The following is a 115343-nucleotide window of genomic DNA, read 5'->3' as shown; positions in this document are numbered from 1 at the left end:
TCGATCCGAAGCGAGATCGAGGGAAAGGGGATCGGAAGCGGTTCTGGGATCGTGCACCGCAGGCTACTGTGGCCGGCTCGCGCGCTCGATCTCGTTCAGCGTGTCCATGATCATCTCAACGTGATGCGCGCGATCATCGCCAAGAGCCTCGACCATATCGAGCGTCACTATCATGAGGCCTGCGCGGTCGCTCAGTGTGGCCGCAAGGTTTAGGTCTGGGATAGCACTGGTGGCGCGCAGCAATAGACGCCGGCACCTGACCTCATCCGCTTGTGAGCGTCCAGAAACGATGTCTCGAAGCTCAGCGAGCGCGTTTTCTACTCGCACCATGCGGACCTGTACCCCGGCTTCCAGCGAACGGCATAGCCATCCGCCATGAGGATTTCCCCCGCAGTCTTCCCGTTTGGCATCCGCACCCACACAAGTGGCCGCTTCCAGCGGTCACGCTCGCCGCTGTCCTCGATCTTCACGTCCTCCCGCAGAAGCTCGGCCAACCGCAGTTTGGCCTGTTTGCCGAGAAGCTTCTCCTTCGGGCATTTCGCGTTGCGGATCTCTGGAGTGTCGATCCCGGACTTGAACGGCGCGCCTGGTCCCATGATGCGCATGTTCTGTCCATTGCACTTGATGGTGTCACCATCGACTGCGGATAGCGACAGGCATGTCAAAACCACGCTGGTTGCGATGGTGATCAAAGTTACCCCCATAGTTCTACCCAGATGCACTCAGCGATATCATTCTGTTCCACAAACGCGGCAAGTGAAAATCGTGGGTTTCGGGGTTTAATTCAATCACACATTGAAATCGGTCGATAAAGGTAATGCCGTGATGCTCGGGCGGGCTTCAGTGATCAAAGGAGCATCCAATGTATCTTACTCAAGAGCCTATGCATCAGCCTATTGAACCGGTAGGCCCTCAGCGTATTCGCTCTGTCAGACGCCGAAACAGTGACTGGACGATGAAGGAACACGAAGTCATCGTATCGCACTGGCCAGATATCGAAACAATCGAGAAGTGCCTACCACATAGAAGCAGACGTGCAATTCGCGCATTTGCAGGAAAGTGCAATCTTACAACCTCACGGCATGTCTGGACTGCTGCTGAGGACATGAAGCTTCGTAAGCTGGCCGCCGCTGGTGAAAGCCGAAGGGCCATCGCCTCTGAAATGGGGATGTCACTTAATCAGATTGCCGGACGCATGGCTTATGCCGGAATCTCGCTCGCTCGAAAGCCTCCAAAGCCCTCAACCAATCTCCTGGTGAACGCCGTCCGTCAAAGGGCGTTCGAGCTACACATGACACTCTCTGATCTTGACCGTTCTCTCGGCAGTCGAAAAATTTTCCAGCAGGCTTCGGGGAGCCAAAGAGTGGCCCATACGCATATCGAACGTGCGGTCAAGGCTCTGGGTGGGCGACTGGTCGTTGAGTGGTGCGACGAATGACGATCGCGCGACGGCGAATTGAAGATGCCATCGACCGTCTTATCGACCTATTAGACGAGATCGATGGCGATCCGGATTTTGAGCTTGAGGTCGTGGAAGAGCAGAATGACCGGGAGCATGACGCGGCTGAGGACGGAATCGCGGACAAGGCTGCTCTACACTTCATCCTAGCCGAAAGGGCTCGCCGCTCACGTCTTCGACGACACTGATCCCGTGGTGAAGCGTCGGTCCAGATTGTCGACGCAATGCAGTGTCCCTTGGCTCGTGCATTCGGGCCCAAGGGATTACTGCGTCTTGTTTCCTAGACACTCACCTTTCGGCAGGACTGGGAATGGAAGGTGGGCTACGTTCTTGTGGTAATTGATCTCGATATGTGCTACATAGGTGACAAATGGAATGGGGAGTCTCGTTCGGCGTCTGGCCTCGGCATGTCCGGGGCCTTTCGCTTTCAAGGGAAGACTTTCATCCCCGATAAAGGGTAGAATTCGCTGCCCATGAATTTCCTCTTGATGATCTCGAACGAACGGTTGGGTTGATCGGGGCGCATGCAGTGGATGCCAATGGGTCGAGCGACAAGGTCAGCCAATTGTAGTCCTATTGAATTGCTGGCTTTTGGGACAATCTCAATATCCATGTCAGAAAACCCTTGACGTGCGAGGTAGTGTTTTCCGTCCATAATCCTTCGGAATTCCAACTCCAAAGTTCGATCTTCCTCGCCGCCGCCAGCTTTACCACCTCTTTGCTCAAAGATGACATGTGCAGTTCTGTCGTGCTGCCCCCGTGCGAGCAAAAACTTGGAAAGGCGCTCCATACAAAATAGCAATGCTAGGTGATACGGATTATCAGGATCAGAATACCGCTTCTTGAGGCGATCCTTGTGAATTACTGCCGGGATAATCGTCATTGGCGTGTCACTAATGATCGCAGTTAGCTGATTGAGAAAGGCCTCTTTTTTTGCTCGGCTCTTGAGAAAATCGAACGGCGGTTGGTCTTTGCGAATTTCGCGCTCATGCAGAACGCATGTATCGTGACCAAACCAAGCTAACTTAAAACCCTGGATACGCGGACAGACGATATTAATGTAGTCATCTTTGTGAAAAACACAGAATGCTAAAACAAAAACGGGGTACTCTGGGTTCACAATTTCAAGATTGTGGTCGCCGCTTTCGTCTACAAAAACGATGTAATCTCCAAATTCTATCGTTTCCATACAGACAGGTTCCCCTCCCTACCTCGGAGCGCATATGCTTCACGCGCGCGGCCCAGATAAACTAGGCGTCTGATTTGTCGTTATTCGTCTAAGCTGCAGCCAGTAGCACAACAATTTCATTGACCGTCCAAACCATGGCGGTGCCGATAATTGCGCATACAAATAGCATCAGCCAGTTCATGCGTCGGCCATCCCCGCCTATTCGTCTTCATCGTCAAGATCATCGATCTCAAGGTGACCGGCGGCTACTCCCCAGTCAATCAGAATGGCGTTCACGGCTTCATCACGGGTCATGTCGTGCTCTTCCGCAAATTCGTCAGCCATTTCTGCCACCTCTTGAAGCAAGATCGCGGATCTGGAGGGAAGGGGGCGGTTGTTGATGCGCATTGCAGCGCGCCGCAGAAGCGCCTGGATCTCAGCCGGCGACATGCTGCTGAATGACTTTGCTGCATCGAGGAGTTGTGCGGCAAGCTTGTCAGTCATGGCTGTTCATCTCGTCACTTATGTGTCTCTGTTCCTATGCTACGGAGCAGGCTCAACCCACCGCAAAATTAGTCACAGCCGTGTTTCCCGCAGCGAGCGGTATATACTTGTGCTCGATCAGGGGATTGGTATGTGCATGCAATAAGGTATCCGTCTTCGTATTCTGTATTTATCAGGCTCCAGCCACTGCCATCTTGGCCTTCACACATCGCATAATAATGCTCCGGTTTACTGTCGCAAGCAGTCAAGAGGAGCAGGCCAAGCATTGCGAGCCATTTCAATCTAACCATTTCCCCTCCTGGCCCGAGCAAGCAAAGGTGTTCCGGACAGCCTCTGGTGAAGCCTCGTTTGTCATGCGATTAGAGACGAAAGTCCGCACGCGACCGACGCCACTCGTCCAGATACTCTTCTGGTGTTTTGCCGCGTTTCCCCGGCTCATGCCTGAATTCCATCACGCCGTCCGGAAGAAGGCGAACGTACAGCCCGGTTTCAGCTGCAGCCTTTGCTGCGTCCATGATTTCGCCCTTTGTGAAGACACGCCTTCGTCCCATTGCGTGAAGCCTTCTCATCTAGAAACGGCAACCTTGCCACGTGCCCAACTGAATTCGACACAGTTCTAGTGCTTGTCAACCGCCTATCCCACTCCGAATCAACCGATAGACTTGCAGCCTAACTCGCGCGATAATCAGTTGAATTCCCAGACAGTGAGTGCGCTGCAATCGGGTTGAGCCATTCGACCGTGAGGATATTTGAATGAAGGGTCATATTCGCGAGCGAAGCCCCGGCAAGTGGGCAATTGTCCTCGATCTCTATGATGAGACCGGTAAGCGCCGAAGGAAGTGGCACAGCTTCTCCGGCACCAAACGGCAGGCGCAAGAGGAGTGTGCGCGGCTCGTGACGGCACTGAAGGCTGGAAACTACGTTGAACCCACCAAACAGACAGTTGCGGAGTTCCTTGACGAATGGCTCACCTTCATCAAGCCTTCAGTCTCTCAAAAGACCCACGAGCGCTATACCGAGATACTTCGGAAGGGAGTTGCTCCCCTGTTGGGCGATGTCACTCTTGCAAAGCTGAAGACAGATCGGATCGATGCGGCGTTCTCGAAGGCGCTCTCAGAGGGGCGCAGGGACGGGCAGGGTGGTCTTTCCCCTCGAACGGTCCATCACATGCGACGTGTGCTCATCAAGGCGCTCAATCAGGCTGTTGTGTGGGATAGGCTGGTGAAGAATCCGGCTCATGCCTCGACGCCTCCGAAGGTAGAGCGCAAGCCCATGCTGGCCTATGATGCGAAACAAACCGCAGAGCTGCTGGAAGCCATGCGCCCAACGAGGATGTTTGCACCGGTCCTGCTTGCAGTCATGTGCGGATTGCGCCGCGGTGAGATTGCCGCCCTTCGATGGCGCAATGTTGATCTCGAAAGCCGCATCATTTCGATTGTCGAAAGCGCAGAGCAGACCGTAGAGGGTGTCAGATACAAGGAGCCGAAATCCGGGAATACCCGGACGGTTGCGCTCTCAGTCGGCGTTGCGGAACAGCTGAAGGCGCATAGGGCACGTCAAGCAGAAGAACTGCTTCGTCTCGGGCTCCGGCCCAATGCAAGCAGCTTCGTGGTCTCGCAGGTAGACGGCAGGCCTTTGCAGCCGCGTTCGATCACACATGAATGGGTGAGATTGATCGAGAAGACTTCGCTGCCGCGCATACGTTTCCACGATCTCCGCCATACCCATGCGTCACAGATGCTTGCGGCTGGAGTTCACCCGAAGGTGGCAAGTGAGCGTCTGGGACATTCAACTATCGGCATCACATTGGATCTCTATTCGCACGTAATGCCCGGAATGCAGGCGGATGCTGCGGAACAGGTTGACGCCGCAATACGAGGCGCGGTAAAGGCGAAGCCGTAAAAGACATTCGGTAGCAAAATGGTAGCAACGCGCTAGTCGAGCGATGCCAAAAACCCGAAAAAGCTAACGATATCAATGTCCGGAGGGATGGCCGAGCGGTTGAAGGCACCGGTCTTGAAAACCGGCAGGCGGGTGACCGTCTCGTGGGTTCGAATCCCACTCCCTCCGCCAAACACCGCCGATTACCCTCTATGGCGCGATATTGCCGCCGATCACCGCACTCCCACCAGCTGGCATGCAAAGCCGCCGATTCTACGCCATAGCCCGACAAATCATGAGAGCCAGCAAACGGCAACTTTCGACCATCCAAGATAGTCATTCCAGACCGAACTGCGGAGCGCTCAAAACCTGCCGTTCGTCCACCAGCTACAGTCTGGTGTGATCAAGGCCAACAGCCGATTTTGGATCCAGGTGACGTCAAAAGCGACAGCCTCACCCCTCACGACCACGCCGGAAATCATGGCACGGTCAAGCCTCACCATGGGCTGAAAACTCCATGTGCCATCGCCAAGCGCAGTATAGCTGCCTGCCGGGACAGAAGAGGGGCCCAGAACGTTGACGAGAACGTTGACGAGAACGTAATCCAGCCGAGGTGTCTATGCACTGCCTCGATGGCGTTGCAACTCAATGAGTAACAGGTATGGTCTGCTCAGGGGGAGGGCAATGGCATGGATTTTAAGAATCTAAAAGTTTCTGGATGGAGGCAATTCAACTCCATCAACATCGATTTCCATCCCCGGCTCACCATCCTTGCGGGCGCAAATGGTGCAGGAAAGAGCACATTATTGAGAATTCTTTCTCAGCATTTCGGCTACAGCTATAACCTAATTGCCACTCCTACCATCGCTAAGAATGGAGTTCTTAGCTATCTCACTGGACTATTCGCGCGGGAAAAAACACAGCCCGAAAATCTTAATGTTCTGGGGAGCATTACATATTCCAACAATGTCAAATCTCCCCTGGTTGTCCCCGAATCAGGGCAGGTGAGCTATACTGTCGGAATTCAGAATCAACAGCACGTTGAAGGACTTTTCATTAACTCCCACCGTCCGGTGAGCAACTATCAGGCAATCGCCTCCATCCCAACAAATGCGATCGGTGTCGAGCAGGCGTATCAGGCCTACAGCCAAGAGGTAATGAACAAGTACAATAATGCCTATACGCAGTATAGCCCGATATACCGGATCAAAGAGGCGATCATATCGATGGCTACATTCGGCCCCGGAAACAGGAACGTTCAAAGGAATTCCGAGCTAGAAAAAACCTACGACGACTTTAAGGCGATGCTCACCAAAGTGCTGCCAGATACGATTGGATTTACGGATATTAGCATCCGAATTCCAGATATCGTGATCGTCACGAAGACGGGAGAGTTCGTTCTCGATGCTTCATCCGGCGGGCTGATGGCGCTCATCGACATGGCGTGGCAAATGTTCCTGTTTTCGAGAGGAAAGTCATCTTTTGTTGGCGTAATCGACGAGCCTGAAAATCATCTTCACCCTTCCATGCAACGAGTCATCATCGGGAACCTACTAGAGGCGTTTCCAAAGGCCCAATTAGTTGTGGCGACACACAGTCCCTTTGTGGTGTCGTCGGTCAGAGATTCCTCGGTGTACGTTCTTCGCTACTCGGATAGTGAGCAGATGGGAGCGCCCAGTCGTTCAGTCTACTCAGAGAAGCTGGACAACGTGAACAAGGCCGGAACTGCAAGCGAGATTCTACGGAGCGTGCTCGGTGTACCAGTTACGTTACCACTTTGGGCAGAAAGCCAGATTGAATCGATCGTTCAAGATTTCGACATAACCACACTGGACGCACAGTCAATCAGCCAACTCCGCGCTCGATTGGAGCAGAATGGGTTAGGCGATTACTATTCAGACGCCTTGGGTCGGATGTCGCAACGCCGATGATAAAGCTTGAGAAGCGTCCGATACCGAAACGCCTTGAAGACAACGCGACGGCGTGGACCAAGGCTGTCGTGGATAAGCAAAGCGCCGGCCTGGTTCCGACCCCGACTGAGCTCGGCCGCTATCGGCATCCCGATATCAAGGAGGTGCTCGTCGAGGAGACCGCTGGAAAATGCGCATACTGCGAGAGCAAGCTACAGCACATTCACCATGGCGACGTAGAACACATGTATCCAAAGTCTCTTGATCCGACGAAGACGTTTGAATGGGAGAACCTGACACTCGCCTGCGAGGTCTGCAATCAGAACAAGAGCAACAAAGACCCGCTTCTCGAACATATAATCGATCCCTATCAGACTGATCCGGAAGGACATCTGATTTTCGTAGGTGGATTAGTGTTTTCGCGTGGAACCGTTGAGGGTACCTCCACAAGAATTCTTTTGGATTTGCACCGTGCGGAACTCGTGGAAATGCGAAACGACCAGTTGGAGAAGGTGATGGCGATATACGCTCAGATTCTGGATGACACCCTTCCGCTTCCCGTAAGAAAGGCGCTTTATCAAGATTTGATCGAACGTGAAGCGGGTCCCAAAGCCCCATACACTGCGATGACCAAGTGCCTCGTCGCAAACATGGAGAGAGCACTTGATCCTGCGGTTTTGGCTGTGTGATTCTGCGCGTATCTTCAGCAGCTCGCCTTTAAATCTTTTCTTCATGAGCGCGGATTTTCACTGCGCCTGCATGATCGGTATGGCGCGCGTTTCAATCATGGCAGTGCGTCAACGGGCAATCGTGGCCATAAGTCGCTATTCGGGTTTATCAGGAAGTTATGGCTGAACTCTCTTTAGAAACGCTGCTGGCCCGTGCGAGCAGCCACTCGATGACCAGGCTGGAGCGCCGCGAGCAGGAGATGAGTCTGATCGTGGGCAATACGGCTGTTGAGGGTTTGCCATTGCATCGCGGCACCGTCACTATAGCGTTAACCCGCGTTCTGGAGCCGTCTCCTGGAACCGTAGCGACCACTGTTGGCTCTGAGCTGCCGAACGTGCCCTTTGATGTCAGCGGAGCTGTGCGCCAGTTCAAGCTTGTAACGGCTTTGGTCGAGCGCCACCTAACTGGCGAAATCGTACAGATAACTCCAGAGCTCATCAAAAAGCTTCACGCCACCACCGGCGATGAAACCAGCCCCTATTTCGGAACCTTTCGCGCCTTTCCCGTAGCGATTCAGGGAAGCTCACATCAGCCACCGTCGCCTGCCAACCTCGACCAAGCCGTTACAGCGCTTTGTGACTACCTCGCTGACCGCTGGAAAACGGATGACGCCTTTACTCTCAGCGCGTATGCGCTCTGGCGTCTGAACTGGATTCATCCGTTTCTCGACGGCAACGGCCGAACTGCGCGCGCGTTGAGCTACCTTATCCTAAATCTCAAGCTTGACATGCTACTTCCGGGCTCTCCGACTCTGCTAGAGCAGTTGAAGGAGCGCCGCGACGACTACTTCCACGCGCTGACCGTCGCAGACCTTAGTTTCGACAACGGCGGTACGGTGGATCTAAGCGTGCTGAAAGACCTGCTAGCCACGCTTCTAAGACGGCAACTACTTAATTTACCAGCCTTGTCGGGGTCAGGAGAAAAACAGATCGCCGCCATCGTGACTCGACGCATCGGCCAGTTGGATGCCAGTATGAGGGAGCGCTTGTTCGGTGCTAACGAGCTTGCTCACCGTGTATGGGCTGTTGGTGACTACCTACTGGTTCATGTCGGCTCGCACACGGCGCTTGAGCAGTCAGAAGCTCTATTTGCTACCGCTAGCCAGCCCTTCCCGGGCCTTCTTGCGGCACCGCGCGCGGGCGCACAGCTCACGGTAACCGCAAAGCAGCGCGGTGCAATCATTAAGCCCAGAACGTTCGAAGTAGCGGGCACTGCGGGCCTATGGCTTGAGCCAAACGCCTCGGCCACTGTCGAGCGACCGGCCGTAGCGCTGCATCGACCAGGAACGTTGCCGCTCAAATGGCAGTTGGACGGAGCTCTCTATGTGCTGCGACGCGGCCATGAAATCACTGATCTCTGGACCCACGATGTGTTCGATCTATTGGTGATGCGCCACATCCAAGGGGCGCGTTGATCGTGGCGCTAACAGCTGAAGAGTTCGCCGCTTTCGAAGCGTTAGTGATAGAGCCGACGGCCAAACGTGAGTTGCAATGTCGGTCCTACTTAGTCCACGCGGAGCACCTGCTGATTGAAAAAACGCTGCGCAGCACCGTCCAGCATATCGAGGTCAGGAGCTATATGGGCGATGCGGATTTAATCCTTGCCGCCGATGTTCTCAACGACACGGGCCAGAGCGAGAGAGTGGCCTTTCTCTGGGAACTGAAGGCCCCGCAGTGTCATCTGTTCGAATACGACGACAATAAACACCGCTGTCGTCCGACCCTGGACCTAGTTAAGGCCGAGAACCAGCTGCTGCACTATGTAGACGAAGCGGTTGCCAACGAGAACGTCCGTAATCGGCTAGGTGTGCCGCTCCGTGCGAATATACGCCCTGGAGGAATTATTATCGGAACCCAAAAATCGCTTTTGCGCGCACCGAAGAATGCTCGTGACATAGAGAAGGCGGCTACGGCACTTAGATTGCGGCAGGAGCGTTTTTACAGCGCTCAAGGCATTCGGATTCTTTTGTGGGACCGCGTTCTTGATGCGGTTCGTCCGACATCAATTATCTAGCATTGGCGCGCTCACAGCGATGGCAATTCTGTCTGAGCATTTTGAGCAGTGTATGATTTGCTCGGCAAGCAGTGGGCCTGCTGGAATGTCATAAATTGCGTCCGATCTCCGCTCTCTGTCAAACGCTTAGCTTCTGCCATCTTCTCACAACAGTTGCGTGACCGCTTCCTACCCATGCGCTGCTATACCCCCAATCCTATTTTAGAGAGTTATGGAGGGCTATAGCGTAGGTATAGTTCTCGGTTTCGTCGGCTTCGGCCCGCCATGCATCACCTGCATTCCCCCAAATACCGTTGACCGCCGCGAGCCACCGCATTGTACGGAACGGTTGGAGATTTCTCTGTATATGTCTGTTTCAAAACCTGCATAAACTGGAGCATCGACTTGCGGTTCTGCGCGTGGCAATACTTGCCGAAGGGTGAAGAAGCGACCGCCTGTCGAAACGAGGTTTCGCGAAACAGGGGAAGAGTGCGGGAAATCTGAATCACATGCGCGAAATGCAGCCCCTATTTCGCCGCCTCTTTCCTGCGGCCATTGCGACATCCATCTTCGCGGCGCTGGCCCATGCGGTTCTCGTGGGAATAGCGGCCCGTTCGATTGGTCTGGAACTCGCCTATATCGCTGCCGTGACTTTCGTTGTGGCGCTGGTTGTTGCGCTGGTGGGCGGGGCGGTTCTGCTGGCCATTGTTGCAGCGCTCAAGCTGAGACCAGTCTCGTCGCTGCTGCTGTTTCTGATTGTCATTCAGGCCATCGCAATCAGGCTGGAGATGCATCTCTTTGAAAGCAGCCTCAGCGACATATCCTGGCAGTATGGCCTCATATCCGTCCCGGCTTCTCTGATCGCGTGGCATCAATCCGTCTATTGCGCATACAGGGAGCGCTGAGGGTGCCTCTAATATACCGCGACACAGCGGCCCAAGGTTCCAGCACGCAGAATCCCCAAAGTTATGCTATCCGTCAGCGCAGCAAGCGAACCGAGCCTCATTCCACACGGAGCCCAACCATGGAAACCCAGCAACTGCATCGTGGCCGGCTCATTGACCACATCCAGCTCGTCGTGCGCGATCTTGAGGCAAGCCACGCCTTTTACGCGGCCGTTCTGGAGGTGCTCGACATTCCGGTCATCGGCACGAATGCCGATTTCTTCTTCGCTGACGAACTGGTGGTGTCTTCGGCGGACAGCCCCGCAGCGCTCGGTGTGTTGACGGGGCGTCATCACCTGGCTTTTCAGGCCAGGGACCGCGCCATGGTGGATGCCTGCTATCAGGCCGCGATGGCGCATGGCGGACGCGACAACGGTGCGCCCGGCGAAAGGGCGTATCATCCCGGTTACTACGCCGCATTCGTGCTCGATCCGGATGGCAACAACATCGAATTCGTGTTCCACGGCGAGGCAGAGCGCAGTGCGCCATCGGTGGTGATCGAATTCTAGCGCTGCGCTGGCTCACCGCGCGACGCGGCGATTCGAATGTGCCCCGAAACCGTGCCCGCACAGCAGATCGGCGTTGCCGGATGCACGCGGGGTTTACATTTGAAACCGTGTCAGTCTAATAACACACGCAATGGTAGTAAGGTTTTGGCAAAAATTCGAAATTCTGCCGTTTTGCTGCCATAAATGATTTACAACTTGCTAATGCATTTCAGCTAGGGGTGCGGAGGGCATCCTGAGTTGTAGAAACCGGAACGCCTTGTTTCTGCATTTTTTGACAAGTGGGGATATCTCGCGACCATGAACGGGATTTCGATGTCCGGGGGAGACGCGGACGCATGAGCTTTCAGATTGTTGTGCACCGCATTGCGGTTCGCCGCCTGTCGTCCGCCATTGCCTTTGCAGCCTGTGCCGCATTGCTTTCGGCGTGCTCGTCCACGACCCCCAAGGTCGCTGTCAACAAAACCAAGTCCAAGGAATATTTCGCCGAGTCCGAATACGGCGTTCAGGCAAGCCCGCGCGTTTCCATGAAAAGCGCCAACCTGAAGCGCGGCGGTGGCCGCCGTCAGGTGGGCAAGCCCTATCAGATCAAGGGCAAGTGGTATCATCCCAAGGAAGACCCCGACTATGAAAAGGTCGGCGCGGCTTCCTGGTATGGCGACGCCTTTCATGGCCGGCTCACGGCCAATGGCGAAACCTATGACATGACGCATCTTTCTGCGGCGCATCCGACCATGCCGCTGCCCAGCTATGCGCGCGTCACCAATGTCGACAATGGCAGCTCCGTTCTGGTCCGCGTCAATGATCGCGGTCCCTTCGCGCACAACCGCATCATCGATCTGTCGAAGCGTGCGGCCCAGCTGCTCGATTACCAGAGCGCCGGCGTAGCAAAGGTGAAGGTCGAATATGTCGGCCCGGCGCCGCTCGAAGGACGCGACGACGAATATCTCATGGCGTCCTACCGCCCGGGCGGCGCAGCACCCGATCCATCCGACGGTCTGCCGACCGGCGTGATGATTGCAATGAACGGCTCCACGCCGACGGCGACGCTTCCAGGCGTCAAGGCGCGCGACGCATTTGCGAGCCAGCCGGGCCTGACGCCGCCGCAGCCGATTGCCGCGTCTTCCGGCTCCTTCACCCTGCCAACCTCCGGTCCGCTGGTTCCCGACCGCCCGGATTCACTGCCGATGGACGGCGTCGAGCGTGACGTGGCGTTCCTCTCTTATGCCGATCAGCGCGTGAGCGCGGCTGCTGGCGCGTTTGACAATGTGCTGCGCAGCGATCTGCAGTCGCAGGACGTGGCGCGCTGGTGGCGGCAGAAGCAGCCCGGCGCAGCCGGGCAGGGCGCTTCGGACGAGCTGGCCTTCGTGAATGTCGGCACCTGGCAGTCTGAGGCCGAGGCCAAGGCGCAGGCAGAGAAGCTCGCGGGCTTTGGTCAGCTGAAGTTCGAAACCGTTTCGGATGATGCCGGCACGCTCTACTATACGCTCGCCGTCACGCCGCAGGATCAGAGTTCCATCGACCAGGTGCTGCAGGCCGCCTGGAATGCAGGCGCAGCCGACGCTTTCATCGTCCGCTGAATGATCGGGGCGCCGGCGCGGCGCCCCCGGCCCATAACCATTTCATCAAATTTGTATTACCGCGGTTGATCCCGCCGGCTGAGCAGCGCTAGAGTCTCCCTGGTGGGGTTCTGGTATGGTGCATAGTCGGTGTTCTCTACGCTCAATAAATCACTTGTTTTCGCCTTCTGTCTTCTGTTTCTCGGGTCGCAGGCGGCATTCGCCCAATTGTTCGAAACCCGGGCCAGACAGGCCTTTCTGATCGATGCGGACACGGGCACGGTCCTCTTCTCCAAGAACCCGGACGAGAAAATACCCCCGGCTTCGCTCGCCAAGCTGATGACGATGGAAGTCGTCTTCAACGCCATCAAGAGCGGGCGGCTTTCGATGAGCGATGCGTTCTATGTGAGCGAACACGCCTGGCGCACGGGCGGGGCCGTTTCGGGCACGTCGACCATGTTCGCCGAGATCAAATCCTCCGTGCCGCTCGAGGCGCTGATCCAGGGCGTGATCGTCCAGTCGGCCAATGATGGCTGCATCATCATCGCGGAAGGCATGGCGGGGTCCGAAGAGAATTTCGCGCGTCTGATGACCGAGCGCGCCCACAAGATCGGGCTGACGGATTCGGTGTTCGTGAATTCGAGCGGGCTGCCCGCCGAAGGTCAGCATGTCACCATGCGCGATCTGGTGACGCTCGCCACCCATCTTTGGCGGGAGTATCCGGAATTCTACAAATATTACGCGCAGGAATCCTTCACCTGGAACAAGATCCTGCAGCGCAACCGCAACCCGCTCCTGCGCATGGACATTGGCGCAGACGGGCTGAAAACCGGTTTTACGGAAGCCTCGGGCTACGCCATCGTCGGTTCCGTCAACCGCAATGGCCGCCGGCTTTTCATGGCGATGAGCGGGCTTGAGACCGAGAGCGAGAGGGCCGAAGAAGCGCGCAAGATGCTGGACTGGGGCGTTCGGGCGTTCGAGCGCATGGATATCTTCGCCGAAGGTGAAACCATCGGCAACGTCTCCGTATTTGGCGGAGCCAAGGGCGAGCTTGCGGTGCGCGCGAAGGGGCCCGTGGCCATCTTCCGCCCCATCACCAATGCCGACAGCCTGCGTGCGCGCATCGTCTATCAGGGGCCGATCCCGGCTCCGGTGGAAGAGGGGCAGCGCATCGGCACACTCAAGGTCTGGATCGGCGACACGCTCAGCCAGGAAACGCCGCTCTATGCGGCCGAAAGCATTGCCGTGGGTGGGCTGCCGGACCGCGCGCTGGATGCCGTCGGTGAGCTTCTGACCGGCTGGATGCGCCGATATCGCTCCTGAGCGCGGCGACGCATCACCCGTCCGCCATCCACAAAGCCTGTCGCAATGTCAGTTCAGCATGGACCTGCGGGAAACGAGCGCCTAAGTAGGAGCGTGTTCGGCAATGGAGCCGGCAGGCGCTTACTGAAAGGATTGAGGTCTCTTGTCTCGCGGTTTCTTCATTACATTCGAGGGAGGCGAGGGGGCCGGAAAATCGACGCAGATCGAAGGACTTGCGACCAGCCTGCGTGAAGCGGGGCACGACGTCATCGTCACGCGCGAGCCGGGTGGTTCTGCGGGCGCCGAAGCCGTTCGCCACGTTCTCCTGTCGGGCGCTGCCGAGCCTTTCGGCGCGGCCATGGAGGCAGTCCTTTTCGCTGCGGCGCGTTCAGACCATGTGGAGCAGGTGATCCGGCCAGCCATCGCGCGCGGCGCGGTTGTTCTTTGCGACCGGTTTCTGGATTCCTCGCGCGTCTATCAGGGCGTGACCGGCAATCTGGACGCCGACTTCATGGCCAATCTCGAACGCGTGACGGTCAACGGCATGAAGCCGGATCTGACGCTCATTCTCGACATCGATCCCGAAGAGGGGCTGCGCCGGGCAACCGCGCGGCGTGGCGACGATACGCCCGACCGTTTCGAGAAGGAAACGCTGTCGATCCACCGCCGCCGCAGAAAGGCGTTTCTGGAAATCGCCAAGGCCGAACCGCAGCGCTGCGTGGTCATCGATGCGGACGCCGATCCGGAGAAGGTTGCAGCAACCATCCTGCGCACTGTCAGTCTTGCGATGGCCGAAGCCCAGTCGTCTGGCAAAAGGAGCAAGGCGTAATGTTCGAACGCACCGCGCCTGAACGCTTCGACAGTCTGCCGGATATTCCCGAGCCGTCGGAGAACCCCATACTCGTCGGCCATGAGCGCGCTGCAGAAATGCTTGCAGGGGCCTACCGTGCCGGCAAACTGCATCACGGCCTTCTGTTCGCTGGTCCGCCCGGCATCGGCAAGGCGACGCTCGCCTTTCATCTGGCCAACCATCTTTTTTCGAACCCGCAGCCGGAGACCGCGCCACCGCGCTTTTCGCCGCCCGATCCCACCGGACAGGTGTTTCGGCTGGTGGCGCAGGATGCGCATCCGTCTCTGCTCCATCTGACGCGTCCCTTCGTTGAGCGCGACAAGAAGTTTAAGACGGTGATCACGGTCGACGAGATCCGCAGGATCCATCGCTTCCTTTCGCTGACGCCGCATGATGGCGGCTACCGCGTGGTGATTGTCGATCCCGCCGACGATCTGAACATCAGCGCCGCCAACGCTCTGCTCAAGAGCCTGGAGGAGCCGCCGCCGCGCACGCTCTTCGTGCTGATCACGCATTCGCTCGGACGGCTCCTGCCCACCATCCGTTCGCGCTGCCAGATCGTGCGTCTTCAGCCTCTGGAAGCGCCGGAGCTTGCCGGGCTTTTGCGCCGTCTTGGCGCTGATGGAGGTGGCAGCGATGAGGAGATCGCGGCGCGCGCGCAGGGCAGTGTGCGCAATGCGATCCTGTTGTCGCAGTTCGGCGGTGCGGAAATCGCCGATGTGCTGCAAAAGCTCGTTACGGGGCGCCATTTCGATGCGGCCGAAGCGCTGAAGCTTGGTGACGCGGTCAACGGGCGTGACCGCGACGTGCAGTTCTCGATCTTCAACCGCACTGTTCTCGACATGATCAACGAGCGCGCCGTGGCGCTTGCTGCGGCCGGTGATGCGCGTGGCGCTGCCGCCGCTGCCGATCTCTGGGACGATGTCACCACCACAATTCGCGACGCCGAGACCTACAATCTCGACCGAAAACAGCATGCCGCCGGGCTCGCCGCGAAGCTTAATGCCGCATTCAATGCCTGAAGCGGCCGCTTGGGCTGGCATGCACCTCGCCGATGCGCTATCTGGGCGTCATCAAACAATGCATTCTCTGGACTCTCTGCCAAATGGCCCGCGATAGCTTTTACATCACGACTCCCATTTTCTACCCGAATGGCAAGCCGCATATCGGTCACGCCTATACCGTGATCGCGACCGACGCGATGGCGCGGTTTCAGCGTCTCGACGGCAAGGATGTCTTCTTCCTGTCGGGCACGGACGAGCACGGGCTGAAGATGCAGCAGACCGCCGAAAAGGAAGGCATCACCGCGCAGGAACTCGCCGACCGCAACTCGGCCGTGTTCCGCGAGATGATCGCCGCAATGGGCGGCTCCAATGATGGCTTCATCCGCACCACGGAGGAGCGCCATCACCGCGCCTGTCAGGCTATCTGGAAGAAGATGGCAGACAATGGCGACATCTATCTCGACAGCTACAAGGGCTGGTACTCCGTCCGTCAGGAAGCCTATTTCGACGAAAGCGAAACGACCGTCGGTGAAGATGGCGTTCGCCGCGAGCCGCTCGGCTCGCCGGTCGAATGGAATGAGGAAGAGACCTACTTCTTCCGCCTGTCCGCCTATCAGGACAAGCTCCTGGCGCATTACGAAGCCAATCCGGAATTCATCGGCCCGTCCGAGCGCCGCAACGAGGTGATGAGCTTCGTTCGCTCCGGCCTCAAGGACCTGTCCATTTCGCGCTCCACGTTCAACTGGGGCGTTCCGGTGCCGGGCGACGAGAAGCACGTGATGTATGTGTGGGTGGATGCGCTCACCAACTACATCACCGCTGCGGGCTATCCGGACACGGATGCCGATAGCTGGTCCTACTGGCCGGCTGATGTGCACATGATCGGCAAGGACATTGTGCGCTTCCATGCGGTCTATTGGCCGGCATTCCTGATGTCGGCTGGCATCGAGCTGCCCAAGCGCGTTTTTGCGCATGGCTTCCTTTTCAACCGCGGTGAAAAAATGTCGAAATCGGTCGGCAATGTTGTCGATCCGTTCACGCTGGTGGAGCATTACGGCCTCGACGCCGTGCGCTATTTCTTCCTGCGTGAGGTTCCGTTCGGTCAGGACGGCAGCTACAGCCATGATGCGATCGTGAACCGCACCAATGCCGATCTTGCAAACGATCTGGGCAATCTCGCCCAGCGTTCGCTTTCCATGATCGCGAAGAACTGCGAAGGCAAGGTTCCTGAAAAGGGCGCGCTCGGCGAAGCCGATCTGGCCATTCTCGCCAGTGCCGACGAGGCGCTCGCCACCGCACGCACGGCCATGAGCACGCAGGCGCTTCATCAGGCTCTGGGCGCAATCTTCGGCGTTGTTGCCGAGGCGAACCGCTATTTTGCGGGGCAGGAGCCCTGGGCGCTTAAGAAGACCGATCCTGCGCGCATGCATTCGGTGCTCTACACGACCGCCGAACTGGTGCGTCGCGTGGCGATCCTCTGCCAACCCTATATTCCTGGCTCCGCCGAGAAGCTGCTCGACCTTCTGGCCGTTCCGGCGGATGCACGCTCCTTCGCGCATCTTTCGGATGAAAACGCGCTCGTTTCCGGCAGTGAACTGCCCGCGCCGCAGCCGGTCTTCCCGCGCTATGTGGAGCCTAAGCCGGAGAGCGAGGGAGCCTGACGCCAATGCTGGTGGACAGCCATTGTCATCTGGATTTTCCGGATTTCGACGAGGATCGCGCCGCGTTCATGGAGCGCGCGCGCGAGGCCGGCGTCGGCCTCATGGTCACGATCTCGACGCGCGTGCGTCAGTTCGACCGGATTCTGGCAATTGCAGAAGCGAACGACAACGTTCTTTGCTCCGTGGGCACGCATCCGCACAATGCGGATGAGGAACTTGATGTAACGGCAGAAGAGCTCGTGCGTCTGGCGCAGCACCCCAAGGTGGTGGCCATCGGCGAGGCGGGTCTCGACTATTTTTACGACAAGGCTCCCCGCGAAGCACAGGCGCAGGGTTTTCGCACGCACATCGCGGCGGCGCGTGAAACCGGCCTGCCGCTGGTCATTCATGCCCGCAACGCCGATGACGACATGATCGCCATTCTGCGCGAGGAGACGGACAGGGGCGCATTTCCCTTCATCCTGCATTGCTTCTCCTCGGGGGCAGGTCTTGCAAAGGCCGGCGTGGAGCTTGGCGGATATGTTTCCTTCTCCGGCATTTTGACCTTCCGCAACTCGCAGGCGCTGCGTGACATCGCCGCGACCGTGCCGCATGACCGGCTTCTGGTGGAAACGGATGCGCCCTATCTCGCGCCCGTTCCCAATCGGGGCAAGCGCAACGAGCCGGCCTTCGTCGCACACACGGCGCATGTTTTGGCCGAAACCATCGGCCTTTCCGATGCCGAGACGGCCGACCTGACCACGGAAAACTTCTTCCGCCTGTTCAAGAAAGCGCCGCGGGACGCTGCCGCGCGGTGAGCGATCTGCTGCGCCTGACGATCCTGGGATGCGGTTCCTCTCCGGGAACGCCGCGCATCACCGGCGATTGGGGCGCGTGCGATCCGGCCAATCCGAAAAACCGTCGCCGCCGCTGCGCGGCGATGGTGGAGCGCGTTTCGGCGAGCGGCGGCATCACCCGCGTCGTCATCGACACCGGCCCCGATTTTCGCGAGCAGATGATCTCCGCAGGCGTCGACCGGCTGGACGCCGCCGTCTACACACATCCCCATGCGGACCATATTCACGGCATAGATGATCTGCGCGGCTTCGTCATGAATCAGCGCCATCTCATGGATGTCTACGCCGACAAGCCCACGCTCCAGCGCCTGATCGAAGCCTTCGGCTATTGTTTCGAGACGCCGCCCGGCAGCAATTATCCGCCGATCCTGAAGGCGCATCCGATCAGCCATGAAGCGCGTTTCTCCATCAATGGCGCGGGCGGGCCGCTGACATTCCAGCCACTGCCGCAAATCCATGGCGACATTCTCTCGCTCGGCTATCGCATCGGCGGGCTGGCGTACTGTCCCGATGTCAGCCAGTTTCCAGAAGAGACGCCTGCGCTGATCGCCGGTGCGGATGTTCTGGTCATCGACGCCCTGCAATACCGCCCGCATCCGAGCCATTTCTCGCTGGAGGAAGCGCTTGGCTGGATCGAGCGGCTTTCGCCAAGGCGCGCAGTGCTCACGCATATGCACATTCCACTCGATTACGAGACCGTGCTGCGCGAGACGCCGGATCATGTCGAACCCGGTTTCGATGGCATGGTGATCGAGATACCCATGGAGGAGGGGGAGAAGACCGATGAGCAAGAGCATCAGGCGGGTGCAGGCGGCGGCTGAGGCCGCCGGACTGGAGATCGAAGTCAAGCGCATGGGTGAATCCACCCGCACCGCCGAAGAGGCGGCGGCCCAGTGCGGCTGCAGCGTGGCGCAAATCGTGAAATCCCTGATCTTTCAGGGTGAAGAGAGCGGAAAGCTCTATCTTTTTCTTGTTTCCGGGAGCCGTCAGCTGGCGCTCGACAAGGCGTCGGCTCTGGTGGGCGAAGCGCTCAAGCGGGCCGACCCGCGCCATATCCGCGAGGTGACGGGTTTCGCCATTGGCGGTGTGTCGCCTCTGGGGCAGCCGGACGACGTGCTGCGCTTCGGTGATGAAAGCCTGCTCGGCTATGATGTGGTGTGGGCAGCCGCCGGCGCGCATGACGCGGTGTTTTCCGCGATGCCCGGCGCTCTGTTTGACGCGGCTTCAGTGAAGCGCGCCGACATCGCCTGAGTTTTGAGCACAAGAAGATTGAAAGGGCGGGGCCTCATCGACGCCCGCCCTTATTCCTGATCACTGCCCGTAACGCTCGATCCCGAGGCCGTTCGTGTCGATCTCGGGCTTGCGGCCGGAAATGATGTCGGCGATCACGCGCCCGGAACCGCAGGACATGGTCCAGCCCAGCGTGCCGTGGCCGGTGTTCAGGTAAAGCCCGTCGAGACGCGTCGCGCCGATGATGGGCGGGCTGTCAGGCGTCATCGGGCGGAGACCGGACCAGAAGGTGGCGTCGGAGAAGTTCGCGCCATTGCCGAACAGATCGCCGGCGGAGAATTCCAGCGGGCGGCGGCGCGATTCCGGCACCGACAGGTCGAAGCCGGAAATTTCCGCCGTACCGCCGACACGAATGCGGTCGCCCAGCCGGGTGATGGCGATCTTGTAGGTCTCGTCCATGACGGTGGAGACCGGCGCGCCGGCTTCGTTGGTGATCCTGGCAGTGAGCGAGTAGCCCTTGACCGGATAGACCGGGATGTGGAGGCCGAGCGGCCGCAGCAGCGCCGGTGAATAGCTGCCGAGACAGACGAGAACCGCATCGGCCCCGAAGCGTCCCTGATCCGTCTCGACACCGGTCACCCGCGCGCCGTCCCTGACGAGGTTTTTGATCGACACGCCGTAGCGGAAATCGACCGAGGAGGCCGCCAGTTCCGAAAGCCGTGTGGTGAACACCTGACAGTCGCCCGTCTCGTCTCCCGGCAGCCGCAGGCCGCCGACATATTTCTCCTTCACCGCGCCCAGTGCGGGTTCAGCCGCGGCGCAGCCATCCCGGTCGAGCACCTCGAAAGGCACGCCGAACTGTTTCAGGATTTCAATGTCGCTGCCGATGCCGTCGAGCTGTTCCTGCTTGCGGAAGAGCTGAAGCAGGCCCTGGCTGCGCTCGTCATAGGTGATGCCGGTTTCGGCGCGCAGTGCGCGCAGGCAGTCGCGGCTGTATTCGGCGATGGGCACCATGCGCGACTTGTTGAGCGCGTAGCGTGCGGAGGTGCAGTTCAAGAGCATCTTGAAGAGCCAGGACCACATGACCGGATCGAGGCGCGGGCGGATCGCCAGCGGACCATTCTTCATCATCAGCCATTTGATGGCCTTGAAGGGCATGCCGGGGCCGGCCCATGGCGACGAGTAGCCGGGCGAAATCTCGCCGGCATTGGCAAAGCTGGTTTCCAGCGCCGGGCCTTCCTGGCGGTCGATAACCGTGACGTCATGGCCCTGCTGGGCGAGATAGTAGGCTGAGGTTACACCGACAACGCCGGCGCCAAGCACGACAACGCGCATGATGGGTACTCCGAATGACTTTTGGATCTGGGGGATTTGGGGAAGGCGCGAGTGCTACGCCGGGATGGAAAACGCCCGTTGCGGCACGGCGGCGGCGCGCCTTCGTTGATCGGGGATCAAGCCTGCGTGGGACGTTGTGGGGGAACTGCGCGCGACGCGATGCGGGCGCATGAAAACGATGCTGCGAGCCGTGGGGAAACGGCTTTCCATGGTCGTGAACACTTTATGCAACTCCACCGGGTCGTCGGTGGCGGACCCGGAAATCAGAACCGAAATTTCAGGTGGTTTGGATTTCCGGCCCCCGGTCGACGGTCTTGCAACCGCGCCAGGGCTAGATGCTTGCGATCAGGCTACCCGCGTGGTTGCAGAAGCGAACGCGGTCCCTCGATTTTCCGGGTGTGAAACGCATGCGGTGGAGGCTCTCGAACAATCAAACAAGGAGCAGGGTTACGCACCGGATACTAGTGAATGTTGCGAAGGATGCAACAGGAATTCGCAGCATCTTGCGCAAATTGAGAGCAGGACGATCAGCTTGTGCGGTCGTCGATCAGAATATTGGGTTTGGCAAGCGTCGTCAGCCCGTCGAGATCAGACAGCGTGACCTCGGTGCCTTTCACCTGCACGCCATAGGGTTTGAGCGTATTGAAAGCACGCGACAGGTTCTCCGGCGTCATGCCCAGAAGCGAGGCGAGGGTGCGCTTGTCATAGGGCAGTTCAAGCGTGCCGTTTGCGCCCTGGTCGGCGTGGTAACGCAACAGCCGGTTTGCCAGACGCTCCACGGAACTGCGCAGCTTCAGATCCTTGTGTTCCTTGACGACCGAGCGGTAACAGCTCGCAAGCTCGACAACGATGGCGCGGGCAAAGGCGTCGTCCGCCTCGAACGCGGCCCGAACATTCTCCGCCGGGATCATGAGAACCTTGGACTTCTGGCAGGTGCGCGCCGACATCAGATAGACGGCATCCTTCAGCACGGCCGCCAGAATGAAGGTGCCGATGGGATGCACCATGCCCATCGTAGCCTCGCGTCCGTTGGCGCGGGCGAAAAGCTCAACGCGCCCCTCGGTGACCACATAGAGAAAGTCCGCCGGATCGCCTTCGCGGATCAGTTCGAGCTGGGCGGGAAAGGTTTGCAGATAAGCGGCCTGAATCAGCGCCTCAAAAGCCGAATCCGACATGCTCTTGAAGAGGCGCAGCGCTCGGATCTCCGGAATATCTGAAGGCCGCATGTATCCCCCTTTTGATAATTATCAATCGCGCGATTGATAAAAGTCAGTCTGTCATTTTGCTGGTCCGGCCGTCAAACTTGATGGCTGCAACCCTGCTGCCGAAACATTTCCCGCAGCGTCTTATTTCCCATCCCTTGCTCCAGAAGTTTGATCTGCATCAAACTTCTTCGAAGGAATGCCCCGAAACTCGCCCCGTTATAGCCATCGGAGCGGCGCGTGCCGCTTGTGAGGAAAGGGCGGACACATGAGTTCCCTCCAAGGGGTCACTCCCCGACAGCAAAACACAATTCTTGGCATGAGCACATTGGCTTTCACCGTGTGCTTTGCCGTTTGGACCATTTTTTCCATCATCGGCGTTCAGATCAAAGAGGATCTGGGCCTGACCGACACGCAGTTCGGTCTGCTTGCCGGCACGCCGATCCTGACCGGTTCCTTGTCCCGTATCTTCCTGGGCATCTGGACGGATCAGTATGGCGGGCGCATCGTCTATGTCCTGACGATGCTTGCGGCGGCCGCCGCGACATTCGCGCTCTCCTACGCCACGACCTATGAAACAATGCTCCTGGCGGCGCTGGGCGTCGGTCTTGCCGGCGGCTCGTTCGCCGTGGGCGTGGCCTATGTGTCGAAATGGTATCCGAAGGAAAAGCAGGGCACGGCGCTCGGCATTTTCGGCGCCGGCAATGTCGGCGCGGCGGTCACCAAATTCGTCGCGCCCTTCGTCATGGTGGCCTTTGGCTGGACCATGGTTGCGCAGGTCTGGGCCGCCGTTCTGGTCGCCATGGCCATCGTGTTCTGGCTGACAACCGAAGATGATCCGGACCTGAAGTCCAGGCGGGCAGCCGGCGCAAAGGCGCGCGGCACCTTCATGCAGCTCGAACCGCTCAAGAACCTGCAGGTCTGGCGCTTCTCGATCTACTATTTCTTCGTGTTCGGCGGCTTCGTCGCGCTCGCGCTCTGGCTGCCGCGCTATCTGGTCGGCGTCTATGAACTGGACATCAAGACGGCCGGCATGATCGCCGCCTTCTACTCGATCCCGGCCTCCATCTTCCGCGCCTATGGCGGACATCTTTCCGACCGGTATGGCGCGCGCCGCATCATGTACTGGACCTTCGGCGTGGCGCTGGTGACGACCTTCATGCTGTCCTATCCGGACACGGATTACATCATCCACGGCATTCGCGGGCCGATCACCTTCTCGACCAGCCTGAGCCTGGTGCCCTTCATCCTGCTGATCTTCGTTCTGGGCTTCTTCATGTCGCTCGGCAAGGCGGCGGTCTACAAGCACATTCCCGTCTACTATCCCGATCATGTGGGGTCTGTCGGCGGTCTCGTCGGCATGATCGGCGGTCTTGGCGGTTTCGTTCTGCCGATCACCTTCGGCGTTCTGCTCGACATGACGGGCGTGTGGACCACCTGCTTCATGCTCTTGTTCGGCATCGTCGCGGTGTCGCTCGTCTGGATGCACTTCTCGATCCGCCAGATGGAGAAGACGGCGCTGTCGCGCGAACTCGGCGCGCTGCCCGAACTGCCTGAAATGCAGCCGATCCATGAGAAAGACAAGCATGGCGGCATGGCCGGCGTGATCGAAGACTGGCGTCCGGACGATGAAACCTTCTGGAACGAGAAGGGCAGGGCGATTGCCCGGCGCAATCTCTGGATCTCCATTCCCGCGCTGCTTCTGGCCTTCTCGGTCTGGATGGTCTGGTCGGTGGTGGTGGCCAAGCTGCCGAGCATCGGCTTCGACTACACGACCGATCAGCTATTCTGGCTGGCGGCTCTGCCGGGGCTTTCGGGCGCAACGCTGCGCATCTTCTACTCCTTCATGGTGCCGATCTTCGGCGGGCGCTTATGGACGACATTGTCGACCGCTTCGCTCCTGATCCCGGCCTTCGGCATCGGCTATGCGGTGCAGAACCCCGAAACGCCTTACCTGATTTTCCTGGTCCTGGCGCTTCTGTGCGGTCTTGGCGGCGGCAACTTCGCTTCCTCCATGGCCAACATCTCCTACTTCTTCCCGAAGTCGGAGAAGGGCAATGCGCTTGCGCTCAATGCAGGGCTTGGAAATCTCGGCGTCAGCGTCATGCAGTTCCTGGTGCCGGTGGTGATCTCGACAGGCGCATTCGCCTTCGCGGTCGGCGATGGCCAGATGGCCAGCGATGGCACCATGCTGTGGCTCCAGAACGCGGGCTTCATCTGGGTTCCGTTCCTGATCGTCTCGACCATCGCCGCATGGCTCGGCATGAACGACATCGCCTCCGCGCGCGCCTCGTTCGCCGAACAGTCGATAATCTTCTCGCGGTTCCACAACTGGGTGATGTGCATTCTCTACACGGGCACGTTCGGCTCCTTCATCGGATATTCGGCCGGCTTCCCGCTGTTGATGAAAACGCAGTTCCCTGAGGTGAATGCACTCTCCTACGCCTTCCTCGGCCCATTGGTCGGCGCGCTCTCGCGGGCGGGCACCGGCTGGGTTTCCGACCGGTATGGCGGCGGACGCGTCACGCTGTGGACCTTTGCGGGCATGATCGTGGCTGTCTGGGGTGTGCTGCAGTTCCTGCCTCTGAACGGCGCGGGCGGCAATTTCTGGGGCTTCTTCGCCTGCTTCATGGCCCTGTTCTTCCTGACGGGCGTGGGCAATGCGTCGACCTTCCAGATGATCCCCTCGATCATGCGGCTCGAGATCCCGCGGCTGATGCCCGAGCTCGACAAGGATGCTTCGGTCAGACAGGCCGAGCGCGAGTCGGCGGCCATCATCGCCTTCACCTCGGCCATCGCAGCCTATGGCGCATTCTTCATCCCGAAAGCCTACGGCTCCTCGATCGCCATGTCCGGCGGGCCCGAAATGGCCCTGTGGGGTTTCCTGATCTTCTACGTGGTCTGCATGGGCCTCACCTACCTCTTCTACACGCGAAAAGGCGGGCTCCTGTATGCCGTTGAGCGGGCCGGAAACACCCGGCCAGCCAGCACCGTGCCAGCAAGCTGAAAAGGACCAAGCGATGTCACATCTGTTAAACCGTCTCAACTTCCTGGCGCGGAAGAACACGGGAACCTTCTCCGACGGTCACGGCGTCACGACCAATGAAAGCCGTGACTGGGAGGACGCCTACCGCAAGCGCTGGCAGCACGACAAGATCGTGCGCTCCACCCATGGCGTGAACTGCACCGGCTCCTGCTCGTGGAAAATCTACGTGAAGGGCGGGATCGTCACCTGGGAAACGCAGCAGACCGACTATCCGCGCACGCGGCCCGATCTGCCCAACCATGAGCCGCGCGGCTGTTCGCGCGGCGCCAGCTACTCCTGGTACATGTACTCGGCCAACCGGGTGAAATATCCGCTGGTGCGCTCGCGGCTTCTCAAACTGTGGCGGCGCGAACGGGCGGTGAAGACGCCGGTCGGCGCATGGGCGGCGATCCAGCAGGATCCGGCCAAGCGCGCCGAATACACCAAGGTGCGCGGTCTTGGCGGCTTCGTGCGGGCAAGCTGGGGCGAGGTCAACGAGATCATCGCCGCAGCCAACGCCTATACGGCGCGCACCCATGGTCCCGACCGGGTGATCGGCTTCTCGCCGATCCCGGCCATGTCGATGGTCTCCTATGCGGCGGGTTCGCGCTATCTGTCGCTGCTGGGTGGCACCTGCATGTCGTTCTACGACTGGTATTGCGACCTGCCGCCGGCATCTCCCATGACCTGGGGTGAACAGACGGACGTGCCGGAATCGGCCGACTGGTACAATTCCAGCTTCCTCATCCTCTGGGGTTCCAACGTGCCCCAGACCCGCACGCCGGACGCCCATTTCTACACGGAAGTGCGCTACCGGGGCGCAAAGTCCGTGGTCGTGTCGCCGGACTATTCGGAAGCGGCCAAGTTCTCCGACATCTGGCTGCATCCCAAGCAGGGCACCGACGCGGCGCTCGCCATGGCCATGGGGCACGTCATCCTGCGCGAGTTCCACCTCGACCGGCAGGCGGAGTATTTTGAGGATTACTGCCGTCGCTACACCGACATGCCCATGCTGGTGCGGCTTGTCGAGAAGGACGGGCGTTATGTGCCCGACCGGCTGCTCCGCGCCTCCGATTTCCGGGGCAAGCTCGGCGAGAAGAACAATCCCGAATGGAAGACCGTCGCGATTGACCGCAAGTCGGGCAAGATCGTCGCGCCGGCCGGCTCCGTCGGCTTCCGCTGGGGTGAGAAGGGCAAGTGGAACCTGGAGAGCAAGGACGGCAAGGGTGAGGATGTCGAGCTCGAAATGAGCCTGATCCTCGATGCCGACCGCGACACGGTCGCCAATGTGGCGTTCCCCTATTTCGGCAATCGCGAGCACGATCATTTCGCCGGCACGGATCATGACAGCGTTCTGGAACGCGCCGTGCCCGCCAAGAAGGTCAAGCTCGCTTCTGGAGAGGCGCTGGTTGCAACCGTGTTCGACCTGTTCGTCGCCAATTACGGGCTCGACCGGGGACTCGGCGACAATAGCTGCGCGAAATCCTATGACGATGAAGCGCCCTATACGCCGGCCTGGGCCGAGAAGATCACCGGCGTGCCGCGCGATCACATCGTCACGGTCGCCCGTGAGTTCGCGCTCAATGCCGAAAAGACCAATGGCCGCTCGATGGTCATTCTCGGCGCGGGCCTGAACCACTGGTACCACATGGACATGAACTACCGGGGGATCATCAATCTCCTGGTCATGTGCGGCTGCGTCGGCCAGTCCGGCGGCGGCTGGAGCCATTATGTGGGACAGGAGAAGCTGCGCCCGCAGACCGGCTGGCTGCCGCTCGCCTTCGGGCTCGACTGGGGCCGTCCGCCCCGGCAGATGAACTCGACCTCCTTCTTCTACGCGCACACGGACCAGTGGCGCTATGAAACGCTCAAGGTGGACGAGATCCTGTCGCCGACCGCGCCGGAAGGCCCGTGGGACGGGACACTGATCGACTACAACATCCGCGCCGAGCGCATGGGCTGGCTGCCATCGGCCCCGCAGCTGAAGACCAATCCGCTGGATGTCGCAAAGGCGGCGAGCGAGGCTGGTCAGGAGGCCAAGGATTACGTCGCGGCGCAGCTCAAGTCCGGCGATCTGCAAATGTCCTGCGAAGACCCGGACGATCCGGCCAACTGGCCGCGCAACCTGTTCGTCTGGCGCTCAAACCTGCTCGGCTCCTCGGGCAAGGGGCATGAGTATTTCCTGAAACATCTGCTCGGGACGGCGAATGGCGTCATGGGCAAGGATCTGGGCGAAGAAGGGCGGCAGAGGGCACGCGAGGCCGTCTGGCACGAGACCGCGCCTGAAGGAAAGCTCGACCTTCTGGTCACGCTCGACTTCCGCATGTCGACCACCTGCGTCTATTCCGACATCGTTCTGCCGACGGCCACCTGGTACGAGAAGAACGATCTCAACACGTCCGACATGCACCCCTTCATCCACCCGCTTTCAAGCGCGGCGGACCCGGCCTGGGAGGCGCGCAGCGACTGGGACATCTTCAAGGGCATTGCCAGGAAATTCTCCGAAGTCGCGCCCGAGGTGCTGGGCGTGGAGAAGGATGTGGTTCTGGTCCCCATTCTTCACGACACGCCGGGCGAACTTGCCCAGCCCTTCGAGGTGGAGGACTGGAAGACCGGTAAGGTGGAGCCTGTTCCCGGAAAGACCATGCCGGCAGTCGCCGTGGTCGAGCGCGATTACCCGAACCTCTACAAGCGTTTCACCGCGCTCGGGCCGCTCATGGACAAGCTCGGCAATGGCGGCAAGGGCATTTCGTGGAACACCGAGCACGAAGTGGAGGCCCTTGGCCGTCTCAACGGCGTCGTTACGGAGGAGGGCGCAACGAAGGGGCGTCCGCGCATCGACAGCGATATCGATGCGACCGAGGTGATCCTCATGCTCGCGCCGGAAACCAATGGCGAGGTGGCCGTGAAGGCCTGGGATGCGTTGTCCCAGAACACGGGTCGCGACCACACCCATCTGGCGCTGCCCAAGGAAGACGAAAAAATCCGCTTCCGCGATGTGGTGGCGCAGCCGCGCAAGATCATCTCCTCACCGACCTGGTCGGGGCTTGAATCGGAGAAGGTCTGCTACAATGCCGGCTACACCAATGTGCATGAGCTGATCCCCTGGCGCACCATCACCGGCCGCCAGCAGCTCTATCAGGACCATCTGTGGATGCGCGCCTTCGGTGAGGCATTCTGCGTCTACCGGCCGCCCATCGACACCAAGTCGATCAATCCGATGATCGCGGAGAAGTCGAAGGGCAAGCCTTCGGTGGTGTTGAACTTCATCACGCCGCACCAGAAATGGGGCATCCACTCCACCTATTCCGACAATCTCCTGATGCTGACGCTCAATCGCGGCGGTCCGGTCGTGTGGATTTCGGAGGAAGACGCGAAGACGGCGGGTCTGGTCGACAATGACTGGGTCGAGGTCTTCAACGTCAACGGCGCGATCGTGGCGCGTGTCGTGGTCTCCCAGCGCATGAAACAGGGAACCGTCTACATGTATCACGCGCAGGAAAAGATCGTGAACACGCCGGGATCGCAGATCACCGGCCAGCGCGGCGGCATCCACAATTCGGTGACCCGCGCCATCACCAAGCCGACGCACATGATCGGCGGCTACGCGCACCAGGCATACGGCTTCAACTATTACGGCACCGTCGGCTCCAACCGCGATGAATTCGTCGTGGTGCACAAGATGGAGGAGGTGGACTGGATGGAAGGGCCTTACCGCGAAACCGGCGAAAAGAAGGAGGCGGCAGAATGAAAGTCCGCGCGCAAATCGGCATGGTGCTGAACCTCGACAAGTGCATCGGGTGTCACACCTGCTCCGTCACCTGCAAGAACGTCTGGACGAACCGAGAGGGCGTTGAATACGCCTGGTTCAACAATGTCGAGACCAAGCCCGGCATCGGCTATCCGAAGGACTGGGAAAACCAGAAACGCTGGAATGGCGGCTGGGTGCGCAGGGCCAATGGCCGCATCGAGCCCAAACAGGGAGCGAAATGGCGCATTCTGGCAAAGCTCTTCGCCAATCCGGACCTGCCGGAAATCGACGACTATTACGAGCCGTTCGATTTCGACTACAGCCACCTTCAGACGGCGAAGGAAAGCCAGACATCGCCCACCGCCCGCCCGCGGTCGCAGATCTCGGGCGAGCGGATGGAAAAGATCGAGTGGGGGCCGAACTGGGAGGAAATCCTGGGCGGCGAGTTCGCCAAGCGGTCGAAGGACTACAATTTCGAAGGCGTCGAAAAGCAGATTTACGGCGAGTTCGAAAACACTTTCATGATGTATCTGCCGCGCCTGTGCGAACACTGCCTGAACCCAACCTGCGTGGCCTCGTGCCCGTCGGGCGCCATCTACAAGCGCGAGGATGACGGCATCGTCCTGATCGATCAGGACAAGTGCCGTGGCTGGCGCATGTGCGTCTCGGGCTGCCCTTACAAGAAGATCTATTACAACTGGTCTTCGGGCAAATCCGAGAAATGCGTGTTCTGTTATCCGCGCATAGAGGCTGGCCAGCCCACGGTCTGTTCGGAAACCTGCGTCGGGCGCATCCGCTATCTGGGCGTGGTGCTGTACGATGCCGACCGCATCGCCGAGGCCGCATCCGCTCCCAACGAGCAGGATCTCTATGAAGAGCAGCTCAAAGTGTTCCTCGATCCCAATGACCCGGAGGTCATCGCCCAGGCGAAGAAGGACGGCGTGCCCGATGCCTGGCTTGAGGCCGCCCGTAAATCGCCGGTCTGGAAGATGGCGATGGAGTGGAAAGTGGCGTTCCCGCTTCACCCGGAGTACCGCACGCTTCCAATGGTCTGGTATGTGCCGCCGCTTTCGCCGCTCCAGTCTGCGGCCGAAGCCGGCAAGATCGGCCTCGATGGCGACATGCCGGACGTGCGCTCGCTGCGCATTCCCGTCCGCTACCTCGCCAATCTTCTGACGGGCGGCAAGGAAGCGCCGGTCGTCTCCGCGCTCGAACGCATGCTCGCCATGCGGACATACATGCGCGCCAAGACGGTCGATGGCGTCATCGACGAGGCCGTTGTCGGCAAGGTCGGCATGAGCAACGAGATGATCGAGGAAATGTACCACGTGATGGCGATTGCCAATTACGAGGACCGTTTCGTCATTCCCACCAGCCATCGTGAAATCTCGGAAGACGCATATGACGTGCGCGGCTCCTGCGGTTTCACCTTCGGCAATGGCTGCTCGGGAGAAGACACGGGCACGGATCTGTTCGGCGGCAAGCGCACCCGCACGGTGCAGACGCCGGTTGGCAAACTTTCGGAGGGCGTGTGATGCAAACCGCACTGAAAATCATTTCCCTGCTTCTGTCCTATCCGAGCGCGGACCTGCAGGCGGCGACGCAGGAGGTGAAAACCTTCATCGCCGCCGCAGACGGGATCACCGGGACCCAGAAGCGCCTTCTGGAACGGCTGGCCGACGATATTGGCGGGCTCGACCTCTACGACGCACAGGAACGCTACGTGTTCCTGTTCGACCGCACGCGTTCGCTGTCGCTTCATCTGTTCGAACATGTCCATGGAGAGAGCCGGGATCGCGGTCAGGCGATGGTTGATCTGCTTGCCATGTATGAGGCGGACGGCCTGTCGATCGACGCAAAGGAGATGCCGGATTATCTGCCGCTTTTCCTCGAATATCTGTCGATCAAGCCGGACGCGGAAGCAGCGGAACTCCTCGGCCAGACCGGCCATATCCTGAAGGTCCTGCGCGAGCGGCTGAAGAAGCGTCAGTCGGTCTACGCCAATGCGTTTGCGGTTCTGGAGGCGCTCGCCTCGGGGGAAGCCGATCCGAAACTGGTGCGTGAACTCCTTGAGACGCCGGAAGACGATCCGGCGGATCTCGAAGCGCTTGACCGCATCTGGGAGGAAGAGGCCGTGACCTTTGCCGGCAATGCCGGTGAAAACGCCTGCGGTCCCGACCGTCTGCAACGCCAGATGCGCGCCCATCAACGCCGCCCGGACGCTCCCGCGCCGGCAACCAATCTCTGAGTGGAGGCCGTCATGTCAGGCTATATCAACACACTCCTGTTCGGGATCTATCCCTATATCGCGCTGGTCGTGCTCATTCTGGGCACCGCCATTCGCTACGACCGCGAGCAGTATGGCTGGCGTTCGGGCTCTTCGCAGCTCCTCAGGCGACGGCAGCTCATCTGGGGATCGGTGCTTTTCCATGTGGGCGTTCTGGTGATCTTCTTCGGCCATCTGGTCGGTCTGCTCACCCCCATCGCCATATTCGATGCGCTCGGCATCAGCCATGGGGCAAAGCAGCTTCTGGCCATCGTCGCCGGCGGCGTGGCGGGCGTGATGGCAATCATCGGCGCAAGCCTGCTCGTCCATCGCCGCCTGTTCGATGCGCGGGTGCGTGCAAACTCCAGCACCACCGACACGCTGATCATCATCCTCTTATGGATCCAGCTGGCGCTCGGTCTCATGACCATCCCGATTTCGATGCAGCATCTCGACGGCGAGGAGATGGTGAAGTTCATGTCCTGGGCGCAGGGCATCTTCACCTTCAACTTTGAAGCATCGAGCTATGTCTCTGAAGTATCGTTCATTTTCAAGGCGCACCTGTTCCTAGGACTGACGATCCTTCTCCTGTTCCCGTTCACCCGTCTGGTGCACATGCTGAGTGTGCCGCTCGGTTTCTTCTGGCGGCCCGGCTACCAGGTCGTTCGCGAACGCAATCAACGGGCGCAGCCGACGCGCCTGCCGGCAGCGGAGTAAGCACCATGGCGACGATCTACAAGAACCCCAAACTCGATCATCCGGCGGCGGCTCCGTCGCCGGACGGGCAGGGCTACACCACCTATCAGGAGCCCGACACACGGGTTCCGCCCAAGCCCCTGCCGCTCATCCGCGCCATCACGGTCGATGGCGTGGCTGTGCCCGAAGACGAGATCCTGCGGGAGGCGCAGAACCATCCGGCAGACAATCCCGGAAAGGCGCTGCGCGCCGCTGCCGAAGCACTGGTGATCCGTCAGCTCCTTCTGGGCGAAGCGGCAAGACGCGGGCTTGCAGGCGAGGGGGAACGCGACGAGAAAGGCCGGACCACCTCGGCCGACGATGCGGCCATCCATGCGCTGCTGGAGGCCGAACTCGACGTGCCCCGCGCCGGTGCGGAGGAGTGCCGGCGTTATTATGAGAACAACCGGCAGCGCTTCATGAGCGAGCCGCTGTTTGAAGCCCGCCACATCCTGATCGCCGCGCCTGAAAGCGATGAGGAAAAGCGCATCGCGGCGCACCGCCTCGCGCAGGAACTGTGCAATGCGCTGGCCTCCGATCCGTCGGCCTTTGCCGCGCTCGCCGCGCTGCACTCGGCCTGTCCGTCGGGCAGTCAGGGCGGCAATCTAGGCCAGCTTTCGCCCGGCAGCACCGTGCCCGAATTCGAGAAGGCGCTGGAAGGCTTGGCGGCCGGCGAGATCGCGCCGGGGCCGGTCGCTTCGCGCTTTGGCTATCACGTCATCGCACTCGACCGCGTGGTTCCGGCACGTGAACTTCCATTCGAACTCGTCGAGGACAGAATTGCCGCCTGGCTGGAAGCCCAGTCATGGTCGCGCGCTTCCGCGCAATACATCGCGATCCTCGCCGGAAAGGCGGACATTTCCGGCATTGAGATCGGCGCGGCGGACAGTCCTCTCGTACAGTAGCGGGGATGTCATGGAACATATGGAGGAGAAACGCAGGCTGATGGTGGAGGCGCTGGAGGAGCGCCCGCCGGACGCGCTGCTGCGCGAGCCGCTTGATTACATCTTTGCCGATCATTTTCGGCAGCGGATGCTCTGCAACCTGCTCGACGCGATGGTCTCGGAGGGTGAGCGCGACCTCGCGCTCTCCCGGCATATTCTGGCGTTTCTGCGCCGTGACTTCGGGCTTCATGTTCTGGATGAAGAGCTGGATCTGTTTCCCGTGCTTCTTGAGCGCGCTCTGCCGGAGGACCGCATGGAAGATGTGGTCAGCGAACTGTGCGCGGAACACTCGTCCGACAAGCTCGACGCAGACGAACTGTGCCGCGCGCTGGACGCGCCGGAAAAACAGGGCAGGGGCTGGAAGGGCCTGTTCACCCGCTTTGCGGCGAACGAGCGCCGGCATCTGATCGTGGAGAACGCCATCGTCATCCCCATGGCGCGCATCCGGCTCGAGCCGGACGACCTCACGCGCATCGGCCGGCATATGGCGGAACGTCGTGGGATCACCTTCCCCGAAAACGCGGAAGGAAGCGCCAGGTGATCCAGAGATCAGGCACTATGGAGAAACCCCATGGGTGAAGCGGCAATATCGATTTCTTGTCCCTGCGACGCCCCTGTCGGTGGAATGCTCAGCGTGGACGAAGCGCGTCAACGCCTTTACCCCCTGCTGACGCCGGCCAGCGCGACGGAGAACCTGCCTCTGGCAGAGGCCGCCGGGCGCATCGTTGCAAAACCACTTCATGCGTCATGCCCGATGCCATTCTTCGACAATTCGGCGATGGATGGTTTCGCCGTCAGTCTTACGGACTTCGAAAACGGACCGCCGCATGCGCTGCCGATCAGCGGCGCGGTTGCAGCGGGCGATCATGGGGCGCCAGCCCTCGCGCCGGGTGCCTGTATGCGCATCTTCACCGGCGCGCCCATTCCAGCCAATGCGGATGCAGTCGTGCCGTTTGAACAGACAGCGGAAGAGCAGGGCTGCGCCGCGTTCTTCAAAACGCCGCGACCGGGCGCGCATATCAGGCGCGCTGGCTGCGATATCGCGCGCGATGCTGTCCTTGTCGCGCCCGGAACCCGGATGAGCGGGCGCTATGCCGGGCTTCTGGCAGTCAATGGGCATCTCTCGGTGACCGTCTATCGCCAGCCCCGCATCGGCGTTTTCTCGACCGGCGACGAGCTGGTGGCTGGCAGCGGCGAAAGACGCGCCTTTGAACTGCACGACGCCAACCGCCCCATGCTCCTGATGATGCTGCAGGAGATGGGTTGCGCGCCGGTCGATCTCGGCATCCTCCCGGACGATCCCTTTGAAACGCGCCAGTTCCTGCATCGGCATGCCGGCGACTTCGATCTGCTCATCTCCTCCGGCGCGGTATCGGTCGGTGGCAGGGATTTTCTGAAAGGCGCGTTTTCGTCCGCCGGTGGCGTTATCGACAGCTGGAAAGTCGCCCTGAAACCCGGCAAGCCGGTCATGTTCGGTCGCATCGGCAAAACGGCGTTTCTCGGCCTTCCGGGAAACCCGATGGCGGCATGGATCGGCTTCCAGCTGTTCGGCCGCATGGCGGTCGAGCGGCTATCGGGAAGAGCAACGCAGCCTGTCGAACCCGTGCGCGCCATCACCGAGGGCGTCATACGCCACAGGCTTGGACGGCGCGAATATGTGCCGGTGCGCGTCGTGTCGCACACCCATCGCGGACAGCCGCTTCTGGCGCGCATCGGCCATGGCGGATCTGCGTCGCTTTATCCTCTGTGTTTTGCCGATGGAGTGGCCATTATCGAAGCCACAACCGGCGATGCCGAGGCGGGCGAGGAACTCGATTTCCTCCCCTTCGTGCAAGGAGTTTTGGAATGACGAACACCATCCCGGCCATAGCGGCGGTCCGCTTCAGCGGCGGCGATCCCATCGACGCGCTGCTCGCGGATGCCGCCGCGCGGTTGCAGTCGCAGAACATTGTCGTTGAAGGCTTTGTCCAGCTCGAACGCGACCTTTCCGAAAACTGCTGCGCGGCCATGCATCTGGAAGACATCCGCAATGGCGCGGTCTGGCTCATTTCACAGGAACTGGGGCAGGGGTCGTCCGGGTGCAGGCTCGATCCGCATGCGCTGGCCGATCTGTGCGGCCCGCTTCTTGAGCGTGTTCGCGAAAAGCCGGATCTTCTGATCCTCAACCGTTTCGGCAAGGGGGAGATGCTCGGCGGCGGTTTTCGCGCGGCAATCGAGGAAGCCTTCATGCTGGGCATTCCGGTGCTGGTGGCGGTTCGGGATGAATATGCGCAGGCCTGGCAGGACTTCACGGAAGGGTGCCACACGGAACTCCAGCCAGATCCGGCGCGCATCGACGCGTGGCTCGCAACCCATGTGGTGCGCAAGGATGCCCGCAATGCCGCATGAACCCGCACCGCCTCATGAGAATGAACGCGCCGGCCTCAGCATCGTGGCGCTGGTCATATCGGATCGCGCAAGCCGGGGTGATTATGAGGACCGTGGCGGCCCGGCCATCGCCGAATGGCTTCAAGAGAACATCGCTTCTGCCTTCCATCTCGAAATTCGCATCATCAGCGACGGGCGGGCCCGTGTCGGCGATGAACTGATGAGGCTCTGTGATGAAGAGAATGCAGCGCTCATCCTGACCACCGGCGGCACCGGTCCCGCTCCGCGCGATGAAACGCCCGAAGCCATGCAGGATGTTCTTGAAAAGGAGCTGCCGGGTTTCGGCGAGCTGATGCGCCAGCGCAGTCTTGAGGAAGTGCCGACCGCCATCCTCTCACGCCAGACCGCCGGAACACGCGGAAAGACACTTATCGTCAATCTTCCGGGAAAGCCGGCAGCAATCCGCACATGCCTCGACGCCGTGTTTCCGGCCATTCCTTATTGCCTCGACCTGATCGGTTCGCCCGGTCTGGAAACGGCGGGCGAAACCGGCAAGGCATTCAGACCAAAGTGAAGCATGAACAATGGCTTATTCGCATAAACATGAAGTTCTGAATAAAGCAAATCCTCTCACCGACCTCACAGCTCCAGCCCTCACAGTCCTCCTTGCGCCGCTTCTCGGCCGGGTCGTCAAAAGCCTCTCGCGCAAGCACCCCGCAATCTTCGAGCGCCTCGGACCGCATACGAAGACAGGCTATATCATCGACCCGACAAACCTGCCTTTCGCTCTCTTCCTTCAGCCGGATCCCGAACGCCCCGTGCTGCGCGCCGTCGCCCGCCGGGCGCTGCCGGCGCATGAGGCGCTGATCCGTGGCAGCTTCGACACATTGTTCGAACTGATCGATGCAGATGCCGATGGCGACGCCGTCTTCTTCTCCCGCGACCTGATCATCGAAGGCAATACGGAGGCCGTGGTGAGCCTGCGCAACGCGCTCGACGATGTCGACGGATCGATTGCCGCCGATACGGCCGACCTGTTCGGCCCGCCAGGCAGGCTTGCGCTTGGCTTCCTGCGAAGCCGGGCTGACGCGCGTTCACAAAGGAGCTCGACATGACACTTGCAGAACTGGTGTGCCCGGCCGGTACACCGGCAGCCTTGCGCACGGCCGTGGATGCCGGCGCGGACACCGTCTATTGCGGCTTTCGCAATGCGACGAATGCGCGGAACTTTCCCGGTCTGAACTTCAGCACCGACGAACTCGCCACAGCCGTCGCCTATGCCCATGCGAAGGGCTCGAAAGTGCTTCTCGCGCTCAACACCTATCCGCCTGCGGGCCAGGTGGATCTGTGGCGCGAGGCGGCCGACACCGGCGCGCGCATCGGCGTTGACGCCTTCATCGTCGCGGATATGGGCGTTGCCCGGTACATCGCCACGAAATACCCGGAAATCCGCCTGCATCTCTCGGTGCAGGCCGCAGCATCCAGCCCTGAAGCCATCCGCTATTACTGCGAGAGTTTCGGTGTGAAACGCGTCGTCCTTCCGCGTATCCTCACCATCCCCGAAATCCGGCGCATCGCCCAGGAAATCCCCTGCGAGATCGAGACCTTCATCTTCGGCAATCACGGGCTGATGGTGGAGGGGCGCTGCAGCCTGACCAATTACGTCACCGGGCTTTCCACCAATATGGATGGCGTGTGCTCGCCGGCGGCCGACGTGGAGTATCGCCGGGAGGGCGATGGCGCGGTTTCCAGCTGCCTCTCTGGCTACGTGATCGACCGTTTCGGGCCGGACGAGATGGCCGGCTATCCGACGATCTGCAAGGGGCGCTATCAGGCGCCGCATCGTCCCGAAGGCTATTACGCCTTTGAAGAACCCGTCAGCCTGAACCTCGCACGCCTCCTGCCCGAACTGATCGACGCCGGCGTCCACGCCTTCAAGATCGAGGGGCGGCAGCGCTCCAAGAGCTATGTGCGCAACGTCGTGTCCGCCTTCCGCAATGCGGTGGACGATATTCGCGCCGGCAGGGAGGCGAACATTGCGGGTCTCCTGCAACTCACCGAAGGCGGCCGGGAAACGCAGGGCGCATTCGAAACGAAGAAGTGGAGATAAGCCGATGCCAGCCGCTCTGACGCTTGGGCCGATAGCCTATCACTGGCCCGCCGAACGCAAGCGCGATTTCTATGCGCGCATTGCCGACGAGGCCCCGCTCGAAACCGTTTATCTGGGGGAGGTGATCTGCTCGAAACGCGCGCCCTTCTTCGAGCGCGACATGCCGGACATCATCGAGCGCCTCGAGAGAGCCGGGAAGACCGTGGTTCTGTCATCGCTTGCCGAAGTCATGCTGCCGCGCGAGCGGCAGGCCACGCGCGCACTCTGCGAAATGGAAGGCGCCGAGATCGAAATCAACAATGCAGCCGGCCTTCATGCACGGGCCGGCGCACCACACCGCATCGGTCCGTTCCTCAACGCCTATAACGAAGCGACCATCGCCTGGCTGGCGCAGAACGGCGCGACGCATGTGTGCCTGCCGCACGAACTGCCGCGCGCCTCACTCGCCCATGCCGCCAAGGCAGCAGGCGAAATCGCCATCGAGACCGAGTTTCAGGTGTTCGGCCGCGCGCCGCTTGCCGTTTCCGCACGCTGCTACCATGCCCGCGCCCATGGCCGTCACAAGGACAATTGCCAGTTCGTCTGCGAGGACGATCCCGATGGCATGCCGCTCCTGACCGCCGACGGGACGCCGTTCCTCAGGGTGAACGGAATCCAGACCCAGTCTGAAAGCTATATCTGTCTCGTTCGGGAGATGGCCGAGCTTGTCGCAATGGGCATCCGGCATCTGCGGCTCATGCCGCAATCGGTCGACATGGTTGCAGTGGCGGAGACTTTCCGGGCCGGTCTCGACGGCAGGATCGACAGCGAGGAAGCGCTTGCGCAGCTCTCGGAAACCTGCGCTCAAACGCGCTTCAGCAACGGCTTCTTCCACCGTGTCGCCGGGCGCCGGATGGTTGCTGGCTCGATGCTGGCTTCCTGATTTGGTGATTTCATTTTTTACAAACGAAAGCTCCGGTAATTCATTGTTTTTACGTTGTTATGCGCCTCACATAAGAGGCGCATAACTGCGCATTTCAGCCTTGACGGGCGAGGGCCGCGTCCACCGCCAGCCCCAGCCTGTCGACAATCAGATCAATGGTTTCGGCGTCGACATTGTAAGGCGGTGCGAGCAGCACGTGGTCGCCCGATACGCCATCAATGGTGCCCGCTCCCGGATAAACCATCAGGCCAGCCGCCATCGCTTCTTTCTTGATCGCCGCGCCGATGCGCCGTTCAGGCGAAAACGGCGTTTTGGCGTCGCGATGCTCGACCAGCTCGATGGCCTGCAGAAGCCCGCGCCCGCGCACATCGCCCACATGGGGATGGTTGCCGAAACGCGCCTGAAGCCGCTCCTGAAGCTGCGCGCCACGCGCACGCACATTGGCGAGCAGGTCGTCGTCGCGGATGATCTTCTGAACTGCAAGTGCCGCCGCGCAGGCAAGCGGATGAGCCGAATAGGTGTGCCCGTGCACGAAACCGCCGCTGCCATTGACGATGGTGTCATAGACATTGGCCGTACACATCACCGCCGCGATGGGCTGATATCCGCCGCCCAGTCCCTTGGCGAGCGTCAGGATGTCGGGCGTTACATTTTCCTCTTCGCAGGCGAGGAACGTGCCCGTGCGCCCGGAGCCACACATCACTTCATCGAGGATGAGAAGCACGCCATAGCGGTCGCAGATCTCGCGGATGCGGCGGAAATAACCGGCCTCGGCGGCCACTGCGCCAGCCGTTGCGCCCACCACGGTCTCCGCCAGGAACGCCACGACGTTTTCCGGCCCGAGCTCGAGGATCTTGTCCTCCAGAAGGTTCGCTGCGCGCAGGGCATAGTCTTCCGCGCTTTCGCCTTCTTTCGCATAGCGATAGGCAAAGCAGGGCTCGATCTTCGGCTCTTCCAGAAGGAAGGGGCCATAGGGCTTGCGCCGTGGCGGGTTGCCGCCGACGGAAAGCGCGCCCAGCGTGTTGCCGTGATAGCTCTGATGGCGGGAGATCACGAGCTTGCGCGATGCTTCCCCGCGCTCCAGGTGATATTGGCGCGCCATCTTGATGGCCGCTTCAACGGCCTCGGAACCGGAGCCGACCAGATAGACCTTGTCGAGCGGGACCGGGCTTGCCGCGCACAGATGGTCGGCCAGCGCCTCGGCGGCAGCCGAGGTGAAGAAGCTCGTATGCGCATAGCTGATTTCGCTCATCTGGCGCTGAACGGCCTCGAGAACGCGCACATCGCCATGGCCGATGCAGGAAACGGCCGCGCCGCCGCAGGCGTCGATATAGCGCTTGCCGGTCTCGTCGGTGATGTAGGCGCCAGCCCCTTTCACTGCGAGCGGCAGCGGCTTTTTCGGGGAGCGATGAAACACGTGGGTCATTGGGACGTCTCTGTTATCGCGCACGACGGTGCGCGTGGTAGGAACCGGATGTGTAAAGCTGTTCTTCGATGTGGCCGATCCGCTCCATGGCCGTGTCCTGCAGCTCGGTCAGCATGGCCGCTGCAAGCCCCTCGACAACGCCGACGGCGGAAATAACGGAGGGGAAGAAGGACGGGCTCTCTGCGGAGAACAGTAGGCAGGTGGAGGCGTGCGGTTGAAGCGGCGTGGCGCGGCTGTCGGCCAGGCTGATCAGGCTTGCACCCGACTTTGCGACAGCCTCGGCCACCATGTCGATTTCGCGCGCATAGGGCTGGAAGTTGATCGAGAGAACCGCATCGCGCTCGGTGAGCATGGAAAGGTCGGCCACCAGCGATGAGCCTTCGCTGCCGAGAAACTCCACGTTCGGGCGCAGCATCTTGCAAAGATAGGTGAAGGTGAGGCCCGGTCCCCGGCAACTCATGAAGGCGGCCACATAGATGCGCTCGGCATGGGCGAGCGTGCGCGCCGCCGCCGTGATGTCCTCAAGCGCATTGCTTTCGAGCGCAAAGGCGAGGCTCGCCTCCTGCGCGCGAAACGTTTCGCTGAGAAGCCCCGCGCCCTTGTCCTGCTGCACGGCTGCCACCGCCTTGTCGGCATAGCGGGCCGGGCCGGTGCGGAAACTGTTGGCGTAGACCGCCCGCAGTTCCGACCAGTCGGCAAAGCCCAGCGTGCGCGCCAGCCGCACCAGCGTCGCCGGCGCAATGCCGGCGCGTGTGGCGATCTCGCGCATGGAGAGCAGCACCACATCGTCGGGATGATCGATCAGATAGCGTGCGCCATCGGCCAGTCGACGCGGCAATGCATCGATCTCGGCAATCATCCGCTGGCTCAGGGCTTCAAGGGTAGGGGCCTCGGTCATGGTGTCACCCGCTTATCAGGCTGGGCAACCACAGAACGGTCGCCGGGAAGGCTATGAGTATGGCCACCGTCACCACATCGGCAAGCAGGAACCAGCCCACGCCGCGGAAGACGTCGCTGATCGACACCCTGTCCGCCACGACATTCTTGATCACGAACACATTGAGCCCGACCGGTGGCGTGATGAGACCGATCTCCAGATATTTGGTGATCATCACACCCGCATAGATGAGGCTGATGTCCGCCGTCTCGAAGATCGGCAGCAGAACGGGAAGCGTCAGAAGCATCACGCCGATCGGGTCGAGGAACATGCCCAGAACCAGATAGATCAGCGAGACGGCGATGATGATGAGCAGCGGCGACATGTCCTCGCCGATGAGACCCTGAACGTAATCGGGGAAGCCGGCGAAGGCGAAAAGGCGGGTGAGCAGCGCTGCGGCCACGGCGATCAGGAAGATGGCCGAGGTGGAGCGGATGGTCTCGAACGCGGCGTCTTTCAGCGACTGCCACGAGAGCGTGCGCTTGGCGAAACCGATGGCGATGGCCGCCAGCGCGCCGATGGCACCCGCTTCCGTCGCCGAGAAGAGACCGGCAAAGATGCCGCCGAAAACCGTGATGACAAGCAGGAAGAGCGGCCAGGTCTCGCCGAGCGCCAGAAAGCGCTCACGCCAGTCGACGCTCTTCTCGCGCGGAGCCAGAGACGGATTGTACTTCACCCGCATCAGGATCATCAGCGCATACATGAGCGCAGTGATAAGCCCCGGAATGACCGCGCCGATGAACAGTTCGCTGACCGGCACTTCGGCAAAGACGGCGTAAAGCAGCAGGATCGTGCTCGGCGGAATGAGCGAGCCCATGGTGCCGGCAGCCGCAATGGTGCCAACGGCAAGCTTCGCGTCATAGCCACGGTCGAGCATGGCCGGCACGGCAATCTTGCCCATGGCCGCCGCACAGGCAACGGAGGAGCCGGTAACGGACGAAAAGAGTGCTGCACCACCAACCGACGAGATGGCAAGGCCGCCCGGCAGGAAGTTCAGCCAGGCCCGCGCCACGCGGAACAGACCGTCGGTCAGACCGGCGGAGAAGCAGACATAGCCCATGAACAGGAACATGGGGATGGCGCTCAGGCTCCAGTGTGCGGCAAAGGCATGCGGAACCGAGCGAAGAACGCCCCAGGTGGCCCGCTCGCCAACCAGAATATACATGCCGACAATGGCGACGAGGCCAAGGGCTGCCGCAACGGGAACGCGCAGCGCCAGAAGGATCATGAGCGCGCCAAGCGCCCAGTAGACGAGTGTGATGCTATCCACGATAGGCCCCTAGATGTCGCTGGTTTCGGCTTTGGTCGAAGCGGCGCGGCCAACGGCGCGCACGGCCCGGACAAAGCATAGAAGGGCCGTCAGGAAGCCCGCCACCGGCAGGAAGAAACGGGGCGGCCAGGTGATGACGGGGATCATGCCGATGATGAACTCGCCTTGCCGATAGGCGCGCATGGCCTGCTCGAAACCGGCATAGGCGATGAGCGCGAGGAACACGCCGAAACACACAAGGGCGATCGCATCAAGCACGGCCTGCGCACGGGGTCCGAGCCCCTGGTAGAACAGGTCGACGGCAATGTTTTCGTTGCGCCATTCCACATTGAGCAGAGGCAGGAAGATCAGCGCCGGCATCCACCAGTCCGAGACGATCTCGAGCGTTGAGGGCATGGGCTTGCCAAAGAGGTAACGCCCGCCAACATCAAGGCAGATCTGGAACATCATGACGACGAGGCAAAGGCTTGCCGTAAGCGCGAGAAGACGCCCCAGCCTGCCCAGGAAGACATCGATTTGTTGCATGGAATATCCGGCGTGTCAGAGAGAAGGGGCGGCGCTCATGAAGCGCCGCCGCGACCGGCTCAAAGGCCGTATTCGTTTTCCGAAAGCTTGTCGAAGATCTCGGTCTTCATGCGCTCGGCAAACGCCTCGCCGGAAAGACCGGAAGCCGTGATCTCTTCCCATTTGGCAAGCGATGCCTGGTAGCTCTCGATCAGCGCTTGCGCATTCTCGACGCCGTAGACGTCCTGCGCCTTCTCGACGATGGAGGCGATGTCCTGGCTGTTGAAGGCGGCAATTTCCGTCTCCAGCGCTTCCGGCTTGTCGAGAACCTTCATGCCGTGGTCGGCGGCTTCTGCCTTGGCGTCTTCGTTCTGCGCCACATAGGCTTCGGTGGTCGCGACGATGGCGTCAGCCATCTCGTCGAGCAGAACGCGACGGTTTTCAGCGCTCAGCTCCATCCACGCGTCCTTGTTGAACGCAAGCAGCGGACCGGAATTGTAGACGCCGAAGCTGCCCAGCGTGATCGTGTCGGCCACATCCCAGAGCGAATGCGTCTTCAGCGAAGCGGCAGGCTGCATGGCGATGTCGATCACGCCCTTGTCCAGCGCCTCGTACATTTCCGAGCTGGAGGTGTGCACGACGGTCGCGCCGGCCTCGCCGATCCAGCGATCCCATGCGCCACCGGGCGAACGGATGCGCTTGCCGGCCACGTCGCCGGTCTGGGTCACGTCTTCCTTGCTGATCAGCGCATAGGGCGCCGTCGCGTAGCTGCCGGTGTAAACGACGTTCTGCTTGGAAAATTCGTCAACGCAGGGCGCGCAGTTGAGCAGCGTGAACTCGGTCACGGCAGCGGCAACGGCCAGTGAATCGCCGCTCAGCATGGCGAGTTCCGCAACGAGCTGGCTGGTCGGCAGCTGGGCCGGGTTGTAGGTCAGCGCCAGAACGGATGCATCGGCAACGCCGTCGCCAAGACCGGTCAGCGTTTCCTTGCCGCCCAGCAGAGCGCCGCCGGAAACCAGGTTGAAGGTCACATCACCGCCGGAGGCCTTGGCCACGGCCGGGAAGTAGGTTTCATAGCCAGCAAAGATCGTCGGATGCGACGGCGCGACCCAGGAGCTGACGGTGAGTTCGATGGCAGCGGCGCTGACGGAGCTTGCGGCAAGGCCGAGCAGGGCGGCAGTAATTGTCTTCTTCATGTTTCCCTCTGTTCTTTCAGGTTGAAGCGCTCCCGAGGCACATTTCGGAAGGGCAGTTGTGAAACGTCAGCCATGGCTGGCCCCAGCGTTTCGCAGGACTGGATGACGTCAAACCGGCTGCCGAAAGCAGCGCGGAAATGGTTTTTCGCCTTGGCGAGAAGCACGGGCACCGTGTCGATATCGATGCCGTGAAGGCGGAAATAGGCCGTGTCGTTAGGCGACTGGCAGCCCGTGGTGAGGATCACCCGCAGACCGTTCACGCCGATCAGTGCGGTCGGGCCGAGGTCCACCGGCATGCCGCGTTCCATCGCGTCTTCATTGCGAAAACGGCCATCGGTCACGCAGAGCACCTTGGCCATGCAACGCAGCGGTTCGCCGAACCGGTCGTCAAGCCGTCCTCCCAGCGAGACTTCAAGCGTCGCCCCGGCACCCGCCTCATGGGCTTTTGTCACCAGATCGGGATCGCAGAAAAACGCGAAGACGCTGCCTTCCGGCAGATCGGCTTCCAGAGCCGCTGCAAACAGACCCGGCGTATCGCCAATGCCGCCGGAAAGCGGATTGTCAGAAGGTTCCAGAAACGCGACGCGCGCGCCGCTCGCCCACGGACAGGCCGCGAGCGCCTCATGCGCCGATGGCAGATCCGGCTGAAAGCGGGCCTGCTGCGACAGCATGAAAGCCGCAACCTCGTCCGCCAGTGCGGAGCCTTCGGCTTCGTCGAGACAGGTCACCAGAACGCCGGCATCTGCGACGGGCACATCCGCATAGGCAAAGCTTGCATAGGGGTAGGCTGCGGGGAAGGGCGCGGCGGCAGCATCCGGCGCAAGGATCTGCGCCTTCGCCTCGATGTCACGCATCGGGCCCGGCCCGTCGGTGCGCATGTTGAAGCTCGGAAGAATGCGCCCGATCCGGCGCAGGATCACGCGGGGCTTCAGCCCGCCTTCGACCATGCGGGCAAGCATGTCGAGTGCTGCCTGCGCGGTCTCGGCCATGTCCACATGCGGGTAGGTGCGATAGATGGTTGCCGCGTTCAGCATATCGGCCAGTTCAGGCGCGATGCAGGCATGCATGTCGAAGGAGGCCGCAATCGGCAGATCCGGAAAGCGCTGGCGCAGGGCTTTGACAAGCGTCAGCTCCGGATCGAGATCCGTGGTTCCGATGCATGCGCCGTGAAGCGAGAGGTAGAGCCCGTCGATACCGTCCAGCGATGCGTCTTCGACGATTTCCTTCGTCAACCGGTCAAGCAGCGCCTGATCGACCGGGCCGGCCGGAGCCGCTGATGCGCAACGGGAGAAGACCAGCTCGACGTTTTCGCGCTGCTCGGCCCAGGCGAGCACACCGCCCGGTTCCGTGGACGTGTCCCGGTAGAGTTCGCGAGCTTCTTCGCCGCGGACCCATTCGCGGGCCTGAAACTGCTCCAGACGGGTTTCGCAGACTGAGAATGAGTTTGCCTCGTGCCAGAGCCGGGCGACGCCTATGCGCATGTCGTTTCCAATGGAAATATGAAACAAATGTTCTTTTAATAAGAAAATAGCGCATTTGTTTTGTCAAGCTTAGCCGGCGTGTTTCCGGTTCGCCTGTGGACCACAGCGCAAACGCCTGCAATTGCTGGGTTTTCTGCATAATCGCCACGCGAAGGTCGGGTGTGTCACCGACATTTTTTGAACCCGCGTGTGGTGATCCACTTTTCGCCGATTCTCGTAGTGTTTTGTGACAAAAGCGCAGGAGAACGAGTGAAAATGAGCGAAATTTCCGCAAACCGTCTCGTCTGGATCACCGGCGCCAGTTCCGGCATCGGACGCGCGCTTGCCCTGCGACTGGCCAAATCGGGCTGGCGCGTGGCGGCAAGCGCGCGCAGTGAAGAGGCGCTCCTCAATCTCGCAAAAGAAGTCCCGGAGAGCATTCACCCGTATCCGCTCGACGTGACAGAGATGGATGAAACACGCGCCGTGTTCGAGGCCATCGAAGAAGCGCTCGGGCCCGTGGACATGGCCGTTCTGGGGGCGGGCACCTATACGCGGGATGGCGCGTTCGGTTTCAGCGCAGAAACCGCCGCCAGAATGATATCGGTCAATCTGCAAGGGGCGTGCAATGCGCTCGATCCGGTGCTTCAGGCAATGATGCGGCGGGGCCGGGGGCAGATCGCCATCATGGCCTCGGTCGCCGGTTATACCGGGCTTCCGGGCGGGGCAACCTATGGCGCGACCAAGGCCGCGCTGAACAATCTGTGTGAAGCGATGAAGCCCGAAGCCGAGCGCCGGAATGTTTTGCTCAGCATCATCAATCCCGGTTTCGTCGACACGCCGCTGACGGCGCGCAACGATTTTCCAATGCCGTTCATGATTTCGGCCGACGAGGCCGCAGAACACATTGAACGCGGGCTTACTGACCGCCGCTACGAGATCATCTTTCCATGGAAGATGAAGCTCGCGGTGAAGCTCCTTCACGCACTTCCGGCAGGCCTCAGGTTTGCGATCACGAGAAAGCTGGTGCGCGCGCAGGAAACTGCGTAAGGCGCACCGCGCGCCTCACGGTTTCACAAGCTCGAACTGGACCACATCGATGCGGCCGGTGCGGAAGCCAGTCCGGCAATAAGCGAGATAATAGAGCCACATGCGATAGAAGCGCTCATCGAAGCCGAGCGCTTCTATCTTCTCCCAGGACGCGCGGAAGCGTGTCTCCCATTCGGCGAGCGTGGTCGCGTAATCGGGACCGAAGCGGAGTTCGTCAACCACCGCCATTCCGGCGGTTCCGGCCGCATGTATGAAGGCTGCAGGCGAGGGGAGCATGCCGCCTGGAAAGATGTATTTCTGGATGAAATCCGCATTGCGGCGGTAATGGTCGAAGCGGGTTTCATCAATCGTGATGACCTGCAGAAGCGCACGGCCGTCTTCGACCAGCAGATCACGCACGCGGCTGAAATAGAGCGGCCAGTTTTCCTCGCCCACCGCCTCGAACATCTCGATGGACACGATTTTTGTGAACCGGCCCTGACAGTCGCGGTAGTCCTGCAATCGAATGTCGGCCTTCTCCGACAACCCGGCATCAGACAGCCGGGCGCGTGCATAATCTGCCTGTTCGGTGGAAAGCGTCAGTCCGGTCACATGGCAGCCGGTCTTGCGGATCGCATGTTCGGCAAAGCCGCCCCAGCCGCAGCCGATCTCCAGAACACGGTCATCCGGCCCGATCCCGAGCCGCTCCAGAATGCGGTCATATTTCGCGATCTGCGCCTGTTCCAGATCCGTCTGTCCGTCCTCGTAAAGGGCCGAGGAATAGGTCATCGTGTCATCGAGCCAGAGCCGATAGAACGCGTTGCCCAGATCATAGTGATAGGCGATGTTGCGCCGGCTGCCGCTGCGTGAATTGCGCCGCAGGCGATGCCGGATGAAATCCAGCCGGGAGACGAGCTTCGACGTGTCGAGCACATTCTGCCAGCGGTTTTCATTGGCAAGCGCCAGCTCCATGATCGCATCAAGATCGGGCGTGTCTACGTGCCCGTCGAGATAGGCCTTTGCAAAACCCGTGCTGCCGCCGGAAAGGATCTGCATGAAACCGCGACCGGTGTTGAAACGCAGGGCGGCAGCCGGACCCGGTTTTTCTCCGGCAGCGGTGTAGGTCTGGCCATCGGGAAAGCGCAGGGTGATCCGGCCAATGGTGATCGCATCAGCCCAGCGGCACACGATGCGCTGCCAGAGCGCGCCGTCGATCTGGGTGGAGAGGCCGGAAACGTTCTCAATGTGGCTCATGCTGTTGCACCTTGGGATTGGGGGCGACCAGTGTTTTGGCGACAGGGGTGTCGGCGGGCCGATGGCGGTGAAATGGAACGCCCTTCAGCCAGAGGCGAAGCGCCTCGAAATGAATGGCTCCGGTGACCTTCAGGGTCATCAGCGGATGGCTGAAGAAGAGGCGGATGAGCGCCCCGTCGGTCAGCGTCTGGCGCTTGCCGGAAAAGGAAGCGAAAAGCACCTTTTCGCGCGCCTCACTCTCGCTGATCGAGACCATGACTTCATCACCCGGCGGAGCGATGCGGAAATCATAGCGGCAATCCATCGAGAGGAATGGCGAGACATAAAGCGCCTTGTCGCAGGAATGGCGAATGCTGGGCCTGCCCGTATCGGAGGCCGGGATCACATAGGTGTGGCGCTCGTTGAACGTGTTGCAGACCTCGTAGAGAACGAGCTGCACCGCGCCTCTTTCGTCGCGGCAGAAATAGACGGTGAGGGGATTGAACACATAGCCGAGAATGCGCGGATAACAAAGAACGCTGACCCGCATGGAAGCGGGATCGAACCCGGCCTCGGCGATGCGCGCATCCACCCAGCGGCGCAGGCCGCCCGCAAGACCATCTCCATGGTCGCTGTCGCGGAACGAAAAGAGAGCAGGGCGGTTGTAGCCGAAAAACCGGAGCGCCTTCGACAGGCGCGGCAGTTCGTCCAGATCAAGATCCAGTGCGAACACGCGGTAGCGCAGCCGATGAACGCGCGGCCGGTGGCGCACATGGACCACCTCACCCCGGTATATGGCGGAGTTCCAGCTCATTCGGCTGCCACAAGCGCTTCGTCCCGCCTTGCGGCGGCGGCGTCCGCCCTGCCACTTTTCCACGGCGCGGCGATGCCGGCCAGAAGCTCGGCAGCGCCAAGACCGGCGCGGATGCCGTCTTCGTGGAAGCCGCTGCCGAAATAGGCACCGCAAAACCACGTGTTGCGGTTTCCCTGCAACTGCCAGAGTTGCTTCTGCGCCGAAAGAGCCGCGTGGTTGAAGAGCGGATGCGTGTAGTCGAACGCCTGAATCACGTCTTCGTCCGGAATATCCTGCGAAGGATTGAGCGTGACGAAAAGCGGATGAGCGGGGTCGATGTTCTGGAGCCGGTTCATCCAGTAAGTGACGCAAAGCTGACGGTTGCCGGCCTTCCTGTCGCGCTCGATATAGTTCCAGCTCGACCAGACGCTTTGCCGTTTCGGCATGAGATCCGTGTTCTTGTGCAGGACAGCCGTGTTCGGCGTGTAGGAGAAGGCGCTCAGGAGCCGGTGCTCCGTCTCGCTCGCATCCTCCAGAAACTTGAGTGCCTGATCGGCATGCGTTGCGATTACGACATCGTCAAACCGTTCTTTATGACCCGACGTGTCTGTGACCTCCACGCCATGCTTAAGCCGTCGAACGTTTGCAACCGGCGTGGAAAGCCGCAACTCGCCGTCAAAATCGTCAAGGAGCCGGCGCACATAGGTGCGGCTGCCGCCCGCCACTGTGCGCCAGCGCGGGCGATCCGACAGCGAGAGAAGCCCGTGCCGTTCGAAGAAGCTGATGAAGGCATGCAGTGGGTATTCACGCATCTCCTCAGACGTTGTCGACCAGATGGCTGCGCCCATGGGCAGGAGATGATCGTTGATGAAGCCTTCGCTGTAGCCGGAAAGCCTGAGATAGGAGCCGAGGGTTTCATCGGCATGTTTGCGTTCGATCAGGAGGGAAGGGGCCTCGCGGTAGAACCGAAGAACATCGGCCAGCATCCGCCAGAAACGCGGGCGCACCACATTTGCCTTCTGTCCCAGAAGACCGCGCAGACCGGAACCGGAATATTCAAAACGTCCACCATCCAGAGACGCGGCGAACGACATGTCCGACGGCAGTGTCGGAACGCTTAAGTGATCAAAGAGTGAGACGAGTTCGGGATAATTACGGTCATTGTAGACAATGAACCCCGTATCGACCGCTATCGGACCGGTCTCGGAAGGAACATCCACCGTGTTGGCATGACCGCCCGGGCGGGCATCTGCCTCGTAAAGCGTGACCCGGCGCGACCGCGAAAGGAGCCAGGCGGCCGACAGGCCCGAAATACCACTTCCGATGACAGCAACATGGCCTCTGCTGGCTGGGCGAACTTGGTTGAGCACCGGATTTTTCCTTTTGACGTCTCTTTGAACTCAGATACGCAAGCAAAGCGCGACTGGATTTGCCGGCATGACATTTTTTTGTTTGCTGTGATCCGGAGCGCGCTAGATCGCGTAGTGGCGGGCATGAACCTTGAAATCGGCCCGACAAAGCCTGTGCGACAGGCGCTTTTAATGTTCTCCGGCTCTGCGACGCGGAAGCGCCGCCGCGCCGTGAATCGGGGCGAGATGACCAAGACGACGGATACCGAGCCCAGGGCAGAGATGGCTGATCTCATCGCCAGGATCGGCAGCGATGGCGATATGGAGGCCTTTGAACAGGTTTTCCGCGCCTTCGGGCCGCGGGTGCGCGCATATATGATGCGTCTCGTGCGGGACCCGCAGGCAGCCGAGGAGCTGATGCAGGAAACCATGATGACGGTGTGGCGCAAAGCGGCACAGTTCGACGCCGACAAAGGCAACGCGGCCACCTGGATTTTCACCATTGCGCGCAATCTGCGCATCGATAGCTACCGTCGCTCCAAGAGGCCGGATTTCGACCCGAACGATCCGGCTTTCGTGCCCGACGCAGACCCGACGGCCGATCAGACAATGGAGGCCCGCGATGACGAGCGGCGTCTCCATGCGGCACTTGAAGAGCTGCCGCCCGAGCAACGCAGGCTGCTCGATCTTGCATTTTTCGACGAGGCTTCCCACAGCGAGATCGCCAAGCGCCTCGACCTGCCACTGGGAACCGTGAAATCACGCATTCGTCTGGCGTTCAATCGACTGCGAGCGACGCTGGGAGACAGATCATGAGCATCCAGCACCATATCAGCGAAGAGCTTCTTCTCGATTATGCAACCGGCCAGCTTTCGGAAGGCTGGCGCATTGCTGTCGCCACGCATCTGGCGCTTTGCCCGTCATGCCGCCGGCGTCTGGCCGTGATGGAAATGACGGGCGGCGCGCTCATTGCCGAGCCAATGGATGAAGAGGCAACGCAGGAAGCGGCCAGCGACGAAAGCGCGTCCTGGGAAAGCCTCAGAAAGCGGCTTGCCGCCGACAGGGCGCATACGCCGGACGCTGAACGGCCCGTGAAGGCGAAGGCTTCTTCGCAAGCCGGGCAGATGGTTCTGCCAGAACCATTACGCTCTTATGTGGGCGGCGACGTGGATACGGTGAAATGGCGGCCGCTCGGTCGCGGTGCGTATCATCTGCCCATCGAGACCGATGACGGTACGGCGCGCGTGCGACTTCTGCGCATTCCGGCTGGCAAGCCGGTGCCAGAACACGGCCACAGGGGCAGGGAGCTGACCCTCGTTCTTTCCGGCAGTTTTCACGACGGAGACGATCTCTTTGCGCGTGGCGACTTCGAGGAAGCAGACGAGACGCTGCAGCACCAGCCCATCGCCACCGAAGGCGAAGACTGCATCTGCCTGGCCGTGACGGACGCGCCATTGAAATTCCGCAGCTGGCTGGTGCGCGCCGTGCAGCCAATTATCGGAATCTGACAATCGACGGACAAACGGAGAAAGAGATCGAATGAGCTATCTCGTGGCCTATGTCGCAACAGCGCTTGTGTTCTTCGGGCTGGATTACATCTGGCTGTCACGCGTCGCCACGGGCTTCTACCGCGAGCGCATGGGACGTCTTTTGCTGGACCAGCCCAATCTCGTCGCTGCCGGACTGTTCTATTGCGTCTATGTGGCGGGTATCGTCTATTTCGCCGTCGCGCCATCGCTGAACAATGGCAGCGCGGCCAGCGCGCTTTTCGCCGGCGCCATTCTGGGGCTCATCGCTTACGGCACCTATGACATGACGAACCTTGCGACCGTGAAGAACTGGTCGATTGCGGTGACCTTCGTCGACATTGCCTGGGGCACGGTTCTGACCGGCGTTTCGGCCTGGGCCGGCTATCTGGCGACCGCACGCATCATTGGTTCTGCTGGCTGATCGACACACAATAGTTCCATAATCTATCTTATGCGATCTTTGTGTGTGGTTGGGTGGGTTCAAGTTTGAAGTGCGACTTTGCAGCGGTATCAATCGGTTATCGTATGCAAGGAAACACTATGAAGCGCACCTACTCCCAACTCGATCGTCGCCGTTGACGTCATTGCCGAGAAGCTCGGCCGTCATCGCTCAACGATTTTCCGAGAGCTTGCGCGCAACAAATTCGAAGACGCCGAAATGCCCGAGCTGACCGGCTATTTCTGCGTCGCGGCGAATGGCAAAGCGAAGGAGCGCCGCAGCCGCCATCGCAAGCTCGTCCGGCATCCGAGGCTTCGGGCTGCGATCATCGAGCGGATCAAGCATGGCTGGTCGCCCGGGCAGATCGCCGGTCGATTGGCTTATGAGAGAAGAAGTGTCCGCGTCTGCCACGAGACGATCTACCGCTTTGCCTATTCGGGCGATGGTCAGGAGATCAAGCTGTGGCGCTATCTGCCAGAGAGCCGCGCCCGACGTCGGCCGAGACATGCCAGGCGCCGTCATGGCCGTCGGTTCAGCCCGGAATTGAGCATTTTGCACCGTCCGGACGTCGTTCGGGACAGAAAGCAACTCGGCCACTGGGAGTGCGACCTGATCCAATTCCGCAAGAAATTCGGCAAGGCCAACGTGACGTCACTGGTCGAACGCGTCAGCCGCTTTACCGTCTTCCTGCGCAACAACGATCGCCAATCGAAACCAATTATGGATGGGCTCATCGATGCGCTCGGTCCCCTTCCCCATGCGGCACGGCGCTCAATCACCTTCGACCGTGGCACCGAATTTACCGACTGGCCGTACCTGCAAGCCGGGCTCGGCGTTGAGATCTGGTTCTGTGATCCGCAGTCGCCCTGGCAGAAAGGCACCGTGGAGAATACCAACCGCCGTGCCCGCAGATGGCTCTCGAGAGACACCAACCCGTTGTCGATCGACGACCGGGATCTGCATCAAGTTTGCGCTCACCTCAACGCAACGCCGCGCAAGTGTCTGGGCTTCAGAACGCCGGCGGAAGTGTTCCGCCAGAAGGTCTTGGCGGCAAGGCGATGAACGCGATAGCCTGCCCCTGCTACAAAGTCGCGCTTCGGGTGGAACCCACATTCACAAACAAGAAGGAGTGCTATGCGGGTATGTTAAAAATTGCCCGCTGGCGAGAAGATAAAAACGTGAAATTTAATATTATTAAAAATAAAATGCCGCAAAACTTATCATATTAAAAAATCGCAAATAAATATATACCCAATTGCCTGTCAATTTTAAATTCTATAAACTGAAAAATATACGAAACTCTACATAGAAATATAGTTACAACCAACAATATAATATAATTGCTTTTTATTTATTATTTTACGAATAATATGAAATTACCTAGACGGGAGGGGTTTCGTGAAGAATGGGAGGGGAAGCCTAACAATTGAAGATATTTTGCGGATCAATTCTTTCAGCACCTTCTATGGAAAGCAGTTCGACGTAAGTGATCGGCTCGGAATGGTCGCCATATCGGTGCGAAAACCACTGGAAAGCGCGTCTGTATTTTCTGTCCCGTTTCTGGACGGAAACGAAAGAGGCGTGATGCGGTGCATCAATATCAGGGATCAGACGGAACTACAGTTCAATCTGGATGATGGGGTAGGCGCATTCTCCCCTCGCTGGTCGCTCAACTGCGAACAACTTGCTTTTTGCATAACAAACGGGGAATGGGTGCGTTTGGCCGTCGGCGATCCCAATACCGGCGACGTCAGGACCGTTTCCGATCGCGAGATATGGCTTCGTCCAGGCATGTCACCGGTCGCGTGGCTGGATCAACAGACGATCATTTGCGAGCTGCTGGAGCCTGGAACAAAGTCGGTCGGGGTTGTTTCTGAAACAGCCAGCGCCAGAGCAGTTTTGTCGGACTGGCCCGACGCATGGAAGGGGGCGCGTGCGACCGCGGGGTTGGTTCGCACCCTGCAAGGCGACCGTGGGTTTCCTGTGGGCACATTAGCTACGGTCGATGTCCGATCCGGCGAGGTACGAGAGCATCTAGATATCACCACTGCCCCAGCGGGCGTAGCGGCCTTCGGGTGCCGCGAGCGGCAGATACCCTTCGAACCCGAAAGGTCGCTGGAAGACGATGCACAGACCGGCGAACTGATAGCCGATGGCGTTTATGGCGAAAGTCGAATTCTATGCCGTTCCGGCGAAAACGGAACGTTCGTAATCCTCAATACTGGGGGCGGCGGCGATGTGGTGGTCTACCGCGCGGACGAATTCCTGATCAACCGTGGCCCGTTCTCGAATGAGATCGTCGAGTTCGGGGGAAATGGAAGCGCGAAAGACCGCTACATTCTCATTGAGCAGTGTGATGGTAACGGGCGCAAGCCGGTCGTTCTTAGTATCTATCCTGGATATCTCGTCAGGGAGGATCGAACACGGTTCCGTAACATCAACAACATTTCCAGCTTAAACCCCTACCTTCTCGCTTCGATGGGATTCGCGATTGTCCGGCCCGAGGTCGATCTGTCCGAAGTTCCTGCGGGCGGTGTTGCATCACAAATTGAAGTCGCGGTTTCGCGCTGCGTGGAAAATCTGGTCGAACATCGAAATATCGATGGGTCGAACGTCCATGTTCTAGGTCACAGCTTGGGAGGATGGGCTGCGCTCCTGATAGCGACTAGAACCAACCTATTCCGCAGTGTGATTGCCTGTTCCGCACCAACGAACCTCATATCGCTCCACGGAGAAATAGACGTTCGGTCGCGGTACGGAGACGACTTCACATACATGTCGAGTCTGTACGAAAGCGTCTTCAAGCTTTCCGGTCCGCCTTGGCGCCAGCTGGATACATATGTGGAGCACAGCCCCCTATTCGGGGTCGACGCCATGAATATCCCCGCGCTCCTCGTACATGGTGACCTAGACTACGTGCCGATATCGCAGGCCGAAGAGTTCATGAGTGCGATGGAATATTCCGGTAAGGATGCGCGGTTGCTGCGCCTGGCGGGCGAAGGCCATGTCCTTGCGAACCCGCATAATATGCGCGCGTTTGTGGCTTGCGTAGGCGACTGGCTGTCAGAGCATCACAGCTGATAGATAAAGAGTTGCAGATGCCCGGAACGCAGGGGTACAAAGAGAACGCAAAAGCACTCGCGGACCAATACGAAATGATCACGTTGGCGGAGGCTCACAGGGATGCGCTCCATCTCTTTCCCCAGCCTCTCGCGCCAGACTGTCTCGTCGATGCTCAGCAACGCATGCTACTCGCGGCCTGGTTCGGCTCGGGAGCGCCCTCGGCTTTCGCTTCGCGCCACGTATTCCCAAAATCGGCAATCGGCCGGTTGCACATCAACCTGACTGGCGACTACCGCTGGGCCAAGGGCGCTCCAGACGATCATCTGCGACCGTTCCATCAGGCAGCCCTCAAGCAAAGCCAGGTTGGTCCTCGGCGTATATCTGGGCCCGTCCTATGTGCTGCTCGATATGCAGTTTCATTCGACTGGCCGGCGGCCTAAGACGTGGCTTTCGTCACGTTCTGGAGATTCTCATGAAATTCGTCTCAGCCTTCCTGATTGCGGTCAGTCTTTCCGGGCCGGCGCTCGCCGCCGACGCGGCGCTCAGTGACCTGATCTGGACTGGCAAGAATGCCGAAGCGATCAAGGCCATGCAGAGCGATCCGGCTCTCGTCACGGCGAAGCTGGACGGCTACACGCCGCTGCATCTGGCGAGCATGGTTGGCAATAAAGAGCTCGCCAAATTTCTCATCGACAATGGCGCGGACGTCAATGCGCGTGATTTCGAAGGCTATTCGCCGCTCGTGCGCGCAAACGCGAATGGCAATGACGAGATCGCGAAGATGCTGACTGACAAGGGCGCGAAGGAACTGCGGCCCTGATTTGATCTGACTGACATGCGCCGGATGGATTTTTCACCCGGCGCGGTCTCATCGTCCCTAAGGGCGAAGCGCCTGAATGCGCGCCTTGTCGAGCTTCACCGGCAAACCCTTTTCATCGAATGGCTGTTTGAAGGTGAAGGCCACGGGCGTCGGGCCATGCTCGTGCAGATACGCATGCCGCCGCACGGCTTCGGCCCAGTCTGGATAGGCTTCTTCGTGATGCCACCACATCGCCAGCGGTGGCCACTGCGGCTTTTCAAACCAATCCCGGCCACGCCTGAGCGCCTCGGCGTGAAGCCCGAAATAGGTGAAGGAGAAGAGCGCTTCCATGTCTGTCCATAAGGACAGCGTGGCCGGAGACCATCCATCCCCCCTCTCCTCGTAGAAACGCGGATAGACCTCCTCGCCCCAGGACAAGGGGCCGGGATCCGATGCATAGCCGGAGCGTGCAATCAGCCCCTCGGCCTGATCGACCAGCTCGAATATGGGATCATTCCGCCGGTGAAAGCCATCATTGGCCGGATCATCCGCCGGTTTGGAAAACACACCGAACGTGTAGAGCGCGAGCGGCATTCCTCACGCGTCCGCGAGCGCCGCATCGTAGGCCGCGACGGTGGAACGCGCCTTCTGGCGGACGGTTTCGACGCTGTCGCCGGGCCTGTAGAGCCCTGTGGCGAGACCGAAGGCGCGCACTCCGATGCGGACATAATCCTTTATGGTGGCGTCCGAAACGCCCCCCACTGCACAGACGGTCGCATCGGCGGGCAGGATCGCCTTGACGGCGGCAATGCCCGATACGCCAAGCGCGGACGCCGGAAAGAATTTGAGCGCCGTGGCACCACATTTGTGGGCCAGAAGCGCCTCGGAGGGCGTGAAGACGCCCGGCATGGAGACGAGCCCGCGCTCGACAGTGCGGCGGATCACATCCGCGTCCGTGTTCGGGCTCACAACGAGCTTTGCGCCCATATCGGCAAGCCGGTCGACATCTTCGACATCAAGCACCGTCCCGGCGCCAATCAGCGCCCTCTTCCCGGCTGCTGCGAGCGCCGCCTCGATGGATCTGAAGGGATCCGGCGAGTTCAGCGGAACCTCGATGGAGGTGATGCCCTCTTCGATCAGCATTTCGGTCATGGGCACGACTTCCGGGGGGCGAATGCCACGCAGGATCGCGACAAGCGCGCGGTTCGTTCCGGGCCAGTTCTTGTCTAAAACATCCATCATTTCACATCCCAGATCTGGCGCGCAGAACGGTAAAGCCCGTTGCGCGAAGCGGTTTCCGCATCGATCAGCGTCACGGTAAAGCCGGCGCGCGCAAGCGCTGTCTCATAAAGGGCCGACACGCCGCCGGAGGCAATGAGCGTGACAGCGGCATCCGCACCATAGAGCGAGCGGGCTGCGGCCACTTCACCGCCGATCAGGAGGCCGGAAAGATGTGCGGCCCCGTCGTCGCGTGGCTCATAGCCCAGAAGCTGTGCAGCGCGGACGCCGAAGAGGCCGGACAGGCTCGCATCGGGCTGGGCGATGGCGCGCTCGAGTGCGGCAAGAAACGCCGCGTCATCGCTTTTCACCACGCTTTCGGCATCCACCGCGTGTTGCAGAATGGCGTGCCGGGTGAGAACGGAAAACAGCTCCCCCGTCATGAAGGTGCTGAAACGGGTGACCGCGCCTGCCTCCACGCGCACCCATTTGCTGTGGGTGCCCGGCATGCAGACGAGAGCGCTGCCAAGCGCCTCGACGGTGCCCAGCAATTGCGTTTCCTCGCCGCGCATGACGTTCGGGGAAGATGCGTCATTGAGCGAAATGCCGGGCAGAATGCGAATGTCGGCAGTGGCGTCTGCGATCCGCGCGGCGTTGAACGGCAGTTCGGAGAGTGCGGCCGGCGCGGGCACGTAGGGCGCTTCCAGCCAGCCCTGACGCGCCCCGGCCATGCCGCAGATCACGACAGGCAGGTCTGCGGGTGCTCCGGCCTTTGCAAGATGGGCGTCAAGAACGGGCTGAAACCCCGCGCCCGAAGCGCAGTGCATCATCCCCTCGCCGCTTCGGCTCTCGGCCAGAACGGCGCCTGCTTCATCCAGAAGCCACAGGCGAAAGCTGCTGGTGCCCCAGTCAACGGCAGCGCAAAAAGGCGCGAGAGTTTGTGTCATTACCCCTCCCCGGTACGACGCCGACGAACGGTCGACCGGTTTCTCAATACCGGGCCAGACGGTTTTGATGAAGAGGGCGCGGCCACAAAATCAGGAAAGGTCAGCGTTCTCCAAGGCTTCGGCTGAACTGGGCGGTGATCGGCGCAATGAAATAGCTGATCAGGCGGCGCTCTCCGGTGATGGCGTCCACACTGGCCGTCATGCCGGGCCGCAGCGCGAGCTGGCCGGACGGAGACTGGAGGAATGCGGCCTCCGGCTTCATGGACACGGCGAACCCCCAGCGCCCGGATGAGCCTGTTTCAATTGAGTCGGTCGCGATATCGGTGATCTCGGCAATTGCGGTTCCGAAACGCTCGGCCGGATAGGCATCGAGACGAACACGCACCTTCTGGCCAACTTCGAGAAAGCCGCTGTCTTCGTTCGAAAAGAGCGCCTCCAGCTCAAGCGCGCTGTCGCCCGGCACGATCCGCAACAGCTCCTGCCCCGCCTGCACGACACCGCCAATGGTGGTGATCTGGAGCTGCTCGACGGTGCCTGACACGGGGGCGGTCAGCGTGGCAGCCGCGATGCGCTCCTTCAGGGCGCGCTGCTTTTGCCGCAGCACGGCAAGACGCAGTGCGATCTCGTCGCGCCGTTTTAAGGCGGCGCTGCTTCTGCTGCTGAAAAGGCCTCGCCACTCGGCCTGCAATACACCGGCCTCTGCCTGTTTCTGCTCTGCCTGGCGTTCGGCGATGATCCTGTCGTTTTCCAGACTGTCGAACAGTTTGCGCACATCCAGATAGTTGCTGCGGGACACCGCGCCACGCTTCAAGAGTTTCTCAACCGCCTGCAAACGTTCGTTCTGGATTTCCAGAGCGGCCTCGGTCTGTGCAATTCTTCCCTGAATGACGTCGCTTTCACGGCTGTTTGCCTCGATGCGGGCATCGGCGCGCCTTAGAGTGTCGGCAAAGTCCTTCAGATCGGCGGAGAGAAGGCGTTTCTGTTCCGTCATCCCCGCCTCATCGACAGCATCGATCCTGAAACCTTCCGTCACCTCGGGAGGGAGCGGCAGGCCCCCTTCCCGCATCGCAGCGATACCCGCCAGAAAAGCCGCTAGACGTGCATCTTCGCGTCCAAGTCGTGTCTCCTCTTCGATCAACGTCATGCACTCGGCGCGTGCCGGCGTTGCATCGAGGCTTATAAGGAGGTCGCCTTTGGCGACTTTTGCTCCATTGCGGACGCGTATTTGTGTGATCGCGCCAGGATATTCGGGCTGCACCACCTGAACCCGGTCGACCGGGACAATGCGTGCCGTACCGCGTGCGGTTATCTCGACACGAAGGACGCAGGACGCGACCAGAATGATGAGAAAGACCGTGCTGGTGAAAAGCGCGGTGATGCGCAGCGTCGGCGATGTGCGGTCGAGTTCGTCAGTTGCAGACATCAATGTTTCCCCAAACCGAAATCAATGACGCGATCCGCTCCGGCAAAGACATCCGGACGATGTGTGATCACAATCACGGTAAGCTGCTTTTTGAGCTGCATGAGTTCGGAGACCAGCCGGTGCTGCGCTGCCTCATCAAGTGCGCTTGTGGGTTCATCCAGTATCAGGATGGCGGGCTTTTGAAGAATTGCGCGCGCGATGGCCACGCGCTGCTTCTGCCCGCCTGACAGGGCCGAGCCACGCTCCCCGACCTCGGTATCAAACCCCTGCGCAAGGCGGAACACCAGTTCCCCGGCGGCAGAGATGCGAAGCGCGTCTAGGATTTCGGCATCGCTAGCGTCCGGTGTGCGCAGCAGCAGGTTTTCGCGCAATGTTCCAGAGAAGAGATAGGGCTCCTGAGGCACATAAACGACGCGGGAGCGCAGGCTTTCCGGTTCGAACGCCGCCAGATCCTGATCACCGACGGTTATGATCCCGCTCTGCGGTTCTTCGAGACCGGCGGCGAGACGTCCGAATGTGGACTTGCCTATGCCCGACGGCCCGACCACCAGCGTGCAGGTCCGCGGTTCAAGGGAAAGATCAAGCCCGCTGATGACCGGCGGCTCGTCTGGCCCATAACCGAACGAGACCCCCTGAAAGGCAAGCCGTGGTTCGATGTCATCCGGAAAAACACTCCCGCTGCCGAATTTTTCCTGCTCGCTGTTGAGAATGTCGCCCAGGCGCTGGCGGGAAATTCGAAGGTTCTGCCAGTCCTGCCAGAGCTTCGAAAACCCGGCAATCGGCGCGGCGATCTTCTCTGCGATCAACTGAAACGCGATCAGCTGGCCAAGGGTAAGCTCTCCGGCGAAGACCTGCTGTGCGCCGATATAGATGACACCGATGAAGATGCCCTTTTCGCAAAGGCCGATCAGCTGTCCGCTGACCGCGTTCATCGTGTAGACGCGGCGGGAGGCGTTCAGGGTCTGCGCGAGCGTTTCGCTTAAACGCGACAGCATGGCCCCTTCGGCAGTCAGGGCTTTTACGGCGGTCATGCCTGAAAGGTTTTCCACCATGCGCGCCTGATGATGTGATCCGGCATCGAACTGAGCGCGCAGGCGCTTTCGCAGAACAGGCCCGAAACACATATAGAGCAGCGCCTGAAGCGGGAGCGCAAAGGCCACGACCATGGTGAGCTTGCCCGAGATGGACAGGAGAACCATGAAATAGACGCCGATGAACAGAAGATCGAGCGACGCACCCGTCGTGACCCCGATCAGAAACCCGCGAATTGTGTCGGTCTCGCCGATCCGTGACAGGGTTTCCCCCACCGGCCATCTTCGGAAATGCCGCAGCGGGAGCCGAAAGAGGTGATCGAAGAGCCGGCGTCCAAGTTCCGATGTGAGGCGATTGGCGACCGAGACGCCGAGAAACGCCGCCAGAAGATTGAAGCCGAGCGAAAAGAGGTTGGCGCCGATCAGGACGACGATAACGACAATCAAAGACGCTTCACGCTGAAACGGCAGAATGCGATCGATCACCACCTGAAAGACAAAGGGCTCCAGCAGACCAATCAGCCGAACGCATATGGCCAGAAAGGTGAGCTCCGCATAGAGCAAGCTGTGCTTGCGCAGCGTGGTGCTGAACCAGGAGAGCGGAACGCCCTGCCCCGGAAGCGAGGTGTTTGGTGTCATATCTGGAAACCATCAGTGGCGTGGTTTGTCTGGCAGACACAGGGCCGCGGAACCCCACGGCCCCATATCGCTACAGCCCTCGCTCCAAGCTGCGGGCTGCAACAACGATTGGCGCAAAGAGCCGGTCAGGCCACTGCGCTGTCGATCACGTCACCGATGAGACCGCCGACAGTGTTGCCGACAACGCCCCCGATCTCAGCGCCCGGAACGGCGCCAATGCAACCGCCAACCAAACCGCCGATAAATGCGCCAATGATGCCACCGGCCAGTTTGCCTTCACCACCGCCTCCGAAGCTGAAAGCGCTGTCCAGGCAATCATCAGCGAAATCAATATCTGTAAACATTGGTAACCTCTTCAAAATGACTTTTACTATTGAGCCGGATATCCGGCAGTTAAACCGGTGGAAAAATCACCGGTATGCTTTCGACGCAAAACGGCGAAAGCATCTCTTGCCGAAGAAGCACAATAACCGCCCCCGGTTTCGGCCAGTTGCTTCGGCGAAACGAATTTATCTGGACCCTTTCCAGCGTTTCACAGACCTGATGGAACCATCCGGGTGGCGGCGAATGCTGGTCGCGTGCCGCCCCGGAAACATGTTCGTTTTCAGGTCTTTGACGATTTCCGGAAGCGTCCCGTATGGCGCGATGAAGTCGTTGAAGAACAGGTTTTCACCACACGCCCACTCACCTGCCCTGAGTGCCCGGCCGGTGGAGAGTATCTCGTCCAGCGTGGCGTCATCCAGCAAGGCCCAGCTGATAAAACCGGTCGGGATGCCGCCCGGCGTCAGATAGAAGCGCGCCTGGCTGCACTGAAGCGGCGGCAGGATCTCGACTTCGAAATAGCGCCGGAACGGGAACGGCCGGTGATAGGGTGACCGCGCCAAGAGCTCCAGAACATAGCCAGCGCCCGCATAGACATCGATTGCCGTCATGAGGCCGGCCTCTCGCGATTGGCCAACTGACAGGAACGCTCGACAACGCGACCTACATCAGGGCAGGCCCGGGAAAGCGATTTGAGGAAAAACGGCAGCCGTTCAGTCTGCGGTACGCAGGAATGCGCCGTGATGGTTTTCTCTTCGTCCCGCTCCCATGTGGCGTATCCAATGGGCACATTTTCGCGGTCGAGAGCGATGAAGAGACTGCGGCTCTGCATGCACCCCAAAAGGGTGTCATAGCGCCTGGACAACTCTGCGCCAGCCTGTTCGCGCCCAGAGCCTTCCTGTAGATCAAGCAGCGTCGCAACGCCGATCTGACGATAGAGTTTGACGGTCTCGCCACCATCAAGGGGTAAGGGCGGCAGATCAAAATGTGGCCGCAGCGTCCGCGTGCCCCCGATCAGCAGGGAGGGCGCAGCAGCTCCGCTGCGAAAGAGCGCGATGATCTCCGCGCGCTCCCAGTGACGCCAGATCGCACAGGCAAGAACACGGGCGACCGGGTAGTTCCAGCGATAATCGTAAGCTCCGCTTTTGCGGGCAAGCGCTTTGCGTAATCGCTCGGCATCCGCGCCCATATAGCATTGATTGTCCGCCGCCCAGGCTGCCTCAAGACGGGGCAGCAATGGAGAAGCATTCTGCCGGGCCCAGTCCAGAAGCGCATGCTCGCCAATGAACGCGCAGACCTCACGCGCCAGAGGCGGCATGGCAGAATTTGCCGAAGCGACAATCTGAAGCGCATGAGAGAATTCATGTGCGACCGTCAGAATGTCGGACGCCTGGCCGCGATAGCTGCAACTGACGAACGGCAACTGCCGGCGGCCATGATCATAGGTGAACGCCCTTTCCGGCTTCCCGGCCTTTGGCTCAAGGCATTTGGGCGCACGGTTTCGGACAAATCGAATCAACCGCGCGAGTCGCGGCAGCGCCGCCGCAAGAGACTGCGATGCAAGCGCCCAGGCATCTTCTGCAGACATGTCTGCAACTTCACCGACGGCGGCTGATTCAGGGTCGAACGCCTGTCGAGAGAATGGTTTGCCGGTTAAATGTCTCAGAAGGAAGTTTTCATCAACCTGGTTGGTCGCGAGCCAATCCGAGAACTCTCCATTCAGGTTCATTATCGTATATCTTTGTTACAAACATTAAATAAGTTATTTCAATAAGATCTATTCTTATGGCGATACAAAAATTTGTAAAATACTTATTCGGCCTGGAAATGTGAAATGATGCCATGATTTATAAATGTATACGTCAGGAAATATACAGGTCGCACATGCCCTGCATCGCCGAAATATGACGCAGGGGTAATGCGTATTCGCACCCGGGCGCTGCAAAAATGTCATAAAATTCGATGAATGATTATGCTTGCGTCGCCACTTTCGTTGCATATATACGGGCCACGCCTGAATGGTCAGGCCTCAGACATCTGCTGGTTGGAGAGGACGCCATGTCGCAAGACGCCCTTTTCCAATTGGGGATGGATTCAGTTGTACTGAACACCGCCCAAAAGGAAGAAAACACCACAGCGCAGCCCGCTCCGGCGGTTTGCGACGACAAAGATCACTTCATCGAGAAGAACGGCGTGCTGTGCGCCGGATCGCACTTTATCGTTGATCTGTTCGAGGCCGAGCGTCTCGACGATCTGCCGTATATCCAGCAAACGCTCGTCGACTGCGTGAATGCAGCCGGCGCGACTTTGCTGCATATACATCTGCATCCATTCGAACCGAATGGCGGGGTGAGCGGCGTTGCCGTTCTGGCGGAAAGCCACATCTCCATCCATTCGTGGCCGGAGCGGAATTACGCGGCTCTGGATATCTTCATGTGCGGCGACGCGGAGCCGGAACGTTGCATCGATGTGCTGCAGCGCGCCTTCTCGCCGGGTCGCATTGACGTGCAGGAACTGTTGCGGGGGCGAAGCGCGTGAGCGAACGCAAAACGATCGCCGAGACCCTGCACAACGGCGTCAGCATCGTTTTTGATGTCGATGATGTCCTGTACCAGGATGGTACAGGACATCATCAGCTGGCGCTGATCCGCAACGGCATCTTCGGCAAGGTCCTGATGCTCGACGGGGCGGTGCAGGTCACCAGCCGCGACGAGTTCATGTATCACGAGATGCTCGCGCATGTGCCGATTGCGGCGCATGACAACCCTGCCGATGTGCTGATCATCGGTGGCGGCGATTGCGGCCTTGCCGAGGAAGTGCTGAAGCACAAGCGTGTCGGCACCCTCACCCAGGTCGAGATCGACGCTTCGGTTCTGGAATTCTCGAAAGAGCATTTCGCGGACTTCAATGCGGCCGTCTTCGACGATCCCCGCTTCAGGGTGGAGATTGCCGACGGCGCCGCATTTGCGGCCGAAACCGATCAGCGCTTCGACGTCATTCTCGTGGATTCCACGGATCCGTCCGGTCCGGGCGCGGTTCTTTTCACGACCGAGTTCTACCGGAATCTTAAGCGCATTCTGCGCCCTGGCGGCATCGTCGTCAGCCAGAACGGCGTGCCGTTCCTGCAGCCCGAAGAGTTCCAGACCGCCATGCGCGGCCTGCGTTCCGTGTTCGAGATCGCAAGCTGCTATCTCGTCGCGGTGCCGACCTATTTCGGCGGACACATGACGCTCGGCTGGTCGACCGACAATGCCGAGACGCTGACGGTGAGCGAAGAAACGCTCGCGCAGCGCATGGCCGGTATCGACACACGGTACTACACGCCCCTACATCACAGGGCTTCTTTCGCCCTGCCGCGTTTCATCGAAACGCTGCTTGAGGAAGCAACGAAATAAGCGCCGGGCAGGCCCCGCCTGCCCGCGCCTTCCTTCAGACATTTCCCGGCGCATTTTCTCCTGAAAAGAACGGAATTCTCGAAGCGAGTTCCATGTCGATCTGCTGCGCCTTTCGGTAGGCCGGCCGCTGCTCGATCCTTGCGACATATTCCTTGAAGACGGGGCGTTCCGGGAGGGCGTTCATGATGTTCATCGTGTAGCCGATGCCGGTTCCAAGCTGAACGTCGGCGGCGGTGAAACGGTCTCCGGCAGCATAGGGGTTCTCGCTGAGCTGGCGCTCCAGAAACGCCACCATGTCGTCAAAGGTCCCGAAGGGATAGTCCCGGCTCTCATAGGCCAGCCCGTGAACGCGCGCGCAGACGACCGGATCAAACACCGCGTCGTGATAGACGAGCGACCGCAGATAGGCGGCGCGCGCCGGGTCATCGATGGCGGGCGCGAGCCCTGCCTCGGGAAACATGTCGGCGAGATAAAGCGTGATTGCCGCGCGCTCGGTCACGATATGACCGTCGTGAACGATGGCCGGCACTTTCTTGCTCGGCTGGATCGCACGATAGCTCTCAGGCACGCCGCCCTGTGCATGCATGTCGACCAGTTCGAGATCATAGGGTGCCTGCAACTCTTCCAGTAGCCACAACACGCTCGAGGAACGGGACCACGGCGCGTGGTAGAATTTAAGCATGGTTTTGCCTTCCCTTTTTGCTCGCAGCCGTTCTGGCACAGTGCTCCTGACAGGGCTGTGGCAGGAGCATTCGCGGGCAAGCGGTTAGACGCAAAAAAGGCGGCCCGAGAGCCGCCTTTTCCGAATGCAGAAGACTGCGAGGATGCCGATCAGTTCGGCAGCTGGTCGTCCACGCCCTTCACATAGAAGTTGATGCTGAGAACGTCACCATCGGGTGCGACCTCACCCTCTTCGAGCCACAGCGTGCCATCCTGCTTGTAGACGGGACCGGTGAAGGGATTGAAGCCCTCATCCCTGATCTTCGCTTCAACGGCTTCGGCGGCCGCCTTCACATCGTCGGGCATGTTCGTGTAGGGCGCCATCACGACGTGGCCGTCCTTCATGCCACCCCAGACGTCCTGCTGCTCCCAGGAACCGTCCATGACCGCCTGAACGCGCTCGATGTAGTACGGGCCCCAGTCATCGACGATGGAGGTGAGCTGCGTGTCGGGCGCGAACTTGATCATGTCGGATGCCTGACCGAAGCCCTTGATGCCGCGTTCACCGGCGACCTGAAGCGGCGCGGTGGAATCGGTGTGCTGGGTGATGACATCGACACCCTGATCGAGCAGCGCCTTGGCGGCGTCGGCTTCCTTGCCGGCGTCGAACCAGGTGTTGGCCCAGACGATCTTGACCTTGAAGTCGGGATTGACGGACTGCGCGCCGAGCATGAAGGCATTGATGCCCATCACGACTTCCGGAATCGGGAAGGACGCGATGTAGCCGGCTTCACCCTTCTCCGAGATCTGGGCGGCAATCACGCCCTGCACATAACGCCCCTCATGGAAGCGCGAATTGTAGGTGGCGACATTCGGATGGTCGCGCTTGAAGCCCGTCGCATGCTCGAACTTGATGTCCGGGAATTTGGCGGCGACCTTCTGGACCGGGTCCATGAAGCCGAAGGAGGTTGCGAAGATGATGTCGCAGCCCGAACGTGCGAAACGCTCAATCGCGCGCTCGGCGTCCGCACCTTCCGGAACGCTCTCCAGATAGGCGGTCTCGACCTTGTCGCCGAAATGCTCCTCGACATCCAGCAGACCCTGATGGTGCTGGTAGGAATAGCCGAAATCGCCGATCGGGCCGACATAGATCCAGCAGGCCTTGGTCTTGTCCTGCGCTGCGGCAGGGGCCGCCGTGAAGGCAAGGGCCGCGGTGCTGGCGGCGAGTGCCATAACGAGTTTCTTCATTGTTGACGTCCTCTCTGTTGACTGAGTTCGGATATTACCGGGCCGGAACAAAGGGTCGACCAAGGCAGGCGGGTGTGTTCACCATGGTCAGCCGTCTGTTGCGGGAGATTAGAACAAGAACCACGATGGTCGCCACATAGGGCAGCGCCGACAGCAGCTGCGACGGCACGGACACGCCGATCACCTGCGCGTGAAGCTGGCCGATGGAGACCGCGCCGAAGAGATATGCCCCGGCGAGCACGCGCCAGGGCCGCCACGAGGCAAACACGACGAGCGCCAGCGCGATCCAGCCGCGACCGGCGGTCATGTTCTCGATCCATTGCGGCGTGTAGACGAGCGACAGATAAGCACCCGCCAGCCCCGCACACGCACCGCCGAACATGACGGCGGCATAGCGCACTGCAATCACGCGAATGCCCAGCGCATGGGCGGAATCGTGATTGTCGCCCACCGAGCGCAGCGTCAGCCCGGCGCGCGTGCTGAACAGGAAATAACTGACGCCGATGACCAGCAGGATCGAGATGTAGAACAGCGGCGCCTGCGCAAACAGGAAGCGGCCGACAAGGGGAATGTCCGACAGGACGGGTATGACCCAGGGCGACATTTTTACGCCCGGCAGGCCGATGAACGCCTCGCCGATCATGCCGGAAACGCCGAGCCCCAGAAGCGTGAGCGCAAGTCCCGTCGCAACCTGATTGGTGACCAGCGTCAGCGTCAGGAAGCCGAACAGAAGGGCAAAGGCAGCGCCGACGAGGATGGCCGCAAACACGCCGAGCCATGGCGAGCCGGTGGTGATTGCCACGCCAAACCCGGTGACGGCGCCCATAACCATCATGCCTTCAACGCCGAGATTGAGAACGCCGGAGCGCTCCACGACCAGCTCGCCGATTGCAGCGATGAGAAGAGGCGTGGCAGCCGTTGCGATCGTGATCAGAACGGATTCAAACATGTTCGGCGGCCTCCCGGGCCTGCGGCGCGCGCCCGACCAGGCGGATGCGGTAGTGAATCAGCGTGTCGCAGCCGAGAACGAAGAACAGAAGCATGCCCTGAAAGGCGCGGGCGGCCTTGTCCGAAAGACCGAGCGAAATCTGTGCCGCCTCGCCACCGAGATAGGAAAGCGCCAGAACGAACCCGGCAGCCACGATGCCCAGTGGGTTCAACCGACCAAGAAACGCCACGATGATCGCGGTAAAGCCGTAGCCGGGAGAAATGGACGGCTGCAACTGCCCGATTGCGCCGGCAACCTCGGAAATGCCTGCAAGCCCTGCCAGAGCGCCGGAGATCAGGAAGGCGACCATGACCATGCGCGATGCGCTGAAGCCTGCAAACCGCCCTGCCCGCGGGCTCTGGCCCAGAACGCGAATTTCAAAACCCTTGCGGGTCTTGCCGAGAACGAACCACAGGACGAGGGCTGCAATGATGGCGAACACGATGCCCCAGTTGGCGCGGCCTGCCGCCGGCATCAGCTCCGGAAGGATGGCGAAGGAATGGAAATCGCGCGTTTCGGGGAAATTCATGCCGCCCGGATCACGCCACGGACCGCGCACGATCCAGTCGAGGAAAAGCTCGGCCACATAGACCAGCATGAGGCTGGTGAGGATCTCATTGGTGTTGAAACGCGCTTTCAGGAATGCCGGAACGGCGGCATAGGCCGCGCCACCCGCCATGCCCATGATCAGCATCAGGGGCAGGACGAGCCAGTTCTGGAAATCAGGAAAGACCACCGGAAGGATGCTGCCGGCGATTGCGCCAGCGATGAACTGGCCTTCTGCGCCGATGTTCCAGTTGTTGGACAAGAAACAGACGGACAGACCGACCGCGATCAGGATCAGCGGCGCCGCCTTGATCGCCAGCTCGTGCAGCGACCAGGTCTCGCGCAGCGGATCGATGAAATAATAGTAGAGCGCGTCGAGCGGGTTCTTGCCCAGAACCGAGAACATGATCGCACCGGCAATCATGGTCAGAACCAGAGCAATCAGCGGCGAAATCGCGCTGAACAGAACCGAATGCTGCGGCCGTTTGATGAGTTCAAGCCGCATCATGCCGTCTCCGCTTCTTCGGGCAGTTCGGAGCGTTCCGGCGTTGCGCCGCCCATCAGAAGACCGATCTTCTCGAATGTCGCTTCCGCGATGGGCATGGGAGCCGAGAGGCGACCGTCATGCATCACGGCGACGGAATCACACATTTCAAACAACTCATCCAGATCCTGGCTGATGACGAGAACGGCAGAGCCCGAACGCGCCAGATCGATCAGCGCCTGGCGGATGCGCGCGGCAGCGCCGGCGTCCACACCCCAGGTCGGCTGGTTCACGACCATCACCGCCGGCTGCCGGTCCAGCTCGCGGCCGATGATGAACTTTTGCAGATTGCCGCCCGAGAGCGCGGAGGCTTCCGGGTCTTCGCCGCTCTTGCGCACATCCATCACCTTGACGATGCGGGCGGCAGCCTTGGCCAGCGCACCCGTTCGCACGGTGCCGAAAGCGCCCATGAGCGCCTTTGCATCCGTCACGTGACGCGACAGGAACAGGTTTTCGGAAAGCCGCATCTGGGGGGCTGCGCCATGGCCAAGGCGCTCTTCGGGCACAAAGGCTGCGCCAAGCAGGCGGCGACCGGAGATGCCGAGCCGACCGGCATCTTTGTCGCGGATGCGGATGGTGGCGGCGTTCTGCTGCAGGGCTTCACCGGAGAGAGCCTCGAAAAGCTCGCCCTGCCCGTTACCGGCAACGCCCGCAATGCCCATGACTTCGCCGGAGCGCACCAAAAGATCGATCTGGCGTAGCGGGACGGCAAACGGGTTGGCGGACGGGCGGCTGAGCTCCCGGACCTCCAGCAGCGCCTGACCGCCAGCGTCGACGCTGCCAGTGCGCTTAACGGTGTCCACTTCATCGCCCACCATCATGCGGGCCAGCGACGCCGCCGTCTCCTGACGGGGATCGCAATGCGCGACCACCTTGCCGTGCCGCAGAACCGTTGCGCGGTCGCACAGGCGCTTCACTTCCTCAAGGCGGTGCGAAATGTAGAGGATCGACTTCCCTTCGTCGCGCAGCGTCTCAAGCGTTTCGAACAGCTTGTCGGCTTCCTGCGGGGTCAGAACGGAGGTCGGTTCGTCGAGAATGATCAGGTCCGGCTTCTGCAGGAGGCAGCGAATGATCTCGATGCGCTGGCGCTCGCCGACCGAAAGATCGCCCACATGTGCGAAAGGATCGAGCGGCAGGCCATAGGCCTTTGAGAGTTCCCGCGCCCGCTCGGCCACCTGAAGGATCGGCGTCTTCTCATCCAGCGAGAGCATGATGTTCTCTGCGGCGGTCAGCGCCTCAAACAGCGAGAAGTGCTGGAACACCATGCCGATGCCGAGATGGCGCGCAGCGCCGGGCGAATGGATCGCGACCGGCTGACCTTTCCAGTGGATTTCACCGGCAGCCGGCTCCAATGCGCCGAACAGCATCTTCACCAGCGTCGATTTGCCAGCGCCGTTTTCGCCAAGAAGCGCATGAATTTCGCCCTTGCTGATCGACAGATCGATCGCGTCACAGGCTTTCAGAGCGCCAAATATCTTTGTCAGGCCGCGAACATCGAGGAGTCCGCCACCTTCGCCTTCGTGTAGTTGATCCACGCCGGCTCCCATTTCGGTCATTTTGTTTTTGTTCCCAGCTCGATCATAGGCAGACGGATTTGCCCCGTATTAGTGCCGCTTTACTTGAAAGAGATTCAAATGGGAACGCACAATTACTCTTTACGCCCTTTGCCAAGATTCGGCCAAGCCTGCATGACCCCTCCAATGACAAAGAGGTAAATGCCGGTCACCGCAATGCCGATGCGAATGAGCTGATCAGCCTCCAGAGACTGGATGAGCGCGATTATGCCGAAGGCGCACCAGGCGAAGAAAATCGCCAGATTGAGCGTTCTCAGGCGCTGCACGCGCACCGGATGCAGGAAGAAGACGGGCAGGAATGTCGTGAAGGCCGAAATGAGCACGACACCAAAAGCGATCATCTCGCCCGGCTGTACGACAAAGAGCGTGAACACCACCATGTTCCAGACGACGGGGAACCCCTTGAAGAAATTTTCCCGCGTCTTCATGCCCGTGTCGGCGTAGTAGATCGCGCTGGTGATCACGATGATGGCGGCCGACAGGAAGGAAAGCCCCTCGCCCATGAACCCGCTCTGATACAGGGCGAAAGCGGGGATGAGCACATAGGTGACGTAGTCGATGATGTTGTCGAGCATGTCGCCCGACCAGGTGGGCAGCACCTGCTTCACATCGAGCTTGCGCGCGATGGGGCCGTCGATGCCATCCACAAAAAGCGCAAAGCCCAGCCACCAGAACATCGCCGCCCAGCGCTCCTCGCTTGCAGCCACAAGCGATAGGAATGCGAGAAACGATCCCGATGCCGTCAAGAGATGCACGGAAAACGCCTTGGCCTGAGGGGCCGTAACTTTCTTTTTGGTCATGATAGTCGCCTAAGGGCCACGCCAGTCGAGCGGACAGATCTCCGCCGAACGGCCGGCAAAATTCCAGTTGCGCCCGAAAGCGCGCATACGGCTCTTGTCGGATTTCGCGACGATAATCTCCGGCGCGATCCAGTACTGCGAATTGGTGATGACAGTGTCGCCATCCCTGTCTCCGCCGGGAATGGGCGTCACGGCCCCGTCGATGATCTTCGGTATCTGGAAGATACGCGTCTTGCCTTCAACCTCATAGGTCACCGGCACGCGCTGAATACCCAGAAAATCGCCAACGAGAATGGAAAGCAGGCCGGTTGTGCCGCCGGCCTTGCCGGAAAAGATCTTGCCGATGGCCTTTTCCGCATAGATCGAGGCGCGTTCGTCCAGAAACAGGCCGACGGTCCAGTTGCCGCGGCTCATATAGCCGGGAATTTCCATCACCAGACCGAGATTGAGGCCCGAGAGGTCGGTCTCGCCATAGTGGCCCTGATCGATGCGGAAGCCCGCCCAAGTCTGGCAATAGCCTTCAGTCGGCGGATGATTGCCGAGTGAAAGCACGCAGGGACAGAACACGGTGCAATTGCATGACAGCACCAGCTCGCCTTTCAGCGCCCAGTCTTTCTTTCCCATGACTTGCGACCCCTCTTCCAGATCGCCGCACCCCCGGCCGGACGCGCAAAGGACGATCTAAACCATTGGCAGAGCATCGGAATATCCGAAAAACCAACCCCTTCTGTTCGGATATTGCGATGCTCTAGACCGAGATTACTAGAAGCGCGAGCGCCCACACAAGCAGCGTCACGCCCGAAATGCGTGTGAAAAGCCGACTATGACCAGATTTCTCCACGATGGTGAAAACGCCGAGAAGCGCCATCCAGAACACATTCATCATGCCAACGGCAAACATGACAAGCATGAGCGCCCAGCAGCATCCGAAACACCACAGGCCCTGCTGCAATCCCAGCCGGTAGATGGCGCGCGGTCGCGTGCTCCAGCGCCCGAAAAGGGTGGTGAAAGGATTTCGGCATTTGACGAGACAGGCCTCCTTCAGGGCGGAGAACTGATAAAGGCCCGCAATGGCAAGAACGGCAGCGCCCGCCAGTCCCGTCCATGGGGACATGACACCGCCTTGGCTCATGAACCGTTCTGCAACGAGCGCCAGCCCGGCAAAGCCGAGAGACGCGATCAGCCAGACGGTCAGATAGCCCGCGACGAGAACCAGCGGATGGACAACTCGCTCCCCCTTCTGAGCGGCGGTGTCGGCGATTTCGCAATAGGTGCGAATCAACGGGGATGCCGATGGCAGCATCATCGCCAGAGCCATCAGAAACCACATGAAGGCGAGAAGGGCGAAAACGGCAGGTCCGCTCCCCGCCCCGACGGGCGCTAGACACAGGGAAAGCAGCGTTCGCAGCGGTGCAGGCAGGGGCATGTCGGGCAGAGCCTCAAGCAGCACGCCGCCCGGACCGAGCGCACGCGGCTCCACCGCCGCAATGCCAGCGCCCATCAGCGCCAGAACGCCCCATGAAAGGAGAACGCCCAGAAAGAGCGACAGGACCGAAAGCGGAAAAGCCGCCAGCGACAGGCGATGAACGGCGCGCGCGCCGCCTTCAAGCCTCGTCAGATCATCATTCGACTGGTCCACGCCCTGCCCCCGTCACATTGCCTGGGTGCTTTCGCCGCGTTGAACCTTGCGTCGAACAACCCCATCATGACAAAGACATGCCGATGTCCTGTCGATGATTGTCGAAGCATAGATGGATGAGCTGCCGTGGGCGATAGTGACCGTAAAATTCTCGTTGCAGGAACCGGACCGGCCGGCCTGATTGCAGCGCTCGCGCTGGCGCATCATGGTCATGCGGTGACGCTGGTGGGACCAGTGCCGAAGGGCAGCGACCGCCGCACCGTGGCGCTGATGCGCCCGTCGCTCGACATCATCGAACCGCTGGGCTTTCTGGAAAAGCTCCTGCCCGAGACCGCGCCGCTCAAGGCCATGCGCCTCGTGGACGCAACCGGCCGGCTGGTGCGCAGTCCGACCGTGACATTCCACGCCGGCGAGATCGGCGAAGAGTATTTTGGGCTCAACATTCCCAATGCGCGCCTGACCGAAGAGCTTGCCAAGGCCGCACAGGCCTCGCCGCTTATCGACTGGCATGAGAACCTCGTCACGGACTGGGAGTGCGCGCCCGATCATGTGACCGCGACGCTCGACAATGGCGAACGCGTTTCGGCGCAGCTGGCCGTCGCTGCCGATGGCCGCAGATCGCCGGCCCGTGAAGCGGCTGGCATTTCGGCCAAGACCAGCCCGCTGCCGCAGGCGGCTCTCGTTTTGAATTTTTCGCACACGCGCGAACATGGTTTCGTTTCCACCGAATTTCACACGCAGAACGGCCCGTGCACGCAGGTGCCGCTGCCGGGCATGCGTTCAAGCCTCGTCTGGGTGCAGCGCCCGGAAGACGCCGAGCGCCGCCATGCGCTGAGCGATGAAGACCTCTCGCGTGAGGTGGAGAAGCAGCTTTCCTCGCTCGTCGGCGGCGTGACGGTGGAGCCCGGCCGACAGGTCTATCCGCTGAGCACGCTGATGCCATCGCGCTTCGGTCAGAACCGCGTGGCGCTGATCGGCGAAGCGGCGCATGTCTTCCCGCCAATCTCGGCGCAGGGGCTCAATCTGGGCATTCGCGACGTGGAAGACCTTGTCGCAACGGCGGACGCCTTCCGCGACGATCCGGGCGCTCCTGCCGCCATGACGCGCTACGACGCTTCGCGCCGGCCGGATGTTCTGGCCCGCAGCAACTCGGTGAACCTGCTCAACATGTCGCTTCTGTCCGGTCTTCTGCCGGCACAGATCGCGCGCAGCGCCGGCCTCAGTGTCATCAGCAGCATTCCGCCACTGCGCGCGCTCTTCATGCGCGAGGGCATGCGTCCGGGCAGCGGTTTCTCCGCGCTTCTTCCTTTTGGGGGAAAAGGTCCTGTCAGGGGAAAAGGTCTGGTCAGGGAAAAAGATCCGGCGGCAGAAGCCCGTTCGTGATGGCGTAAAGCAACGCCGTCACCGTTCCGACCGAGAGCAGCGTCGTGATCAGAATGCTGGCCGACGCACGCTCCATCCAGACTCCATATTGCTGGCTGATAACGAACACATTGGTGGCCGTGGGCAGAGAGGCCAGAAGGACGGCGGAGAACACCCAGCTCTCCTCGTAATTTCCGATCCAGCTCAGCATCACGTAACAGATGACGGGGTGCAGAATGAGCTTGAGGAAGGCGATGACGCCCACCTCATGCGGAACGCGCCGCAGCGGCCGCATGGCAAGGCTGACACCCATCGCAAAGAGCGCGCAGGGCGCGGCAGCCGAGGCGAGATAGGCCAGAAGGCGTTCGATCGGAAGCGGCGGGGTGAACTGCACCGCAGCCGCTGCAACGCCCACTGCGGTCGCGATGATGAAGGGATGCAGCGCGATCTTGCGCAGAACCTCCAGCGCAAGACGGCCAGGCGATTGCCTGTCGCCGCCCGAAATCGCCATCATCATGGGCGCGACGGCGAAATGGATCATGTTCTCGAAGCAGAAGATGAGCGCCACGGGGACCGCCGCCTTCTCGCCAAAGGCAAGGAGCGCCAGGCCCGGCCCCATATAGCCGATATTGCCATAGGCGGCGGCGAGCCCCTTGATCGTGCTTTCGGCAACCGAACTGCGGCTGATGAGCATCGAGCCGACGAACATGATGGCGAAGACGATATAGGTCGAGGCGACGGCGCCGAAAATATAGCCCCACTCGGTGAGCTTCTCGATCGGGGTCTTGGCCAGCAGCTGAAAGAAGAGAGCGGGAAGCGCCACATAAATGACAAACGTGTTCATCCAGCCGAGCGCATCGGCAGGGTGCGGCTTCAGCCGGGCGACCGCATAGCCGATGAAGATCAGCCCGAAAAACGGCAGCACAAGTCCCGCGACACCCGACATAGCCCATCCCCGTGGAGCCCGCCATTCGATCCGCCGGACCCACGGAAGCAGCTCGACTGCGTTACGCCCGACATCGCGGCTAGCGCGCGGACCCCCTGCCCGTCAAGGTCGCGGGATTGAATTGTGGCGGCGGCTGCGCCAAATAGGGGGCAGAGGTATAATTATGCAAAACATTGGAACTGCAAAATTTCGCATAGGCCAGGTTGTCCGCCATCGGGTGTTCGACTTCCGTGGCGTGATTTTCGATGTCGATCCCGAATTCAACAACACGGAAGCCTGGTATCAGGCGATCCCCGAGGACGTGCGGCCGCGCAAGGACCAGCCCTTTTACCATCTGCTCGCCGAGAACGAGGAGACGGAATATGTCGCCTATGTTTCGGAACAGAACCTGATGCCGGACGAGACCGGCGTGCCCGTGCGGCACCCGCAACTGGCGGAGTTCTTCGTCGAGACCGGCGACGGCCACTACGAACCGCGCGAGCGCCTGCACCACTGACGCCAGCGCAGAACCACACGCATACAAAAACAGGGCCTCGCGGGCCCTGTTTTCATTTGAACTCTGTGTGAGCGCTATTCGGCCTTCTTGGCCTTTTCCTGCGCTTCGCGGAGCTTCTCGGTGAACTCTTCGTTGTTCTTGTTCACGAAGTCCTGAAGCTTCTTCTGGCGGTCCTCAATGTCGGACTGCGGCATCGGATCACCGTCATAGGCAGCGGTGAAGCCCGAAAGCGACATCTTGATCGGGTTCGGCTGGTTCTGGAAGTTCACCGAGGTGAGCGTCAGTTCCGAACCGCGCTTGAAGGAGCCAACCAGCTGATCGGTCAGCGGAGCTTCGGCGATGCAGCGGTCCGGCAGGCAGATCGCGTAATCGATCTTCTGCGTCTGGCCGCCATCGATCTGCAGACCGATGCCGGGAGGCACCATGCGGCCGGTCGGCACGGTGATCTGGAAGACCTTGCGGTTCACCTTGCCCTTGACCTCGATGAGGCTGACGCCCGTGATCATCTGGCCGGTCTCGGCAACGAGAACGTTCTGCACATTGCAGATGTCGACGTCTTCCTGCTTCGTGCAGGCCTTGAACCAGCCCTGCGGCGCTTGCTGCTGCGCGGCGGCGACACCAACTCCGCTGGCAGCCACACAAGCGGCGCCGGCAAGGGCGAACAGGGTGCGGGTAGCTTTCGCGTTCAGGCTTTTCATATGGCTCAGTTCCTCTAAATGCACAGCGCCAGAAATTTGTTCATGTGTCACCTGTTTGGAAAATGCGGCGACAGCATGACTCTTGTGCGCGTGTTACACTGCCGTGAAACGCGAATCCAGCCCAACGGACCATTTCGCTGGACTTTGTCGACCTGTGCGGCAAACATCACACGATCACGCGTCTTTGTCCGGCAAAGCCCCCGGTGGCCGCATTCGCCACATTGTGTGTGATACGCTCGCCGACGAATCATGGAACCGCCAGATAAATCCGGCCAAGGTGCGTAGATGTTCCCAAGCTCCAAATCTCTCCTTCTCGCCATTTCCGCAACCATGCTCGCCTCGGGCGCGGCGTTCGCCGAAGACGCGCCGGTTCACGGCATCGCGATGCACGGCAAGCCTGCACTGCCTGCCGATTACACGCATTTTCCCTACGCAAATCCCGATGCGCCCAAGGGTGGCGACGTCACCTATTGCGTGGTCGGTTCCTTTGACAATCTCAACCCGTTCATCCTCAAAAGCATGCGCACAACGGCGCGCGGCGTGATCGACACGATTTTCGGCAATCTGGTTTTCGAGCCGCTGATGATGCGCAGCGCCGACGAGCCCTTCGCGCTCTATGGCCTGCTTGCCGAAAGCGTGGTGATGGACGAGGCGCGCAGCTATGCCGAGTTCAATCTCGACCCGAATGCGACATGGTCGGATGGCAAGCCGGTGACCCCGGAAGACGTGATCTTCACCTATGATGCGTTCACGGAGAAAGGCCGCCCGCCCTATTCCAGCCGCACGGCCAAGATCGAGAAGATCGAAAAGACCGGCGATCACAGCGTACGCTTCACCTTCAACGAGAAGGCCGACCGCGAATTCCCGCTGATCGTCGCCATGACGCCGATCATCCCGCAGCACGCCTTCGACATCGAGACATTTGACCAGACGACGCTGAAGCCGGTGACGGGCAGCGGCGCTTACCGCATCTCGGAAGTGGACCCGGGCCGGCGCATCGTGTTTTCGCGCAACCAGGACTACTGGGGCGAGGACATTCCCTCCAAGCGCGGCTTCGACAATTACGACAAGATCACCATCGAGTACTTCCTCAACGTGAACTCCATGGTGGAAGCGTTCAAGAAGGGCATCTGCTCGGTCTATGCCGAATCCGACCCGGTGCGTCGTCAGCACGGCATCGATTTTCCGGCGGCCCGCGAGGGCAAGGTGGTCAGCGAAACCTTCACCAATGGCGTTCCGCCTGCGGTCAGCGGTTTCTTCTTCAACACGCGGCGCGAGAAATTCGCCGATCCGCGCGTGCGCCGCGCGCTGTCAAAGCTCTATGATTTCGGCTGGGTGAACACCAATGTGCTGCGCGGCGAGTATGAGCGCACGCTGAGCTACTGGCAGGGATCGCATCTTTCCGCTCTCGGCAAGCCGGCCGATGAACGCGAGCGCGCCCTGCTTGAGCCCTATGCCGACCGGGTGACACCGGAGGTGATGGACGGCAGCTACGGCAAGATGGAAATGGCGGGCGAGCCAATCGGCCGCGACCAGATGCGCGAAGCGCTGAAGATGCTTCAGGAGGCCGGCTACAGCCTGGAAGGCAATGCGCTGGTCAATGAAAACGGCGAAGCGCTCACCTTCGAAATTCTGGTTACGTCCGAGGAAGGCGAAAAGCTGGCCGCCGTGTTCCAGCGCGCGCTGCGGAAAATCGGCATCGATGTTTCGATCCGGCTTCTGGATGATTCACAGGCCCAGCAGCGCAAGCAGCGCTATGACTTTGACATGCTGATTGCTTCCGTGGGCTTCTCCGGCTCGCTTTCGCCGGGCACCGAGCAGATCAACCGCTGGGGTTCGGCCGCAGCAAACGCAGAAGGCTCGTTCAACCTTTCAGGTGCGGCCGATCCGGCCATTGACGCCATGATCGACGCCATGCTGAACGCGCGTGACATGGACGATTATTCGGCTGCCGTGCGTGCGATGGACCGTCTTTTGATGTCGGGCGCCTATGTGGTGCCGATGCAGCATGACAATGACGAATGGGTCGCTTACTGGAGTGACCTCGACCACCCGGAAAAAACACCGCTTTACGGCTACAAGCTGCAGACGTGGTGGCATAAGCCGGATGCAGAATAAGGCAGATACAATGATGAGCCCCCTCCCCGTAACCATCGACGTTGTTTCCGACGTCGTGTGCCCCTGGTGCTATGTGGGGCGGGCCCGTCTCATGAAAGCGCTGGCGGCGGTTCCCGAGATTGCCGTGGAACTGCGCTGGCGTCCGTTCCAGCTCGACCCGACCATTCCGCCGGAGGGCAAGGACCGTCAGACCTATCTGATGGACAAATTCGGCGACGCGGAACGCATTCGCCAGATGCATGTACAGATCGATGAGCTCGGGCGTGCGGAAGGGATCGATTTCGCTTTTGATGCGATCCGGACCTCGCCCAACACGCTGAACGCCCATCGCGTGATCCGCTGGGCGGCGACGGCTGAGCCCGGCGTGCAGGACCAGCTCGTCGGCCGGCTCTTTGCGCTCTATTTCGAAGAAGGCGCGAATATCGGCGATGCTGCGGTTCTCATTCAGGCTGCGCGGGACGCAGGCATGGATGCGGCCGTTGTCGAGACCCTGCTTGCAACCGACGCCGACCGGGCCGAGGTAGAGCAGGAAATTGCCACCGCGCAGCAGATGGGCGTCACCGGGGTGCCCTGCTTCCTTCTCGAAGGACGCTATGCGGTGATGGGCGCACAGGAGGCCGACACGCTGGCGGACGCCATCCGCCAGGTGGCGCAGGCCAAGGCGGAAGGCGCGCTCGACAGCAGCCAGGCCTGAGAAATCAGGCCGCCTTCAACCCCAAGCCTGAGAAATCAGGCCGCCTTCGCCTCGATCAGCCGCACGAGCTGGGTCATGATGACGGCAGCGCCTGCCAGGCGCTTCTGCGGCGTTGGCCAGTCGCGAATGAACACGATGCTGTGGTCCGGGCGGATCTTCGCAAGCGAGCCCTGCTCGCCGATAAAGCGCACCAGAGAAGCCGGCTCGGCAAACTGCTGATTGCGCAGATGCACAACCGCGCCCTTGGGGCCGGCATCGAGTTTCTCGACATTGGCCCGACGGCAAAGCGCCTTGATGAAGACGATCTTCAACAGGTGCTCCACCTCCTGCGGCAGCGGGCCGAAACGGTCGATAAGCTCCGCGCCAAAGGCGTCGATTTCCTGCGGCGTCTCCAGATCGGCAATGCGGCGGTAGAGACCAAGCCGCAATTGCAGATCCGGAACATAGTTTTCCGGGATCATGACGGCCGTGCCGACCGTGATCTGCGGCGACCAGCCGGTATCGGCGGCGTCTTCGGCCCCCTTCAGCTCGGCAACCGCCTCTTCCAGCATCTGCTGATAAAGCTCGTAACCAACTTCCTTGATATGGCCGGACTGTTCCTCACCCAGAATGTTGCCCGCGCCGCGAATGTCGAGATCGTGGCTTGCAAGCTGGAAGCCCGCGCCCAGCGTATCGAGCGACTGAAGCACCTTTAGGCGGCGCTCGGCGGTTTTTGTCAGCGTGCGGTTGGGCGGCAGGGTGAAGAGCGCATAGGCGCGCACCTTGGAGCGCCCGACGCGGCCACGGATCTGGTAGAGCTGGGCAAGACCGAACATGTCGGCACGGTGCACGATCAGCGTGTTTGCGGTCGGAATGTCGAGACCGGATTCGACGATGGTGGTCGCAAGAAGCACATCATACTGACCGTCATAGAAGGCGTTCATGATGTCATCGAGTTCGCCAGGCGGAAGCTGGCCGTGAGCCGTGGCGACCTTCAATTCCGGCACATGCTCGTTGAGGAATTCACGCACTTCGGCGAGATCGGAAACGCGCGGCACGACATAGAAGCTCTGTCCGCCGCGATAGCGTTCGCGCAACAGGGTTTCGCGGATCACCAGCGGATCGACCGGCGAGATGAAGCTGCGCACGGCCATGCGATCCACCGGCGCGGTGGTGATGAGCGAAAGCTCGCGCACGCCCGTCAGCGCCAGCTGCAACGTGCGCGGAATGGGCGTTGCCGAAAGCGTCAGCACATGGACGTCCGACTTCAGTTCCTTGAGCCGTTCCTTGTGCTTCACGCCGAAGTGCTGCTCTTCGTCGATGATCAGCAGGCCGAGATTCTTGAATTTTATGGAATTGCCGAGAAGCGCATGGGTGCCGACCACGATGTCGACCGTGCCGTCGGTCAGGCCCTTCTTGGTCTCGGCCAGCTCCTTGGAGCCAACGAGGCGCGAGGCCTGGCGAACCCGTAATGGCAGTCCGGCAAAGCGCTCACGGAATGTCTTGAAGTGCTGGCGCGCAAGCAGCGTGGTGGGCACCACCACGGCCACCTGAAGACCTTCCATCGCTGCGATGAAGGCGGCGCGCAGCGCCACCTCGGTCTTGCCAAAACCGACATCGCCACAGATCAACCGGTCCATGGGGCGACCGGACCCCAGATCGTCGAGCACGGCGTCGATGGCGTTCTGCTGGTCGTCGGTTTCCTCATAGGGGAAACGCGCGGCGAACTCGCCATAGAGACCGTCCGGCGGGGAAAGCCTGATACCCTTCTGCATTTCGCGCTCGGCGGCAATGCGGATCAGGTGGCCGGCCATCTCCAGAAGCTTCTTCTTGAGCTTCGCCTTGCGCGACTGCCAGGCCACGCCGCCCAGCTTGTCGAGCATGGTGTCCGGGCCGTCGGAGCCGTAGCGGGACAGAAGCTCGATGTTCTCGACCGGCAGGAAGAGCCGGTCATCGCCAGAATAGCGCAGTTCGAGACAGTCGTGCGGCGCGCCCATCGCCTCAATGGTCTTGAGCCCGATGAAGCGGCCGATGCCGTGATCGGCATGAACGACGATATCACCAGCGGAGAGTGCCGCGACTTCCGAAATGAAATCAGAGGCTTTCTTGCGCTTCTTTGCGCGACGGACGAGGCGGTCGCCCAGAATGTCCTGCTCGCCGATGACGGCAAGCGACGCCGTCTCGAAGCCGGATTCCAGCGGCAGAATGCCGATGCCGGCCTGCCGCTCTTCCAGCTTTTCAAGTTCGGCCAGCGTGTCGACGCGCGCGACATTGCCCAGATTGTGCTCGGCAAGGATCTGCGAAAGCCGCTCGGCGGAGCCCTCGCTCCAGCCGGCAATCAGCACCCGCTTGCCCCTGGAGCGCAGGTCGCCAATGTGCTTCACGGCATGGTCGAAAACGTTGGCGTTCGGGTCGGCGCGTTCTTCGGCAAAGTTGCGGCCAGCTTCGGAACCGGCGTGATAGATGCGCGACTTGCTGGTTTCGGGCGTGGCGAAGGGCGTGAAGTGGACCACGCGGCGCTCTACGCCTGCTGCAGTCACTTCCTTCGGATCGAGATAGATCGTGTCGGGCTTGACCGGCTTGTAGGGAACCGCACCGCCAAGCTCGTTGCCCGCCATCTGCTCGCGCCGCGCCTCATAGTGATCGACGATCAGCGCATGACGTTCGCCAAGCGCTTCCTCGGCCAGATGGTCGAAGATAACGGGCGCATCGGGCAAATAGTCGAGCGCGCTTTCGAGGCGTTCGTGAAAAAGCGGCAGCCAGTGCTCCATGCCGGCAAAACGCCGGCCCTCGCTGACGGCGGCATAAAGCGCATCGTCACGCGATGGCGCGCCGAACATCTCGATGTAATTGCGGCGAAACCGGCTGATAACCTCGGGCGTCAGCGTGATCTCGCTCATCGCCTGAAGCGCAACTTCGGTGCGCTGGCCGGTGGTGCGCTGTGTGGCGACATCGAAGGAGCGGATCGATTCCAGCGTGTCGCCGAAGAAATCGAGCCGCAGCGCTTCGTCCCAGCCGGGCGCGAAAAGGTCCAGAATGCCGCCGCGCACCGCATACTCACCCACGTCGCGCACGGTGGAAACGCGCTCGAAACCGCTGGTTTCAAGCCGGCCCGTAAGCGCGGTCATGTCCACCTGATTGCCGGGTTTGGCGAAAAAGCCCTGCGCGCCGATCTGATCTGCCGGCGGCATGCGCTGCAAGAGCGCGTTCGCGCTGACGATGACAATGGCGCGGTGCGGGTTCTTGCGCAGATCCGCCATGGCGTTCATGGCTGCAAGCCGGCGCGCAGCCGCATCGCCGCCCGGCGACACGCGGTCATAGGGCAAACAGTCCCAGGCCGGCAGATCTAGCACGGGCAGGCCCGGATCGGCAAAGCGCAGCGTGTCGATGAGTGCTGGCAGACGCTGGCCATCGCGCAGAACGAAGATCACCGGCCCATTGGGGGCGATCTCACGCGCGACCGTTGCCAGTGCGAAGGCTTCAAAGCCGTCGGCAACACCGTCCACCGTGACCGCGCCAATGCCCTCGCGCGGCAGTTTCAAAGCAGTCATCAGGCTCATCAGCGTCGTGCCTCAGCGGCTCCGCGAGGCGAGAATGCGCCTCCAGAGTGGTGTGTCATACTCCGACGGCACCGGCGTTTCGCCCGTTACCCATTTGAAAAGCTGGGTGTCCGGCACGTCCAGAATGGTTTCCAGCTCGTCCATTTCCTGATCGCGGAGACGGTCGATTTCCGCATCGGCGAAACCGCCGAGAACGAGATCCATCTCGCGCGTTCCGCGACGCCAGGAGCGCACCAGGGCGCGGCGGCGGCGGGGGTCGAGATCGTGGCTGGAACGGGTGGTGCCTGTCATGGTCTGGCCTTCATGGTCTGCGGCGGTCGGTCGCCCGGGCGGATATAGCGTGTGCATGAGCGTCTGTCAGCCTTGCGTCGCCGAATTTGGGCTTTAATCATGACACCATGCGCCCTTCACTTCTCGATCCCCTGTTCGCCCCTGTCACGACGCTCGATGGCGTCGGGACCAAGGTTGCCGATCTTCTGGCCAATATCGTGCCGGACGACGCCGCTGGCCGTGAGCTGCGCGTCGGCGACCTGATCTTCGTTCTGCCGCACTCGCTGATCGACCGGCGCAACCGGCCGGGCATCGCCAATGCACCCGAGGGCTCAATCGTCACGCTTGAAGTGACAGTGGGCCGCCATCATCCTTCGCCGCAGGGGCGCAGGAACGTGCCCTACCGGGTCTTCGCGTTCGATGACACGGGCGAGATCACGCTCACCTTCTTCCATGCCCGCGCGCCATGGATCGAAAAGATCCTGCCGGAGGGCGAGAAGGTTCTGGTGAGTGGCCGGATGGAATGGTTCAACGGGCGCGCATCGATGGTGCACCCGGATTTCATCGTGCCGCTTTCCGAAGCGCACACGCTGCCGGCGCTCGAACCGGTCTATCCACTGACGGCCGGCCTTTCGGCAAAGGTGCTGCGGCGCGCCATCGGCCAGTCGCTTGAACGCCTTCCAGACATGCCCGAATGGCAGGATGCCGCATTCCTGTCGCGCAACGGGATGCCGCCCTTCGCAGACGCGCTGAAGCGGCTTCACGATCCGCAGACGCCCGAAGACGTGCAGCCTGAAAGCCCGTTCTGGCGGCGCATCGCCTATGACGAATTTCTGGCAGGGCAGCTCTCCCTGGCGCTTGTGCGGGCGAAGGTGAAGCGCCTTTCCGGCCGGCCGTTGACGGGCGATGGACGCCTTGAGCGCAAGATCCGTGCGGCGCTTCCCTATACGCTCACGGGCGCGCAGGAGGAGGCCGTCAAGGACATTCATGCGGATCTGGGCAGCGCAGAGCGCATGGTGCGGCTGCTTCAGGGCGATGTGGGTGCGGGCAAGACCGTTGTTGCACTGCTTGCCATGGCACGCGCCGCCGAAGCCGGCGGACAGTCATCCCTCATGGCTCCGACGGAAATCCTCGCCCGGCAGCACGCCGCGACGATCACGCCGCTGGCGCAGGCGGCAGGCCTCTCCGTTGCCGTTCTGACGGGCCGGGAAAAGGGCAAGGAGCGCCAGCGCATTCTTGATGATATCGCATCGGGCGCAGTCGACTTCGTGATCGGCACCCATGCGCTTTTTCAGGAAACCGTGCAGTTCAGGGATCTGGCGCTGGCCGTGGTGGACGAGCAGCATCGTTTCGGCGTGCACCAGCGGCTGGCCATGACCGCGAAGGGCGATGCGCCCGACATGCTGGTCATGACGGCGACGCCCATTCCGCGCACGCTGGTGCTTTCGGCATTCGGCGACATGGATGTTTCGCGCCTGACCGAGAAACCGGCGGGACGCCAGCCCATCCGCACGGTAACGCTGCCGGTGGAGCGCCTGCCGCAACTGGTCGACCGGCTGCGCAAGGCGCTGGACGAAGGCCAGAAGGTCTACTGGATCTGCCCGCTTGTCGATGAATCGGAGGAATTGCCGCTGATGTCGGCGGAGGACCGGCATGCTTCGCTGCAAAAGGTCTTCGGCAGCGCGGTCGGCCTCATTCACGGTCGCATGAAGGCTGCCGAGAAGGACGAGGCGATGCGCGCCTTCAAGGCAGGCGAAACGCGCATTCTGGTTGGCACCACAGTGGTGGAGGTCGGCGTCGATGTGCCCGACGCCACCATTATCGTGATCGAACATGCCGAGCGCTTCGGTCTGGCGCAGCTGCACCAGCTTCGCGGACGCGTGGGGCGCGGCGCCCTCGCCTCGTCCTGTGTGCTCGTCTACAAAGGCCCGCTCGGCCAGACCGCCACCCGGCGGCTGGAAGTGATGCGCGAAACCGAAGACGGCTTCGTCATCGCCGAGGAAGACCTGAAACTGCGTGGCGAAGGTGACCTTCTCGGCACCAAACAGTCGGGCACGCCCGGTTTCCGGGTGGCCCGCATCGAGGCGCATGTGGACCTGCTACAGGCCGCGCGTGACGATGCGCGGCTTATCCTGTCGCGCGACCCGGAGCTACAGACCCCGCGCGGTGAAGCGCTGAGGCTGCTTCTTTATTTGTTCGGTCGGGATGAGGCGGTGCGGCTCTTGCGCGCCGGCTGACTGTCTTCGTTCATCGCCTCGGCGGCCAGCGCTGCCGTCTGCTGCTGATATTCAGGCGCAACCAGACCGGCGGAGATCACGAGCTTTGCGCCCTCTTCCACGGTCATCTTGAGCTCGATCACATCCTGCTTCGGGACGAACAGCAGGTAGCCGGATGTCGGGTTCGGCGTTGTCGGCAGGAACACGGCGATGGTCTGGCCTGCATCGTCATCCACCTTTGCCTGCACCTCGCCGCGCGTCTCTGTGGCAACGAAGACCAGCGCCCAGAGCCCCTTGCGCGGATATTCGATCAGACCGACCTTCTTGAACGTGTCCGAGCGCTCGGAAAGAACCGTTTCGAGGATCTGTTTCAGACCGCGATAGACGCTGCGCACCAGCGGCATGCGCCCGAGAATGTTTTCACCGGTGTTGACGATGGTGCGACCGATGAAATTCGCTGTCAGAAAACCGATCAGCGTGATCACGACAAGCGCCACGATCAGACCGAAGCCCGGAAGGGCGAATGGCAGGTAATTGTCGGGATTGTAGCGGAAGGGAATGTAGGGTTTGACCCATGAATCCACCCATCCGATCATCGACCAGGCCAGATAGGCCGTGATTGCGAGCGGCGCAGTGACAATGAAACCCGTAAGAAAATAGTTGCGCAGGCGAGTCATCATGATGTGGGAACGGGCCTCAAGAGTGGCGAATTAACGGGAAGCAGCCCGGTGGACACTACGCCACCAGGCTGAACATTAGAATAGAAATTAGGGCCGCCGTATGACAGCCCTCCTTTCGTTATTCTACGGTAACCGACTTCGCCAAATTTCGCGGCTGATCGACATCCGTGCCCATGATGACTGCCGTGTGATAGGCCAGCATCTGGATCGGCAGTGCATAGATGATCGGCGCGACGAACTCGGGAACATCCGGCAGAACGATGGTCTCGAGCGTTTCGAGCGTGGCGTTCTGTGCGCCCTTCTCATCCGTAATCAGAACGATGCGGCCACCGCGCGCGGCGACTTCCTGCATGTTCGAGACCGTCTTCTCGAAAATACGGTCATGCGGCGCGATCACGATCACCGGCATCTGCTCGTCGATCAGTGCGATGGGACCATGCTTCAGCTCACCGGCGGCATAGCCTTCGGCGTGAATGTAGGAGATCTCCTTGAGCTTCAGCGCGCCTTCCAGAGCCAGCGGATAGTTCGTGTCGCGGCCGAGATAAAGCACGTGGCGCACATGGGAGAGCTCGCGCGCGACCTTCTCGATGCTGGCGCTGAGCTTGAGCGCCTGAGACGCGTAACGCGGTGCTTCGGAAAGCTCACGCACCAGCGCCTGTTCCTCCTCCGGTGAAATCGTTCCGCGCGCCTTGGCGGCCTTCAGCGTCAGCGCTGCAAGCACGCTCAACTGGCAGGTGAAGGCCTTGGTCGAGGCAACGCCGATCTCGGGCCCGGCCAGTGTCGGGAAAATGCCGTCGCTCTCTCGGGCGATGGTCGATTCGCGCACATTGACGATTGCCGAGATCGGGATGCCCTCTTCACGGCAATAGCGCAGCGACGCCAGCGTGTCGGCGGTCTCTCCGGACTGTGAGATGAACAGAGCGGCGCTGTTCTTCGGCAGCGGCATCTCGCGGTAGCGGAACTCCGAGGCGATATCGATATCGACCGGCAGGCGGGCATAACGCTCGAGCCAGTATTTCCCGATGAGGCCGGCCAGATAGGCGGTGCCGCAGGCCGAGATCGCCAGACGCTCGATCTTTGCGAAATCGAACGGCAGATCGAAATCGGCAACCGTGCCTTCGGCAAAGTTCAGGTAGTTGGCAAGCGTGTGGGAGATGACTTCCGGCTGTTCATGGATTTCCTTTTCCATGAAGTGCCGGTGGTTGCCCTTGTCGACCAGAAGGCTGGTGCCGACCGACTGCTGGCGGGCACGCTCGACCGGCTGGCCGGCCATGTCGAAGATCTCCATCCCGTTGCGGCGCAGCACCACCCAGTCGCCATCCTCCAGATAGGTGATGGCGTTGGTGAAGGGCGCAAGAGCGATGGCGTCAGAGCCGAGATACATCTCGCCCTCGCCATGGCCAACGGCAAGCGGCGGACCATTGCGCGCACCAACGATCAGGTCTTCATCGCCGCGGAACATGATGGCGAGCGCGAATGCGCCGCGCAGACGCTTGAGCGCAGCAAAGGCCGCATCCTTCGGCGATGCGCCGTTTTTTACTTCGCGCGCTACGAGATGGGCGACCACCTCGGTGTCGGTCTGCGAAGCGAAAACGAAGCCGTCGCGCTTCAGTTCTTCGCGCAGCTCGGCAAAATTCTCGATGATGCCATTGTGAACGACAGCCACATCCTCGGCAAAATGCGGGTGCGCATTGGCCTCATTGGGAACGCCATGCGTGGCCCAGCGCGTGTGGCCGATGCCGATCATGCCGCCGAGCGGCTCTTCGCCCAGGCGCTTTTCCAGATTGACCAGCTTGCCCTCGGCGCGGCGGCGGTCGAGCTGACCGTGGTCGAGCGTCGCAACGCCCGCAGAGTCATAGCCGCGATATTCGAGCCGCTTCAGAGCGTCGACGATGAGCGGCGCAACCGGCGTCTGCCCGACAATGCCTACAATTCCACACATATGGCTTCTCAGCCTCCCACCAAACCTAAAACCCCGATTCACGCAGGCGTTTTAGAACGCCCGGGAACTGGATGAAAATCAACAAGTCTTTCAATTCGTATCAAGCCTAATCTGGGTCTGCGACGCCCGCATGTCAGGCTTATCCACGCCGCGCCTTGATCGCTGCCAGACGGTCGCGCAGGCGCTTTCCGAGCCCGGCGCGATTGGACTGGCGGGCACGCCCGAAGGCCAGTGCATCGGCAGGCACCGATTCCGTGATGACGCTGCCGGAGGCCACATAGGCGCCCGCGCCAATGGTGAGCGGCGCGACGAGCGCCGAGTTGGTGCCAATGAAAGCGCCCGGCTCGATATCGGTAAAATGCTTGGAGAAGCCATCATAATTGCAGGTGATGGTGCCGGCGCCCAGATTGGCCTTCGCACCGACACGCGCATCGCCCACATAGGAGAGATGCGGAACCTTCGCACCCGGCTCGACGCGCGTCTTCTTGATCTCGACGAAATTGCCGATCTTCGCGCCTTCCATAATCTCCGCCCCCGGCCGCAGCCGTGCGAACGGACCAACGGATGCGCCTTCATCGACACGCGCTTCTTCCAGATGCGAGCTGGCCCTGATCGTTACATTCTCGCCGACCGTCACGCCCGGACCGAAGAACACGTTGGGCTCGATCACCGTGTCGCGGCCAATGACCGTGTCATGGGAGAAATAGACGGTCTGCGGGTCAATCATCGTCACGCCGTCGAGCATCACGGCGCGCCGTCGGCGGTTCTGCCAGATGGTCTCGGCACCGGCGAGTTCGGCGCGGTTGTTGATGCCAAGCGCGCTCTCGTAATCGGCCTCGATGGCGCGCACGGTCAGGCCGCGACCGGCGGCAATCTCCACGACATCCGTCAGATAATATTCGCCCTTGGCGTTGTCATTGCCGATGGCGTCGAGCAGCTCAAGCGCGCTGTTGCCAGCAATCGCCATCGCGCCGCCATTGCAGAAGGTGATCCTGCGCTCTTCGTCGGAACAGTCCTTTTCCTCACGGATGGCGACAAGCGCATCGCCGTCCTCGATCAGGCGGCCATAGCCGGTGGGGCGCTCGGTACGGAAACCCATCACGACCACATCCGCGCCGGCGGCAAGCCCTGCGCGCAGCGCGGCAAGCGCGTCGAGTGAGATGAGCGGCGTATCGCCGAATGTGACCAGAACATCGTCATAACCGCGGGCAATGGCCGCGCGGGCCGCCAGAACCGCGTGGCCGGTGCCGAGCCGCTCTGCCTGAATGAAGGTTTCCGCGCCCGGCGCAAAGCCTTCAGCAGCACGCGACACGGCTTCCGCCCCATGGCCCACGACCAGCGCCTTGTCGCCGGCACCAGCGGCGTCCAGCGCCCGGGTCACGTGACCGAGCATCTCCAGCCCGGCAATCTTGTGCAGCACCTTCGGTGTGGCGCTCTTCATCCGCGTCCCCTCGCCGGCTGCGAGAATGACGGAAAGGCAGGTGCGTTCGCTCATGGACTGGAAACCCGTTCTGCTTCTGACGATTCGCTTTCTCTTAGCATCCCGTCAGCGCGGCACCAATGGAGGGTTAGCCGAGTTTACCCAGCGCCGGGAAGGTTTCGAGCAGCCAGAAGGCCATGGACTGCATACCGCCCGTCAGGAAGAGCACGCCGGCAAGAACGAGAAGCGCGCCCATGACCTTCTCGACGCGGCCGAGATGCATGCGGAAACGCGACAGGAAGCGCATGAAACTGCCCGAAAACAGTGCAGCGAGAAGAAAGGGGACGCCAAGGCCAAGCGAATAGACGGCAAGAAGCAGTGCGCCATCGCCAACCGTCTCGCGTCCACCGGCCAGTGTGAGGATCGGCCCCAGAACCGGCCCGATGCAGGGCGTCCACCCAAAGGCGAAGGCCAGCCCCATGATATATGCGCCAAGCCTCGTGGCGGGCTTTCCGCCGGACTGAAAACGCGCCTCGCGCGACAGAAAGGGAATGCGCACCAGACCCAGAAAGTTGAGCCCCATGATGATGATGACAATGCCGGCGGCTATGGCAAGTTCCTGCTGCCAGGCGCGCAGGACGGCGCCGATGGTCGAAGCGCCTGCACCCAGCATCACGAACACGGTGGTGAAGCCGAGCACGAAGGAAAGCGAAGCGGTGAAGAGTGCAAAGCGCGTTGCGCCACCGGAGCTTCCTGCCGGCTTGCCTTCGGCCTCGCCCTGAAACTGCTCAACGGAAACGCCGGCCATGTAGCAGAGATAAGGCGGCACAAGCGGCAGAACGCAGGGAGATAAAAACGACAGCGCTCCCGCACCGGCCGCACTCAAATATCCGACATCAATCGCCATGCTTCAATCTCAATACAACAATGACAGCACGCTCATGCGCGCGCAAAAACAATGGAGCCCATATAGGCAGGCGCGATGGATGAGGCCAATCACCTTTCCGTGGCATAGGGTCGCCCCATGCGGAAAGACAATGCGGCAGCGATGCACCGAAGACGCGTGTTGATGTTGTGAAGCATGGTCATGAGCGTTCAGCGTTCAGCGCCTGGATCTGCTGATGAAATGGGTGGTTGTGGGAAACCGTCAAACCTTGTCGATTGCAGCTTCACGGGTCTGGGCGGTCTGCTTCAACGTCTCATTGTGCACAATCTCGCCATCGCGGTTCAATATCTGCTTGCGAATATGCATGCCCTCACTCCCGAGCAGTCAATCCGATTGCCCGATCGTGGCAGGAAGCCGCAGACAATCAAGCGCGTCGACGCCCAAACGAACATGCGGCAAGGGCAAAAACTTGCCCAAAGGAGAACGGTGATCTGTTGGAGAATGGTGGTGAGCGCGCAGGGGCTCGAACCCTGGACCTACTGATTAAAAGTCAGTTGCTCTACCAACTGAGCTACGCGCTCCCGTGCGGGTTCTGGCGAACCCCGGAAAGTGGGCGGAACATAGATAGACGCTTATCCATGGTCAACCGGAAAAAAGCGTCTATCTCCCGACTTTTTTCACCGGGCCCGAAACCGCCCTGTCTGCAAGGGTTTCAGGTGGTGCTCAGCGTGCGCCGCACCGCATCGCGCCAGCCTTTCAGCTTCTCCGCGCGTTCGGATTCGGCCATTTTGGGCTGAAACTGCCGGTCGAGCTCCCATCCTTTGGCGAAGGCCTCAGAATCAGGCCAGACCCCGGCCCGCGATCCGGCAAGCCAGGCGGCCCCGAGCGCCGTCGTCTCAAGCTGGGTTGGCCGGTCCACCGGCGCATCAAGCATGTCGGCGATGCATTGCAGCGTCCAGTCGCTGGCAACCATGCCCCCGTCCACGCGCAGAACCGTGTGTTCGGCGCTGTCGTCCTGCCAGTCCTTGCGCATGGCGTCGAGAAGATCGCGCGTCTGATAGGCCACCGATTCGAGCGTTGCCCTGGCGAATTCCGCCGGACCGGAGTTGCGCGTGAGGCCATAGATCGCGCCGCGCGCTTCGGCATCCCAATAGGGAGCCCCCAGCCCCACAAAGGCAGGCACGAGGTAGAGGTTCTGGGTTGGATCGGCCTCGGCGGCAAGCGCACCCGAATCGGCTGCCTGATCGATCACCTTCAAACCATCGCGCAGCCACTGAACCGCCGCACCGGCCACGAAGATCGAGCCTTCCAGCGCATAGGTGGTCTTGCCGTTCAGCCGATAGGCAATGGTCGTCAGAAGACGGTTCTTCGAGGTCACCATCGTCTCGCCGGTGTTGAGGACCGCGAAGCAGCCGGTGCCATAGGTGGCCTTGAGCATGCCGGGCTCGAAACAGGCCTGACCGATCACGGCTGCCTGCTGATCGCCGGCAACGCCGAGTATCGGGATTTCGGCACCGAAAAGCGATTTCTCGGTCACGCCGAAATCATCGGCGCTGTCCTTCACCTCCGGCAGAAGCGCTTTCGGCACATCGAGGATTTCGAGCAGTTCGTCGTCCCAGCGATTGGTCTCGATGTTGAACAGAAGCGTGCGTGAGGCGTTGGTGGCGTCGGTTACATGCGCCCTGCCCCCGGTCAGCCGCCAGATCAGGAACGTGTCGATGGTCCCGGCGAGCAATTCACCGTTCCGCGCCCGCTCCCGCGCGCCTTCCACATGATCGAGGATCCAGGAAAGCTTGGTCCCGGAGAAATAAGGATCGAGCAGAAGCCCCGTCTTGGCCGTGAAGGTCTCTTCCAGTCCCTTCTTTTTCAGCGTTTCGCACAGCGGCGCGGTGCGGCGGTCCTGCCAGACAATGGCCCGGTGGATCGGTTTGCCCGTGTCGCGCTCCCAGACCACGATGGTTTCGCGCTGATTGGTGATGCCGATTGCGGCGATGTCGCCGGCAGTCAGCGCCGCTTCTTCCAGCGCATCATGCACGGTGGAGACGACACTGTCCCAGATGTCTTCGGGATCATGCTCCACCCAGCCTGATTTCGGGAAGTGCTGAGGGAATTCCTTCTGCCCGGTCGCCACGGCTTTCATGGCCCTGTCGAAAACGATCGACCTGCTGGATGTGGTTCCCTGGTCGATTGCCAGTATGTAGCCGCTCATGGTTCCTCCGGGTGTAACTGTCGTGCGCCTTGCAACTGGCGACTTGAAACCGGCGCATCAAAACTGGCGCAGGCCATCCTCATCCAGACACGACCGCGCCTTGATCCGTCAAGGTCTGGCTCCTGTCCAGCTGGCGCAATTCATCGGCGCGCTGGCAATTCGGTTCAGCCGGCCTTCTGCGCTTCGCAAAGCGTCTGCATAAAACCGTCGACGGCCGCTGCTTCTTCTGCAGAAATGTGCAGGCCGCGCTTGGTGCGCCGCCAGAGCACATCCTCACCGCTGACCGCCCATTCATGCTCGACCAGATAGCGCAGTTCGGCCTCATAGAGATCGTGACCGAAATGCCGGCCCAGATCTTCCGTCGATTCTGCCTTGCCAAGCATGTTCCAGGCGCGCAGACCGTAAAGCCTGACGAGGCGTGCGGCATGGCCGCGCTCAAGGAACGGATAGTCCGCCACGAGCCTGTCCACCTGCGCGTCATATCCGTCGGCAGGGAACTCGCCACCCGGCAGCGCTTCGGCATGCGTCCACGGACGTCCCTTTGCGCCAATCGTGTCAGAAATCTTCTGCAGCGCAGATTCGGCGAGCTTGCGATAGGTCGTGATCTTGCCGCCGAACACGTGAAGCATCGGAGCGCCGGCCTTGCCGGCCTCGTCCTTCAGCACATAGTCGCGGGTTGCTTCCTGCGCCTTTGACGCGCCGTCATCATAGAGCGGTCGCACGCCGGAATAAGACCAGACGATATCGTCACGCGTGACGGGTTCTGCGAAATACTCGCTGGCGCAGGCGCACAGATAATCGGTTTCCTGATCGCTGATGGCGACATCCTTCGGATCACCGTCATAGTCCTGATCGGTGGTGCCGATGAGGGTGAAGTCTTCCTCATAGGGAATGGCGAAGATGATCCGCCCGTCGGCGTTCTGGAAGAAGTAGGCGCGCGGATCGTCGAACTTCTTCTTCGTGACGATGTGGCTGCCCTTGACCAGACGCACATTGTGAACATCGTTCTGGCGAAGAACGCCGGAGATGATGTGATCCACCCAGGGGCCGGCGGCGTTCACCAGATAGCGCGCACGCACGGTCTCCTGCTCACCGGTCCGCAGATCCTCGATCTGCACCTTCCAGACGCCGTTCTCGTCTTCGGCGCGCATGACTTTGGTGCGCACCCGCACCTCGGCGCCGCGATCAGCCGCGTCGCGCGCATTGAGCACGACAAAGCGGGCATCATTCACCCAACAGTCCGAATATTCAAATGCGCGGCGGTAATCGGCCTTGAGCGGCTTTCCCGCCGGATCGGTGCGCATGTCCAGTGTCGCGGTCTTGGGCAGAAGCTTGCGGCCGCCAATATGGTCGTAGAGCCAGAGCCCGAGCCGCACGAGCCAAGCCGGACGCAACCCCTTGTGCACGGGCAGGACGAAGCGCATCGGCCAGATGATGTGCGGCGCGTTGCGCCAAAGCACCTCGCGCTCCATGAGCGCCTCGCGCACGAGGCGGAACTCATAATGCTCGAGATAGCGCAGACCGCCATGAATGAGCTTGGTGGAACCGGAAGACGTGCCGCTGGCCAGATCGTTCATCTCCGCCAGAAATACGGAATAGCCCCGCCCGACGGCGTCGCGCGCGATCCCGCAACCATTGATCCCGCCGCCAACAACGAAAACGTCGTAGATCGCGGACGGATCGGTTTGGGAAGTGGACACGTTCTTCTCCTTCAAAACTCTGGGTAATCAGCAATTGCCAATTCAAAAAGGAATTATTTTGAAAGCATAACGAATGTCAAACGAAAATGAAACTCCGGTTACACACCGGTCTCGATCAATTGCACACCTGCTTCCTTGCAGAGCCCGCGCATGGACGGTGCGGCGCAGCGGTCGGTGATAAAGGTGTGCACCTGAGACAAATGCCCGATGCGCACCGGCGCGCTACGCTCGAACTTGGTGGAATCCGAAACCAGGATCACATGACGGGCATTGGCGATGATCGCCTGCGCCACTTTCACTTCGCGAAAATCGAAGTCGCACAACGCGCCATCCTGATCGATGGAAGAAACACCGATCACCGCATAATCGACCTTGAACTGACGGATGAAGTCCACCGCCGCTTCACCGACAACACCGCCATCTGATCCGCGCACAACACCGCCAGCAATGATAACCTCCAGTGTAGGATAAACCCGCATCCTGTTGGCAACATTGATATTGTTCGTGATGACCAGAAGCCCTTCATGATCCAGAAGTGCATCACTGACGGCCTCGGTCGTCGTGCCGATATTCACGAAGAGGGACGCCTTGTCGGGGATCAGACGGGCGGCGGCCTGGCCGATGGCGCGCTTCTCATCGGCCGCAATCTTGCGCCGTGCCTCATATTCCATGTTCTCGATGCCGGACGGTATCAGTGCGCCGCCATGGATGCGGGTCAGGAAACGTTTTTCGCAGAGTTCATTCAAATCCCGGCGAATGGTCTGCGGCGTGACATCGAAATGGGCAGCCAGATCGTCGACAAGAACGCGGCCCTGCTCCTTCGCCAGATCGAGTATCTCGGAAAGTCGCGGTGTCAGAAAAGTGTTGTTCATGCCCACTCCAATGTTCGTTTTAGGTATTCAAAACTAAAAACGAACATTGAGCAAGCGCACCCCTAAGCTGGCAAGAACGAAACCATCCCCTATTTTCTTACGTAGCTGAAAGACAGGCGGCGCGGCTGCCTTTGAAAAGAGCCGTGATTGTGTACCGCCGTTCAAGTGGCCGCCGTTCAAGTGGAGGAGCGATCATGCAACGACTGTTACTGACCATCCTTATCTGCCTGACACCCGTTTTCGCTTTTGCAGGTGAGGCAGAAATCCGCGCGGCGCAATCATCCATCAAGGGGCAGATCGAGGCGTTCATCGCCGGCGACGACGCCCGCGCCTATTCCTATGCCGCCCCCAACATCAAGCGCATGTTCCCGACACTGGAGCGCTTCATGGCGATGGTCAGGCAGGGCTATCAGCCTGTCTACCGCCCGCGCAGTCTTGCATTCGACAAGGCTGTGGAGCTTTCCGGCGAAACCATCATGCAGCGTGTTCTGACAACTGCACCGAATGGCAGGAACTACGAAGCCGTCTACACGCTGAAGCGACAGGCAGACGGCACGTTCCGCATCACCGGCGTGAGCCTCAGGGAAGCGGCGTCGCTCGCGATCTGATCCGGCTCATGGTCAGGTTCGTTCAGCGCGTGAAGTCGGGAAGGCTCTTGAACGCAGACTTCAGCGCTTGCGACCAACCCTCTGAAATCGTGCGCATATAAGGATCTTCCGCCTCTATGCGCTTCTCATATCCGATGCGGAAACTGTCCTGTTCGTAATAGAGAAGGTCTATGGGCGGCGCGACCGACAGGTTGGAGCGAAGCGTGGAATCGAAGGAGACGAGAAGCAGCTTCACCGTCTCCTCAAAACTCATTGCGGGATCGAATGCGCGCACCAGAATGGGCTTGCCGTATTTTGTCTCGCCGATCTGGAAGAACGGCGTATCCGCGCTCGCCTCGATGAAATTGCCTTCCGGGTAGATCATGAACAGACGCGGCTCCATCCCGCGGATCTGTCCACCCAGAATGAACGAGGCTCCGAAAGCGTCAGCGCTCTGACCCGCTGGCGCGGACTGGCGAATGACCTCCTTCACCGTATCGCCGACCAGGCGTGCGGCCTGATACATGGACGGCGTCTCGAGCATGGATGGCGTGCGCTCGTCGGGGGCCTTGGTCCGCTCTTCCAGCAGGCTGACAACAGCCTGCGTGGTCGCGAGATTACCCGCCGATAAAAGAACCAGAACCCGCTCGTCCTCTTTCTGCCAGCAATGCATCTTGCGGAAAACGGAGATGTTGTCGACGCCGGCATTCGTCCGCGTATCGGACATGAACACCAGCCCCTCATGGGTTTTCAGCCCGACGCAATAGGTCATGCGGACTGTGCCTCTTCAGTTTCGTCTGGATAGATTACTGCTCGACAGTGATCTGAACCGCAAGCTCTTCCTGCGCCATGCCGATCCTGATCCCCATAATCGGCATGGCGTCGCGGTAATCGCGGCCGGTCGCCACACGCACATAGCGGTCGTCCGCCGATATCCCGTTGGAGCAGTCGAATGCGACCCAGCCGAGACCGTCGAGATGCGCCTCCGCCCAGGCATGGCTCGCCGCCTGTTCGTCCGTATCGTCCATGCGCAGATAGCCACTCACATAGCGCGCGGGAAAACCCATCAGGCGCGCCGCCGTGAGAAAGATATGCGTGTGATCCTGACACACGCCCTCGCCGTTTGTGAGCGCCTCTTCGGCAGGCGTTCCCGCATCCGTTGTTCCGATCCGGTAGGCCACCTGATCGCGCACCAGCGCCATCAGGCTGTGCAGGCGCTCGACGTCCGTTTCGCCTTCTGCTCGCTTTGCCAGCGCGGATATGCCGTCACCCGCGCTGCAAAGCGTGGTTTCCTGCTGAAACAGCCAGAGCGGCGCGAGCCCCTGATGCCGGCCGGTCACGCCGGCGGTGTCACGGGTCTCCACGATGCCCGAAGCCTCGATCACGATCGTATGGGGTTCGCCATCAATGCTGATAAGGCGCGTGTCGTTTCCAAACCCGTCGATGAACTGCACTTCCTGCGCTGCGCCATCGGTTCGAAGCGACCATTCGATCACCTCCTGCGTCGGGCCACTGCGGGGAACAAGGCGGAGACGCTGCAGCGCGTAGGCGAGCGGGGCGTCGTAGCGATATTCTGAATGATGCGTGATCCTGAGGCGCATGCGACCCTCCTCAATAAAAGCGGAAGTCTGCCGCGATCTGGTTGCCCAGCGCCGCATTGTCACGGATGAAGTCGCTCAGAAACTCGTGCAGCCCGTCATCGAAGACATCCGCAATGTCGGCTGATTTCAGCCGGGTCAGGCGGGCATGCGCGAGTTCGTGGCAGGGCTGGCGCTCTCCATACTCGTCGGCCAGATAATCGAGGGAATCGCAAATGCCGCGATAGGAAAAGGCCAGCGAGCGCGGCATGCGTCGATTGAGGATCAGAAAATCGGCGATCTTCGATGGATTGAAATCGCCGTCATAGGTCCAGCGATAGGACCGCAGCGCCGAAACCGAGCGCAGAATGGTCTGCCACTGGCTGTTGTCGAGCGATGAACCGACCCAGGCGGCCGAAGGCAGAAGAACATAGTACTTCACGTCGAGAATGCGCGCCGTGTTGTCGGCCCGCTCGATCAGCGTGCCGATCTGCGCGAAGTCGAAAACCTCGTTGCGCAGCATGGTGCCCTGAAACGCCCCGCGAATAAGCGCCGTCTCCCGCTTCACCGCATCGAGAACGGCCGGCAGATCGGGCTCGTCCACGCGGTGCCTGAGCATGCGATGAAGCGCCATCCATGCTTCGTTGACGCTTTCCCAGGTCTCGCGCGTCAGCGCCGTGCGCACCATCCGCGCGTTCATGCGCGCTGTGTCGATGGAGGAGAGGACGCTGGAGGGATTGTCCGTATCGCGGAGCAGGAAGTTCGTCACCGTCGCCGTATCGAAATTGTCGTTCGTCTCTTCGAACAGATCGCGCACGCCGGCGCTGGTGAGAACCGAGGCCCATTCATCGGAGGCTGCATTGCTCTGGGTCAGCGCCAGCCGCAGCCCCGTATCGGCCAGACGCGCCATATTCTCCGCCCGCTCGATATAGCGCGCCATCCAGTAGAGACCGTTCGCAGAGCGCCCCAAAAGCATGTCAGCCCTTGCTCCTTCCACTCATCGCACAGCCCTTAATCATCGAGCACCCCTCAGTCATCGAGCACCCCTCAGTCATCGAGGACCCATGTGTCCTTGGTGCCGCCGCCCTGTGAGGAATTCACCACCAGAGATCCCTTCTTGAGCGCCACCCGCGTCAGCCCGCCCGGCACGATGCGGATGCGGTCGGAGACCAGAACGAAGGGGCGCAGATCGACATGCCGCGGCGCCAGCCCCTTGCCGGTCATGATCGGGCAGGTGGAAAGCGAAAGCGTCGGTTGTGCGATATAGTTCTTCGGCCGCGCCCTGAGCTTTGCGGCGAAGGCCGAAAGCTCCTTCTTCGAGGCTGCGGGACCCACAAGCATGCCGTAACCGCCCGAGCCGTGCACCTCCTTCACCACCAGTTCGTCCAGATGGTCGAGCACATAGGCAAGACTGTCGGGCTCCGAGCAGCGCCAGGTGGGCACATTGGGCAGGATGGCCTTGCTGCCCGTGTAGAACTCGACGATTTCCGGCATGTAGGAATAGATCGCCTTGTCATCGGAAATGCCGGTTCCGGGCGCGTTGGCGATGGTGATGTTGCCGGCGCGGTAGACATCCATGATGCCCGGCACGCCCAGCACGGAATCGGACCGGAAGGTCAGCGGGTCGAGATAGTCGTCATCGATGCGCCGATAGAGGACGTCGATACGCTTGTAGCCCTGTGTGGTGCGCATGGCGACGTGCCCGTCCACCACCCGCAGATCCGGCCCTTCGACCAGCTCCACGCCCATCTGGTCGGCCAGAAAAGCGTGTTCGAAATAGGCGGAGTTGAAGCTGCCCGGCGTGAGAACGGCAACCGTCGGCGCGCCTTCGCAGTTCTGCGGCTTCACCGCATTGAGCGACTGGCGCAGGAGCCGGGGGTAATGCTCCACCGGCAGCACCTTCACCTGCTGAAACAGCTCCGGAAAGAGCTGCATCATCGTCTCGCGGTTCTCCAGCATGTAGGAGACGCCCGACGGCGTGCGCGCATTGTCCTCCAGCACGAAGAAATCATCCTCGCCGGTGCGCACGATGTCGACACCGGTGATGTGCGTGTAGACACCGCCCGGCGGCCGCACGCCGATCATCTCGGGCAGGAAGGCCTCATTGTTGGAAATGATCTCCCTGGGAATGCGCCCTGCCCGCAGGATTTCCTGCCGGTGATAGATGTCGTCCAGAAAGGCGTTGAGCGCCTGTACCCGCTGCTCGATGCCCTGAACGAGCCTGCGCCACTCCTTGCCGGAAATGATGCGCGGAACGATGTCGAAGGGAATGAGACGCTCAGCCGCTTCCTGCTCGCCATAGACCGCGAAGGTGATGCCCGTTCTGCGAAACACGCGCTCCGCGTCGTCGGCCTTCTTCTTGAGGCGTTTGGGATCCTGCCGGTCGAACCAGCGCTGATAATCTTCGTAGGGATCTCGTGCCTGGCCCCCCAGGCGCATCTCGTCGAATGGCGTCAAGAAATGCTCCTCTCACGAGCATTTCAACGGGGATACAGCCAAAAAGCAAGTCGTTTCTATAACTTACCGAAAACGCGCCCGGATTGGGCGCGTTCTGCGCATGATCCGGGCACTGCGCTGGCCCTGCGCTGGCCCTGCGCTGGCCCCGCGCTGGCCTCTTGAGCAGCGATCACGGCGCGGCCGGTCAGAGCGGCGGCAGGTCGCCTTTTTCCCAGGCAGCGGTGATTTCGGCAGCGCGCCCGGCAAAGCGGCCGGCCTCGATGGCGTCGCGAATATCCTGCATCAGAGACTGGTAATAGGCGAGATTGTTCCAGGTCAGAAGCATGCCTGCGAGCGACTCGCCCGACTTCACCAGATGATGCAGATAGGCGCGCGAATAATCACGGGCTGCCGGGCAATCGCTCTCTTCATCCAGCGGGCGCAGATCTTCCGCATGGCGGGCATTCTTCAGATTGATCTTGCCCCGGCGCGTGTAGGCAAGGCCGTGCCGGCCGGCGCGCGTCGGCATCACGCAGTCGAACATGTCGATCCCGCGCGCCACCGATTTCAGAATGTCGTCAGGCGTGCCGACGCCCATGAGATAGCGCGGCTTTTCGACCGGCAGAACAGGGCAAGTGGCTTCCAGCATCTCAAGCATCACCGCCTGCGGCTCGCCCACGGCCAGACCGCCAACCGCATAGCCCTTCAGGTCCATTGCGGCGAGTGCTGAGGCGGAACGCTCGCGCAGATGCGGTTTGTCGCCGCCCTGCACGATGCCGAACATGGCCTTGCCCGGCTGATCGCCAAAGGCGGTCTTGCAGCGCTCGGCCCAGCGCAGCGAAAGCTCCATCGCGCGCTCGATCTCTTTTTCTTCCGCCGGCAGCGCAACGCATTCGTCGAGCTGCATCTGGATATCGGATCCGAGCAGCCCCTGAATTTCGATGGAGCGCTCCGGCGGCATCTCGAACACCTGGCCGTCCACATGCGAGCGGAAGGTGACGCCCTTCTCGGTGATCTTGCGCAGTTCCGACAGCGACATCACCTGAAATCCGCCTGAATCCGTGAGGATCGGATAGGGCCAGCGCGCGAATTCGTGCAGTCCGCCCAGCCGCGCCATGCGCTCCGCACCCGGCCGAAGCATCAGGTGATAGGTGTTGCCGAGGATGATGTCGGCCCCCAGATCGCGCACCTGGTCCATATACATGGCCTTGACGGTGCCCGCCGTTCCCACCGGCATGAAAGCCGGTGTGCGGATCGTGCCGCGCGGCATGGTGATCTCGCCACGGCGGGCCTTTCCGTCCGAAGCGAGAAGGCGAAAGGTGAACCGGTCACTCACGGTTGGTCATCCCTGAAAAGCAGGCTGGAATCGCCATAGGAATAAAAGCGGTACTCATTGCTGATCGCGTGCTCATAGGCGCGCTTCATGCGTTCCGTGCCGCAGAAGGCCGAAACCAGCATGAACAGCGTCGAGCGCGGCAGGTGAAAATTCGTCATCAGCACATCGACGGTGCGGAAGCGATAGCCGGGCGTGATGAAGATGTCGGTCGCGCCGGACCAGGCTTCAAGCGCGCCCGTTCGTTGCGCCGCACTTTCCAGAAGCCTGAGCGATGTGGTGCCGACCGAGACGATCCTGCCACCCCGCGCCCGCACCGCGTTCAGCGCGGCAGCGGTCTGCGCGCTCACCTCGCCACGCTCAAAATGCATCTTGTGGTCGTCCGTATCGTCGACCTTCACGGGCAGAAAGGTGCCCGCCCCCACATGCAGCGTCACGAAGTGCCGCTCAATGCCGGCCGCATCCAGCGCCTGCATGAGTTCCGGCGTGAAGTGGAGCCCGGCCGTGGGCGCAGCCACCGCACCTTCCTCGCGGGCGTAGACCGTCTGATAATCGGTATCGTCGCGCGCATCTTCGGCGCGCTTTCCGGCAATGTAGGGCGGCAGGGGCATGTGGCCCGCAGCCGCAATCGCCTCATCCAGAACCGGACCGGAAAAATCGAACACCAGCAGGGCTTCGCCGCCCTCGCCCTTTTCGGCGACGGTTGCTTCCAGCGTTCCCAGAAAGCAGCTTTCGCCATCATGGCCGAACTGGATGCGTTCGCCCTGCTTCACCCGCTTTGCGGGTTTCAGGAAGGCGCGCCAGCGGTCCGGGCCTTCGCGCATATGCAGCGTGGCCTCGATGCGGGCCTGAGCCTCGCCACGGCGGCGGATGCCGGAAAGCCGGGCCGGAATGACCTTGGTATCATTAAAAACGAGTGCGTCGCCGGGCTGAAGCAGCGACGGCAGGTCGCGGACCACGCGATCTTCAAGCGTGTCATCGCGAACCAGAAGCATGCGCGCGCAATCGCGCGGACTGACAGGCCGCAGCGCAATGCGCTCTTCGGGGAGATCGAAATCGAAAATGTCTACGCGCATGGCAGGTAAGGCCGGAAAGAGACCGGGCGGCGACTGCCGCCCGGTGTCAGGAATTTAAGCGACGTCAGCCGCAACACGCATGGTGATGATGGAATCGGGCTCCGAAACCGGCTCACCGCGCTTGATCTTGTCGATGCTGTCCATGCCTTCGACCACCTGGCCCCAGGCCGAGTACTGACGGTCAAGCCACGGAGCCTTGTCGAAGCAGATGAAGAACTGCGAGTTGGCGGAATTCGGGTTCTGCGAACGGGCCATCGAGCAGGTGCCGCGCTCATGCGCCGTGTTGGAGAACTCGGCCTTGAGGTCCGGCTTGTCGGAACCGCCCATGCCGGTGCCCGTCGGGTCGCCGGTCTGCGCCATGAAACCGTCGATCACGCGGTGGAACACGATGCCATCGTAGAAGTTCTCACGGGCCAGTTCCTTGATGCGCTTCACATGCTCGGGCGCAACGTCCGGGAAGAGCTGGATCACGACCTTGCCCTTGGTCGTCTCCATCACGATCGCGTTTTCCGGATCCTTGATATCAGCCATTTTTGTACCTTTCTTGTATCGACGCGGTTAGAGCGTTTGCGCTTTTCGGTGAATCGGGAAAACGCTCTAATGCATTGGTTTTGCGCAGTTCCGGACGGAAAAATGTTCCCGCTTTTCCTGGAACCGCTTTAATTCGCGCTGTCGCTCGCCATGCGTGCTTTCAGAACCTTGTCCGGGTTCTGCACCATGCCGTTTCTTGCGGAATCACCCTTCTTGATCTTGTCGACCAGCTCCATGCCCGATTCGACCTCGCCGATCACGGTATATTGGCCGTTGAGGTGCGAGGCGGGGGCAAACATGATGAAGAACTGGGAATTTGCGGAATTCGGATCCTGCGAGCGGGCCATGCCGACCGTGCCGCGCGCAAAGTCTGCATCGGAGAACTCAGCGGGGAGATCGGGCTTTTCCGAACCGCCGGTGCCAACCAGACGCGCATCGAAACCATCTTCCACATCGCCGAACTGCACATCGCCGGTCTGCGCCATGAAGCCATCGATCACGCGGTGGAACGCGACATTGTCGTAAGCGCCTTCGGCCACCAGAGCCTTGATCTGTTCGACATGCTTGGGAGCCAGGTCAGGCCGCAGCCCGATGGTGACATCGCCGTTCTTGAGCGTGAGAATCACCGTGTTTTCGGGTTCGGCTGCAGTAGCAACGCCAAGACCGATCATGAGTGCACCGGCCACGAGCGCAGACGAGGCAAGCTTGCGAAGCTGCATGAAACTCTCCTTTTGGTTTCAGGCGGGGAATTTGGCTTTGAGCGCTTCCAGAACAACGGAAGGAACGAATGGCGCTATATTTCCGCCCATGGAAGCGATCTGCCGTACAAGTGTGGCGGTAATTGTGCGCACGGAAGGACTTGCCGGCAAAAAAACAGTCTGCAGGTCGGGCGCCATGGTTTCATTCATGCCCGCCATCTGCATTTCATAATCAAGATCAGTGCCATCGCGCAGGCCGCGGATCATGATCGATGCGCCATGCTCGCGCGCCGCATCGATGACCAGCCCGTCAAACGCGACAACCTCGATGCGCCCGGCATCGTCACCAAGCTCGGCCAGCGCAGAGCGCTGGATCAATGCGACGCGCTCCTCGTAGGAAAAAAGCGGCTTCTTGCCCGGGTGAAGGCCGATCCCGACGACAATGCGGTCAGATACCGTGAGCGCGCCCTTGAGCACATCCAGGTGGCCATTTGTCAGTGGATCGAAGGACCCGGCATAAAAGGCTGTTCGTTCGGTCATGGCGTGCTTTTATCCGTCTTGCCGGGCGATGGCAATTCAGCAATCACGCCACGGCAGCCCCGTCGGGCACAAGGCCGCAGAGCGCATGAACGAGGCATGAACGCCGCATTCAAGAACGGTTCGAACCAGTTGGGCTAGTCAGGACACCAATGGCAGGGAGAGCGCCAGCCATGAAACCAAATGGCGTCTCTCTTCGTTAACAGGCCAAAGGAGACAAGCCATGCTTATCTTTACGCTCGCTGCCGCAATGACCGTCGCCATGCTGATCGCAACGGCGGTCGGCCTTCATGAAGAGGCCAACCGCATCAAGCTGGAAAACCGCGTGCGCAACACGGGCCGCAACACGGGCCATCGCCGCCTGCGTTAAAGGGCAGGAACGAATCCCTGCCCCTTACGTTTGGAAGAAGGCTGCAGATTATTCGGCAGCGCCCTCGCCGCCAGAAGCACCGTCTTCGCCAGCGCCATTGTCGGCACCAGTGTCAGGCGTATCCGCGTTGGCCGCAGGAGCTTCCCCCGCCTCGGCTGCGGCTTCTCCGTCCAGCGCTTCCATCTCTTCTTCTTCGGCCTGCGTATCGGAAATACGCTCAACCGAAACCACCTTCTCGCCCTTGGCCGTGTTGAAGATGGTCACGCCCTTGGTGGCGCGGCTTGCGATGCGGATGCCACCGACCGGAACGCGGATGACCTGACCGGCATTGGAAACCAGCATGATCTGGTCTTCCTGCTCGACCGGGAACGCCGCGATGAGCGGACCGATCTCGCCGGTTTTGGAGACATCGGTGGCGCGAATGCCCTTGCCGCCACGTCCGGTGACACGGAAGTCGTAGCTGGACGAGCGCTTGCCATAGCCGAACTCGCTGACGGTCAGCACCATCTGCTCGCGCGCCTGAAGCTCTTCGAAGCGCTCCGTGGACAGGCTTTCCTCCTCACCGACATCCTCGTTGGTGAGCGCCACTTCCTCTTCTTCACCCGAAGCCTGACGCCGCTCGGCGGCGGCCTGCTTGAGATAGGCAGCGCGTTCGGCCGGGCTTGCCTCCACATGGGCCAGAATGGCCATGGAGATGACCCGGTCGCCCTCGGCCAGATTGATGCCGCGCACACCGATCGAGTTGCGTCCGGCGAATACGCGTACATCGGTGACGCAGAAGCGGATGCACTGGCCCGAAGCCGCCGTCAGCAGAACGTCGTCGTCTTCGGTACAGGTGAAGACGCCGAGGATCTCGTCGCTCGGGTCATCCAGCTTCATGGCGATCTTGCCATTGCGGTTGACCTGAACGAAATCCGACAGCTTGTTGCGCCGCACCGTGCCGCGCGTGGTGGCGAACATGACGTCGAGCGCGCCCCAGCTCTCTTCATCCTCCGGAAGCGGCATGATCGTGGTGATGCTCTCGCCCTCTTCGAGCGGCAGCATGTTGCGCAGGAACTTGCCGACCGATTGCGGCGTACCGACCGGCAGACGCCAGACCTTCTCCTTGTAGACAATGCCACGCGAGGAGAAGAACAGGATCGGCGTGTGGGTGTTGGCGACGAAGAGCTGGGTGACGAAATCCTCGTCCTTGGTCGACATGCCCGAGCGGCCCTTGCCGCCACGCGCCTGCGCCCGGTAGATCGAAAGCGGCACGCGCTTGATGTAGCCCTTGCGCGTGACCGTGACGACCATGTCTTCACGCTGGATCAGGTCCTCATCGTCGAGATCTGCGCCACCTTCGGTGATCTCGGTGCGGCGCGGCGTGCCGAACTCGTCGCGCACGCCGATGAGCTCGTCCTTGACGATCTGCTGAATGCGGGCGCGCGAAGACAGAATCTCGAGGAAATCCGCGATCTCCACACCGATCTTGTTCAATTCGTCGGCGATCTCGTCGCGTCCGAGCGCGGTGAGGCGCTGGAGACGCAGCTCGAGGATCGAACGCGCCTGTTCTTCGGAGAGATTGTAGGTGCCATCCTCGTTGATGCGGTGACGCGGATCATCGATCAGCAGGATCAGCGCTTCCACATCGGAGGCCGGCCAGCGGCGCTCCATCAACTGCTCGCGCGCGGTCTGCGGATCGGGCGCGTGACGGATGAGCTTGATCACCTCGTCGATATTGGCAACGGCAATCGCAAGGCCAACCAGGACGTGCGCGCGCTCGCGCGCCTTGCGCAGCAGGTACTTGGTGCGCCGGCTGACCACTTCCTCGCGGAAGTAGACAAAGGCCTGGAGCAGATCAAGCAGGTTCATCTGTTCCGGCTTGCCGCCGTTGAGCGCCACCATGTTGGCGCCAAAGGAGGTCTGAAGCGGCGTGAAGCGGTAAAGCTGGTTCAGCACCACATCGGCAACGGCGTCGCGCTTCAGCTCGACCACGACGCGGTAACCCTGACGGTCACTCTCGTCGCGAATGTCGGAAATGCCTTCAATGCGCTTGTCGCGGACCAGCTCGGCCATCTTTTCGATCATCGACGCCTTGTTCACCTGATAGGGAACTTCGGTGATGATGATGGCTTCGCGATCATTGCGCGCCGGCTCGATCGAGACCTTGCCGCGCATGAGGATCGAGCCGCGGCCCGTCTCATAGGCGCTGCGGATACCTGAACGGCCGAGAATCAGGCCGCCGGTCGGGAAATCGGGACCGGGAATGATCTCCTGCAACTGCGGCAGGCCGAGTGCGGGGTTCTCGATCAGCGCCACGCAGCCATTGATGACTTCGACCAGATTGTGCGGCGGAATGTTCGTCGCCATGCCGACGGCGATACCACCCGAACCATTGACCAGAAGGTTCGGATAGCGCGCCGGAAGCACGCGCGGCTCGCTGGAGGAGCCGTCATAGGTGTCCTGAAAATCGACCGTGTCCTTGTCGATGTCTTCCAGAAGCTCATGCGCGCCCTTGGTGAGACGCGACTCGGTGTAACGCATTGCCGCCGGCGGATCGCCGTCGATGGAGCCGAAATTGCCCTGCCCGTCGACCAGCGGCAGGCGCATGGACCAGTTCTGCGCCATACGCACCAAGGCGTCGTAGATGGCGGCATCGCCGTGCGGGTGGTATTTACCCATCACGTCGGCAACGGGGCGGGCCGATTTCACATATTTGCGGTTCCAGTGGTAACCGCTCTCATGGGATGCATAGAGAATGCGCCGATGCACCGGCTTCAGACCATCGCGTGCATCCGGCAGGGCGCGGCTCACGATCACGCTCATCGCATAATCGAGATAAGAGCGCTGCATCTCCTCGACAATGGAAATCGGCTCGATTTCGTCGGGCTCGCCCGATCCGTTCGGCGTCGTCTGGTCAGTCAAAACGTGTCACATTCTTAATGAGGAATCACATACTCTTTATATATGAGCCGTCAGCGATTCTCCAATTGAGCATCCGTTTTTGATGACGGAAATCCAACGCAATTTCAGGCGCATACGAACCTCCTGGGGATGAGCGCCTTGACAAATTGCCGCAGGAAGCGAGCCTGCGTGAAGAATGAGGGCTTTTCCCTCGCATCCAAGCTGGGCTAGAGAGGCCGCAAGGAGAACCCGATGCCTGGTTACGATACCGTTTTCAACGCCTTCGTCACATTGCTGGTAACCGTCGATCCGCCAGGGCTTGCGCCGCTCTTTCTGGCGCTGACAGCGGGCATGAACCGCTCGGAGCGCAATCAGGTGGCCGTGCGCGCAGCCATCATCGGATTCGCCGTTCTGGCCCTGTTCGGCGTCGCTGGCAGCGCCATTCTGGCCGTGTTCGGCATCACGCTTCCCGCCTTCCGTGTGGCAGGCGGCCTGCTTCTGTTCTTCATCGCCTTCGAGATGATCTTCGAGCGCCGCCAGGAGCGCCACGAAAAGAGTGCCGAGCGCGCGATCACGCGCGACATGATCCGCAACATCGCCGCCTTCCCGCTGGCCATTCCGCTGATCGCGGGTCCCGGCGCCATCTCGGCCACCGTGCTTCTTTCGGGCGAGTTCAATTCGATTCTTGGCACCATCGCGCTGCTCGGCATCCTGCTTGGAACGATCCTCCTCACCTATGCCGTTTTCACGCTGGCGGAGCGCGTGGACCGCTTTCTGGGCGAAACGGGACGCTCCATCCTGACGCGCCTCCTGGGCGTCATTCTGGCAGCCCTCGCGGTCCAGTTCGTGGCAGACGGAGCCAAGGCGCTTTTCGCTGCGCCATAGGCGCTGCAACCGGACGGTTGCGGAACACAACTGGAACATATAGAGTATGTTCTGGTTTTGTTTTTAACTGATTCTCGGTGGCGCCCATGCTGACCCGCAAGCAGCACGAACTTCTTCTGTTCATCCATGAACGACTGAAGGAGACCGGAATCCCGCCCTCCTTCGATGAAATGAAGGAGGCGCTCGACCTCGCCTCCAAGTCCGGCATTCACCGGCTGATCACGGCTCTGGAGGAGCGCGGCTTCATTCGCCGGCTCCCGAACAGGGCGCGTGCGCTGGAGGTTCTGCGGCTTCCCGATTCCATCGCGCCGGGCCTCAATTCCGCCGCGCGCGGCTTTTCGCCAAGCGTCATCGAGGGCAGCCTCGGCAAGACGCCCGCGCCAGCGGCCTCCAAGCCTGCCGCCAGCAATGATGACGCGCTTTCCGGCGTCGTTTCCGTGCCTGTGATGGGCCGCATCGCTGCCGGTGTCCCCATCGACGCCATTCAGCACCAGACCCATTCCATCGCGGTTCCGCCGGACATGCTTACCGGTGGCGATCACTACGCGCTTGAGGTCAAGGGCGACTCGATGATCGATGCGGGCATTTTCGATGGCGACACGGTGATCATCCGCGAGACGCAGACCGCCAATCCCGGCGAGATCGTCGTGGCGCTGGTGGATCAGGAAGAGGCAACGCTGAAGCGCTTCCGCCGCAAGGGCGCATCGATTGCCCTTGAAGCCGCCAATCCGGCTTACGAAACCCGTATCTTCGGCCCCGACCGCGTCAAGGTGCAGGGTCGCCTCGTCGGCCTGATGCGCCGCTACTGAGTTTAAGACTATCCGGGGCGGCTTCAGGCATGCCCCGGCTCCGATGCCATCCGGCATCCAGAATGCGCGCTCTTTTCAAGCTCCGCGTCGGTTCAGCCAACATCGTCCGGGAAGAGCGCCTGGAAGACATGCGGAAGCATCTCGGGGAGGTCTTCCGCAATCAGGCCCCGGCCAAACATCCCGCCAGCCTCTGCATGCAGCCACACGCCGGCCGATGCCGCTTCGAAGACCGGCATGCCCTGCGCCAGAAGGCTGGCCACAATCCCGCACAGAACATCGCCAGAGCCCGCCGTCGCCAGGAAACGCGATCCGTTGGTGTTGATCGCGGCGCGCCCGTCCGGGCAGGCGACGACCGTGTCCGCCCCCTTCAGGATGATCACCGCTCCTGAGCGCTCTGCCGCTGCGCGCGCACGCTCCACCTTGGACATGGAAGCGTCAGCCGCGAGATCGCCGAAGAGGCGCGCGAATTCACCGTCATGCGGCGTCAGCACGGTCGCTAAGGCGGAGCTTCTCACGGCCTCGAAGAGCGTATCGGGCGCATCGGCAAAGGCGGTGATGGCGTCGGCATCCAGCACCAGCCCTTTCAGCCCTTCATCGCGCTCCAGAAAACCCAGCGCGAAGCTGCGCGTGCGCTCGCCTGTGCCGGCTGCCGGGCCGAGAACAGCGGCTGTCGGTTTTCGCTCATCGAGGAAGGCGATGAGTTCATCCACTGCCTCCGCCTTGCGCAGCATGATTGAGGTCAGGTGCATCGCGTTCACCGACAGGGCGTTTGCAGGCGAAAGCACCGTCACGGCCCCTGCCCCGGCGCGCGCCGCGCCACGCGCGGCAAGCCGCGCAGCACCAGTGGATGCGCCACCGCCCGAAACAACCGCCACATGACCACGCACATATTTGTGCGCATCGATCTCCACCGCCGGCACGGCGTCGCGCCAGAGCGCCGGACCATTCTCCCAGAGGGCGATATCCATTGATGCAAGCGCCGTCTCGGCAATGCCGATATCGGCCACGACCAGCTCGCCACACAGGCGTCGACCGGGCATGAGCAGATGCCCCGGCTTTTTGCGGAAAAACGTGACGGTCAGGTCCGCATTGAAGCAGCTGCCGAGGGGCTTGCCCGTGAGACCCGAAAGACCGGACGGAAGATCGACGGCAACCACCGGGACGCCCGCAGCCGCAACCCGCTCGATGAGTTCGGCCTCGATGCCCGCGATTGGCTTTGAAAGCCCGGCGCCATAGAGCGCGTCAACCACCAGCCAGCCGGCTTCGGGGCGAAAATCGGCCAAAGCCTCGGGCGTTACAAAACAGTCCTCGCGCGCCCTGGCGGCATCGCTGTCTTCCCGCGGCGCAGCATCGGCGAACAGGCGAACATTGACGCCGCGCTCGGCCAGAAGCCGCGCAATGACATAGCCGTCACCGCCATTGTTGCCCGGTCCGCAGAGAACCGCGACGCCAGCAGCGCCGGAAAACCGCTCGAGGATAAGATCAGCCACCGCCGCGCCGGCATTGCGCATCAGCCCGTACCCGTCATGAGGGCCGGCTGCGATGGCCGCGCGATCCACATTGCCCATTTCTTCAGGTGTCAGAACAACCATACGCATAACAAGCTGCCGCTTTCTTCGGCTCATTGCATATTTTTTAAGCAAGTCTCAAACTGCGAACCGCACCGCATGGTTCCCATCTTGCTATCCGGGGGCGCTCGCCTAGCATGCCAAAGCCGGAGAAAACCGCGTCGCGCCAATTCTCAAACGCAGAATGCAGCGTTTGGCACGCAACATGCAAGGCTCTGTCACGAGTTGGCATGTTTCGTGCTTCAACCGAACCGGAGCAATAAGGGATGCGGACCATCCGTCCCCGAACCCATTTGGAGGCCACCGAGGCATGAAAAAGGTCGAAGCGATCATCAAACCCTTCAAGCTCGATGAGGTGAAGGAGGCCCTTCAGGAAATCGGCCTTCAGGGCATCACCGTCATCGAGGCGAAGGGTTTCGGACGCCAGAAAGGCCACACCGAGCTCTATCGCGGGGCGGAATATGTCGTCGACTTCCTCCCCAAGGTGAAGATCGAGGTCGTCCTGCCGGACGAAACCGTCGACGCCGCCATCGAGGCGATCCGCAAGGCAGCCCAGACAGGCCGCATCGGCGACGGCAAGATCTTCGTCACCAATGTTGAAGAGGTCATCCGCATCCGCACCGGCGAGACCGGCGCAGACGCAGTCTGACCCCAACCACCAGTTCCCGGACCCGGTCCGGATCATCAGGCAAGCTCATCGCAAACAGGAAAGCGAATATGACCACAGCACAAGACATCATGAAGCAGATCAAGGAAAACGACGTAAAGTTCGTCGATCTTCGCTTCACGGATCCAAGAGGCAAGCTTCACCATGTCACGATGGATGTCACGGCCGTGGATGAGGACATGTTCGCCGATGGCGTCATGTTCGACGGCTCGTCCATTGCCGGCTGGAAGGCGATCAACGAGTCCGACATGGTTCTGATGCCGGAGCCCGACACGGCGCATATGGACCCGTTCTTCGCCCAGTCCACGATGGCCATCGTCTGCGACATTCTCGACCCGATCTCCGGCGAGGCCTACAACCGTGACCCGCGCGGCACCGCCAAGAAGGCAGAAGCCTTCCTCAAGGCCGAAGGCTTTGGCGACACCGTCTATGTGGGCCCGGAGCCGGAATTCTTCGTCTTTGACGACGTGAAGTACAAGGCCGATCCCTACAACACCGGCTTCAAGCTCGACTGCAGCGAACTGCCGTCCAACGACGACGCCGACTACGAGACCGGCAATCTGGGTCACCGTCCGCGCATGAAGGGCGGCTATTTCCCGGTTCCGCCGATCGACTCCGCGCAGGACATGCGCTCCGAGATGCTCACGGTCCTGTCCGAAATGGGCGTGATCGTTGAAAAGCACCACCACGAGGTGGGTGCTGCGCAGCACGAACTCGGCATCAAGTTCGAGACGCTCCTGAAGAGCGCCGACAGCGTTCAGAAGTTCAAATACGGCGTTCACCAGGTCGCCAATGCCTATGGCAAGACCGCAACCTTCATGCCGAAGCCGATCTATGGCGACAACGGATCGGGCATGCACGTCCACCAGTCGATCTGGAAAGACGGCAAGCCGACCTTTGCCGGCAATGAATATGCCGGTCTGTCCGAGAGCTGCCTCTACTATATCGGCGGCGTCATCAAGCACGCCAAGGCGATCAACGCCTTCACCAACCCGATCACCAACTCCTACAAGCGTCTTGTGCCCGGTTTTGAAGCCCCGGTCCTGCTCGCCTATTCGGCGCGCAACCGTTCGGCATCCTGCCGCATTCCGTTCGGCTCCTCGCCGAAGGCAAAGCGCGTCGAGGTTCGCTTCCCCGATCCGGGCGCAAACCCCTACCTCGCATTCGCAGCGCTGCTGATGGCCGGCCTCGACGGCATCAAGAACAAGATCCATCCTGGCCAGGCCATGGACAAGGATCTCTACGACCTGCCGCCGAAGGAGCTCAAGAAGGTGCCGACCGTCTGCGGTTCGCTGCGCGAAGCACTCATGGCGCTCGACAAGGACCGCGGCTTCCTGAAGGCCGGCGGCGTGTTCGACGACGATCAGATCGACGCCTATATCGAGCTGAAGATGTCGGAAGTGCTGCGTTACGAGATGACGCCGCACCCGGTCGAGTTCGACATGTACTATTCCGTTTGATCGCTACTGTTGGGGCGATCAGGGCTCCGTCTTCGGACGGGGCCCTTTTTTATTGCGGCGTGCTCAAGTGACCGACTGCGCCCGCCATTCCTGCGCCAGTTCAGGAAGCTCTGCGCGTTCGCGGAACGAGCGCGTCACTTCACCGAAGGCGAAACGGATCGAGTTCTCCACGATCTCACGGTCATACCGCTTGAGTTCGTCAGCAATCGGCGCCCATTTGAAGAGCGCCTTTGGGCTTTCGGTAAAGCAATCGGCGGCCAGCGCCGCATTCTGCCAGTGAACATCCGCAATACGCTTCACGAAAGCGCTGCGCCAGGCCTCCACCGTACCGGCATCGGGCAGCACATCGCCATTGTCCGCAAGTCCGGCCTCGTGGCAATGAAGCGCCAGCGTGCGTGCCTCTTCCCCCTCCAGCGCGCCGCCAGAGGCCACCCTGGCAACGGCATGAACCGTCAGATCCGAGAGACAGGCGGCAAACACATGCAGCTTGGCGATGTTGATGGATTCAACAAAGACATCATCCTCGAACATGGATGGATAGCGCGTGCCCATGCGCGCCTTCAGGTATCCATAGAGCTTCTTCTGTGCGACGAAAGATGAACGTGTGCAAACAAAGTCGCACATGATCCCGACAGTATTGATCGCTGTATTTTCACGCCGGAAACGCATACGTGCTGCGGCTTCCCGCAAGAATAAAATGCCTTTCGACCACTCAACACCCATTGCGTGCTTCCCGTTACATACGACCAATGTCTCGATTTTCATTGAACTTGAGATGCCCAATGCTTGAGGCATTCCATTGTGATTCCAATTCCACAGAACCGCAATGGTGACATCCAACGACTTTCGTCGCTGACGTTTTTAGGGAGGAGGACACCATGTCCGCTAATAACGCAGATGATGTGAGGGATCGCTACTGGGCAAAGACCAGAAATCTGACGATTGTGGTTCTGACGCTCTGGGCATTCTTCGCGCTTGTCGTGCCAGCCATGGTTTCGACGCTGGATCAATACACGTTCCTGGGCTTCCCACTCGGTTACTACATGATCGCCCAGGGTTCTCTGCTGGCCTTTGTCATCATCATCTGGGTGCAGAACTGGCGCCAGGATGCAATCGATGACGAGTTCGGCTTCGGCGAAGAAGACGAATAGGGAGGAACCGGCATGGCCTTATTACAGGGACGGTTCATTGATAATATCGGCCGGGTGTACACGCTCTACACCGGCGGTTTTCTAGCATTCATCCTCTTGATGGCGCTGTTGGAGCAATTCGGCGTGGGCGCCGACACGATCGGCATTCTGTTCGTGGCCTTCACCATCGGCATCTATGCTCTCATCGGCTGGTTATCGCGCACAATGGAGGTCGACGCCTACTATGTCGCCGGCCGACAGGTTCCTGCCGTCTATAACGGCATGGCGACAGCGGCCGACTGGATGTCGGGCGCATCTTTCGTGGCTCTGGCCGGCGGTGTCTATTTCGGCGGTTATGGCTACATGGCCTTCATCGTCGGCTGGACCGGCGGTTACGTGCTCGTCAACTCGCTGATGGCGCCCTATCTGCGCAAGTTCGGCTGCTACACGGTTCCAGACTTCATCGGCACGCGCTATGGCGGCAATCTTGCCCGTCTGTGCGCCGTGATCGTGCTTGTGGTCGCGTCCTTTACCTATGTGACGGCGCAGATCAACGCCACCGGCACCATCGCTGCCCGCGCACTTCACATTCCGTTCTCCTGGGGTGTCTGGTTCGGCCTTCTGGGCATTCTCTTATGCTCGATGCTCGGCGGCATGCGCGCCGTGACATGGACGCAGGTCGCACAGTACATCGTTCTCATCGTCGCCTATCTGGTGCCGGTGATCTGGATGTCCAACGTGCAGGGTTTTGGCCTGATCCCGCACTTCACCTATGGCGATGCAGCCTCCACCATGGCGCAACTCGAAGCGCAGTTCGGACTCAACCCGCCAGCCGAGGCCATTCCGGGTCTCTCGGTGCTCACCACCCCGCATACCGGACCGGTGGGCGATTACGCGGAGTGGAGGTTCATCACGCTCGCACTCGTCATGATGTGCGGCACGGCATCCCTGCCCCATATCCTGATGCGCTACTTCACCACGCCGACCGTGCGCGCTGCGCGTAAATCGGTCGCCTGGTCGCTGCTCTTCATCTTCCTGCTGTACTTCACGGCGCCGGCTCTCGCCACGCTGACGAAGCTGCAGCTTCTCGATCCCAGCCTGCCGACGGCAATCATCGGCAAGCCGTTTGAAGAAGTGGCGTCGCTTGCGTGGATTCAGAACTGGGCAAGCGTGGGCTTCCTGGCCATCGCCGACCAGAATGGCGACGGTATCCTGCAGCTGAACGAGTTCTTCATGCGGCCGGACATCGTGGTGCTGGCAACCCCTGAAATCGCGGGTCTTCCCTATGTGATTTCCGGCCTGGTCGCCGCTGGCGGCATGGCGGCAGCCATGTCGACTGCCGACGGCCTTCTGCTGGCCATCGCAAACGCACTCAGCCACGATCTCTACTACAAGATGATCGACCCGAAGGCAGACACTGCCGTCCGACTCGTCGTCGCCCGCATCCTGCTTCTGGGCATCGGCGCACTGGCGGCCCTGATCGCATCGCTGCAGCTCACCGGCATTCTCGGTGCAGTCGCGTGGGCGTTCTGCTTCGCGGCATCCGGCCTCTTCTTCCCGCTCTGTCTGGGAGTGTGGTGGAAACGGGCAAACCGTGCAGGCGCAGTCGCCGGCATGGCCGCCGGCTTCACCGCCGGCACGCTCTACCTCTACTATGTCTACACCGGCGGAACGCCATGGTTCGGTCTCGACCATCTGCGCTTCGGCATTGTGGGCATGGCGGTGAGCCTGGTCTCCATGGTGGTGGTCACCCTGCTGACACCGGCTCCGGATGAGGAAATCCAGCGCATGGTGGAAGAAACCCGCGTGCCGACAGGCCCGTCCATTCTTTCCGACCAGCACTGAACAGTGCCAGATCGCCGTGCATCCATTCGAACGCACGGCGATCTAAACAATTGATCGAGCACCGGAACAGCCGAAAACCGGATTCCACTTTTCGATCCGATGCTCTAGGGTTTCGAAGTCAGGGGCGGGTTCTCCCGCCCCTGAATCACGCGGGGGAGATACTGCATGCAGGAAACGGTCGCCATACAGGAAACGATGGCCGCATTCCCGATCTGGGTGCTGGCGCTGGATTACATTCTCGGCGTCGTCATGTGGACGCTGATCGGCCGCGCCGCCATGAGCATTTTCCTGCCGGAAGATTCCAGTTTCTTCTTCATGCGCTTTTTCGTCCGTGCGACGAACCCGATCCTGAAATTCTTTCGCCCCATCACGCCCCGTTTTCTGCTGGAACCGCTGGTGCCGATCTATGTGGCGTGGTTCTTCTTCATGATCCGGTTCTATCTCATGCCCTGGCTGCTCGGCTATTCGGTGATGGGCATGCTGTCATTCCCGCTCGAAAGCGAGATCTCCGCCGTGCTCTACAAGATGTTTGGTGGAAGCTAGATAGCCGCGCGTCCATTCGGACACAGCGGGGCGCAACGCCCTGCTGCATAGACCCGGTGCGTGGTTCGACAGGCTCACCATGAGGGAAGTCGCGCCCGGCAGTGAATCCTGATCAAAGGCATTACCGCAGGTTTGACCGCCAATGCCCTTCCTCATGGTGAGCCTGTC

The 115343-nt window shown here is 60.8% G+C and carries 106 protein-coding genes, 2 tRNA genes and 1 pseudogene; 54 read left to right on the top strand and 55 right to left on the bottom strand.

Going from position 1 to position 115343, the window contains the following annotated elements:
• Positions 1-317 precede the first annotated feature (317 nt).
• Positions 318-704 carry a thermonuclease family protein gene (locus ACRTG1_RS22540; protein WP_432517317.1) on the bottom strand — a complete coding sequence of 129 codons (387 nt, stop codon included), beginning with the start codon at positions 702-704 and terminating at the stop codon, positions 318-320.
• A gap of 158 nt (positions 705-862) precedes the next feature.
• On the opposite strand from ACRTG1_RS22540, the gene ACRTG1_RS22535 reads away from it, so the two are divergent.
• Together ACRTG1_RS22535 and ACRTG1_RS22530 are read left to right on the top strand one after the other, a co-directional pair.
• Positions 863-1438: a hypothetical protein gene (locus tag ACRTG1_RS22535; protein ID WP_432517316.1), complete on the top strand. Its 576-nt coding sequence runs from the start codon at positions 863-865 to the stop codon at positions 1436-1438.
• A complete protein-coding gene (locus ACRTG1_RS22530) occupies positions 1435-1647 on the top strand; it encodes a hypothetical protein (protein WP_432517315.1) in 213 nt (70 codons plus the stop codon). The genes ACRTG1_RS22535 and ACRTG1_RS22530 overlap by 4 nt, the downstream gene beginning before the upstream one ends.
• Positions 1648-1886: 239 nt before the next feature.
• On the opposite strand, the gene ACRTG1_RS22525 is transcribed toward ACRTG1_RS22530, so the two are convergent.
• From ACRTG1_RS22525 to ACRTG1_RS22515, 3 genes are all read right to left on the bottom strand, one after another.
• The gene (locus tag ACRTG1_RS22525) at positions 1887-2648 is read right to left on the bottom strand and encodes a DUF3800 domain-containing protein (protein ID WP_432517314.1); all 762 of its coding nucleotides are present in this window, start codon (positions 2646-2648) and stop codon (positions 1887-1889) included.
• 198 nt (positions 2649-2846) lie between these two features.
• Complete coding sequence (locus ACRTG1_RS22520) at positions 2847-3131, bottom strand: hypothetical protein (RefSeq protein WP_432517313.1); 285 nt, start codon at positions 3129-3131, stop codon at positions 2847-2849.
• A gap of 359 nt (positions 3132-3490) precedes the next feature.
• Positions 3491-3646 carry a hypothetical protein gene (locus ACRTG1_RS22515; protein ID WP_432517312.1) on the bottom strand — a complete coding sequence of 52 codons (156 nt, stop codon included), beginning with the start codon at positions 3644-3646 and terminating at the stop codon, positions 3491-3493.
• Positions 3647-3884: 238 nt separating this feature from the next.
• On the opposite strand from ACRTG1_RS22515, the gene ACRTG1_RS22510 reads away from it, so the two are divergent.
• The 16 genes from ACRTG1_RS22510 (at position 3885) to ACRTG1_RS22435 (ending at position 19556) form a co-directional block, all read left to right on the top strand.
• Entirely contained in the window at positions 3885-5033 is a 1149-nt protein-coding gene (locus ACRTG1_RS22510; RefSeq protein WP_432517310.1) for a tyrosine-type recombinase/integrase, read from the top strand.
• A gap of 81 nt (positions 5034-5114) precedes the next feature.
• Positions 5115-5204 (top strand) — tRNA-Ser (locus tag ACRTG1_RS22505).
• A gap of 497 nt (positions 5205-5701) precedes the next feature.
• Positions 5702-6943 (top strand): AAA family ATPase, encoded by a 1242-nt coding sequence (locus ACRTG1_RS22500; RefSeq protein WP_432517309.1) that lies wholly within the window; start codon positions 5702-5704, stop codon positions 6941-6943.
• Positions 6940-7611 carry an HNH endonuclease gene (locus tag ACRTG1_RS22495; protein WP_432517307.1) on the top strand — a complete coding sequence of 224 codons (672 nt, stop codon included), beginning with the start codon at positions 6940-6942 and terminating at the stop codon, positions 7609-7611. Before ACRTG1_RS22500 ends, ACRTG1_RS22495 begins: the two co-directional genes overlap by 4 nt.
• Before the next feature lie 158 nt (positions 7612-7769).
• Positions 7770-9065, top strand: coding sequence for a Fic family protein (locus ACRTG1_RS22490; protein WP_432517305.1), 1296 nt, complete (start codon positions 7770-7772; stop codon positions 9063-9065).
• 2 nt (positions 9066-9067) lie between these two features.
• Positions 9068-9664 (top strand): hypothetical protein, encoded by a 597-nt coding sequence (locus ACRTG1_RS22485; protein ID WP_432517303.1) that lies wholly within the window; start codon positions 9068-9070, stop codon positions 9662-9664.
• A gap of 488 nt (positions 9665-10152) precedes the next feature.
• On the top strand, positions 10153-10548 hold the full coding sequence (locus ACRTG1_RS22480; protein WP_432517301.1) for a hypothetical protein: 396 nt from the start codon (positions 10153-10155) through the stop codon (positions 10546-10548).
• Positions 10549-10667: 119 nt separating this feature from the next.
• A complete protein-coding gene (locus ACRTG1_RS22475; protein ID WP_206545316.1) occupies positions 10668-11096 on the top strand; it encodes a VOC family protein in 429 nt (142 codons plus the stop codon).
• Positions 11097-11431: 335 nt separating this feature from the next.
• Positions 11432-12673, top strand: coding sequence for a septal ring lytic transglycosylase RlpA family protein (locus ACRTG1_RS22470; RefSeq protein WP_432517299.1), 1242 nt, complete (start codon positions 11432-11434; stop codon positions 12671-12673).
• Positions 12674-12847: 174 nt separating this feature from the next.
• On the top strand, positions 12848-13975 hold the full coding sequence (locus ACRTG1_RS22465; protein WP_210346586.1) for a D-alanyl-D-alanine carboxypeptidase family protein: 1128 nt from the start codon (positions 12848-12850) through the stop codon (positions 13973-13975).
• A 142-nt stretch (positions 13976-14117) separates the two neighbouring features.
• Positions 14118-14783: a dTMP kinase gene (gene tmk / locus ACRTG1_RS22460; protein WP_317088137.1), complete on the top strand. Its 666-nt coding sequence runs from the start codon at positions 14118-14120 to the stop codon at positions 14781-14783.
• On the top strand, positions 14783-15826 hold the full coding sequence (locus ACRTG1_RS22455; RefSeq protein WP_432517298.1) for a DNA polymerase III subunit delta': 1044 nt from the start codon (positions 14783-14785) through the stop codon (positions 15824-15826). The genes tmk and ACRTG1_RS22455 overlap by 1 nt, the downstream gene beginning before the upstream one ends.
• Positions 15827-15909: 83 nt before the next feature.
• On the top strand, positions 15910-17469 hold the full coding sequence (gene metG / locus ACRTG1_RS22450) for a methionine--tRNA ligase (RefSeq protein WP_206995954.1): 1560 nt from the start codon (positions 15910-15912) through the stop codon (positions 17467-17469).
• A gap of 5 nt (positions 17470-17474) precedes the next feature.
• A complete protein-coding gene (locus tag ACRTG1_RS22445) occupies positions 17475-18266 on the top strand; it encodes a TatD family hydrolase (RefSeq protein WP_206552566.1) in 792 nt (263 codons plus the stop codon).
• Positions 18263-19126 carry an MBL fold metallo-hydrolase gene (locus ACRTG1_RS22440; protein WP_206995952.1) on the top strand — a complete coding sequence of 288 codons (864 nt, stop codon included), beginning with the start codon at positions 18263-18265 and terminating at the stop codon, positions 19124-19126. The genes ACRTG1_RS22445 and ACRTG1_RS22440 overlap by 4 nt, the downstream gene beginning before the upstream one ends.
• Positions 19089-19556: a YbaK/EbsC family protein gene (locus ACRTG1_RS22435; protein WP_113155193.1), complete on the top strand. Its 468-nt coding sequence runs from the start codon at positions 19089-19091 to the stop codon at positions 19554-19556. Before ACRTG1_RS22440 ends, ACRTG1_RS22435 begins: the two co-directional genes overlap by 38 nt.
• A gap of 60 nt (positions 19557-19616) precedes the next feature.
• Here the strand turns inward: ACRTG1_RS22435 and ACRTG1_RS22430 are convergent, their stop codons facing one another.
• Both ACRTG1_RS22430 and ACRTG1_RS22425 read right to left on the bottom strand, forming a co-directional pair.
• Positions 19617-20870 (bottom strand): D-amino acid dehydrogenase, encoded by a 1254-nt coding sequence (locus tag ACRTG1_RS22430; protein WP_206995950.1) that lies wholly within the window; start codon positions 20868-20870, stop codon positions 19617-19619.
• A 527-nt stretch (positions 20871-21397) separates the two neighbouring features.
• Positions 21398-22096 carry a cyclic nucleotide-binding domain-containing protein gene (locus tag ACRTG1_RS22425; protein ID WP_206552564.1) on the bottom strand — a complete coding sequence of 233 codons (699 nt, stop codon included), beginning with the start codon at positions 22094-22096 and terminating at the stop codon, positions 21398-21400.
• A gap of 244 nt (positions 22097-22340) precedes the next feature.
• Here ACRTG1_RS22425 and ACRTG1_RS22420 point away from each other — a divergent pair, with 244 nt between their 5' ends.
• The 13 genes from ACRTG1_RS22420 to ubiV are packed head-to-tail and all read left to right on the top strand — an operon-like array spanning position 22341 to position 38192.
• Entirely contained in the window at positions 22341-25079 is a 2739-nt protein-coding gene (locus tag ACRTG1_RS22420) for a nitrate/nitrite transporter (RefSeq protein WP_432517295.1), read from the top strand.
• Between the two features lie 13 nt (positions 25080-25092).
• Entirely contained in the window at positions 25093-28848 is a 3756-nt protein-coding gene (locus tag ACRTG1_RS22415; protein WP_432517293.1) for a nitrate reductase subunit alpha, read from the top strand.
• Positions 28845-30383, top strand: a complete 1539-nt coding sequence (narH, locus tag ACRTG1_RS22410) for a nitrate reductase subunit beta (RefSeq protein ID WP_432517292.1) — start codon at positions 28845-28847, stop codon at positions 30381-30383. Before ACRTG1_RS22415 ends, narH begins: the two co-directional genes overlap by 4 nt.
• Positions 30383-31096: a nitrate reductase molybdenum cofactor assembly chaperone gene (narJ, locus tag ACRTG1_RS22405; protein ID WP_432517290.1), complete on the top strand. Its 714-nt coding sequence runs from the start codon at positions 30383-30385 to the stop codon at positions 31094-31096. The genes narH and narJ overlap by 1 nt, the downstream gene beginning before the upstream one ends.
• A gap of 12 nt (positions 31097-31108) precedes the next feature.
• Positions 31109-31831, top strand: a complete 723-nt coding sequence (narI, locus tag ACRTG1_RS22400; RefSeq protein WP_113155200.1) for a respiratory nitrate reductase subunit gamma — start codon at positions 31109-31111, stop codon at positions 31829-31831.
• A gap of 5 nt (positions 31832-31836) precedes the next feature.
• Complete coding sequence (locus tag ACRTG1_RS22395) at positions 31837-32754, top strand: peptidylprolyl isomerase (protein ID WP_206995942.1); 918 nt, start codon at positions 31837-31839, stop codon at positions 32752-32754.
• Positions 32755-32764: 10 nt separating this feature from the next.
• The gene (locus tag ACRTG1_RS22390; protein WP_432517287.1) at positions 32765-33334 is read left to right on the top strand and encodes a hemerythrin domain-containing protein; all 570 of its coding nucleotides are present in this window, start codon (positions 32765-32767) and stop codon (positions 33332-33334) included.
• Between the two features lie 30 nt (positions 33335-33364).
• Positions 33365-34642, top strand: coding sequence for a molybdopterin molybdotransferase MoeA (locus ACRTG1_RS22385; protein ID WP_432517285.1), 1278 nt, complete (start codon positions 33365-33367; stop codon positions 34640-34642).
• The gene (locus ACRTG1_RS22380; RefSeq protein ID WP_206545300.1) at positions 34639-35181 is read left to right on the top strand and encodes a DUF2478 domain-containing protein; all 543 of its coding nucleotides are present in this window, start codon (positions 34639-34641) and stop codon (positions 35179-35181) included. Before ACRTG1_RS22385 ends, ACRTG1_RS22380 begins: the two co-directional genes overlap by 4 nt.
• On the top strand, positions 35171-35734 hold the full coding sequence (mog, locus tag ACRTG1_RS22375) for a molybdopterin adenylyltransferase (RefSeq protein ID WP_432517283.1): 564 nt from the start codon (positions 35171-35173) through the stop codon (positions 35732-35734). The genes ACRTG1_RS22380 and mog overlap by 11 nt, the downstream gene beginning before the upstream one ends.
• 10 nt (positions 35735-35744) lie before the next feature.
• Entirely contained in the window at positions 35745-36275 is a 531-nt protein-coding gene (ubiT, locus tag ACRTG1_RS22370; protein WP_206547561.1) for a ubiquinone anaerobic biosynthesis accessory factor UbiT, read from the top strand.
• Positions 36272-37270 (top strand): ubiquinone anaerobic biosynthesis protein UbiU, encoded by a 999-nt coding sequence (gene ubiU, locus ACRTG1_RS22365; RefSeq protein ID WP_206547560.1) that lies wholly within the window; start codon positions 36272-36274, stop codon positions 37268-37270. The genes ubiT and ubiU overlap by 4 nt, the downstream gene beginning before the upstream one ends.
• A 4-nt stretch (positions 37271-37274) precedes the next feature.
• Positions 37275-38192 (top strand): ubiquinone anaerobic biosynthesis protein UbiV, encoded by a 918-nt coding sequence (gene ubiV / locus ACRTG1_RS22360; protein ID WP_432517280.1) that lies wholly within the window; start codon positions 37275-37277, stop codon positions 38190-38192.
• Between the two features lie 94 nt (positions 38193-38286).
• On the opposite strand, the gene ACRTG1_RS22355 is transcribed toward ubiV, so the two are convergent.
• The 6 genes from ACRTG1_RS22355 to ACRTG1_RS22330 are packed head-to-tail and all read right to left on the bottom strand — an operon-like array spanning position 38287 to position 45006.
• On the bottom strand, positions 38287-39618 hold the full coding sequence (locus ACRTG1_RS22355; RefSeq protein WP_432517278.1) for an aspartate aminotransferase family protein: 1332 nt from the start codon (positions 39616-39618) through the stop codon (positions 38287-38289).
• A gap of 13 nt (positions 39619-39631) precedes the next feature.
• Positions 39632-40516, bottom strand: coding sequence for a MurR/RpiR family transcriptional regulator (locus ACRTG1_RS22350; RefSeq protein WP_206545294.1), 885 nt, complete (start codon positions 40514-40516; stop codon positions 39632-39634).
• Between the two features lie 4 nt (positions 40517-40520).
• Positions 40521-41825: a TRAP transporter large permease gene (locus ACRTG1_RS22345; protein ID WP_432517276.1), complete on the bottom strand. Its 1305-nt coding sequence runs from the start codon at positions 41823-41825 to the stop codon at positions 40521-40523.
• A gap of 9 nt (positions 41826-41834) precedes the next feature.
• Positions 41835-42350, bottom strand: coding sequence for a TRAP transporter small permease subunit (locus ACRTG1_RS22340; RefSeq protein WP_206545292.1), 516 nt, complete (start codon positions 42348-42350; stop codon positions 41835-41837).
• A gap of 59 nt (positions 42351-42409) precedes the next feature.
• Entirely contained in the window at positions 42410-43525 is a 1116-nt protein-coding gene (locus ACRTG1_RS22335) for a C4-dicarboxylate TRAP transporter substrate-binding protein (protein WP_206552553.1), read from the bottom strand.
• A complete protein-coding gene (locus tag ACRTG1_RS22330; protein WP_432517274.1) occupies positions 43522-45006 on the bottom strand; it encodes a M81 family metallopeptidase in 1485 nt (494 codons plus the stop codon). Before ACRTG1_RS22330 ends, ACRTG1_RS22335 begins: the two co-directional genes overlap by 4 nt.
• A gap of 255 nt (positions 45007-45261) precedes the next feature.
• Here ACRTG1_RS22330 and ACRTG1_RS22325 point away from each other — a divergent pair, with 255 nt between their 5' ends.
• A complete protein-coding gene (locus ACRTG1_RS22325; protein ID WP_432517272.1) occupies positions 45262-46035 on the top strand; it encodes an SDR family NAD(P)-dependent oxidoreductase in 774 nt (257 codons plus the stop codon).
• A gap of 15 nt (positions 46036-46050) precedes the next feature.
• On the opposite strand, the gene ACRTG1_RS22320 is transcribed toward ACRTG1_RS22325, so the two are convergent.
• From ACRTG1_RS22320 to ACRTG1_RS22310, 3 genes are read right to left on the bottom strand one after another with little or no spacing between them, the layout of a single operon-like run.
• Positions 46051-47268: a class I SAM-dependent methyltransferase gene (locus tag ACRTG1_RS22320; protein ID WP_432517270.1), complete on the bottom strand. Its 1218-nt coding sequence runs from the start codon at positions 47266-47268 to the stop codon at positions 46051-46053.
• Positions 47255-48061, bottom strand: coding sequence for a DUF1365 domain-containing protein (locus tag ACRTG1_RS22315; protein ID WP_206545287.1), 807 nt, complete (start codon positions 48059-48061; stop codon positions 47255-47257). Before ACRTG1_RS22315 ends, ACRTG1_RS22320 begins: the two co-directional genes overlap by 14 nt.
• On the bottom strand, positions 48058-49410 hold the full coding sequence (locus tag ACRTG1_RS22310) for an NAD(P)/FAD-dependent oxidoreductase (RefSeq protein WP_206552548.1): 1353 nt from the start codon (positions 49408-49410) through the stop codon (positions 48058-48060). The genes ACRTG1_RS22315 and ACRTG1_RS22310 overlap by 4 nt, the downstream gene beginning before the upstream one ends.
• On the opposite strand from ACRTG1_RS22310, the gene ACRTG1_RS22305 reads away from it, so the two are divergent.
• The 6 genes and pseudogenes from ACRTG1_RS22305 (at position 49375) to ACRTG1_RS22280 (ending at position 55240) form a co-directional block, all read left to right on the top strand.
• Entirely contained in the window at positions 49375-50205 is an 831-nt protein-coding gene (locus ACRTG1_RS22305; protein ID WP_432517267.1) for a sigma-70 family RNA polymerase sigma factor, read from the top strand. The two genes, ACRTG1_RS22310 and ACRTG1_RS22305, sit on opposite strands and share 36 nt — an antisense overlap.
• Positions 50202-50897 (top strand): ChrR family anti-sigma-E factor, encoded by a 696-nt coding sequence (locus ACRTG1_RS22300; protein ID WP_432517265.1) that lies wholly within the window; start codon positions 50202-50204, stop codon positions 50895-50897. The genes ACRTG1_RS22305 and ACRTG1_RS22300 overlap by 4 nt, the downstream gene beginning before the upstream one ends.
• Positions 50898-50928: 31 nt before the next feature.
• Positions 50929-51339: a DUF2177 family protein gene (locus ACRTG1_RS22295; protein ID WP_432517263.1), complete on the top strand. Its 411-nt coding sequence runs from the start codon at positions 50929-50931 to the stop codon at positions 51337-51339.
• A gap of 147 nt (positions 51340-51486) precedes the next feature.
• Positions 51487-52419, top strand: a pseudogene (locus ACRTG1_RS22290) (IS30 family transposase); the annotation flags it as partial.
• A 336-nt stretch (positions 52420-52755) separates the two neighbouring features.
• The gene (locus ACRTG1_RS22285) at positions 52756-54438 is read left to right on the top strand and encodes an alpha/beta hydrolase family protein (protein WP_432517261.1); all 1683 of its coding nucleotides are present in this window, start codon (positions 52756-52758) and stop codon (positions 54436-54438) included.
• Positions 54439-54892: 454 nt separating this feature from the next.
• A complete protein-coding gene (locus tag ACRTG1_RS22280) occupies positions 54893-55240 on the top strand; it encodes an ankyrin repeat domain-containing protein (protein ID WP_206547546.1) in 348 nt (115 codons plus the stop codon).
• A 57-nt stretch (positions 55241-55297) separates the two neighbouring features.
• On the opposite strand, the gene ACRTG1_RS22275 is transcribed toward ACRTG1_RS22280, so the two are convergent.
• From ACRTG1_RS22275 to ACRTG1_RS22240, 8 genes are all read right to left on the bottom strand, one after another.
• On the bottom strand, positions 55298-55813 hold the full coding sequence (locus ACRTG1_RS22275) for a DUF3291 domain-containing protein (protein ID WP_432517260.1): 516 nt from the start codon (positions 55811-55813) through the stop codon (positions 55298-55300).
• A 3-nt stretch (positions 55814-55816) separates the two neighbouring features.
• Entirely contained in the window at positions 55817-56461 is a 645-nt protein-coding gene (locus tag ACRTG1_RS22270) for a 2-dehydro-3-deoxy-6-phosphogalactonate aldolase (RefSeq protein ID WP_224873247.1), read from the bottom strand.
• On the bottom strand, positions 56458-57384 hold the full coding sequence (locus ACRTG1_RS22265) for a 2-dehydro-3-deoxygalactonokinase (RefSeq protein WP_432517259.1): 927 nt from the start codon (positions 57382-57384) through the stop codon (positions 56458-56460). The genes ACRTG1_RS22270 and ACRTG1_RS22265 overlap by 4 nt, the downstream gene beginning before the upstream one ends.
• Before the next feature lie 100 nt (positions 57385-57484).
• Positions 57485-58807 (bottom strand): HlyD family type I secretion periplasmic adaptor subunit, encoded by a 1323-nt coding sequence (locus tag ACRTG1_RS22260; RefSeq protein ID WP_432517257.1) that lies wholly within the window; start codon positions 58805-58807, stop codon positions 57485-57487.
• A complete protein-coding gene (locus tag ACRTG1_RS22255; protein WP_432517256.1) occupies positions 58807-60477 on the bottom strand; it encodes a peptidase domain-containing ABC transporter in 1671 nt (556 codons plus the stop codon). The genes ACRTG1_RS22260 and ACRTG1_RS22255 overlap by 1 nt, the downstream gene beginning before the upstream one ends.
• A 125-nt stretch (positions 60478-60602) precedes the next feature.
• Positions 60603-60821 carry a hypothetical protein gene (locus tag ACRTG1_RS22250; RefSeq protein ID WP_206545278.1) on the bottom strand — a complete coding sequence of 73 codons (219 nt, stop codon included), beginning with the start codon at positions 60819-60821 and terminating at the stop codon, positions 60603-60605.
• Between the two features lie 165 nt (positions 60822-60986).
• Positions 60987-61409: a toxin-activating lysine-acyltransferase gene (locus ACRTG1_RS22245; RefSeq protein ID WP_206545277.1), complete on the bottom strand. Its 423-nt coding sequence runs from the start codon at positions 61407-61409 to the stop codon at positions 60987-60989.
• Entirely contained in the window at positions 61406-62386 is a 981-nt protein-coding gene (locus ACRTG1_RS22240; protein WP_432517254.1) for a hypothetical protein, read from the bottom strand. The genes ACRTG1_RS22245 and ACRTG1_RS22240 overlap by 4 nt, the downstream gene beginning before the upstream one ends.
• Before the next feature lie 470 nt (positions 62387-62856).
• On the opposite strand from ACRTG1_RS22240, the gene speD reads away from it, so the two are divergent.
• Together speD and speE are read left to right on the top strand one after the other, a co-directional pair.
• Positions 62857-63336, top strand: coding sequence for an adenosylmethionine decarboxylase (gene speD / locus ACRTG1_RS22235; protein WP_113155229.1), 480 nt, complete (start codon positions 62857-62859; stop codon positions 63334-63336).
• Positions 63333-64193 carry a polyamine aminopropyltransferase gene (gene speE, locus ACRTG1_RS22230; RefSeq protein WP_432517252.1) on the top strand — a complete coding sequence of 287 codons (861 nt, stop codon included), beginning with the start codon at positions 63333-63335 and terminating at the stop codon, positions 64191-64193. The genes speD and speE overlap by 4 nt, the downstream gene beginning before the upstream one ends.
• Before the next feature lie 34 nt (positions 64194-64227).
• On the opposite strand, the gene ACRTG1_RS22225 is transcribed toward speE, so the two are convergent.
• The 8 genes from ACRTG1_RS22225 to ACRTG1_RS22190 form a co-directional block, all read right to left on the bottom strand.
• A complete protein-coding gene (locus tag ACRTG1_RS22225; RefSeq protein WP_432517251.1) occupies positions 64228-64875 on the bottom strand; it encodes a glutathione S-transferase family protein in 648 nt (215 codons plus the stop codon).
• Positions 64876-65024: 149 nt separating this feature from the next.
• Positions 65025-66101 (bottom strand): BMP family ABC transporter substrate-binding protein, encoded by a 1077-nt coding sequence (locus tag ACRTG1_RS22220; RefSeq protein WP_206547537.1) that lies wholly within the window; start codon positions 66099-66101, stop codon positions 65025-65027.
• Between the two features lie 34 nt (positions 66102-66135).
• Entirely contained in the window at positions 66136-67050 is a 915-nt protein-coding gene (locus tag ACRTG1_RS22215) for an ABC transporter permease (protein WP_206545272.1), read from the bottom strand.
• On the bottom strand, positions 67043-68140 hold the full coding sequence (locus ACRTG1_RS22210; RefSeq protein WP_113156303.1) for an ABC transporter permease: 1098 nt from the start codon (positions 68138-68140) through the stop codon (positions 67043-67045). The genes ACRTG1_RS22215 and ACRTG1_RS22210 overlap by 8 nt, the downstream gene beginning before the upstream one ends.
• On the bottom strand, positions 68140-69726 hold the full coding sequence (locus ACRTG1_RS22205) for an ABC transporter ATP-binding protein (RefSeq protein ID WP_432517331.1): 1587 nt from the start codon (positions 69724-69726) through the stop codon (positions 68140-68142). The genes ACRTG1_RS22210 and ACRTG1_RS22205 overlap by 1 nt, the downstream gene beginning before the upstream one ends.
• Before the next feature lie 101 nt (positions 69727-69827).
• Positions 69828-70553 (bottom strand): phosphatidylcholine synthase, encoded by a 726-nt coding sequence (pcsA, locus tag ACRTG1_RS22200; RefSeq protein WP_113155235.1) that lies wholly within the window; start codon positions 70551-70553, stop codon positions 69828-69830.
• Positions 70554-70562: 9 nt separating this feature from the next.
• Positions 70563-71177, bottom strand: a complete 615-nt coding sequence (locus ACRTG1_RS22195; protein WP_297560481.1) for a DUF1326 domain-containing protein — start codon at positions 71175-71177, stop codon at positions 70563-70565.
• Positions 71178-71301: 124 nt separating this feature from the next.
• Positions 71302-72192, bottom strand: coding sequence for a DUF2182 domain-containing protein (locus ACRTG1_RS22190; RefSeq protein WP_432517250.1), 891 nt, complete (start codon positions 72190-72192; stop codon positions 71302-71304).
• A gap of 126 nt (positions 72193-72318) precedes the next feature.
• Between ACRTG1_RS22190 and ACRTG1_RS22185 the strand changes: the two genes are divergently transcribed.
• Entirely contained in the window at positions 72319-73575 is a 1257-nt protein-coding gene (locus ACRTG1_RS22185; RefSeq protein WP_432517248.1) for a UbiH/UbiF family hydroxylase, read from the top strand.
• Here the strand turns inward: ACRTG1_RS22185 and ACRTG1_RS22180 are convergent.
• Entirely contained in the window at positions 73538-74500 is a 963-nt protein-coding gene (locus tag ACRTG1_RS22180) for an AEC family transporter (protein ID WP_113155239.1), read from the bottom strand. The two genes, ACRTG1_RS22185 and ACRTG1_RS22180, sit on opposite strands and share 38 nt — an antisense overlap.
• A gap of 163 nt (positions 74501-74663) precedes the next feature.
• Between ACRTG1_RS22180 and hspQ the strand changes: the two genes are divergently transcribed.
• Positions 74664-74996, top strand: coding sequence for a heat shock protein HspQ (hspQ, locus tag ACRTG1_RS22175; protein ID WP_204360814.1), 333 nt, complete (start codon positions 74664-74666; stop codon positions 74994-74996).
• A 74-nt stretch (positions 74997-75070) separates the two neighbouring features.
• Here the strand turns inward: hspQ and ACRTG1_RS22170 are convergent, their stop codons facing one another.
• A complete protein-coding gene (locus tag ACRTG1_RS22170; RefSeq protein ID WP_113155240.1) occupies positions 75071-75694 on the bottom strand; it encodes an invasion associated locus B family protein in 624 nt (207 codons plus the stop codon).
• A 285-nt stretch (positions 75695-75979) separates the two neighbouring features.
• Here ACRTG1_RS22170 and ACRTG1_RS22165 point away from each other — a divergent pair, with 285 nt between their 5' ends.
• Together ACRTG1_RS22165 and ACRTG1_RS22160 are read left to right on the top strand one after the other, a co-directional pair.
• A complete protein-coding gene (locus tag ACRTG1_RS22165; protein WP_206545267.1) occupies positions 75980-77812 on the top strand; it encodes an extracellular solute-binding protein in 1833 nt (610 codons plus the stop codon).
• A gap of 10 nt (positions 77813-77822) precedes the next feature.
• Positions 77823-78506: a DsbA family oxidoreductase gene (locus ACRTG1_RS22160; protein ID WP_432517246.1), complete on the top strand. Its 684-nt coding sequence runs from the start codon at positions 77823-77825 to the stop codon at positions 78504-78506.
• 35 nt (positions 78507-78541) lie between these two features.
• Here the strand turns inward: ACRTG1_RS22160 and mfd are convergent, their stop codons facing one another.
• The gene (gene mfd, locus ACRTG1_RS22155) at positions 78542-82045 is read right to left on the bottom strand and encodes a transcription-repair coupling factor (protein ID WP_432517245.1); all 3504 of its coding nucleotides are present in this window, start codon (positions 82043-82045) and stop codon (positions 78542-78544) included.
• A 12-nt stretch (positions 82046-82057) separates the two neighbouring features.
• Entirely contained in the window at positions 82058-82336 is a 279-nt protein-coding gene (locus tag ACRTG1_RS22150; protein WP_432517243.1) for a succinate dehydrogenase assembly factor 2, read from the bottom strand.
• 107 nt (positions 82337-82443) lie between these two features.
• On the opposite strand from ACRTG1_RS22150, the gene recG reads away from it, so the two are divergent.
• Positions 82444-84552: an ATP-dependent DNA helicase RecG gene (recG, locus tag ACRTG1_RS22145; protein WP_432517241.1), complete on the top strand. Its 2109-nt coding sequence runs from the start codon at positions 82444-82446 to the stop codon at positions 84550-84552.
• Here the strand turns inward: recG and ACRTG1_RS22140 are convergent.
• The 8 genes from ACRTG1_RS22140 to ACRTG1_RS22105 all read right to left on the bottom strand — a co-directional run bounded on the left by ACRTG1_RS22140 (position 84504) and on the right by ACRTG1_RS22105 (position 94240).
• Positions 84504-85208, bottom strand: a complete 705-nt coding sequence (locus ACRTG1_RS22140; protein WP_206545500.1) for a DUF502 domain-containing protein — start codon at positions 85206-85208, stop codon at positions 84504-84506. The genes recG and ACRTG1_RS22140 overlap by 49 nt on opposite strands.
• A gap of 121 nt (positions 85209-85329) precedes the next feature.
• Complete coding sequence (glmS, locus tag ACRTG1_RS22135) at positions 85330-87153, bottom strand: glutamine--fructose-6-phosphate transaminase (isomerizing) (RefSeq protein ID WP_206547528.1); 1824 nt, start codon at positions 87151-87153, stop codon at positions 85330-85332.
• A gap of 139 nt (positions 87154-87292) precedes the next feature.
• Positions 87293-88648 carry a bifunctional UDP-N-acetylglucosamine diphosphorylase/glucosamine-1-phosphate N-acetyltransferase GlmU gene (gene glmU, locus ACRTG1_RS22130; RefSeq protein WP_432517239.1) on the bottom strand — a complete coding sequence of 452 codons (1356 nt, stop codon included), beginning with the start codon at positions 88646-88648 and terminating at the stop codon, positions 87293-87295.
• Between the two features lie 73 nt (positions 88649-88721).
• The gene (locus ACRTG1_RS22125) at positions 88722-89480 is read right to left on the bottom strand and encodes a cytochrome c biogenesis CcdA family protein (protein ID WP_113155246.1); all 759 of its coding nucleotides are present in this window, start codon (positions 89478-89480) and stop codon (positions 88722-88724) included.
• A 484-nt stretch (positions 89481-89964) separates the two neighbouring features.
• Positions 89965-90040, bottom strand: a tRNA-Lys gene (locus tag ACRTG1_RS22120).
• A gap of 131 nt (positions 90041-90171) precedes the next feature.
• Positions 90172-91668: a glycerol kinase GlpK gene (gene glpK / locus ACRTG1_RS22115; protein ID WP_432517237.1), complete on the bottom strand. Its 1497-nt coding sequence runs from the start codon at positions 91666-91668 to the stop codon at positions 90172-90174.
• 164 nt (positions 91669-91832) lie between these two features.
• On the bottom strand, positions 91833-93368 hold the full coding sequence (gene glpD, locus ACRTG1_RS22110) for a glycerol-3-phosphate dehydrogenase (RefSeq protein ID WP_283800922.1): 1536 nt from the start codon (positions 93366-93368) through the stop codon (positions 91833-91835).
• Positions 93369-93466: 98 nt separating this feature from the next.
• Positions 93467-94240 (bottom strand): DeoR/GlpR family DNA-binding transcription regulator, encoded by a 774-nt coding sequence (locus ACRTG1_RS22105; protein ID WP_432517235.1) that lies wholly within the window; start codon positions 94238-94240, stop codon positions 93467-93469.
• 194 nt (positions 94241-94434) lie between these two features.
• Here ACRTG1_RS22105 and ACRTG1_RS22100 point away from each other — a divergent pair, with 194 nt between their 5' ends.
• On the top strand, positions 94435-94848 hold the full coding sequence (locus tag ACRTG1_RS22100; protein WP_113155250.1) for a DUF4864 domain-containing protein: 414 nt from the start codon (positions 94435-94437) through the stop codon (positions 94846-94848).
• 22 nt (positions 94849-94870) lie between these two features.
• Here the strand turns inward: ACRTG1_RS22100 and ACRTG1_RS22095 are convergent, their stop codons facing one another.
• The 9 genes from ACRTG1_RS22095 to coaD all read right to left on the bottom strand — a co-directional run bounded on the left by ACRTG1_RS22095 (position 94871) and on the right by coaD (position 103018).
• Positions 94871-95599, bottom strand: a complete 729-nt coding sequence (locus tag ACRTG1_RS22095) for a proteasome-type protease (protein WP_206545244.1) — start codon at positions 95597-95599, stop codon at positions 94871-94873.
• A 34-nt stretch (positions 95600-95633) separates the two neighbouring features.
• The gene (locus tag ACRTG1_RS22090; RefSeq protein ID WP_317088171.1) at positions 95634-96428 is read right to left on the bottom strand and encodes a transglutaminase family protein; all 795 of its coding nucleotides are present in this window, start codon (positions 96426-96428) and stop codon (positions 95634-95636) included.
• Positions 96429-96438: 10 nt separating this feature from the next.
• Positions 96439-97380 carry an alpha-E domain-containing protein gene (locus tag ACRTG1_RS22085; protein WP_206552522.1) on the bottom strand — a complete coding sequence of 314 codons (942 nt, stop codon included), beginning with the start codon at positions 97378-97380 and terminating at the stop codon, positions 96439-96441.
• A 71-nt stretch (positions 97381-97451) separates the two neighbouring features.
• Positions 97452-98861 (bottom strand): circularly permuted type 2 ATP-grasp protein, encoded by a 1410-nt coding sequence (locus ACRTG1_RS22080; protein ID WP_206545241.1) that lies wholly within the window; start codon positions 98859-98861, stop codon positions 97452-97454.
• A 184-nt stretch (positions 98862-99045) separates the two neighbouring features.
• Positions 99046-100176 carry a tRNA guanosine(34) transglycosylase Tgt gene (gene tgt, locus ACRTG1_RS22075; RefSeq protein WP_206995646.1) on the bottom strand — a complete coding sequence of 377 codons (1131 nt, stop codon included), beginning with the start codon at positions 100174-100176 and terminating at the stop codon, positions 99046-99048.
• A complete protein-coding gene (gene queA / locus ACRTG1_RS22070; protein WP_206545239.1) occupies positions 100173-101249 on the bottom strand; it encodes a tRNA preQ1(34) S-adenosylmethionine ribosyltransferase-isomerase QueA in 1077 nt (358 codons plus the stop codon). The genes tgt and queA overlap by 4 nt, the downstream gene beginning before the upstream one ends.
• Before the next feature lie 54 nt (positions 101250-101303).
• Positions 101304-101780: a peptidylprolyl isomerase gene (locus ACRTG1_RS22065; protein WP_113155257.1), complete on the bottom strand. Its 477-nt coding sequence runs from the start codon at positions 101778-101780 to the stop codon at positions 101304-101306.
• A 128-nt stretch (positions 101781-101908) separates the two neighbouring features.
• Positions 101909-102499 carry a peptidylprolyl isomerase gene (locus ACRTG1_RS22060; protein WP_206545238.1) on the bottom strand — a complete coding sequence of 197 codons (591 nt, stop codon included), beginning with the start codon at positions 102497-102499 and terminating at the stop codon, positions 101909-101911.
• An 18-nt stretch (positions 102500-102517) separates the two neighbouring features.
• On the bottom strand, positions 102518-103018 hold the full coding sequence (gene coaD, locus ACRTG1_RS22055; protein WP_113155259.1) for a pantetheine-phosphate adenylyltransferase: 501 nt from the start codon (positions 103016-103018) through the stop codon (positions 102518-102520).
• Positions 103019-103238: 220 nt separating this feature from the next.
• On the opposite strand from coaD, the gene ACRTG1_RS22050 reads away from it, so the two are divergent.
• On the top strand, positions 103239-103385 hold the full coding sequence (locus tag ACRTG1_RS22050; RefSeq protein WP_297560433.1) for a hypothetical protein: 147 nt from the start codon (positions 103239-103241) through the stop codon (positions 103383-103385).
• Between the two features lie 48 nt (positions 103386-103433).
• On the opposite strand, the gene gyrA is transcribed toward ACRTG1_RS22050, so the two are convergent.
• Complete coding sequence (gene gyrA / locus ACRTG1_RS22045; protein ID WP_432517234.1) at positions 103434-106289, bottom strand: DNA gyrase subunit A; 2856 nt, start codon at positions 106287-106289, stop codon at positions 103434-103436.
• A 231-nt stretch (positions 106290-106520) separates the two neighbouring features.
• Between gyrA and ACRTG1_RS22040 the strand changes: the two genes are divergently transcribed.
• The gene (locus ACRTG1_RS22040; RefSeq protein WP_206547518.1) at positions 106521-107153 is read left to right on the top strand and encodes a MarC family protein; all 633 of its coding nucleotides are present in this window, start codon (positions 106521-106523) and stop codon (positions 107151-107153) included.
• An 86-nt stretch (positions 107154-107239) separates the two neighbouring features.
• Complete coding sequence (gene lexA, locus ACRTG1_RS22035) at positions 107240-107962, top strand: transcriptional repressor LexA (protein WP_113155262.1); 723 nt, start codon at positions 107240-107242, stop codon at positions 107960-107962.
• 92 nt (positions 107963-108054) lie between these two features.
• Here the strand turns inward: lexA and ACRTG1_RS22030 are convergent, their stop codons facing one another.
• On the bottom strand, positions 108055-109560 hold the full coding sequence (locus ACRTG1_RS22030) for an NAD(P)H-hydrate dehydratase (RefSeq protein ID WP_432517232.1): 1506 nt from the start codon (positions 109558-109560) through the stop codon (positions 108055-108057).
• Between the two features lie 280 nt (positions 109561-109840).
• On the opposite strand from ACRTG1_RS22030, the gene ACRTG1_RS22025 reads away from it, so the two are divergent.
• Positions 109841-110179: a P-II family nitrogen regulator gene (locus tag ACRTG1_RS22025; RefSeq protein WP_007009552.1), complete on the top strand. Its 339-nt coding sequence runs from the start codon at positions 109841-109843 to the stop codon at positions 110177-110179.
• A 68-nt stretch (positions 110180-110247) separates the two neighbouring features.
• A complete protein-coding gene (gene glnA / locus ACRTG1_RS22020) occupies positions 110248-111657 on the top strand; it encodes a type I glutamate--ammonia ligase (RefSeq protein WP_113155264.1) in 1410 nt (469 codons plus the stop codon).
• A 63-nt stretch (positions 111658-111720) separates the two neighbouring features.
• Here the strand turns inward: glnA and ACRTG1_RS22015 are convergent, their stop codons facing one another.
• Positions 111721-112497: a hypothetical protein gene (locus ACRTG1_RS22015; RefSeq protein WP_432517229.1), complete on the bottom strand. Its 777-nt coding sequence runs from the start codon at positions 112495-112497 to the stop codon at positions 111721-111723.
• A 38-nt stretch (positions 112498-112535) separates the two neighbouring features.
• Between ACRTG1_RS22015 and ACRTG1_RS22010 the strand changes: the two genes are divergently transcribed.
• From ACRTG1_RS22010 to ACRTG1_RS22000, 3 genes are all read left to right on the top strand, one after another.
• Positions 112536-112808 carry a DUF4212 domain-containing protein gene (locus ACRTG1_RS22010; RefSeq protein ID WP_113155266.1) on the top strand — a complete coding sequence of 91 codons (273 nt, stop codon included), beginning with the start codon at positions 112536-112538 and terminating at the stop codon, positions 112806-112808.
• Positions 112809-112820: 12 nt separating this feature from the next.
• The gene (locus ACRTG1_RS22005; protein ID WP_113155267.1) at positions 112821-114632 is read left to right on the top strand and encodes a sodium:solute symporter family protein; all 1812 of its coding nucleotides are present in this window, start codon (positions 112821-112823) and stop codon (positions 114630-114632) included.
• A 165-nt stretch (positions 114633-114797) separates the two neighbouring features.
• Positions 114798-115175 (top strand): YggT family protein, encoded by a 378-nt coding sequence (locus ACRTG1_RS22000; RefSeq protein WP_210343937.1) that lies wholly within the window; start codon positions 114798-114800, stop codon positions 115173-115175.
• Positions 115176-115343 lie beyond the last annotated feature (168 nt).

The sequence above is a fragment of the Nitratireductor sp. PBL-C9 genome, assembly GCF_050877045.1.
GTDB lineage: Bacteria > Pseudomonadota > Alphaproteobacteria > Rhizobiales > Rhizobiaceae > Nitratireductor > Nitratireductor aquimarinus.
The sequence above is the reverse complement of the archived record's forward strand: the minus strand, read 5'-3'. Positions and strand labels throughout refer to the sequence as shown.

Bases quoted from the DNA above. Each gene is read 5' to 3' on its own strand.
- ACRTG1_RS22540 (WP_432517317.1), bottom strand. From the start codon at position 704: ATGGGGGTAACTTTGATCACCATCGCAACCAGCGTGGTTTTGACATGC.
- ACRTG1_RS22535 (WP_432517316.1), top strand. From the start codon at position 863: ATGTATCTTACTCAAGAGCCTATGCATCAGCCTATTGAACCGGTAGGC.
- ACRTG1_RS22530 (WP_432517315.1), top strand. From the start codon at position 1,435: ATGACGATCGCGCGACGGCGAATTGAAGATGCCATCGACCGTCTTATC.
- ACRTG1_RS22525 (WP_432517314.1), bottom strand. From the start codon at position 2,648: ATGGAAACGATAGAATTTGGAGATTACATCGTTTTTGTAGACGAAAGC.
- ACRTG1_RS22520 (WP_432517313.1), bottom strand. From the start codon at position 3,131: ATGACTGACAAGCTTGCCGCACAACTCCTCGATGCAGCAAAGTCATTC.
- ACRTG1_RS22515 (WP_432517312.1), bottom strand. From the start codon at position 3,646: ATGGACGCAGCAAAGGCTGCAGCTGAAACCGGGCTGTACGTTCGCCTT.
- ACRTG1_RS22510 (WP_432517310.1), top strand. From the start codon at position 3,885: ATGAAGGGTCATATTCGCGAGCGAAGCCCCGGCAAGTGGGCAATTGTC.
- ACRTG1_RS22500 (WP_432517309.1), top strand. From the start codon at position 5,702: ATGGATTTTAAGAATCTAAAAGTTTCTGGATGGAGGCAATTCAACTCC.
- ACRTG1_RS22495 (WP_432517307.1), top strand. From the start codon at position 6,940: ATGATAAAGCTTGAGAAGCGTCCGATACCGAAACGCCTTGAAGACAAC.
- ACRTG1_RS22490 (WP_432517305.1), top strand. From the start codon at position 7,770: ATGGCTGAACTCTCTTTAGAAACGCTGCTGGCCCGTGCGAGCAGCCAC.
- ACRTG1_RS22480 (WP_432517301.1), top strand. From the start codon at position 10,153: ATGCGCGAAATGCAGCCCCTATTTCGCCGCCTCTTTCCTGCGGCCATT.
- ACRTG1_RS22475 (WP_206545316.1), top strand. From the start codon at position 10,668: ATGGAAACCCAGCAACTGCATCGTGGCCGGCTCATTGACCACATCCAG.
- ACRTG1_RS22470 (WP_432517299.1), top strand. From the start codon at position 11,432: ATGAGCTTTCAGATTGTTGTGCACCGCATTGCGGTTCGCCGCCTGTCG.
- ACRTG1_RS22455 (WP_432517298.1), top strand. From the start codon at position 14,783: ATGTTCGAACGCACCGCGCCTGAACGCTTCGACAGTCTGCCGGATATT.
- metG (WP_206995954.1), top strand. From the start codon at position 15,910: ATGGCCCGCGATAGCTTTTACATCACGACTCCCATTTTCTACCCGAAT.
- ACRTG1_RS22445 (WP_206552566.1), top strand. From the start codon at position 17,475: ATGCTGGTGGACAGCCATTGTCATCTGGATTTTCCGGATTTCGACGAG.
- ACRTG1_RS22435 (WP_113155193.1), top strand. From the start codon at position 19,089: ATGAGCAAGAGCATCAGGCGGGTGCAGGCGGCGGCTGAGGCCGCCGGA.
- ACRTG1_RS22430 (WP_206995950.1), bottom strand. From the start codon at position 20,870: ATGCGCGTTGTCGTGCTTGGCGCCGGCGTTGTCGGTGTAACCTCAGCC.
- ACRTG1_RS22425 (WP_206552564.1), bottom strand. From the start codon at position 22,096: ATGCGGCCTTCAGATATTCCGGAGATCCGAGCGCTGCGCCTCTTCAAG.
- ACRTG1_RS22420 (WP_432517295.1), top strand. From the start codon at position 22,341: ATGAGTTCCCTCCAAGGGGTCACTCCCCGACAGCAAAACACAATTCTT.
- ACRTG1_RS22415 (WP_432517293.1), top strand. From the start codon at position 25,093: ATGTCACATCTGTTAAACCGTCTCAACTTCCTGGCGCGGAAGAACACG.
- narH (WP_432517292.1), top strand. From the start codon at position 28,845: ATGAAAGTCCGCGCGCAAATCGGCATGGTGCTGAACCTCGACAAGTGC.
- narJ (WP_432517290.1), top strand. From the start codon at position 30,383: ATGCAAACCGCACTGAAAATCATTTCCCTGCTTCTGTCCTATCCGAGC.
- narI (WP_113155200.1), top strand. From the start codon at position 31,109: ATGTCAGGCTATATCAACACACTCCTGTTCGGGATCTATCCCTATATC.
- ACRTG1_RS22395 (WP_206995942.1), top strand. From the start codon at position 31,837: ATGGCGACGATCTACAAGAACCCCAAACTCGATCATCCGGCGGCGGCT.
- ACRTG1_RS22390 (WP_432517287.1), top strand. From the start codon at position 32,765: ATGGAACATATGGAGGAGAAACGCAGGCTGATGGTGGAGGCGCTGGAG.
- ACRTG1_RS22385 (WP_432517285.1), top strand. From the start codon at position 33,365: ATGGGTGAAGCGGCAATATCGATTTCTTGTCCCTGCGACGCCCCTGTC.
- ACRTG1_RS22380 (WP_206545300.1), top strand. From the start codon at position 34,639: ATGACGAACACCATCCCGGCCATAGCGGCGGTCCGCTTCAGCGGCGGC.
- mog (WP_432517283.1), top strand. From the start codon at position 35,171: ATGCCGCATGAACCCGCACCGCCTCATGAGAATGAACGCGCCGGCCTC.
- ubiT (WP_206547561.1), top strand. From the start codon at position 35,745: ATGGCTTATTCGCATAAACATGAAGTTCTGAATAAAGCAAATCCTCTC.
- ubiU (WP_206547560.1), top strand. From the start codon at position 36,272: ATGACACTTGCAGAACTGGTGTGCCCGGCCGGTACACCGGCAGCCTTG.
- ubiV (WP_432517280.1), top strand. From the start codon at position 37,275: ATGCCAGCCGCTCTGACGCTTGGGCCGATAGCCTATCACTGGCCCGCC.
- ACRTG1_RS22355 (WP_432517278.1), bottom strand. From the start codon at position 39,618: ATGACCCACGTGTTTCATCGCTCCCCGAAAAAGCCGCTGCCGCTCGCA.
- ACRTG1_RS22350 (WP_206545294.1), bottom strand. From the start codon at position 40,516: ATGACCGAGGCCCCTACCCTTGAAGCCCTGAGCCAGCGGATGATTGCC.
- ACRTG1_RS22340 (WP_206545292.1), bottom strand. From the start codon at position 42,350: ATGCAACAAATCGATGTCTTCCTGGGCAGGCTGGGGCGTCTTCTCGCG.
- ACRTG1_RS22335 (WP_206552553.1), bottom strand. From the start codon at position 43,525: ATGAAGAAGACAATTACTGCCGCCCTGCTCGGCCTTGCCGCAAGCTCC.
- ACRTG1_RS22330 (WP_432517274.1), bottom strand. From the start codon at position 45,006: ATGCGCATAGGCGTCGCCCGGCTCTGGCACGAGGCAAACTCATTCTCA.
- ACRTG1_RS22325 (WP_432517272.1), top strand. From the start codon at position 45,262: ATGAGCGAAATTTCCGCAAACCGTCTCGTCTGGATCACCGGCGCCAGT.
- ACRTG1_RS22320 (WP_432517270.1), bottom strand. From the start codon at position 47,268: ATGAGCCACATTGAGAACGTTTCCGGCCTCTCCACCCAGATCGACGGC.
- ACRTG1_RS22315 (WP_206545287.1), bottom strand. From the start codon at position 48,061: ATGAGCTGGAACTCCGCCATATACCGGGGTGAGGTGGTCCATGTGCGC.
- ACRTG1_RS22305 (WP_432517267.1), top strand. From the start codon at position 49,375: ATGGCCTCTGCTGGCTGGGCGAACTTGGTTGAGCACCGGATTTTTCCT.
- ACRTG1_RS22300 (WP_432517265.1), top strand. From the start codon at position 50,202: ATGAGCATCCAGCACCATATCAGCGAAGAGCTTCTTCTCGATTATGCA.
- ACRTG1_RS22295 (WP_432517263.1), top strand. From the start codon at position 50,929: ATGAGCTATCTCGTGGCCTATGTCGCAACAGCGCTTGTGTTCTTCGGG.
- ACRTG1_RS22280 (WP_206547546.1), top strand. From the start codon at position 54,893: ATGAAATTCGTCTCAGCCTTCCTGATTGCGGTCAGTCTTTCCGGGCCG.
- ACRTG1_RS22275 (WP_432517260.1), bottom strand. From the start codon at position 55,813: ATGCCGCTCGCGCTCTACACGTTCGGTGTGTTTTCCAAACCGGCGGAT.
- ACRTG1_RS22270 (WP_224873247.1), bottom strand. From the start codon at position 56,461: ATGATGGATGTTTTAGACAAGAACTGGCCCGGAACGAACCGCGCGCTT.
- ACRTG1_RS22265 (WP_432517259.1), bottom strand. From the start codon at position 57,384: ATGACACAAACTCTCGCGCCTTTTTGCGCTGCCGTTGACTGGGGCACC.
- ACRTG1_RS22260 (WP_432517257.1), bottom strand. From the start codon at position 58,807: ATGTCTGCAACTGACGAACTCGACCGCACATCGCCGACGCTGCGCATC.
- ACRTG1_RS22255 (WP_432517256.1), bottom strand. From the start codon at position 60,477: ATGACACCAAACACCTCGCTTCCGGGGCAGGGCGTTCCGCTCTCCTGG.
- ACRTG1_RS22250 (WP_206545278.1), bottom strand. From the start codon at position 60,821: ATGTTTACAGATATTGATTTCGCTGATGATTGCCTGGACAGCGCTTTC.
- ACRTG1_RS22245 (WP_206545277.1), bottom strand. From the start codon at position 61,409: ATGACGGCAATCGATGTCTATGCGGGCGCTGGCTATGTTCTGGAGCTC.
- ACRTG1_RS22240 (WP_432517254.1), bottom strand. From the start codon at position 62,386: ATGTCTGCAGAAGATGCCTGGGCGCTTGCATCGCAGTCTCTTGCGGCG.
- speD (WP_113155229.1), top strand. From the start codon at position 62,857: ATGTCGCAAGACGCCCTTTTCCAATTGGGGATGGATTCAGTTGTACTG.
- ACRTG1_RS22225 (WP_432517251.1), bottom strand. From the start codon at position 64,875: ATGCTTAAATTCTACCACGCGCCGTGGTCCCGTTCCTCGAGCGTGTTG.
- ACRTG1_RS22220 (WP_206547537.1), bottom strand. From the start codon at position 66,101: ATGAAGAAACTCGTTATGGCACTCGCCGCCAGCACCGCGGCCCTTGCC.
- ACRTG1_RS22215 (WP_206545272.1), bottom strand. From the start codon at position 67,050: ATGTTTGAATCCGTTCTGATCACGATCGCAACGGCTGCCACGCCTCTT.
- ACRTG1_RS22210 (WP_113156303.1), bottom strand. From the start codon at position 68,140: ATGCGGCTTGAACTCATCAAACGGCCGCAGCATTCGGTTCTGTTCAGC.
- ACRTG1_RS22205 (WP_432517331.1), bottom strand. From the start codon at position 69,726: ATGGGAGCCGGCGTGGATCAACTACACGAAGGCGAAGGTGGCGGACTC.
- pcsA (WP_113155235.1), bottom strand. From the start codon at position 70,553: ATGACCAAAAAGAAAGTTACGGCCCCTCAGGCCAAGGCGTTTTCCGTG.
- ACRTG1_RS22195 (WP_297560481.1), bottom strand. From the start codon at position 71,177: ATGGGAAAGAAAGACTGGGCGCTGAAAGGCGAGCTGGTGCTGTCATGC.
- ACRTG1_RS22180 (WP_113155239.1), bottom strand. From the start codon at position 74,500: ATGTCGGGTGTCGCGGGACTTGTGCTGCCGTTTTTCGGGCTGATCTTC.
- hspQ (WP_204360814.1), top strand. From the start codon at position 74,664: ATGCAAAACATTGGAACTGCAAAATTTCGCATAGGCCAGGTTGTCCGC.
- ACRTG1_RS22170 (WP_113155240.1), bottom strand. From the start codon at position 75,694: ATGAAAAGCCTGAACGCGAAAGCTACCCGCACCCTGTTCGCCCTTGCC.
- ACRTG1_RS22165 (WP_206545267.1), top strand. From the start codon at position 75,980: ATGTTCCCAAGCTCCAAATCTCTCCTTCTCGCCATTTCCGCAACCATG.
- ACRTG1_RS22160 (WP_432517246.1), top strand. From the start codon at position 77,823: ATGATGAGCCCCCTCCCCGTAACCATCGACGTTGTTTCCGACGTCGTG.
- mfd (WP_432517245.1), bottom strand. From the start codon at position 82,045: ATGAGCCTGATGACTGCTTTGAAACTGCCGCGCGAGGGCATTGGCGCG.
- ACRTG1_RS22150 (WP_432517243.1), bottom strand. From the start codon at position 82,336: ATGACAGGCACCACCCGTTCCAGCCACGATCTCGACCCCCGCCGCCGC.
- recG (WP_432517241.1), top strand. From the start codon at position 82,444: ATGCGCCCTTCACTTCTCGATCCCCTGTTCGCCCCTGTCACGACGCTC.
- ACRTG1_RS22140 (WP_206545500.1), bottom strand. From the start codon at position 85,208: ATGACTCGCCTGCGCAACTATTTTCTTACGGGTTTCATTGTCACTGCG.
- glmS (WP_206547528.1), bottom strand. From the start codon at position 87,153: ATGTGTGGAATTGTAGGCATTGTCGGGCAGACGCCGGTTGCGCCGCTC.
- glmU (WP_432517239.1), bottom strand. From the start codon at position 88,648: ATGAGCGAACGCACCTGCCTTTCCGTCATTCTCGCAGCCGGCGAGGGG.
- ACRTG1_RS22125 (WP_113155246.1), bottom strand. From the start codon at position 89,480: ATGGCGATTGATGTCGGATATTTGAGTGCGGCCGGTGCGGGAGCGCTG.
- glpK (WP_432517237.1), bottom strand. From the start codon at position 91,668: ATGAGCGGCTACATACTGGCAATCGACCAGGGAACCACATCCAGCAGG.
- ACRTG1_RS22105 (WP_432517235.1), bottom strand. From the start codon at position 94,240: ATGAACAACACTTTTCTGACACCGCGACTTTCCGAGATACTCGATCTG.
- ACRTG1_RS22100 (WP_113155250.1), top strand. From the start codon at position 94,435: ATGCAACGACTGTTACTGACCATCCTTATCTGCCTGACACCCGTTTTC.
- ACRTG1_RS22095 (WP_206545244.1), bottom strand. From the start codon at position 95,599: ATGACCTATTGCGTCGGGCTGAAAACCCATGAGGGGCTGGTGTTCATG.
- ACRTG1_RS22090 (WP_317088171.1), bottom strand. From the start codon at position 96,428: ATGCGCCTCAGGATCACGCATCATTCAGAATATCGCTACGACGCCCCG.
- ACRTG1_RS22085 (WP_206552522.1), bottom strand. From the start codon at position 97,380: ATGCTTTTGGGGCGCTCTGCGAACGGTCTCTACTGGATGGCGCGCTAT.
- queA (WP_206545239.1), bottom strand. From the start codon at position 101,249: ATGCGCGTAGACATTTTCGATTTCGATCTCCCCGAAGAGCGCATTGCG.
- ACRTG1_RS22065 (WP_113155257.1), bottom strand. From the start codon at position 101,780: ATGGCTGATATCAAGGATCCGGAAAACGCGATCGTGATGGAGACGACC.
- ACRTG1_RS22060 (WP_206545238.1), bottom strand. From the start codon at position 102,499: ATGCAGCTTCGCAAGCTTGCCTCGTCTGCGCTCGTGGCCGGTGCACTC.
- coaD (WP_113155259.1), bottom strand. From the start codon at position 103,018: ATGACCGAACGAACAGCCTTTTATGCCGGGTCCTTCGATCCACTGACA.
- ACRTG1_RS22050 (WP_297560433.1), top strand. From the start codon at position 103,239: ATGCTTATCTTTACGCTCGCTGCCGCAATGACCGTCGCCATGCTGATC.
- ACRTG1_RS22040 (WP_206547518.1), top strand. From the start codon at position 106,521: ATGCCTGGTTACGATACCGTTTTCAACGCCTTCGTCACATTGCTGGTA.
- lexA (WP_113155262.1), top strand. From the start codon at position 107,240: ATGCTGACCCGCAAGCAGCACGAACTTCTTCTGTTCATCCATGAACGA.
- ACRTG1_RS22030 (WP_432517232.1), bottom strand. From the start codon at position 109,560: ATGCGTATGGTTGTTCTGACACCTGAAGAAATGGGCAATGTGGATCGC.
- ACRTG1_RS22025 (WP_007009552.1), top strand. From the start codon at position 109,841: ATGAAAAAGGTCGAAGCGATCATCAAACCCTTCAAGCTCGATGAGGTG.
- glnA (WP_113155264.1), top strand. From the start codon at position 110,248: ATGACCACAGCACAAGACATCATGAAGCAGATCAAGGAAAACGACGTA.
- ACRTG1_RS22010 (WP_113155266.1), top strand. From the start codon at position 112,536: ATGTCCGCTAATAACGCAGATGATGTGAGGGATCGCTACTGGGCAAAG.
- ACRTG1_RS22005 (WP_113155267.1), top strand. From the start codon at position 112,821: ATGGCCTTATTACAGGGACGGTTCATTGATAATATCGGCCGGGTGTAC.
- ACRTG1_RS22000 (WP_210343937.1), top strand. From the start codon at position 114,798: ATGCAGGAAACGGTCGCCATACAGGAAACGATGGCCGCATTCCCGATC.